Raw genomic sequence first — 105,359 nt, forward strand, 5'->3', positions numbered from 1 at the left:
GACGAGCTTGCCGAATGGATCGGCGCCCGCGCCTCGGCCGGCCGCATGGTGCCGAAGGGCTTTCCGCGCACGGGCAAGTTCGGGTGAAGCGGTAATCTCCCCCTCAAGGGGGGAGATTAGCAGCTCCACCCAAACATTTGGAATGTCGTCACGATTGCTGCACTATATCAGGGCATAAGCGATACGATAGGCCAGGGAGAGGTAGCCGCTTGAAGGAAGTCAGGATCCAGAAGCCGGAGCGGCAGCAGCGTCTGTTTGGCCTGTCGACGCCGCTCAGGGCCGCTGTCATTCCGCCGCTGTCGGCGGCGCGCTGGCTCCTGGTGCTGATCGTTGCCGCCGGCGTTTATTTCTTCCACGGCTTCCTGTTTCCGGTCCTTGCCGCCCTGGTGATCGCCTTCGCCAGCTGGCCGCTCTATCGGCGGCTGCTCGCCGGCGTCGGCGGCAACCGCACCATCGCTGCGACGCTTGCGATCTTGTTCATCCTGACCTTCCTGGTGGTGCCGATCGCGCTTGCCGGCACCTACGCCATCAATGAGGTGCGCGAGTGGGTCAACTGGGCGATCGAGACCAACCGCTACGGTGCGCCGACGCCGCACTGGATCGCCACCATGCCCGTGGTGGGCGAATGGCTCAATGAACAATGGACGGTCAACGTTGGCCACCCCGGCGGTATCGGCGAACTGATCCAGCTGATCAGTGGCGCCAATATCGGCAGCATCTATCGCGGCGTGCTTGCCGCCGGCGGCAGCGCCTTCGGCCTTTTGCTGACGCTGCTATTCATGATGATCGCGCTGTTCTTCGCCTATCGCGACGGCGAGCATTTCGCCGGACAGGTCGATCGCCTCGGCGAACGCATCCTGCCGGCCAGATGGGAACGGATCTCACGCGTGGTGCCTGCGACAATCTCCTCGACGGTGACCGGCATGACCGTTATCGCCATCGGCGAAGGGCTGGTGCTGGGTGTCGCTTACTGGTTGGCCGGCGTGCCGTCGCCGGTGACGCTCGGCGCGCTGACCGGCATCATGGCGCTGATCCCCGGCGGCGCACCGCTGTCCTTCACGCTGGTGTCGATCTATCTCGCCGCCAGCGGCTCGCCGATGGCCGGGCTGGCGCTGTTCGTCTGGGGCGCGGTCGAACTCTTCATCGTCGACAAGACATTGCGCCCGAAGCTGGTCGGCGGGCCGATAAAGCTGCCCTTCCTGCCAACCTTTTTCGGCCTGATTGGCGGCGTCAAGACAATGGGCTTTCTCGGCCTGTTCATCGGCCCGGTGCTGATGGCCCTGCTGGTCGCAATCTGGCGCGAATGGCTGCGCGAAGTGGAACTGACCGATGAGCTCGCTGCCGCCGAACCGGCGGAGCACGATGACGCACCGCCGCAGATCGAAATTGTCGCCGGACGCGCCGCCGCGAAAAAGAATCAGGCCGGGTAACTGACGGCAAACGTGGCGCGGCGCTTGCGCCCCTCGTGCAACTGCCAGAGCGAATGGCCGATCAAGGTCATGATGAGGATCGCGCCGCCGATCAGGCTGTTGCGCGACGGTGTTTCGGCGAAGATCATCCACACCCAGACCGGCGCCAGCACGGTTTCAAGCAGGTAGAACATCGCTACCTCCGGCCCGGAGATGTATTTCGGGCCGTTGGCGAGGCAGAAGAACGAGATCGGCATGATGACGGCACCGTTGAAGACGATCCACCATGGCGCGTTGACGTGAAAACCCACCTTGGAAACCATCAGGGTGGCGACGGCCAGCGGCAGGACCACTCCGATCAGCGCCGTGAAACCCATATCCTTGCCGCTGGCGCGCGAGATGGTGATGGCCGCGGCGATCATGAAAGCCGAGCAAAGCGCCATCAGGTCGCCGAAGAGATGTCCGGTTCCAACGGAATCGCCGACAATGATCGTCACCCCGACGATCATCAGTGCCAGCGCTGCAAGCGTCAGCGGCCGTGGCCTCTCCTTCAGGAACAGCCACGACAAAACGGCCGCGAACATGGTGGTGAACGCCAGGATGAAAACGAGGTTGGCTGTCGAGGTATTGTAGACACCGGTGATGAAGGCGATCGAGCCGAGCCCGTAGAGGCCGGCAACGATGAGCCCTGACCAGCCCGGCACAAGCTGCGGTGCCTTTGCGCTCAGCGAGCGCCAGACGGCCCAGATGATAAGTGTGGAGACGAAGGTTGTGCCGGTGCGCAACAGCAGGATCGTCCATGCCTCGCCATCGGCGAGCCGGATCAGCGGAATGTCGACGGTTAGCGTCAGCCCGCCGATGGCGGTGATCAGAAGGCCTCTCTGGTGGTCGTTATGGGAAGACATGCGGCAATTCTCGCGATCAGCTTGGAGGCGCAAAATTGACCCCGGTTTTCCAGCCGCTCGGCCGGAAGCCCAGCGGCATCCTCCTCGAAACAATTTATGAGTGAATACCGAAAGCGAAGATCAGCGCGAAACCGCTTCGTGATTGTAGCGTTCCCAGCCTTTCGGGCCGAGATGCTCCTGCGGCTGGAAGCGCATCTTATAATTCATCTTGCGCGAGCCGTTGACCCAGTAACCCAGGTAGACATGGGGCAGGCCCATCGCCCTGGCGCGGGCGATGTGGTCGAGGATCATGAAGGTGCCGAGCGAACGGTCCTCGAAGTCCGGGTTGAAGTAGGAATAGACCATCGACAGGCCATCGGCCATCTTGTCTGTGAGCGCCACGGCGATCAGCTCGCCCTGGCCCTTGCCGGTGATGAAGCTGTCAGGTCCGCGGCGACGGTATTCGATGACCTTGGTGTCGACATGGGTATCCTCGACCATCATGGCGTAATCGAGCACGGTCATGTCTGACATGCCGCCACGGCGGTGGCGGGCGTCGAGATAGCTGCGGAACAGCGAATACTGTTCGGTGGAGGGTTCGGCGTCGTGCATGGCGCCGACCAGATCCGAATTATGCTGTATGACCCGTTTCAAGTTGCGGCTGGCGGTGAATTCCTGCGCCAGGATGCGCACCGACACACAGGCGCGGCAGGTCTCGCAGGCCGGCCTGTAGGCGATGTTCTGCGACCGCCTGAAACCGCCCTGCGTCAACAGATCGTTCATCTCGGGGGCCTTGTCGCCGACCAGGTGTGTGAACACCTTGCGCTCGAACTGGCCCTCGAGATAGGGACATGGCGAGGGCGCGGTCAGAAAGAACTGCGGCGACTGGGTCGGGTGCTGCGTCATCGAGCCTTGGAAACACTCCTGCGAATCGCTCTACCTTTGGCGCGGACGCCGAAAAATTCAACAGGATTGTGAAAGCCTGGTTGATTGGACGTCTTCACATTTGTGCGCAAAGGCTGCGGCCGCGCTTCAAAAGTCTGCTCAGCGGCCGCTGCGGCTGACGACTGTGCCGAGCAGCAGGTCGTGCAGCGTGCGCTTGCGGTCGGAAAACAGGCTCACCAGCAGGACCAGCGGCGAAAGGATGACATTGCCGGCCCAAAACAGCACCGAATGCACGACGGCGGTCAGCCCGTCGATGGGGCTGCCGTCGAGCCGGTCGAGCCGGATGCCCATCATCTTCATGCCGGTGGTGGCCTGGTCTTTACTGCCGAGCGTGTTCCAGATGTAGAGGATGGCGACGGCCGGCACGAGTATGGAAAACAGCATCCAGCCGAGGCCGAGCGTCAACAGCCCGAACAGGAACACCAGGATCGCGAATGGAATGGTGAGCAGCGCGACGATGAAATAATCGATGACGAAGGCGAGAATGCGCCGCGTGCGCACGCCTTCATAGGCGCGGACGTCTTCGAGCCTGCTGGTGATGATATCGCCGTCGAGAACGCGAGCGTTCATGTCACTTCCTCGTAATCGAACCCGGGTTAATGCACGGGCCGCGTGTTGATGAAATGGTGAAGGTTCGCGGCGGAATCAAGATCGAGCCATTCGCCGCCGTATATGGTGACGGAGTGCCCGGCGTCGTCTGACTTGTTGAATTCATGGCGCGGATGGCGTTAGCTTGCTGCGGCGCAACAAAAGGTGCCGAGCCGAGGGGACGGGGCGACATGGACTACGACATGCTGGTCATCGGCAGCGGCCCATCCGGGCGCCGCGCCGCGGTGCAGTCGGCCAAGCTCGGCAAGTCGGTGCTGGTGGTCGACAGAGGCCGGCGTCTCGGCGGCGTTTCGGTGCATACCGGGACCATACCGTCGAAGACGTTGCGCGAGACGGTGCTCAACCTCTCCGGCTGGCGTGAGCGCGGCTTTTATGGACGCGGCTACCGCGTCAAGCAGGACATTTCGGTCGGCGATCTGGTCGAGCGCCTGCACAAGACGCTCGACCATGAGGTCGAGGTGCTGCAGCACCAGTTCATGCGCAACACGGTCAAGAGTGCGCGCGCCGCGGTAAAATTCCTCGGCCCCAACAAGGTCAGCCTGACCACCGACACCGGCGACTACAGCGAGGTTGGCTTCGCCCATGCGCTGATCGCGGTCGGCACCCGGCCGCACCGGCCGCACGACGTGCCGTTCGACAAGACACGGATTTTCGACAGCGATGAGATGCTGGAGCTCGACCGCCTGCCGCGCACGCTGACGGTGATCGGCGCCGGCGTCATCGGCGTCGAATATGCGACAATCTTTTCGGCACTCGACGTTCCGGTGACACTGGTTGAGCCGCGCAACACGATGTTGGATTTCGTCGACCGCGAGATCGTCGACGACTTCATCCATCAGATGCGCGACCGCGGCATGACCATCCGCTTGGGCAGCGCCGTCAAGGAGATCGCCTCCAAACCCGATTATGCCGAGGTGATGCTGGCCGACGGCCGCACCATACGTTCCGAGATCGTGCTTTATGCTGCAGGGCGTACCGGCAATGTCGGCAGCCTGGGCTTGGAAACGGTCGGCATCGAGTCCGATTCCAGAGGCCGCATCAAGGTCGATCCGCAGACCTTCCAGACCAGCGCGTCCAACATCTATGCCGCCGGCGACGTCATCGGTTTTCCGAGCCTGGCATCGACCTCGATGGAGCAGGGCAGGGTGGCCGCCTGCCATGCCTTCGGCGTGCCCTTGCCGCCGCCGCCCGAAACCTTTCCCTACGGCATCTACGCCGTGCCGGAAATCTCCACGGTCGGGCAATCCGAGGAGCAGGTGCGTGAGAGTGGTGCCGCCTACGAGGTCGGCGTGGCGCGGTTCCGCGAGACATCGCGCGGCCACATCATGGGCGTCAACACCGGCTTCCTGAAGCTTCTGTTCTCGATCGAAACACGCCGTCTGCTCGGCGCCCATATTGTCGGCGAGGGCGCGACCGAACTCATCCACATTGGCCAGGCGGTCATCAATCTCGGCGGCACCGTCGACTTCTTCGTCAACAACACCTTCAACTATCCGACGCTGGCCGAAGCCTACAAGATCGCCGGGCTGGACGCCTGGAACCGCATGGGGCGGGCGTAGACCATGATCCCGAATCGAAGGACCGCGTGGGCACCGGTTTTGCTGCGCGGACCTTCGGGATGGGGCAGGACACTCAGCAGTGGCGCATTGCAACCGACATGGTAGCCGTTGCATTTCAGCCAAACGGATTGCCGAACAGGGCAAAGCAATGACTGGGCCAGCGCCAAGGAAAACCTTCGCCTGGATTTCCCGAAACACGGTGCTTCTGGCGCTGGCGAGCCTGTTTGCCGACATTTCGAGCGAGATGCTTTATCCGATCCTGCCGATCTTCCTAACCCAGACCCTGCACGCAAGCGGGAGCGTCGTCGGTCTGGTCGACGGAATCGCCCAGGCGACGCAGAACATCGTGCAAGGTTTTTCGGGCTGGCTCTCGGACAGGCTTCAGAAGCGGAAACCGATAGCCCTCATTGGCTATTTTCTGGCCTCTATCGCCAAACCGCTGATCGGCGTGGCCACAGTGTGGCCGATGGTCCTGGGCGCGCGGTTTGTGGATCGGCTCGCTGCAGGTTTCCGGTCCGCTCCGCGCGACGCGCTCCTTGCTTCGTCCGTGGCCGACGAGCACCGAGGCAAAGCATTCGGCCTAGAAGGCATTGGCGACAATCTGGGAGCGTTTCTGGGGCCACTGCTCGCGGTGCTGCTTCTCATCGCGCTCAAAGTCGATATCCGCTGGATCTTCTATCTCGCGCTCATTCCCGGCTCGCCTTCCTCATGGTGGTGTTGGTGCACGAGCAGCCACTGGCCGTAGCCGCAAAGGCCAAGATCGACGTCAATCTGCGGCAGTTTCCCAAAGCCTATTGGATCTATCTCTTGGTGACAGCTCTCTTCGGCATCGGCAATTCGAGCAATGCATTTCTGATTCTGCAAACACAGGATATCGGTGCCTCTTTGGAGGCAACCATTCTTATCTACGCAGGCTTCAATCTCGTTGCGGCGCTGATTTCCTACCCGGCCGGCTTTCTATCGGACCGCTTCGGCCGCAAGGGCGTGTTACTGTCGTCCTTCGTCATCTTCCTGATCGCCTATCTCGGCTTCGTCTTGACCCGGAACATCTATCTGATCGGGCTGCTTTTTGCCTTCTACGGGTTCTATCAAGGCATCTTCCGCTCAGTCGGCAAGGCATTCGCCTCGGACTTCGTGCCGCAAGAGCTGCGTGCCAGCGGCATCGGCTGGTACAGCACCACGGTCGGCCTGCTGGAACTCGCGGCAAGCGTTGTCGCCGGACAGCTCTGGGATCGTGTAAGCCATGAGGCGGTGTTCATCTACGGCGCTGTCTTCGCCGTGGTCGGCAGTGCTGGTCTGCTTGCCCTGATTCCCTGGCGAACCGACGGTCATAGTGTGTCGGCGGCGTCGTAGTGCTGCCGGGGCGTTGCCGATGATGAGCAGCCTTTAATAAAACGTTCTACTCGAACTGAAAGGTCCCCGCTCATGACGCCCGTCAGTGTTCGCTATATTGTCGACGATGTCGCCGCTTCCATCGATTTCTACGTGAAGCATCTGGGCTTTGCCATTGAACGGGATGCGCGGCCGGCTTTCTGCTCGGTCACGCGCGGCGATCTGCGGCTTCTGCTGAGCGGGCCGGAGAGCTCGGGCGCACGGGCGATGCCGGATGGCCGCCGGCCGGTGCCGGGAGGGTGGAACCGCATCCTGCTGGTGGTGCCGGATCTGAAGCAAGAGGTTGCGCGCCTGAAGGGCCGGGCTCGCCTTCCGCAACGATATCATCAATGGCGTCGGCGGCTCGCAGACCCTGCTCGAAGACCCGTCCGGCAATGTGATCGAGCTATTCCAGCCCGCCGCACACTGACATTCGATGGTCGGGCCCGCGTTGTGCGTGCGCTCAATCCGCTCGTTCAGCGGTTGCCTGACCCCGCCAGCCACTGCCTGACGATTTCAGCATCCGCGTCGCCGATTTCATGGCCGGAGGCAATGGTGTGGGTCTCGACTTTGGCGCCATGCGAGCTCAGTAGAGCGGCCAACACCGGCGCGAATGGCGCGTAGGTCAGGTCGGCGGCGCCGGCGACGATCAGAGCCCGCGCCTTCGACAGGTCGGCCGGCGGCACCTCGTCGAGCACCGGCATGGGGCGCAGCAATGCAGCGCGCTCGATGAGGCCCGGATGCAGCAGCATGACGCTTGAAACCAGATTGGCGCCGTTCGAATACCCGAGAAAGGTCGCGCGGCGGAGATCGGGGCTGTGGCGCTTCGCGACGCCGGCGACGAAGCCTGCAAACGCATCTGCCTCCGCGCGGATACTTGCCTGCTCGAATCGCGTCGGGGTGATTCGCGTGAACCAGCGGAAACCGTCCTCCTGAGGGATGCGGCCACGGACCGTAACCAGCGCCGCATGCGGCGCGATTTGCCGACCAAGCGGCAGCAAGGTCGTCTCGTCGACACCCGATCCATGCAACAGGAACAGCCAGTCGCCGGGTAAGTTGGCGGGTCGAAGGAGCCGGTAGAAAAAGCCTGAATTTTCCTGCAGAATACCGTCTTCGAGGCTCTCCTCGGCCATAGTCACATCCTTTTGATTCCGCGTTACTTTCGTTAATTTGCCGGCTTCAAAACGGAATATTTTCAAGCTCCGCGAAAGTTGATTGAACCGGGCGCATTTCAGTCCGTTTCTTTGCCGATATAATCCCCGCGGGGGAGATCGAAGCAGTGTGCGCCGGGTGGTCGCCCGAGGGATCGCATGCCGGGCATGAACAACCAGCTTTAAGGCCTTTTATCGATGACCATGCCAGTTTCGCCGGAACGCGATACGCGTATTGATGTGTTCCGGGCTCTCGCCCTCCTGACCATATTCGTCGACCACGTGCCGGGCACCGTTTTCGAAACCCTGACCTACAAGAATTTCGGGTTTTCAGATGCGGCCGAGGCCTTCGTGCTGATCTCCGGCATGTCCGTCGCTCTCGCCTACGGTACTAAGTTCCAGCCGGGAAACCGGCTGATTGCAACGCTGAAAATGTGGCGCCGCGCCGGTGTGCTCTATGTCACCCACATCGTCACGACGATGGTGGTGATGGCCATCTTCTGCGCCGCGGCGGTGTTTGCGAAACGGCCGGATCTTCTGACGCTGATCAACATCGAGCCGCTCGTCAGGAACCCGCCACAAGTCCTGGTCGGCATCGTCACGCTCGGCCATCAGCTCGGTTACAACAACATACTGCCGGTCTATGCGGCGCTGCTGTTGATGGCTCCGGTCTTCCTGCTGTTCATCAGCTACCGGCCACTGGCGGCGCTCGCAGTATCCGCAGCCCTTTGGCTGATTGCCGGAATCTACCAGATCGCGCCGCCGAACTACCCGGAGCCCGGCTTCTGGTTCCTCAATCCGCTGTCATGGCAATTGCTGTTCAATATCGGCATGGCCAGCGTGTTGCATGTGCGGCGCGGCGGCACCATACCTGTCAATCGCTGGCTGGTCGGCGCGGCCGCCGCCTATGTGCTGACGGCGCTCGTCTGGGTGCACAGCCCGCTGTGGGGGCATGTGTCGTGGCTCGACCTGCCAGTGGTGCTGACCGGTTTCGACAAGACGTTCCTGTCGTTGCCGCGGCTGCTGCACATCCTGGCGATGAGCTACCTAGTCGTCGCCTTGCCTTTCGTCTCGAACCTGTTCCGCACCGGCCGCGACAATCCGCTCGCCATATTGGGCAAACGCTCGCTGCCGGTTTTCATTGCCGGCACGGTGATTGCCATGGCGGCGCAGGTGATGAAGCTGGTCAACCCGGGCGGCTTTGCCTATGACAGTCTGCTGCTCGCCGCCGGCATCGCCATGCAGTTCGCGCTCGCCTTCTATCTGGAATGGCTGTCCGCTATCGGCTGGTCCGGCAAGGGCAAGCCGGTCCGCAACGAGGCGCCGCCGGTCCGTCCATCCTTTGGCATCGGTCCCATGGCGGCCAATCGATAAGATTTGGAGCCGATCTGCCCAGTCAACCTGTGCCTGGCGGCGGCCCGGACGACGCCCTGACGACAAGTTCGACGCCGAGCGTTTCTCGCCGCACCGTGCCGTCGAAGTCGAGGATTCTTCGCGCTGCCCGGCGGCCGATCTCGGCGATCGGCTGGGCGATGGTGGTGAGCGGAGGCTCGCAAATTGCGGCTTCAGGCACGCCGTCGAAGCCGACGACGGAAACATCGCGAGGAACCGCGATGCCCCGCGCGCTGAGCCATTCCAATGCTTCCATCGCGACCCGGTCCGACATCGCCAGGATGGCGGTCGGCGGTTCTGCCGAGGCGAAGAGGGTTTCGAGGCCGGCCCTTGTGCTGGCCTCATCGTTTTCAGTCTCGTAGACCGGCACCTTGGCGGTATCGACGCCGAACCGGGAAAGCTCTTCGAGATAGCCGAGGAGGCGGTCACGGGTTCCTGTATAGACTGCGGTCCGGACCTGCTCGGGCGAGACAAGTCCGGTGCTGTCGTCGGCGAAGGCCAGCGACAGCACGGCGAAGCGGCGATGTCCAAGTTCCGCCAGATGGCGCGCCGCGAGCCGGCCGCCGGCAACATTGTCGACGCCGATCGCGGAGACCGTGGCGTCCTGCGAGCCGAGCTCGAGCGCGACGAAGGGGAGCTTGCGTTCGCGCGTCAGCTCGACGAGGCGCGGACCGCCCTCGATGCAGAAAAGGATGAAGCCGTCGACCAGGGCGCTCTGGATATTCCAGGCAAGTTTTTCCTCGTTGCCGGCCGACACGAGGGCTATTCCCGCGCCGGTGGCGTCGCATGCCTCCGAGATGCCGGCCATCATCACGCGCGCAAACGGGTCGTCGAAGAAATAGGACAGCGGCTCGGTTGTGGCGACGCCGATCGCATTGACCTTGCCGGCGCGCAGCAGGCGGCCCTTTGGATCGGGGCCGGCGTAGCCCAGCGCCTCGGCCGCCGCCTTGACGCGCTCGCGGACTTCCTCACGCACGATTTCGGGACGGCTGAAGACATTGGAGGCGGTGCCGTGTGATACGCCCGCGGCTTTGGCGATGTCCGCCAGCCGGATGGGCCTCCTGCCTTCGGTGAGTGATGCCATTTGTTTGTCTCCGGGACTCCGGTCCAACAGTATCGCCGACTACCTAACACCTTCGTTGGATCGATTCAAATTTTTGCTTGACATTTGTGGTGCGATGCGTATTCTTTGAATCGATCCAAGAGCGTTTTTCGTCCCCAGATTGGATCGATACAAGAGGAGAGCGCCATGCACCCCGTCAATTATCTGTTCGAGGACATTTACCGGAACGACTGGAGCATCCGTTCGAGCGCGGAGGCCCGGAAGCGGCGAGACAGGACCGGTCCGTGGATTCGCGACCTGGGTTTCCTCGTAGGACGCAAGCGGAGCTGATCGGTGGCCTATTTTTGTGCCCGCTGATTGGATCGATTCAAAAAACTAGAGGAGATTAAGCCATGCACCCGATCAAGCATCTGTTCGAAGACATCTATCGCAATTATTGGGGCATCTCGCCGGCCACCGAACGGCCGGAGCGGCGGCGTGTAGTCAAGACGACCAACAGCGATGGCCAAGTCCGGCCCGAACGTCCGCGAGACTGAGCTGGCAAGACAGAGCTCGTGGATCGAGGGCGGCTGGCGAAGGAGCAGCGGCCGCCATTGGTTGCCGCATCAATGGCGGCGCGGGCGCACCAGCGCCGAGGCGGCCATCATCAGCCAGCCGCCGATGAGCAACGTGCCGCCGATCGGCGCCGACATCGGGAACAGCCGCGAGCCAAGGAAGTCGCGGGCCAAAAGATCTCCCGAGAATAGCAGAAGCCCGACGAGAAGGATGAGGCTTCCGGTTCGCAGGATGCTATTGCCACCGAGCAGCCCGACGGTAAGGAAGACCGGCGCATGCAAGAGCAGGAAGGATGCGGCCGTACCGACGAAAGCGCCGCCGAGATGTGCCGCCGCCGCCGAAAGCGCCACGCCGGTTGCGCCGCATAGGCCGCCGGCAAGAACCAGAATGCGGCCGCCTGCCGCGTGTTCATCCGTGCTCATTTCCACGCCTCCGTGATTCCTGGCGACCGCCTGAGATAGTGCCGCGAACCGTGTCAGGATTTGCCGGCTTCCGCCAGCATGTCGCGTTCGCGGCGCGACTGGACCAGCCAGTTATAGGCCGCTCCGCCCGCCATCAGAATGGATGTGCCGAGAAACACCGAGCGCATACCGAAATGGCCGCCGGCGAAGCCGCCGAGCAACGGTCCGGCGACCTGCCCGACATATTGCGCCGAGATCGACAAGCCCAGTACGTTGCCGCCGACCCCGTCGGGCACATTGTGGCGGATGACGCTGGTGATGCAGGGCAAAAGACCGCCAAGCGCCAGGCCCATCAGGAAACGCAGGCCGACGAGTTGCCAGCCCTGGGTAACGAAGGCCTGCGGGATCAGCAGCAGCGCCGAGACGGCGAGTGCGGCAACGATGACGTTCCAGTGGCCGATACGGTCGGCGAGCTTGCCGAGCCGCGACGCCGACAGGATGGCGCCGAGCGCTGCCGCGGACATGACGATGCCGGAGACCAGCGTGACCTGGCTCTGATCTTCGATGAGCTGCTGGACATAGACGGTGATGATCGGCTCGATCGACATGGTGGCGAAACTCAACAGCATGCCGGTCGCCAGCATGGCGACGACGGGGCGCTTGTCGGGAATCTGCGACCAGCCGTCTTTCACTTTTTCTTCTGACGCGGCCTTGGCGGCAACCGGGCGAGGGGCCTCCTTGATCAGCAAGGTGGTTGCCAGAAAAGCCAGGAAAATGACGCCGCCGGCGAGCAGGAATGTGGCGCGGATGCCAATCAGCGGCGGCAGCGCGCCGCCAAGCAGCGGACCGACCAGGGCACCGGCCGTGATTCCGGCCGACAGCACGCCCAGCGCCCAGCCGGAGCGATCCTTCGGCGTCTGCATGGCAACCAGGATGGTCGAGCCCGAAGAATAGCCGCCGGCAAAGCCGATCAGCAGGCGCAAGAGCACCAATTGCCAGACGGTCTGCACCATGCCGGTCAGCGACATACACAGCGCCATGCCGAAACTGGCTCGCACCAGCATCAGTTTGCGGCCGTAGCGGTCGCCTAGCCGCCCCCACAGGGGCGCGACCAGCGCGGCAGCAAGGAAGGTGGCGCCGTAGGCGATGCCCGACCACTGCACGATCGCCGCATGGCCCTCGGCGCCCAGCTGCTCGACGTAAAGCGGCAGGAAGGGCAACAGCAGCGTCATCGCTACAAGCGTGCTGAACGAGCCGGCAAAACACACGGCGAGATTGCGGCGCCAGTGGACGTTGTGCGTGCCTTGCATGGCGAGGGCGGCGTCTTGCGGCATGTCATGTCCTGTCCGGCCAGCTTGCATGAAGCTTGCTACGGATACCAATTTGGGATACCAAGCTGGTATCTGTCATGAACGCAAGCCCCGTCGCTGTCAATGCGGGCCTCTCAAACATGATCGACAAAGGCCGGCGTGATCGGCCAACGCCGGCCAGTGATCCGATTGCCGGAACAAATGACCTGAACGGAACGCCAATGTCGCAGATGCAGAACGTCGAAAAGCAGCTTCGCGAGATGATCCTCGGGCTCGAGATCGGTCCCGGCGAGCGGCTGACGGAGCGCTGGGTCGAAAGCCGCTTCGGCGCATCGCGCACGCCGGTCAGGGCGGCATTGCTGCGGCTCGAGACTGAAGGCCTGATCTGCCGCGACGGCCGCGGCTGGACGGTCTCGCCCATCAATCTTGCTGAACTCGAGCAGATCGCCGTCTATCGCGAGGCGGTCGAGGTCGCGGCACTCAGACTAACTTGCACCTTGCAGGACAGAAGTGCCGTCGAAATCATCGAGGCGATGCTCGATTCTTGCGACGACAAGACGCCGCGCGAGGAATGGCATCGCGTCGGCAGGGATTTTCATATCGAGCTGGCACGTCTATCCGGCAACGAGTTCCTGTTCAGAGCGGTTCGCGATGCGATGACGCGCCTGTCGCGCGCCCGCTGGCTCGAGGTTCGCGACGAGGCAGCGCTTGGCCGTGCCTGGGCCGAACACCATGCCATTCTGTCGGCGGTGCGGGCCGGCGATGCCGATAGCGCCGCCCGCCTGCTTTCGGCCCATATCATCGGCAGCCGCGACCGGCTGGTGACCTCGCTGCGCAACGACCGGCGCGGCCTGCGCGCCCGGGGATTTGCGGTCGTCGCTTGAGTGAGGATCGGCTGCCATTGATCACGAAAAGAGCAGATGAGCGAAGAATGCTACTTTCGGTCTCGCTTCGCAAATGCCGATGGCGTAAGAGCAGCGATGGAAAACAACCGATTTGACACACCCGTGACCGTCAAGGGCGCGGCGGGAAGCAATCAGCTCTTGCGTACGGCCCGCGAGGCTTCCGACTACCTCCTCAACAATTGGCCCGGCAAGCGCAGCCCCAAGCACCGCGAAGCGTTGCAAGCCTGTCATGATGCGCTGGCCGGCGACAAGCCGGCCATGAACGCAAGACGGGCCTTCATTGCCGCCGCTCGTGAAGTGAACGTCTTCGTCAGCGACAAGGCGCCCGCCTGAGGCATAGCGGGATTTGACCGAGGCGCGGACCGCCTGACAGGCCGGGCGTCATCACTCGGCCGTTTCGGTTTTGGTTTGGGACTCTCTCTCGCCCTCGGGCTTCGATCGCTCCTTGGCTGCGACCTTGGCAGCCTGCTTTTCCGCCTTCTTGGCAGCCTTCTGCCGGTCGCGTTCCTTGCGTTCCTGACCGTAGTTCGGTGCTCGTGCCATATCGTTTCCTTTCATTGTGCTTGGCCTTTGCCTAGGAGCATTGGACCGCAAACACAACAGCGCAAGGCACGATCGGGCTCCATATCTCCGCGCAGTCCGGAGAGCCCGGCTTTTCAGGCGCCGTCGCGGTCGAGGACGAGATCGGCCGGACCGAACCGGTCCTTTGCGGTGAACTGCTGGTGCCAGTAGGGATAGAGCACGGGCGGCCTGCTGACCGCATCGAGGCGTGTGCGCTCCTCATCGCCAAGCACCAGGCTTGCAGCGGCGATATTGTCTTTGAAATGCGCTTCGGTTCGTCCGCCGATCACCAATGAGCTGACGGCGGGCCGGCCGAGTAGCCAGGCAAGCGCCACCTGCGCTGCCGACACGCCGTGGTTCTTGCCGATATCGATCAGCACGTCGACGATCCGCCACAGCCGGTCCTCGTCGCGGATCGGCGGTTCCGACCAGCCGCTGAGCTGGCGGGCGGTCGGCTGGTCACGGTGGTATTTGCCGGACAGCAACCCGCCGGCAAGCGGGCTCCAGACCAGCACGCCGAGCCCCTGGTCGACCGAGATCGGCAACAATTCATACTCGGCCTCGCGCGCTTCCAGCGTGTAGTGGATCTGCTGGGTGACGAAGCGCGGCTGGTGATGATGATCGCTGATGCCAAGCCCCTTCATCACCTGCCAGCCGGAATAATTGGAACAGCCGACATAGCGGACCTTGCCCTGCGCGACCAGCGTGTCGAGCGCGGCGATGGTTTCCTCGAGCGGTGTCAGGCCATCCCACTCGTGCAGGAAATAGATGTCGATGACATCCGTCCTGAGCCGCTTAAGGCTCCTTTCGCATTCGCGGACCAAATGGTAGCGCGACAGGCCTTCATCATTGGGGCCTTTGCCGATCCGCATGCGCGCCTTGGAGGCGATCAACACGTCGCCCTTGCGCTTGCCGCCGAGCGCCTCGCCGATGATCTCTTCCGACACCCCGTTCGAATAGACGTTGGCGGTGTCGATGACATTGACGCCGGCATCGATGCAAAGGTCGATCATCCGACGCGCCTCGTCGAGGTCGGTCTTGCCAACCGCCGAAAACGCGCCGCCGCCGCCGAATGTCATGGTGCCCATTGTCAGGGTCGAAACCTTCAGCCCGGAACGGCCGAGAGTGCGGTATTCCATGTCGTATCCTCACGATTTATCGGGAAAGGGCGTTGCAAACGACAGCCCCTCAGTGAACCGGGCATTTGTAGGATAATTCGTTCCGCTTGTCGCCCGCCCCGCAGGGCAAGCTCGATCACATCTTGCGGATTGAACGCATAGCCAGCGCAGTAGTGGCTGCAATAAAACCGTCATTGCCGGCCTATACTAACATCGGTCCAGCGCTTCGATTTCCGGCCGCCGGGCCGGGCGGCAGAGCGCCTGACAGCGGCCGGCAAGGCCTGTAAGCGGAGCAGCGCAAATGACCGAGATAAAACAGAATTCCCCGGCCAGGGACTGGCTGGAAGCGGAACTCGCCGACACGCTCGACGAAGATTATGAGCTGGAAATCTCGGAGCCGGTGCTGTCGATGGAGATCGCCAAAATCTACAAGAATCCACATCCGCCATCGATCGACCGCCTGCAGTATTTTCGCGATCTCATCACGCTGCAATCCGAATTGATCAAGCTGCAATCCTGGGTCGCCTATCACAAGAAGAAGCTCGTCGTGGTTTTCGAGGGCCGCGACTCGGCGGGCAAGGGTGGTGTTATCAAGCGCATCACCCAGATGCTTAATCCGCGCATCTGCCGCGTCGCAGCACTTCCGGCGCCGACCGAGCGCGAGAAGTCGCAATGGTATTTCCAGCGCTACGTTCCGCATCTGCCGGCCGGCGGCGAGATCGTGCTGTTCGACCGCTCTTGGTACAACCGCTCCGGCGTCGAGCGGGTAATGGGCTTTGCCCAGCCGGATCAGGTCGAGGAGTTCTTCCGCGACGTTCCGGATTTCGAACGCATGCTGGTCCGCTCAGGCATTACGCTTGTCAAATACTGGTTTTCGATCACTGACGAGGAGCAGCAGATGCGCTTTTTGATGCGCATCCATGACCCGATGAAGCAATGGAAACTGTCGCCGATGGACCTCCAGTCGCGCGTGCGCTGGGAGCAGTACACCAAGGCCAAGGAAGAAACGTTCGCCCGCACCAATATCCCGGAAGCCCCGTGGTTCATCGTCGAGGGCAACGACAAGAAGCGGGCACGGCTGAACTGCATCGACCATCTCCTCAAGCAGATGCCCTATGAGGAGGTGCCGCACGAAGAGATCACACTGCCGGAGCGCGTCTTCAATCCCGAATACGAGCGCCAGGTACTGCCGCGCGAACTGTATGTGCCGGAGAAGTACTGACTAAAGCGGCGAGGAGGGCGCCGCCTCCATGGCGGCGCCCTGCAACAAGCTAGGTGCGCTCGATGATGACATGCGTGGCCTTCGGCGTCGCGACCTGCTCGCTGCAGCGATAGCCGAGCTTGGGCATGTCGATGCCGGCAAAAAGGCTCTCGCCGGCGCCTAGCAGGACCGGTGAGATCGCCAGATGCATTTCGTCGATGAGCTTTTCCTTGAGATATTGCCGGATCGCAGAAACGCCACCGCCCAGCCGTACATCCTTGCCGTCAGCCACTGCTTTCGCCTTCTCCAGCGCTGAGTGGATGCCGTCGGTCACGAAATAGAAGGTCGTGCCGCCCTCCATGACAATGGGATCACGCGCATGGTGCGTGAGCACGAAGACCGGCACGTGGTAGGGTGGGTTGTCACCCCACCAGCCTTTCCAGCTGTCATCCGGCCATTCGCCGCGGATCGGCCCAAACATGTTGCGGCCGAGGATCCATGCGCCGACATTTTCGAAGCTGCGTGCCGCGAACGCCTCGTCAGTGTCCGTGGTCCCGCCATCCTTGCCGAGGACCATCTTGCGGAAGGTGCGGGTGCCGAACATCCATTCGTGCAGGGCTTCCCCGCCAACACCCAGCGGGTTCTTCAGGTCTTGGTCGGGACCGGCGCCGAAGCCGTCGATCGACAAGGTGAAAGCGCTGACGCGAAGTTTGGACATGAGAGCCTCCTCGATAACCAATTGTGAGATGCAAGCAGTTATCGGGGTAGCTTAACTGATTGCATTTTGCAAGCGGTATTTTGAATCGCCGGCGGGGCAGTCGCTTCCAAATCATGTTGGAATAACCAATCTCAATGTCGGCGCCGCCGGCAGCTTCTCCCTGTATAGTGACGGGGAGAAGGGGCTGGCCGCAACGTCGATGTTTTTGCAACGCTGGAGATTGGTGAAATCTTTTACGAACGCGTCTTTCTCCCTGCCACTTTACGGGGAGAAATGCCCGGCAGGGCAACGAGGGGCAGCGTAAACTTGAAGCGATGTCCTGCGGCGTTCCATGTCGCGCTTTGGACGAACGAACACTACTCGATGCAGACGCTACAAAGGCGCATCACCCCTTGAGCATCGCCGCCACTTCGGGCGCAAAGTAGGTGAGAATCCCGTCGCAGCCGGCGCGCTTGAAGGCGAGCAGCGATTCCAGCATCGCCTTTTCGCCATCGATCCAGCCATTGGCGGCGGCGGCCTTGATCATCGAATATTCGCCCGAGACCTGATAGGCGAAGGTCGGCATCTGCAACTCGTCCTTCAGCCGCCGGATGATGTCGAGATAGGGCAGGCCGGGCTTGACCATCAGCATGTCGGCGCCCTCGGCGAGATCCTGCTCGGCCTCGCGCACCGCTTCGTCGGAATTGGCGTGGTCGATGTAATAGGTCTTCTTGTCGCCCTTGAGCAGGCCGGCGGTGCCGACCGCCTCACGATAGGGGCCGTAAAAGGCGGATGCGAACTTGGTCGCATAGGACATGATCGCCACATCCTGAAATCCATTGGCGTCGAGCGCATCGCGGATGGCACCGATCCGGCCGTCCATCATGTCCGAGGGGGCAATGATGTCGGCCCCCGCCGCCGCCTGGATGACTGCCGCCGCCGTCACCTGCTCCACCGTTTCATCATTGACGATAATGCCCTCGCGCAAGATGCCGTCATGGCCATGGGAGGTGAAAGGGTCAAGCGCGGCGTCGGTGATGATGCCGATCTCCGGCACCGCGTGCTTGATGGCGCGGGTGGCACGGTTGATGATGTTTTCCGGATCGAGGATATGCGAACCGGTCTGATCGCGCAGGCCGAGCTCCACATTGGGGAAAGTGGCGATCGCCGGAATACCAAGCTTGGCCGCGCGCTCAGCCTCCTTGACGGCGAGGTCTAGCGACAGGCGGAACACGCCGGGCATGGCGACGATCGGTTCGCGCACTTGTCTGCCGTCGACGACGAAGATCGGCCATATCAGATCGTCGACCGACAGCCGGTTCTCCTGGACAAGGCGGCGCGACCAATCGGCCTTGCGCATGCGCCGCAGCCGCCGGCTGCCGGTGATCTCGTCGACGCTGCGCGCGCCGGCAGGCTTTGCAGGGGTGAATTTGTTCATCGCAAAAACTCCGGATCGGGCGGCTTTTACCACGAGCCTCCGCTGCTGACCAATGCGACACGATTGCGCCAGCGGTCCTGTCGGGCGCTATTCTGGTTGGCCATTGCCCGACAGGATCTGCGCAGCACCCCGCATGGCGACGCGGAATGCCTCGTCGAAGCTGACGCCGCGCACTTGCCAATTGTAGCTCTTGCCATTCAAGGCAAGCCGCCAGTCGGCTATCCAGCCCAGTTCCTTGTCGCTCCAGACGATACTGCCGGCGAGCGCCTGGTCGGCTCCGGCCTTCCTGGCAAGCTGGTCCAGCGTCGTGATATCGGCATGGCGCAGGGCCTGGTCGTTAAGCTTCGAGGCCGACAGCAGCGACGCTTCGGGAAACACAATCCGCATGACCAGCGGACCGGTGGCATTGACGAACGATTCGCGCATCGCCGCCCCGCGCTCATCGTCGGCGGTCAGCACGAACTGCCTTGTGCCTTGCTCCGCCGCCAGGAAAATTACCAGGCGTGGCCGCTCGCCACGCCATGGTTTGCTGCCGAGCGTGGCAAGCACCGGATCGATAACGTCAGGCCTGTACAGACAAGTGAGATCGTGCGGCCGGTCATGGGTGCCCTGTTCGTCATGGACCGGAATGCCTTCGAGACGGTCGCGATAGCGGAATTCGGCAACGAAGCTGCCGGCCTTGTCGCGCAGCGCCGCCATCTCAGTTCTCTTCGGCAGCCGCTGATCGCCGGACACACGAACCAGCACCGCATCGAGGCAGGCCTTGAAACCGATCTGCCTGTTGACCTCGCCCTGGCCGGTGACGATGGTCTGCGATTGATAGAGTTCGTCGACGGTTTCGGCCGATACGGGAGGAGTGTTCGCAGCGATCAGGCCGACCACCACAACAGCAAGGCGCGGCAACCAAGGCATGGTTCAACCTTCCGGTTCAAAGCGCCAGCATTAGCACTGGGTGACGCCGACGACCATGCAGCGGATTGGCCGCCGCCATTGACGCGGCCATGCGCCACGCTTTAGCACTTCACTCCCGGCGGGCGCGGGGAGGGATTCTCTGGCGATGGATTTTGGCGGAGGCGACGAGATTCGCTTCGAAAGATTGGGCAGGGCTGGCGTCGTCACGCTGACGCGGCCGCAGGCGCTCAATGCCGTAACCCACCGCATGGTCAAGGCGCTGGACAAGGCGCTGCGCAGTTGGGAGCGCGACGACGGCGTCGACGTTGTCGTCGTCAAGGCCGAGGGCAGGGCATTTTCGGCGGGCGGCGACATCCTCCACATCTACGAAGCCGGCCGCGCAGGAAGGCCTCCGGTCGATTTCTTCGCCGATGAATACCGGCTGAACGCCCGCATCGCCCGCTTCAAGAAACCCTATGTCGCGGTGATCGACGGCATCGTCATGGGCGGCGGCGTAGGTATCTCCTTCCATGGTTCGCAGCGAGTGCTGACCGAGAACGCCCAGTTTGCCATGCCCGAGGTCGGCATCGGCTTTTTCCCGGATGTCGGCGCCAGCCATCTGTTGCCGGATCTCGGCGGCAGCTTCGGCATGTATCTGGCGCTGACCGGCAACCGCATCCGCTATGGCGATGCTTTGTGGTCGGGCCTCGCCACCCATACGATCAAGGCGGAGGACCAGGCCGGCTTCCTCGACCGTCTGGCGGAAAGCGGCGACCCGGAATCGGTGCTGCGCGGCTGCTTCGTCCCGGCCAGGCGCGAGACCGACAGGCCGACGCTGAAAGCCATCGCCCGGCATTTCGCGCAGCCGTCGCTGGCCGATATCGTCGCCAGTCTGGAGCGGGCAGCCGCTGCCGACGAGTTCGCGGCAAAGACGCTGGCCACCATCCGCACACGTTCACCGACCAGCCTGCATGTTGCATGGCGCCAGATTAGCGCCGGGCAGACGTTGTCGATGGACGAGTGCATGAAAATGGAGTTCCGTATCCTCAACCGCATGCTTGCCGGGCACGACTTCTATGAAGGTATCCGCGCCGCCATCATCGATAAAGGCTCGACGCCGCAATGGCGGCCGGCAGGTATCGATGACGTCAGCGCCGCCAACGTCGACGCCTATTTCGCATCGCTCGGCGAACGGGAACTGAAGTTGTGAGCGAGGTCGCCTCGAGACGCGTGGTGCTGCAGCCCTCGACGATCGAGGTCATCTTCGCCTGGTTCCAGCGCGTCATCGCCGGCTACTGTCTGCTGTTCGGCATCTTGTACTGGATCCGGCTGATCGGCTTTTACCCCGGTCCGTTGTGGCGCTTCGACCTGATGCCGGTGCACTGGCAGGTGGCGGCGGTGGTGCTGGCGGTGTTTTTTCCGTTCGCTGCCGCCGGCCTCTGGATGCTGGCGTCCTGGGGGCCGGTGATCTGGTTCATCTGCGCGGTGACCGAGAGCGTCATGTATGCCGGCTTCCCCGAGCTGTTCGGCCACCGGCCGCTGATCGTCGCCTCGCACCTTGCGGTGGCGCTGCTCTACATAGTGTTCCGCGTGGTGATCTGGATCCAGAAGCGGCAACCCCGGCGATAGCAATTCCGGCCAGGATCGTTGGCTAAATCTTTAGGTTAATTATCCTTGCTCGGGTGACCGTCCGTTAAGCCTCTTTCGAAACCCCTTACCGGTAAGCTCTTGTTAGCCTTGGCGTTTAAGTCGAATTTTATGAGTATTCGATAGTGTCGCGATCAAGGTGAAGAACAAAAAATCACCGGGCGACAAACGAGAGGCAAAGACAATGATCAATTCGCGTCCGGCGGCGAAGACCGCCAACGTATCCGATGACCGCCGCGAGGCGATCCGTTCGCTGTACATGGAATCGCTGCAGCTGGTCGAGCGGCTGCATCGCCGTCTGCTTGATGTGATCAAGGACGAATTCGACCGTAACGGTCGCTCCGACATCAACGCCATCCAGGCGCTGCTTCTGTTCAACATCGGCAATTCGGAGCTGACCGCCGGCGAACTGCGCTCGCGCGGCTATTATCTCGGCTCGAATGTCTCCTACAATCTGAAGAAGCTGGTCGATCTCGGCTTCATCAACCACCAGCGCTCGCGCATCGACCGCCGTTCGGTGCGGGTTTCGCTCACGCCGAAGGGCAATGAGGTGGCGGAAGTCGTCGCCGGCCTCTACGAGCGCCATGTCGGTTCGATCGAGCAGGTTGGCGGTATCAACACGGAAGAGTTCAAGCAGATGAACCGCGCCCTGCAGCGCCTGGATCGGTTCTGGAACGATACCATCGCCTACCGGATGTAATCGCATCCGCCGCATCTAGATCTGAAGCTGGACTACGGAAGTGCTGCCGCGGAGTGGACCAAAGGCCGGTGCCGAAAAGCACCGGTCTTTACGTTTCGTCAGGCCGGCCGATCCAAATTCGAGCAACAGCCACGTTGCCGCCATATTCCAATGGAACCGAAGATGCGGGTGATGCTGGGGCCAAAGCCGTGCATTTGTCCTGTGCTCAAGTCACTTCCCATGTGGTTTACACCGAAGTGATGCGGGCCATGGTTGGCTAATTGTTAAGAAGCCAACTCTAGAGTGCGGGCGAGACCGCCCGGTGAGTGGAATTGTAGCAAGAATGTCTGGAACGTCCATGAGAACCAGCCGCCGTTTCTTCCTTTCAGGAGCCTCCGCGCTCGCAGCCGCTATGGTCGCCGGCCGCGCCAGTGCGCAGGACGTGATCGGGGATATCCTGAAATCCTCGGCCCGCGGCAACTGGGACGACCAATTCGATGCGCGTGCCAGCGAAGGCGGCAAGGTTGCCTCGACGCTGCCGATCTTCAGCCTGCAGACGGTGTCCTTCACCGAGCAGGCGATCATGCAGTATCAGAATATCGTCGCGCAAGGCGGCTGGGAGCAGGTTCCAGACACCAAGAAGCTACAGCTTGGCGTCGAGGATCCCGATGTGGTGCCGCTGCGCAGGCGCTTGATGATATCGGGCGATCTGGCGCAGAGCGCCGGGCTCTCGGAAGCGTTCGATTCTTACGTCGACTCGGCGCTCAAGCGCTTCCAGTTGCGTCACGGCTTGCCGGCCGACGGAACCACGGGCAAATATACTTTCGCGGCAATGAACGTGTCGGCGCCGGTTCGGCTTGGTCAGTTGCAGACCAATCTGCAACGGCTGCGTGAGCGGGCCGGCACGCTTGGCAACCGCTATGTTCTGGTCGACATCCCGGCGGCGCAGATCGAGGCTGTCGAGAACGACCGCGTTGTGCTGCGCCACACCGCAATCGTCGGCAAGATCGATCGCCAGACGCCGATCGTCAATTCCAAGATCAACGAAATCATCGTCAATCCGTACTGGAACGCGCCGGTTTCGATCGTGCGCAAGGATATCATTCCGCTGATGCGGAAGGACCCCAACTATCTCAAGGATAGCCATATCCGCCTGTTTGCGCCGGACGGCAGCGAGGTCGACCCAATGACGGTCGACTGGTCGACCGACGATGCCGCCAAATACCGCTTCCGCCAGGATCCCGGTTCCGGCAACGCGATGGCCTCGGTCAAGATCAATTTCCCCAGCCCGGACGGCGTCTACATGCACGACACGCCGCAGCAGAGCCTGTTCGGCAAGCTGATGCGCTTCGATTCCTCTGGCTGCGTGCGGGTTCAGAACGTGCGCGACCTCGTCACCTGGATTCTGCGCGACACACCGGGCTGGGATCGGCAGCATTTCGAGGCGGCGATCAAGACCGGGGAGAACACGCCGGTGCAGGTCACCAATCCGGTGCCGGTTTATTTTCTCTACGTCTCGGCCTGGTCGACAGGGCCGGGCGTGGTCCAGTTCCGTGACGACATTTACGGCCTCGACGGAGCCAACGAGCTGCAGATCACATCCGCGCTCTAAGCAGCTGAGTTCATTTGCAAAAGGCCGCCGGAAGGGCGGCCTTTTTCGTTGCCGAGTCTTTCGCGGCAAGCTTTGCTGGACTGATCGCCGGCAAAAGAACGCGCGGCGCCGTATTCGGAAATCGCATCATGCATGTCGCAATGTTCATTCTGGTCGTGCTCATCTTCGTCGCCGTTTCGGGCGCGCTGGTCCGGCCGGTGCGGGTTCCGCTACCTGTGCTGCAGATCGCCATCGGCGCGGCACTGGCTTGGCCGGTGCGCGGAATGCATGTCGAGATCGATCCCGAGCTGTTTCTGCTGGTGTTCATCCCACCGCTGCTGTTCAGCGACGCCTATGGTGCGCCCAAGCGCGAACTGATCGCGCTGCGCGGGCCGATCCTCGACCTCGCCATCGGGCTGGTCTTCTTCACCATTGTCGGCTTCGGCTACGCTTTGCACTGGCTTGTGCCGAGCATCCCGCTCGTCGTCGCTTTCGCACTTGCTGCGGTGCTGTCCCCGACGGATGCGGTGGCCGTCTCCTCGATCGTCGACAAGAGCCTGGTCCCGGCCCGGCTGATGCACATCCTGGAGGGCGAGGCGCTGCTCAACGATGCGTCGGGCCTCGTGATGTTCCGCTTTGCGGTGGCAGCTGCCTTGACCGGCAGCTTCTCCTTCGTCGTGGCGTCCGTGACTTTCCTCTATGCCGTCGCTGCCGGCATCCTGGCCGGCGTGGCTGCCTTGTTCGTCGCCGCCAAGGCGCTGCAATTGCTGAACCGTATCGGCGGCGTGCCGGCCGAGGTGCAGGTGCTGGTCATGGTCCTGCTGCCGTTCATCGCCTATCTCGGCGCCGAGAATGTCGGCGCCTCGGGCATTCTGGCGGCGGTCACGGCCGGAGTGCTCACCGGCGGCTCCGGGATTTTCCGGTTTCTCGGCGTCTCGGCACGCATACAGACCGTATCGCTGTGGACGACGCTATCCTTCGTCTTCAACGGCGCGCTGTTCATCCTGCTCGGGTTGCAGCTTCCCGAAATCATCGGCAACGTGCCGCCTGAGCTCGGCAGCCGCTATCCGGTCATCCAGCCAATCGCCACGGTGGTCGCGCTGACACTATGCCTGATCGGGCTGCGCTTCCTGTGGATCTGGGTCGGCGACATCGCGACGCGCGTCTCGGCGCGATTACGCGAGCAGAAGGCCGAGCCGTTCGGGCTGCGCGTCCGGATCGCCGGCTCTGTTGCCGGCGTGCGCGGCGCCATCACGCTGGCCGGCATCCTGTCGCTGCCGCTCGCCATGCCGAATGGTTCGCCCTTTCCGGCGCGCGACGTGGTGATCTTCCTCGCCGCAGGCGTCATCATCTGCTCATTGCTCATTGCCAGCCTTGCCTTGCCCAAGGTGGCACGAGGGCTGGTCGAGCCGGGCGAGGATCCTGGCGCTGCCGAGGAGCGTCTTGCGCGCGTGGGCGCGGCCAAGGCCGCCATCGCCCGCATCGAGAGCATGGCCGGCGCGACCGACGGCGATGAAGGGGAAACACCCGGCGCCCGGCTTGCCGCCGCCGACAGCATCGTCGCCGGCTACCGTCGCCGCATCGCTGCCTCCGACGAGGCCGACGAGGCGCGCGCCGAGGCCCGCGAGGCCGGACGGCTGGAGCTCGAATTGAGGCTGGCGGGCATTGAGGCCGAACGCGCAGCGGTTCGCGCAATGTTTCGCAGCGGCCAGATTAACGACCATACGATGCAGGCGCTGTTCACCGAGATCACGCTCACCGAGGCCCTGCTGAAGGGCCGGCAGGCAAGGAAATAGAGGCTGCCAGTCTCTCTGGCGCAATCCGGCCAGCAAATTTCGCGCTGCAAACGTGGCGGGCCGAAAGCAACTGTGTTAATGGCGCGACAGACCCCGAACCTTGAGGATTTCAGCCCATGGCAACAGCAGCGGCAGTGTCGAACAAATTCGAATCCTTTTTCGAAACCACGCTTGCCGATGCCGACCCCGAGATTTTCGGCGCAATCCGCAACGAACTCGGCCGCCAGCGCCACGAGATCGAGCTGATTGCCTCGGAAAATATCGTCTCGCGTGCCGTGCTCGAGGCACAGGGGTCGATCATGACCAACAAATATGCCGAGGGCTATCCGGGCAAGCGCTACTATGGCGGCTGCCAATTCGTCGATGTCGCCGAGAAACTGGCCATCGAACGCGCGAAAAAGCTGTTCGGCTGCAACTTCGCCAACGTCCAGCCGAATTCCGGCAGCCAGATGAACCAGGCGGTGTTCCTGGCGCTGCTGCAGCCCGGCGACACCTTCATGGGCCTCGACCTCAATTCCGGCGGACACCTGACGCATGGCTCGCCGGTCAATATGAGCGGCAAATGGTTCAAGGTCGTCTCCTATGGCGTGCGCCGGGACGATCATCTGCTCGACATGGACGCGATCGAGAAGGCCGCCCATGAGACCAGGCCGAAATTGATCCTGGCCGGCGGCACAGCCTATTCACGTGTCTGGGACTGGAAGCGTTTTCGCGAGATCGCCGATTCGATCGGCGCCTATCTGATGGTCGACATGGCCCACATCGCCGGCCTGGTCGCCGGCGGCATGCATCCGTCGCCGCTGCCGCATGCCCATGTGGTCACCACCACGACGCACAAATCGCTGCGCGGGCCTCGCGGCGGCATGATCCTTTGCAACGACGAGGATATTGCCAAAAAGATGAATTCGGCCGTCTTCCCCGGCCTGCAGGGTGGACCGCTGATGCATGTGATCGCCGCCAAGGCGGTGGCTCTGGGCGAGGCGCTGAAGCCGAGCTTCAAGATCTATGCGGAGAGCGTCGTCGCCAATGCCAAGGCGCTGGCCTCCAGTCTGCAGGAAACCGGTCTCGACATCGTCTCCGGCGGCACCGACAACCATCTGATGTTGGTCGACCTGCGTCCCAAGAACGCCACCGGCAAGCGCGCCGAGGCTGCCCTTGGCCGCGCCAACATCACCTGCAACAAGAACGGCATCCCCTTCGATCCGGAAAAGCCTTTCGTGACATCGGGCGTTCGGCTCGGCACGCCGGCCGGCACCACGCGCGGCTTCGGTCAGGCCGAGTTCCGCGAGATCGGCAAGCTGATCGCCGAAGTGCTGGATGGACTGAAGGTCGCCAATTCCGACGAGGGCAATGCGGCCGTCGAGGCAACCGTGAAGGCCAAGGTGGCGGCATTGACGGATCGTTTTCCGCTTTACCCGTATCTTGGTTGACGCAGGGCGTCGTTCCCCCAACTGTGACGGCGCCGATCAACTGGGCGCACGGCTGCATCTCGGAGACGCTTGATGATGATGCGAATTTTCCGTTTCGCCGGTGTTGGCGCTGCCTTGCTCACCTTAGCCACCTCGCCGCTACTCGGCGCAGCCTTGGCGCAGACCGAGCCGACCCCGGCAACACCCAAGACAGAGACCTTCGGCAGGTGGTCCACCACGATGGACGAGGTCAACACCGGTGAGGATGTGCGCAAGACCTGCGCCGCCTCGACGGTCTTTTTCGACGCAAACGGCACCAGCGGCACCCTCACGCTGGCCATCTCGAATGGCGACGTACTGCCACCCGAGGGCTATCCGAGCCTCATCATCGCCGTGAGAAACAGTGACTTGCCCAAGGGGGACAACATCCCGGCGGTGTTCCGCGACGTCAACGACAAGATCAAGGCCGGTTTTCATGTTATCGCCGACGGACAGTGGATGATAGACAACAAGTCCGAGACCACGCTCGCGGTACTGCGCGCCATGCGCCGCACCAGCGCCCTCGATGTCAGCTTCGCCGACAAGCCGGTCGCGACCATATCGATGGACGGCTTCACCAAGGCCTATCGCTATCTCGGCACGTCTTGCGGCTTCCCGACCGGCGACGTCGCGCCCTGATTGGCGGACCGCTGTCAACTGATTGCCGCTCTCGCAATTTTCCTCGCGCCTCGCTATCTCTGAGGCGCGATCGGTCATCGGCCATACTTTGCCATCGTGGCAAAAACCTCTAAGCCGTTCGCACTACGAGAATCGCGAACCGAAGGCTCTCCATGCGCTGTCCCTACTGTCAGTCCGAAGATACGCAGGTGAAGGATTCGCGCCCTGCCGAAGACGGTGCAGCGATCCGCAGGCGGCGCGTCTGCCCGGATTGCGGCGGCCGTTTCACCACTTTCGAGCGCGTCCAATTGCGCGATCTCGTCGTGGTGAAGAAGTCTGGACGCAAGGTGCCGTTCGACCGCGACAAGTTGCTGCGTTCTGTCGAGATCGCGGTACGCAAGCGCAATGTCGACCCGGAACGTATCGACCGGGCGGTGACCGGCATCGTGCGCCAGCTCGAAAGCTCGGGCGAGACCGAGGTGGCCTCGGGGGAAGTCGGCCGGCTGGTCATGGAGGCGCTTAAGTCGCTCGATGATGTCGCCTATGTGCGCTTTGCCTCCGTCTACCGCAATTTCCGCGAGGCCAAGGATTTCCACGACGTGTTGGGCGAACTCAAAGGCGACGAGCCCAAAACCGACGAGCCCAGGGGCGAAGAGCTGAAGAGCGAAGAGGACGCCAGCTGAGCATGGCAGGGTCCGAACGCAGCACAGCTGAGCGAAAGGTCCTCGATCGCCGCTATATGGCGGCAGCCCTCAGGCTGTCGCGCAAGAATGCCGGGCGGACCTCGACCAACCCTTCCGTCGGCACGCTGATCGTGCGCGATGACGGCGACGGGCCGATGATCGTCGGCAGCGGCGTCACCGCCGTCGGCGGCCGGCCGCATGCCGAGACCGAGGCTTTGGCAGAGGCCGGCGAACTGGCGCGCGGCGCCACCGCCTATGTAACGCTGGAGCCCTGCGCCCATCACGGCCGCACGCCGCCTTGCGCCAATGCGCTGGTCAGTGCCGGCGTGGCGCGTGTGGTCGGCGCTGCCAGCGATCCGGACCCGCGTGTTTCCGGCAAGGGCTATGCAATCTTGCGTGCCGCCGGCGTCGAAGTGGTGGAAAAAGTGCTGGCCGCTGAAGCCGCGGAGCAGATGGCCGGCTATTTAATTCGATCTCTGAAAAAACGCCCGGAAGTGATCCTGAAACTTGCGCTTTCGAGCGACAACAAGATCGGCGTGAAAGGCGAGGGACAGGTCTCCATCACCGGCGATATCGCCCGACGCGAAGTCTATCTGATGCGCGCCGAAGCCGATGGCATATTGATCGGCATCGGCACGGCACTGGAGGACGATCCGGCGCTGACGGTTCGGCTTCCGGGACTGGAGAGCCGTTCGCCGGCGCGCATCGTACTCGACCGTCAGATCAGGCTACCCGAGACTTCGAAACTGGTCGCCGGCGTCGACCGTGTGCCGCTCTATGTCGCTGCCTGCGCCGAGGCCGATCCGCACCGGCGGGCCGCGCTCGAACGCACCGGCGTGCGCTTTATCGGCACTGAGACCTATGAAGGCGATATTGCGTTGCCGGAACTGCTCGAGGATCTGGCGGCGCTCGGCATGGCCAGCGTGCTGGTCGAGGGCGGCGCCGAGGTGGCCAAGGCGTTCCTTGAGGAAGGCCTAGTCGACCGCATCGTGCTGTTTCAGGGGCCGGATGCGATCGGCGGGGACGGCATTGCATCGCCGGTCGATGCCAACCATATCCCGCCAGGGTTTCGTAAATTGCGCGACATGCGTTTCGGCGAAGACACGTATGCCGAATGGACAAGAGACGTCTAGGACCGAACTGATGTTCACTGGGCCAAAGTAATGTTTACAGGAATTGTCACCGACGTCGGCACCGTCGCCGCCGTGAAGCCGCTCAGGGAAGGCGTCGGTTTGCGTATCGACACCGCTTACGATCCGCAGACCATTGCCATCGGCGCCTCGATTTCCTGCGGCGGCGTCTGCCTGACGGTAACGGGATTGCCGGAAGATGGCGCCAACGCACGCTGGTTCGAGGTCGAGGCCTGGGAAGAAGCGCTCAGGCTGACGACGGCGATGGGCTGGAAGGCCGGCACGCGAATCAACCTTGAGCGGGCACTGAAGATCGGCGACGAGCTTGGCGGCCATATCGTGTCGGGCCATGTCGACGGCATGGCCGAGATCGTGGCGCGCAAGGAAGAGGGCGACGCCGTTCGCTTCACCCTGGAAGCACCGCGAGAGCTGGCCAAATTCATCGCCCCCAAGGGCTCCGTCGCGCTCGACGGCACTTCGCTGACCGTCAACAACGTCGAAGGCACCCGCTTCGACGTGCTGTTGATCCACCATTCGCTGAGCGTCACCACCTGGGGCGAGCGGCAGGTCGGCGACCACGTCAATCTCGAGATCGACACCATGGCCCGCTACGCGGCGCGACTGGTGGAGGCGGCGAAGGAGGGACTTTGAGGCGCTCGTCCATAAAGCCCATTCCCTGATGCGACCGCCGCCGAGTTGGCCTTGAAAGTTCCTTCGGCAATCTTCCGCTTGCGATCAAACCGGCTTCGGCCTAAGTCACCGGCGATCCCCGGAGACATCTATGGCAGGCACATCCCAACACGGCAAAGCGTTCATCCGTCCGAAGAAGAAGGCCCACCTTCTTGTCATCGAGGCGCGCTTTCACGACGACCTTGCCGACGCGTTGCTCGAAGGCGCGACAAAGGCCCTCGAGGAAGCGGGCGCGACATACGATGTCGTCACTGTTCCGGGCTCGCTCGAAATCCCGGCGGTGATTTCCTTCGCGCTCGACGGTGCCTCCGAAGGCGGGACGAACTATGACGGCTTCGTCGCCCTCGGCACGGTGGTCCGCGGCGACACCTATCATTTCGATATCGTCGCCAATGAATCCAGCCGTGCCCTGATGGACCTGTCCGTGCAGGATGCGGTCTGCATCGGCAACGGCATCCTGACCACCGAAAACGACGAACAGGCCTGGACACGGGCCAGGCGTTCGGAAGGCGACAAGGGCGGCTTTGCGGCGCGTGCGGCGCTGACCATGATCGCCCTAAAGGAACAACTGGGAGAGCGATCGTGAGCGAACCCGCTTCGCCCGGCCAGCCTGCGGTTCGCCACGCCAACAAGCGCGGTGCTGCCCGTCTGGCGGCCGTGCAGGCGCTCTACCAGATGGATGTCGCCGGCAGCGGCGTGTTCGAGATCACCGCCGAGTACGAGGCGTTCAGGCTCGGCAAGGAAGTCGACGGCGCGCTCTATCGCGAAGCCGATGCTCAATGGTTTCGCGCCATTCTTGCCGGCGTCGTCGAGCACCAGAAGACGATCGATCCGATCATCCGACAGGCGCTGACCGAGGACTGGCCTCTGTCGAGGCTCGATTCCACATTGCGCGCCATATTGCGCGCCGGCGTCTACGAGCTGATGCAGCGCGAGGACGTGCCGGTGGCGGTCATCGTCTCCGAATATGTCGACATCGCCAAGGCATTTTACGAGGAAGACGAGCCGAAACTGGTCAATGCGGTGCTTGATCGCGTGTCGCGCCGGGTGCGTGGCGAGGGCCGCGGCAAGGACGCCTCATGACTGCTATCGTCGCCGTTGGGGCGGGCAAGGAAGCGCGTCGCACCGCCTTCATCCTCGCAGCCTCGCAGGCGATCATCGGCTCGGCCGCACCCATCGCCATTTCCATGGGCGGATTGGCCGGGCAGTACCTGCTCGATGCTGACAAGTCGCTGGCAACCGCGCCGATCACCGGTTTCAATGTCGGCGTGGCGCTCGGTTCCCTGCCGGCCGCGGCGATCATCCGCCGGCTCGGCCAGCGCGACGGCTTCATGACCGGCACAGCGGTCACGGCGCTTGGCGGGCTGGTCGCCACGCTGGCGCTGTTTCATGCCAGCTTCTGGCTATTCGCTTTCGGCTTGGCCGTGATTGGCATCGGGGGCGCTTTCGTCCAGCAGTTCCGCTTTGCCGCCGCCGACAATGCGCCGCCTGAATTCAAGGCGCGCGCCATCTCCTTCGTGCTGGCCGGCGGCATCGTCACCGCCATCCTTGGACCGCAGATCGTCATCTTCACCGGCGACCTGTTCTCGCCGGTGAAGTTTGCCGGCTCGTTTGCGTCCATCCTGGTGCTGGCGGCGGTCGGCGCCGCCATTCTCTCTTTGTTGCGCATCCCGGCCAAGGCAACCGACAAGGTGGAAATCGCCGACAGCGACGCCCGGCCGCTCTCGGAAATCGTCACCAGGCCGCGCTTCGTCGCAGCGCTGTTTTGCGCCGTCGGCAGCTACGCGTTGATGAGCTTCGTCATGACCGGCGCGCCGCTGGCCATGGTCGGCTGCGGCCTTTCGACCGACGACGCCACGCTCGGCATTTCCTGGCATGTGATGGCGATGTTCGCGCCGAGCTTCTTCACGGGGTCGCTGATCTATCGCTTCGGCGCTGAGCGGATTGTGGCCATCGGCCTGGTGCTGCTCATTGGCTGCGGTATAGTCGCGCTGTCGGGGTTGGCACTGTGGCAGTTCTGGACGACGCTGATCCTGCTCGGCCTTGGCTGGAACTTCAGCTTCATCGGTGCCACCGCCATGGTGGCCGACAGCTACCAGTCATCCGAAAAAGGCAAGGTCCAGGGTTTTCACGATTTCGTCCTGTTCGGCTCCGTCGCCTTCGCCTCGCTGATGTCGGGGGCAGTCTACAATGCCTGGGGCTGGGAGATGTTGAACTGGATGATTTTCCCGGTCGTCGTGCTGTGCTTCGTGGCACTGGGCGTGTTGAAGATGACGGGCTTGCGCGCGGCCAACTGACGTCACGCTGTCGGGACGAGGCAACAGCGGAGTCACTCGCATCCGAACAAAATTATTGCGCCCATCCCCTTTCTTATGAAACCGTATACCCCGACGGGGCATCGAAGCCATGCTCATATGCGGCAGCCGTATTCCGGTTCACAGCAAGGGATTTGTGAGATGTTTTCAATCAAGGTTCTGGCCGGCGCTGTACTGGCGCTCGGAGTTGCCTCGGCGAGTGCCCAGGTGGTGGTGTCGTCGAAGATCGACACCGAGGGCGGCGTGCTCGGCAATATCATCCAACTGGTGCTGAACGCCAACAATATCCAGACCACCGACCGCATCCAACTCGGCGGCACACCTGTGGTGCGCAAGGCGATTACAGCCGGCGAGATAGACATCTATCCGGAATACACCGGCAACGCCGCCTTCTTCTTCGAGAAGGCCGACGATCCGGTGTGGAAAGACGCCGCCAAGGCCTACGAGACTGCCAAGAAGCTCGACTACGACGCCAACAAGATCGTCTGGCTGTCACCGTCACCGGCCAACAACACCTGGGCGATCGCCCTGCGCAAGGAGGTCGCCGATACCAATAAGCTCGTCACCCTTTCCGACTTCGGCAAATATGTCTCGGGCGCCGGCAAGGTGGTGCTGGCGGCCTCCGCCGAGTTCGTCAATTCGGCGGCCGCGCTGCCCGCTTTCCAGAAGACCTATGGCTTCACGCTGAAGCCGGACCAGTTGATCACGCTGTCGGGCGGCGACACGGCGGCGACCATTGCCGCTGCGGCCAACCAGACCAACGGCGCCAACGCCACCATGGTCTATGGCACCGACGGCGGCATCGCGCCCTCCGGCCTCGTCGTGCTTGAGGACGACAAGGGTGTGCAGCCGGTCTACCAGCCGGCGCCGATCATCCGCGACGCGGTGCTGAAGGAGCATCCCGAGATCGAGACACTGCTGAAGCCGGTGTTCGCCAAGCTCGATCTTGTCACGCTGCAGGAGTTGAACGGCCGCGTGCAGGTCGGCGGCGAACCGGTCAAGGGCGTCGCCGAGGACTTTTTGAAAAAGAACGGCTTCCTCAAGTAAGGCGATTCCGGCGCGCCGCTTTCGAGGTGCGCCGGATCGGCCGATGGGGGAGGGCGTGCGCATCCGGTTCGACAAGCTCGGCGTGGTCATCGCGGCGATATCAGCCTATGCGGCTTTTGCGGCACCATTCGCCACCTTCCGCGCCAATCGCATCGTACCCGGCGAGGCGCGCTCGATCCTCGAATCTTTGCCTGCGATGGTCGGTCCGCTGTTGATGGCGATTGTCGTCGCAGCGGCGCTCATTGCGCTGCTGAAAACGCCGCTTGTTCTGCGCCTCGCCGCCGGTGTGGTTGCGCTTGCAGCGCTGGCGCTGCTGATCGGCGTCGCCGGCAGTTTCCTGACACCTGCCGGCAACACCTTCGCCCGTATCTCGCCGGCTTCGGGCTTTTGGCTGCTTATCTTCGCCTTCACGCTTCTGCTCGCCGACGTGCTTACTAGGCTGAACCTGTCGCCTCAGGCACGGATCGGCGTGCTTGTTGCCGCCGCAGCGGCGATCGGGCTGCTGCTCGTCTCGGGAAGCTGGAATAGCCTGTCGATCCTCAAGGAATATTTCAATCGCGCCGATAGTTTTTGGGCGGAAGGCTCCAAGCACGTGACGCTGGCGCTGGGTTCGCTGGCGGCAGCGGTGATTATCGGCCTGCCGCTCGGCATCCTCTGCCACCGCGTCGAGAAATTGCGGGCCGGTGTGCTCAACGTGCTGAACATCATCCAGACCATTCCTTCGATTGCGCTGTTCGGCCTCTTGATTGCACCGCTCGGCTGGGTCGCTTCGCATGTGCCGGGAGCTGCCGCGCTCGGCATTCGCGGCATCGGCACGGCGCCGGCTTTCGTCGCTTTGTTCCTCTATTCACTGCTGCCGGTAGTGGCCAACACCGTGGTCGGCCTCGCCGGTGTGCCGCGTGCCGCCAACGACGCAGCGCGCGGCATGGGCATGACCGACCGCCAGCGGCTGTTCGGCGTCGAGTTTCCGCTGGCTTTCCCGGTGATCCTCACCGGCATCCGCATCGTGCTGGTGCAGAATATCGGCCTCGCCACGATTGCCGCGTTGATCGGCGGCGGCGGCTTTGGCGTGTTCGTATTCCAGGGGGTCGGCCAGACGGCGATGGACCTGGTGCTGCTCGGTGCTGTTCCCACGGTGGTGCTGGCCTTCGCCGCTGCCATCATCCTCGATGCAGTGATCGAAATGAGCGCCAGCAAGCGCAGGGTTGAAACGGCATGATCGAGATCGAAGGCATCACCAAGCGCTACGGCGAGACGACAGTCGTCGACGACGTGTCGATAGTAATCGAGCCGCGCAGCATCGCCGTCATCGTCGGCACCTCCGGCTCCGGCAAGACGACGCTGCTTCGCATGATCAACCGGCTGGTCGAGCCGACATCGGGCGTGATCAAGCTCGACGGCGTCGATAACCGCTCGGTCCCGGATTATGAGCTGCGTCGCAGCATCGGCTATGCCATCCAGGGCCACGGCCTGTTTCCGCATCGCACGGTGGCGCAGAACATCGCCACTGTGCCGGTATTGCTCGGCTGGGGCGCCAACCGCATCAAGGCCCGCGTCGACGAGCTGATGACGCTATACCAGCTCGACCCGCAAGCCTACGGGCCACGCTATCCGCATGAGCTTTCCGGCGGTCAGCAGCAGCGCGTCGGCGTCGCCCGGGCGCTTGCCGCGGAACCCAACGTGCTGTTGATGGATGAGCCGTTCGGTGCGCTCGATCCGATCATCCGCAACAAGGCGCAGGAGGATCTGCTGGCGATCCAGAAACGCTTCGGCACCACCATCATCCTAGTCACCCATGACATGGAAGAGGCCGTTCACATGGGCGACAAGATCGCGGTGATGGATGGCGGCAAAGTAGTGCAATATGCCGCGCCGGCCGAGATACTGGCGAAACCGGCCAGCGCGTTTGTCGAGACCCTGGTTGGCGCCAGCGAAAAACCGTTCCGGCTGTTGTCGCTTGGCCGGGTGCGCGACGCGGTGGAAAAAGGCACGGCCGAAGGCGAGGCGATCCCCGGTGACGCCAGCCAACGCGACGCGTTGGCCGAACTCCTGTGGTCGGGCCGCCCGGCACTTCCGGTGAAAGATTCTGACGGCAAATCGCTTGGCCGCGTCACTGTGGACGGGCTGGTTAAGCGCGCGGCGAGGCCGGCATGAAAGCCTGGCTTCCGTCGCTGCTCAGGCTTGCCTTGGTGGTGGTGCTTATTGCCTTCGTCGCCAATCCCGGCTGGTTCGAACCGCTGCTGAGGCCGCTGACAGAGAACAACGCGCCGGTAATCTACAATCAGGGCAGCCTTTTGACGTTGACGCTGCTGCATCTGCGGACCGTACTGATCGCGACGGTTGCCGCGACGATCGTTGCGGTCGCGCTCGCCATTCTGGTCACCAGGCCAGCCGGCGCCGAATTCCTGCCGCTGTCGCGCAGCCTGGTCAATATCGGCCAAACCTTTCCGCCGGTGGCGGTGCTGGCGCTTGCCGTGCCGGCCGTCGGCTTCGGCGAAAAGCCGACGCTGATTGCGCTGTTTCTCTACGGACTGCTGCCGATCTTTGAGAATGCGCTGACCGGCCTGACGACGCTGCCGGCCAACGTAGTCGAGGCGGCGCGTGGCGCCGGCATGACCGGCTGGCAAAGACTGGTCAAGGTCGAGCTGCCGCTCAGCGCGCCGATCATTCTCGGTGGTATCCGGCTGTCGGTGGTGATCAGCCTTGCCACCGCGACCATCGGCTCGACGGTAGCGGCGAGGACACTGGGCGAGGTGATCATCGCAGGCCTGCTGTCGAACAACCTCGCCTTCATCCTGCAGGGTGGCCTGATCGTCGCTGCCCTTGCCGTGCTGATCTATGACGGGCTGTCGGCGGTCGAGCGCTATACCGCCCGGCGCATGGGACGCGAGCCCGAGTAGCGTCTCGGGGCGAAGTTCGCTCTTTTTTCAGTGGCCGGTCGACCGCGTCGGATGATCGAGCGTCAGTTCCAGCGTTGTGCCCGTCTCGCCGGTGATCCAGCGGCGGCGGATGATGGCGAAATCGTGCTGTGTGTCGGCTCTAACCACAGAGACCAAGTCGCCCACCGCGCAATCACTGTCGAGATCGAGGGCTTCGACAGTCTCGGCAATGTCTTGCTTGCCGGCATAATGTCTCGCAATGGCTGTGAGCACGATGATCACTGGCCCACCCGTTGCGCGATCTTCGGGACTCGGCGATTGATGAGTGCGATGCCCCGATCTTTCAGCAGGAGTTCTTGCCATGACCGCGCGTTTCTCCAAGATCGTCATGTGTTTGTGTCTGGCGGCTTTCGCCTTCCTCGTCGCCTTCGGCAACATCACCGATTACGGCTCAAACTTCGCCTTTGTCCAGCATGTGCTGAGCATGGACACGACCTTTCCCGGCAATGCACTGATGTACCGCTCGATCACCAACCCGTCGCTGTGGACGGCTGGCTACTGGCTGATCATCATTGGCGAGGCGCTGACCTGCCTGCTTTACCTAATCGCCGCCTGGCAACTCTGGCAGGCGCGCAAAGCCAGCGGACAGGCATTCAACGATGCCAAGAAGTTCGTCATCATAGCCGCCACAATGGGTTTCCTTGTTTGGTATTTCGGCTTCATGGTCGTTGGCGGCGAGTGGTTCGCCATGTGGCAGTCTTCGATTTGGAATGGTCAGGAGGCGGCGTTCAAATTCTACATGACCATGCTGGTGGTGCTGGTCTTCGTCGTCCAGCCGGACGGCGACCCGCGTAAAGCCTGACCGCCGTTCGCCGATTTCAACCGATCTAACCGGATGGCAGTGTCGACAGGCGCACACTGCCGTCCAGCCTTTTGGACGAAACCCGGGATCTTTTGGGCGAAAGCCGGACAGGAACGCAACAATATCTTGACGTTCCGAGCCCTGTTTCGCATAAGCCGCTGCGAAGGGACGGATTCCGGTTGCGGAAAATTCGTCCCTGTCTCAACGGCCCGGGGAGGGGTTCTTTTGGGCCACCAATCGAGGAAAATTCGGCAATGACCATACTTTCAGCTGTCATCGCCTGCGGTCTGCTTTCAGTCCTTTACGCCATCTGGGCGACACGTTCGGTCCTCGCGGCCGATCAGGGCAATGCACGCATGCAGGAAATTTCCGCGGCCATCCGCGAAGGCGCGCAGGCCTATCTGGCGCGCCAGTACACCACTATCGCCATCGTCGGCGTCGTGGTCCTGCTGCTCGCCTGGTGGCTGCTTTCGATCACCGCCGCCATCGGCTTCCTGATCGGCGCCGTTCTATCGGGCGCCGCTGGCTTCATCGGTATGCACGTCTCGGTGCGCGCCAATGTGCGCACCGCGCAGGCGGCTTCCAACAGCCTCGCTGCCGGCCTCGAGATCGCCTTCAAGTCGGGCGCCATCACTGGCATGCTGGTTGCTGGCCTGGCCCTGCTCGGCGTCTCGATCTACTACCTGATCCTGACCCAGTTCATGGGTCTGCAGCCCGACGATCGCGTCGTCATCGACTCGCTTGTTTCGCTCGGCTTCGGCGCCTCGCTGATCTCGATCTTCGCCCGTCTCGGCGGCGGCATCTTCACAAAAGGCGCCGACGTCGGCGGCGATCTCGTCGGCAAGGTTGAAGCCGGCATTCCCGAGGACGATCCACGCAATCCGGCCACCATTGCCGACAATGTCGGCGACAATGTCGGCGATTGCGCCGGCATGGCCGCCGACCTGTTCGAGACCTATGCGGTGACGGTGGTCGCCACCATGGTCCTCGCCGCCATCTTCTTCGGTGGCACCGCCGTTCTCGGCGCGGCCATGCTCTATCCGCTGGCCATCTGCGGCGCCTGCATTCTCACCTCGATCGTCGGCACTTTCTTCGTCAAGCTCGGTTCCAGCGGCTCGATCATGGGCGCGCTCTACAAGGGCCTGATCGTCACCGGCCTGCTGTCAATTGTCGGCCTTGCCGTGGCCACCTCGGCATGCATCGGCTGGGGTGAGATCGGCACCGTCGCCGGCATGGCCATCACCGGCACCAACCTGTTCATCTGCGGCCTGGTCGGCCTTGTGGTGACCGGCCTCATCGTGGTGATCACCGAATACTATACCGGCACCAGCAAGCGTCCGGTGAACTCCATCGCCCAGGCCTCGGTCACCGGTCACGGCACCAACGTCATCCAGGGCCTCGCGGTCTCGCTGGAAGCGACGGCGTTGCCGGCGATCGTCATCGTCGGCGGCATCATCTCGACATACCAGCTTGCCGGCCTCTATGGCACGGCGATCGCGGTGACGACGATGCTTGGCCTCGCCGGCATGATCGTCGCGCTCGATGCCTTCGGCCCGGTCACCGACAATGCCGGCGGCATTGCCGAAATGGCCGGCCTTCCCAAGGAAGTGCGCCAGTCAACCGACGCGCTTGACGCTGTCGGCAACACCACCAAAGCGGTAACCAAGGGCTACGCCATCGGCTCGGCCGGCCTCGGCGCGCTGGTGCTGTTCGCGGCCTACTCTAACGACCTGAAGTTCTTTGCCGCCAATGGCGACAAATACCCGTACTTCCAGGGCATGGGCGACGTCTCCTTCGACCTCTCCAACCCTTACGTCGTCGCCGGCCTGATCTTCGGCGGCCTGATCCCGTATCTGTTCGGCGGCATCGCCATGACCGCCGTCGGCCGCGCCGCGGGTGCTATCGTCCAGGAGGTGCGCAAGCAGTTCCGCGAGGATCCGGGCATCATGGCCGGCACCTCGAAGCCGAACTATGCGCGCGCCGTCGACCTTCTGACCAAGGCAGCGATCCGGGAGATGATCGTTCCGTCATTGCTGCCGGTGCTGGCACCGCTGGTGGTCTATTTCGGCGTCCTCCTGATCTCCGGTTCGAAGGCATCCGCCTTTGCCGCGCTCGGCGCCTCGCTGCTCGGCGTCATTGTCAACGGCCTGTTCGTTGCCATCTCGATGACCTCCGGCGGCGGCGCCTGGGACAACGCCAAGAAGTCGTTCGAAGATGGTTTCGTCGACAAGGACGGCCTCAAGCACATCAAGGGCTCCGAAGCGCACAAGGCTTCGGTGACCGGCGACACGGTCGGCGATCCCTACAAGGATACTGCCGGCCCAGCGGTCAATCCGGCGATCAAGATCACCAACATCGTCGCGCTGCTGTTGCTGGCCGTTCTCGCGCACGGCTAAGCTCGGTCGCTATGGCCTTAAGACAAAAACCCGCGGGATCGCTCCCGCGGGTTTTTCATTGCCTGAGATATGCCGCTTACAGGGAAGCGAAAGGAACGGAAGGAAGCCGACACCCTCGGGCGGATCAGGAGCCGCCGAGCGTGCTGCCGCCGCTGGCGCCGGGAACACCAGGCGCCAGCTTGCTGGCGCCACTGATGATCTGGCTGAGGAAGTTCTGGTCCTTGCCGCCGGTCGGCGTGGTGCGCGAGATGAAGTCGAACACCTTGCCGTCCTTCAAGCCGTAATTGGCGATCTGGGTGACGCGCCCGTCATCGCCAAAATAGACCGCCAGCACATGCTGGTCGACCAGCCGCGGCTTGTCGAAGGCGACATAGCGCTTGCGCGTCTGAGAAATGTAATAAAAGGCCTCGTTATCGAAGGTCGCCTTGGTCGAGGGAGTGCCGAGCGCCAGCAGCACCTGTTCGCGGCTTGAGCCGACCGGCACCAGGTCGATCGCCTGCTGGTCGATGACGTAGCCTTGCGTCAGCGTCTCGCTCGGATTGAGATCGCCGATCATCTTGGACGAATTGCAGGCGGAAAGCGCCGCAGCGATCACCAGCAGCGAAACCGCACCGCCGGGCCTGGGCAGGAAAGTCGACTTGAATTTCAGCGCGCGCAACTACAACTCCATAAGCTGGCCGCAACTTGCGCTGGGCCGCAAAACCGGTAAACCAGCTTGCTTGCCGATGCAACAAGGCCACTTCAACAAACGGTCCCGGGAGACCACCCTCAAATGTTCCAGCGCCTCTTTGGCCACGAACGACATGCCAACCGCGCCATCACCGAGGCGCTTTACGCACAAATCGTGGCGGCGGCGCGGCAAACGGTGTTTTATTCCGCCTGGAACGTGCCGGACACGCCGCTCGGCCGCTTCGAGATGCTGTCGTTGCACATGTTCCTGTTCCAGCACCGGTTGCGCGGCGAGGGCGGTGCTGCGGCAGAGGTTGCGCAGGTGCTGATCGACGAGTTCTTCATGGATGTCGAACATTCGTTGCGTGAATTGGGCATTGGCGACGTCGGCGTGCCGAAGCGAATGCGGAAACTGGCGAAGATGTTCTATGGCCGTACCGCCGCCTATGATGATGCGCTGCAACGAAATGACCATGATGCACTCGCCGCCGCCCTTGCCCGCAATGTCAGGCCGGATGCCGGCGCCTGGCCGCAAGCGTCGCAACTGGCACTCTATGCCGCCGATGCATCAAGGCAACTCGCGGAACAGCCGACCGAATCGATCGTTTCCGGAACGGTGGCATTTCCCGTGGCCAACGCTTGAGCGACGGCAGGCCGATGAAGGTGGCGAAGTGGAGGCGAAGATGAAACACCCTGATACCCACAGCCCAGTGTCATTCCTGGCAAATGTCGCCCGGCTGCCGCAAAAGGGGCTGCCGGTGGTGATCGATGCCGACGCTGGGCAGCGCGCCCTGCTGGCCGTCGAGCACGAGCTGCTTTCGGTCGAGAACTATCGCGCCGAACTCCTGGTCGAGCCCTGGAAACGCAATGGGGTGAAAGTCAGCGGCCATGTCGAGGCCGATATAACGCAGGCCTGCATCGTCACCCTCGACCCGGTCGAGGCGCATATCGACGAGCCGGTCGAAGCGCTGTTCCTGCCGGAGCAATCCAAGCTCGGGCGGCAAGGTTTCGACGGCGGCGGTGAGATCCTGCTCGACGCCGAAGGCCCGGACAGCCCGGAAACCTTTTCCGGCGATGCGATCGACGTCGGGGCGCTTGCCGAGCAGTTCTTTGGCTTGGCGATCGATCCATATCCGCGCAAGCCGGGTGTATCGCTGGAGGCCGCCGGCGATGCCGAGCCTGTGGAGAATGAATTCCAGCAAAAGCTCAGATCACTGTTGGGAAAATCCTGATAGCTGACCCAATTTGAGAAAAGTTGGTTGTGCGGCAGCCCAAAACCGTTATTTTCGCCGAACCTTCGCGAGCCCCGCACCTTGGCAAGCCCGCTGGCCAAGCAACCGTGAGATGAACACCGCGTGATCAGGATTTCCATCGATGCCATGGGCGGCGATCACGGGCCAAGCGTGGTCATCCCGGCGCTCATGACTGTCGCCACCCGCCGTCCGGATATACGCTTCGTCATTTATGGGCGCGAAGAAGTGGTACGGCCCGAACTCGCCAAATTCCCCAAGCTGGCGGAAGTGAGCGAGTTCATCCACTGCGAGATCGCAGTGCGGATGGACGACAAGCCGAGCCAGGCGCTGCGCCATGGCCGCTGGAAGTCATCGATGTGGAAGGCCGTCGAGGCGGTCAAGGCAGGCACTGCCGACGCCTGCATCTCGGCCGGCAATACCGGCGCGCTGATGGCAATGTCCAGATTCTGCCTTCGCACCATGGCGACCATCGATCGCCCGGCAATCGCGGCGCTCTGGCCGACATTGCGCGGCGAGAGCGTGGTGCTGGACGTCGGCGCCACCATTGGCGCGGATGCGCATCAACTGGTTGATTTTGCCATTCTGGGCACCGGCATGGCGCGCTCGGTTTTCGGCATCGAACGGCCGAGCGTCGGCCTGCTCAATGTCGGCGTCGAGGAGATCAAGGGCCAGGAAGAGGTCAAGGAGGCGGGTCGTATGTTGCGCGAGGCCAACATGGCCTCGATGAACTACCATGGCTTTGTCGAGGGTGACGACATCGGCAAGGGCAGTGTCGACGTCGTCGTTACCGAAGGATTTGCCGGCAACATCGCGCTGAAGACGGCGGAAGGCACCGTCAGGCAGATCGCCGGCTATCTGCGCGCGGCGATGAACCGGACGCTGATGGCCAGGATCGGCTATATCTTCGCCAAGACCGCCTTCGATCGCCTGCGCGAGAAGATGGATGTCGGCCGCTCCAATGGCGGCGTCTTCCTCGGATTGAACGGCATCGTGGTGAAAAGCCATGGCGGGGCTGATTCGGATGGCTTTGCGGCGGCGATCGAGCTTGGCTACGACATGGTGCGCAACAATCTGCTTGACCGCATCGAAGCCGATCTCGACCTGTTCCATGCCCGCAATCCGAATGCCCAGACAATCCGGAAATCCGACGTCGTCATCGACGCAAAGGAATAGGAAAGAGCATTGATCAGATCAGTCGTGCGCGGCACGGGCGCCGCGCTGCCCCGCCGCATTATGAAGAATGCCGATTTCGAAGGCATGGTCGAGACGTCGGACGAGTGGATCGTCCAGCGCACCGGCATTCGCCAGCGCCACATTGCGGCCGACGACGAGACGACGGCCTCGCTGGGCGAGGCGGCAGCGCGCGCAGCCCTCGACAGCGCCGGCCTGACGGCTGACGACATCGACCTGATCGTGCTGGCGACCTCGACGCCCAACAACACCTTTCCCGCGACCGCGGTCGAGATCCAGAACCGGCTCGGCATGCACCACGGTTTTGCCTTCGACCTGCAGGCGGTCTGCTCCGGCTTCGTCTATGCAGTGACGACCGCCGACCTCTATATCCGCGGCGGCTTGGCCAGACGGGTACTGGTGATCGGCTCGGAAACATTTTCGCGTATTCTCGACTGGAACGACCGCTCGACCTGCGTTTTGTTCGGCGACGGCGCCGGCGCGATGGTGCTGGAAGCAGGCACGGGGGCAGGCGGCATCGCCGACCGAGGCGTTCTGGCGGCCAGCCTGCGCTCCGACGGCATCCACAAGGACAAGCTTTTCGTCGACGGTGGGCCGTCGACCACCGGAACCGTCGGGCACCTCAGGATGGAAGGCCGCGAAGTGTTCAAGCATGCGGTCGGCATGATCACCGACGTCATCGAGGCGACGTTCGCACAGGCCGGCATCGGCGCCGCCGATCTCGACTGGTTCGTGCCGCATCAAGCCAATAAACGAATTATTGACGCTTCGGCCAAAAAGCTCGGGATAGAGGAGCGGAAGGTGGTGGTGACCGTCGATTTGCACGGTAATACCTCGGCGGCTTCCGTGCCGCTGGCACTGTCCGCAGCCGTCGCCGACGGTCGCATCAAAAAGGGTGACCTGGTACTGCTCGAGGCGATGGGCGGCGGCTTCACCTGGGGTGCCGTCCTGCTCCGCTGGTAAGTGCCGAACTATCGGGTTCGGGTCCTTGACCTTGACGGATCAATTACTTAGGTTCTGCCGTTGCTTGTATGATTTATGTTTTTGAGCTGATGGGACGGTTCGTATGGGGGGAAAGACACTTACGCGCGCCGACCTCGCCGAAGCCGTTTACCGCAAGGTTGGGCTGTCGCGTACTGAATCGGCTGAGCTTGTCGAGGCGGTGCTGAATGAGATCTGCGAGGCGATCGTTCGCGGCGAGACGGTGAAGCTGTCGTCCTTCGCGACCTTCCACGTGCGCTCCAAAAACGAGCGCATCGGGCGCAATCCCAAGACCGGCGAGGAAGTGCCGATCCTGCCGCGCCGGGTGATGACCTTCAAGTCGTCGAACGTGCTGAAGAACCGTATCCTGCGCTCCCATCAAAACAGCAAAGTCAAGGGCAGCAAGTAGCCGCCCAATCCCCCTTTGCCAAGAATTGCTCCAGGCTTCGGTTGAAAAGCGAACCCTGCTTTTGCGCCGGGCTTGAATATTGTTTCATAAACCGCTGAAATAAGATGCGATTCGGTACGCCGGATCGGTATTTGGGTGTGATCCGTTCCGGCGGGACGGAAAGCTGCTCTCCTTGTTAAGCGTGATGTCGCCCGAACCCGGTTCCCGCCTTTCGCGATCATGCTCTAGCGTGAGGATTCGCCCATGGACAAGAGCCCTGATGCTTTCCGCACCATCAGCGAGGTCGCGGAGGATCTGGATTTGCCGCAGCACGTGCTGCGCTTCTGGGAGACGCGTTTCAACCAGATCAAGCCGATGAAGCGCGGCGGCGGCCGCCGCTACTACCGTCCGCAGGACGTAGAACTGATCAAGGGTATTCGTCATATGCTCTACGACCAGGGCTATACGATCAAGGGCGTGCAGAAGCTGTTGCGCGAGAATGGCAACCAGTTTCTGATCGCCGTCGGCAGTGGCGACATGGCGGCGGTCGAGGCGATCTCGCAGCGCCGACAGGCCGACACGGTACCGCTGACGCAAGCGGCGCAGCCGCGCGGCCCGGACGACGAAATGCTGGTTGGCCAGCCGAGGGTGAAACCCAGCCGTCGTTTTTTCGGTATAGGCAAGACCGACGAGGAAGGTCCGGTTCCGCCGGACACGTCAAAACTTTCCCGTGACAATCGCGCATTGCTGCAGGAGGCGCTGTTCGACCTCCTGGAATGCAAGCGCCTGCTCGATCAGGTTCGCTAGAGCCCGCCGGGCTGACCGGAACGGTCTTCAGGGTCATGCGTTAGGCTTCCTTCTACAGATGAAGGAAGCACGTCATGGCATCGCTTTCGAGCATCTCCGACACCGATCTGGACAAACAGGTCGCGGCCCTGACCAGGGAACTGGCCACCTTGAAGAAAGCCGTGTTAAAGCGGGGCGGCGCCTTTTACGAAGACGGGCGCGATACCGCGTCGGATTATTATTCGGATATCACTGAGCGCCTCGGCGACGCCTTGCCGGCAATCAGAAGGCAAGGCCGGGCGATCGAGAAGACCGCCCGAGATCACCCGGCGACGGCGGCCGCTGTCGGGCTGGTTCTGGTCGGGCTCGTCGCCAGTCTGTTCCTCGGCGGCCGGCAGCAACAAGCACCGCGAGCGCGTTCAAGATCGGCACGTTGAGATAAGCAAATGGCGGTGGTCAGCGGACCGCCGCCATTTTTCGCCGACACGGAAAGCCCGGCAAGCGCGCCGCCCTTGATCAAGCACCAGAACGCCTGATTGCGGGTTGTTCGCCCGAGGGTGTTTTCAGTACTTCTTCGCGACAACCTTCTTGTGATGGTGGCGGTAGTGGTGGACGCGGTGATGGTAGTGATGGCGGTGATGCTTCTTGACGGTGGTGTGCATCGTCGTTGCATTCGCGCTGCTTGCGCCGATGATCGGCATCGAGAGGGCAAGTGCGATTGCAAGTCCAAGGGCGGAGAGAAGAGGCTTCTTCATGACATCGTTTCCTTTTTGCGCAGGCGGAATTTGAGCGTCACTGATTCAGGTCGGTGACTCGAGCGCTGCGGTTGGGACTATCGCTTTGGAGTTTTTCGGCAGTTTTTCCGGCCTGTAGAATTTTGTTTCCGAACTGTGTCTGCTGACGATCCGGCCAGATGTCGGCGCGCCGGCATCCGCCATTCATTCCGGCGTCGGTTCACGATGCCGTGACGCTATCTTTGATGCTTGGCAAATCACCGGCGAGCGGGCATTCTCCCGATCGTCTCAGGCAACAACATGATTTGATCTAACTCTTTCATCCCACGGAGTTGCCAATGCCCCAAATAGCAAAACGCGAACCTTACTCCGAACTGGCGGCGAGCGCGGTTACGCCTGAACGCAGTGCCGTCCGAACCGCCCGGGAAGCCCGTGGATACAGCATCGAAGAGCTGTCCCTGGCGTGCGGGCTGGCAGCCTATGAGATTGCCGATATTGAAAGCGGCAAGGATGCCGATCCCTCGAAACGTCGGCGTATTGCCTCCGCGCTTCAACTTCCGGAAAGCGCTCTGTTTGACGAAGTCGTGTTGCCTGCCAAAAGGCGATCCGTGTCGTAGCGGCGTGCCATGCGTTTATTCCACGAGCTCGCCATGGGTCGCCCTGGCGGGCTTCGTTTTTTCGGCCACGTAGTGGACTTGCCGGCCGCCACGGCGACGCCAGACGGAAATTGCTGGAGATGAGCCTCGAATCCGTTCGCGCCTTTTTCGCCGCACACGCGCCCGAAATTGATGTCATCGTCACGGAGGCAAGCTCGGCGACGGTGCCTTTGGCCGCCGAAGCGCATGGCGTAGCGCCGGCGCAGATTGCCAAGACGATCTGCTTGCGCGCCGGCGACCAGACGATGCTGATCGTGGCCAGCGGGATCTCCAGGCTGGACAATCGCAAATTCAAGGACCGGTTTGGTGGCAAGGCGCGAATGCTGGACGCCGAGCAGGTGCTCGCCGCGACCGATCATCCCGTCGGTGGGGTGTGCCCGTTCGGCCTACCGGCGCCGCTCCCGGTCTACTGCGACATCTCGCTGCGCGCCTTTGACGAGGTCGTCCCGGCGGCAGGCGCGACGAATGCCGCCGTACGGCTCAGCCCGCAACGTCTGGCCGAACTCGTCGACGCCGAGTGGGTGGATGTGTGCCAGTAGCCATTTATCCGGGTCGTGGGATCCGCTGAGCGTTACCGCTACTCGGTCTTCTGTGGCTCTTCTTTCTTGATCGTCTGAGCGTCCGTGACAGTCGACATATCGGCCTTCTCGACGCTTGCTGTCTTCGTCTGCGTGTCGACCGATGCCTGGACCTTGGAATGCGCGGGGCAATCCGCAGAGGCAGCTGATATGGACATGGTCAGTGCCGCGGCTATTGCGAGGAATGTCTTCATGATATTCTCCTCTTTCGTTCGATGGGTAAAGTTAGCCCGTCTGGCACCGACCGCAAAATCACATTTGTTCACACGCGCTCTTGCGCACACGGAAGCCGACGCTGGGCCAGTAATTCAAATGGTTGCGCGGATAGCCGCTTGCCGTATCAAAGCCCACTGGCTCCGGCCGGAGGATTTTTGGCGTTAAAGATCTCGCCGCTCAGAGCCAGTCTCAAATCTTCGGCACTGAGCTGACCACTTTCAAATAAATCCATCACCCTGCGGCCGAGCACTTCTCTGCCTGGATCTCCATCGGCGAGGCCTAGTTCACGGCATCGGGCATCGAGTGCCTTGGTCAACATGGTCAGATCGGCAGGACAGGCAACCCCTTGAAGCGACATTGCATCTCTCCCGGAAAGGGCGAAAGCGGGTGGCATCTTCGAAGCGTCCGCTCGCCCTTACAACTGCGGACGACGGCAATTCAACTACAGCCAACCTTTTTCGAACTCAACATTCAAACGTACCAAAACGCCGCGCGCTCCAATGGGAGGATCCTGCTACAATACGGTATGGCCGTCCGAATAGCGGTTGTCCTCGCGCTTCTTTTCGCCTTCGCCTACGGTTTCGCAAAACTCGCGGAACATTATCGCAGCGTTGGCGACAGGCCCTCTCCGTGTGAAGAATTGCCCTATCCTGATTGTCCTGACCAAAAAGCTCCTCCCCGGGAAGAAACTGAGCCTTGAGCGCGCGCCTGTTCAGGCCAGGCCAGCCGTCGGGATTGAATTAGTTCTTTCCAACCGACGGTTGGTGGACGCATTGCAGCTGATGCGCCTAGGGTTCACTACGATCCGCGCGCACCGGGCATGCCCAACCCCCGAGTCACCCCTGCCTGATGCAAGGCGCCTGATCGAGTCCCGCCGTTCTGGCATGTGCGGCGGGACCTTTTCTTATTGAAGCTGGAATACGGGCTCACGATAAAGGTTGGCGTACTCAGCAAAGCTTACCTAGCCATTACCGCGCGGTTTCTCGGTGGGCTTCTGGCTAGACGCCAGCCTCCGTGCCTCGCGCACGAGTGATGCGTGATCGATTCCTCGATGAGATCACGCGCCCGCGTATGTTGCGCTGGCTGCAGTGCGGCTATTGTCTGTACAGCCAGTTTGGGGGAAAACTGGCTAAGCCTTTGGATTTTAATGGTCGGAGTGGCCGGATTCGAACCGACGACCCCTTGACCCCCAGTCAAGTGCGCTACCGGGCTGCGCTACACTCCGGACCGGTCGCGATGTATCGTGATAGACCGGGTCCGGTCAACCGAATTCGGTTGCTGTTCTGCCTGAAGCAACCGCGACGAGGATTGCCGGTCGCTGCGCCGCCCGCAGCTGCCACTGGTGGCGGTATTCGAGCGCGATGGCACCCCAGATCAAGCCAAGCAGCAGGTAGACATGGCGCCAGTGGTCGATGTCGATGAAGGTGCCGAGCCCGATATTGCCGATGAAGGCGACGTAGGCGCATAGAAGATAAGGCTGCCACGGCCGGTCGCGCAGCAGAATGCGGAAGCCGGCGGCGATCGTCCAGCACGTCAGCGTCAGGAACGACACGAAGCCGAGCCAGCCGTAATCCATCAGCATCTTCAGCCAGATGTCGTGCGTGTCCTCGCCAAACATCTTGCCGAAGACGAGCGGGCCGATGCCGAACGGATGCTCCAGTGCCATCTGAAAGCCGATCGTATAGCGGGCGAAGCGGCCGAGCCGGGCGGTGTCGTAGCTTTGTTCGAGCTGTGCGCGGTTCGAGAACATCTCGGCGACGCCTGGCAGTTGCAGGATGACGATCATTGCGATGACCAGCAGTCCGACGGCGGCGATGGTCATGACGACGACGCGCAGCTTGAACTTGCCGCTGGCGCTCTGCAGGAACAAGGCACCGGTCAGCAGGATCGCCGAAACGGCGAACATGCCCCAGGCGCCGCGCGAAAAGGAAAAGAAAATGCCGGCGGTGATTATCAGCAACGGCACCGCCAATAGCGGCATGCGTGCGACCGAGCCGGTAAGCAGCAGGTAGAGCAGGTAGATGCCGGGCAGCACCAGGAACGGACCGAACACGTTCGGGTCCTGGAAGGCGCCGGCGGCACGGTCGTATTTGGTGAAGATCTCCGCTCCTGGAAAGGCATGGAAATAGCCGGCTATGCCGACCAGCGAAGTCAGCACTGCCGACACCACATAGGCGACGAAGATCACCCGGTAGAGACTGGGCTGGACGGCCGTTACCGAAGCGAAAAAAACCGCGGTTAAGGCCAGGAACAGCGAGACGGCGAGATAGAGCGGCGTGCCGGCGAGGTCCGACATCTGCGTCATCGAGACCATACCGCCGATGTTCATGATAACCAGCAGCACCAGAAGTGGCACCGCCGCGCGCTGTATACGCATGCCGAACAAGGGCCACACCACGATCAGCCCGATCATGTAGAGATCGTACGGCGCGGGCTCGGCAATGACGAAACCGGACAGGAAAACGCCGAGGAAAACCGCCCCCGACGCAATCAGTGCAATTAGCTTGGCGTTGACCGCCGCAGCCGGCAATTCATAGGCCGTCGCGATCAATACGCGTTTTCCGTATTGAGCAGGCGGATCGGCGTCAGGAACAGGATTCTGAGGTCGAACAGGAGCGACCAGTTCTCGATGTAATAGAGGTCGTATTCCGTCCGCATGCGGATCTTCTCGTTGGTGTCCATCTCGCCGCGCCAGCCATTGATCTGCGCCCAGCCGGTCACACCGGGTTTGACCTTGTGGCGAGCGAAATAGCCGTCGACCACTTCATTGTAGAGGAGGTTGTGCGACTGCGCGGCAATGGCGTGCGGGCGCGGCCCGACCAGCGACAGCGAACCGAACAGCGAATTGAAGAACTGCGGCAGTTCGTCGATCGAGGTCTTGCGGATGAAGCGGCCGACGCGGGTGACGCGCGGATCGTTCTTGGTCACGGTCTGCTTCGCCGTCGGGTCCGCCTTGTCGGTATACATCGACCGGAACTTGTAGACCTCGATGATCTCGTTGTTGAAGCCGTGCCGCTTCTGGTGGAACAGCACCGGTCCCTTGCTGTCGAGTTTGATCGCGATCGCGGTCGCCAGCATCACCGGCGAGAACACGATGATGCCGATGATCGAAAAGACGATGTCGAAGGCGCGTTTCGCGACCGAATCCCAGTCGTTGATAGGCTTGTCGAAGATATCGAGCATCGGCACCGAGCCGATGTAGGAATAGGCGCGCGGCCTGAACTGCAGCGCGTTCGAATGCGCCGATAGCCGGATGTCGACCGGCAGCACCCACAGCTTCTTCAATAACTGCAGCACGCGCGATTCGGCGGTCAGCGGCAGCGATACGATCAGCATGTCGATGCGCGCGATGCGGGCAAATTCGATGAGTTCGGAAATTGTACCGAGCTTGGGATAACCGGCGACAACCGGTGGCGACCGCTTATCGCCGCGGTCGTCGAAGATGCCGCAGATGCGGATGTCGTTGTAGGGCTGCCTTTCGACCGAGCGGATCAATACCTCCGCCGCCTTGCCGCCGCCGACGATGACGGCGCGGCGCTCCATCCGCCCGTCGCGCGCCCAGCGCCGGATCAGCTTCGACATCACCAGGCGGAGACCCAGGATCAACACGAAACCGACGACGAACCACGTGCCGAAGAGCAGGCGCGAATAGTCTTCCGACATTTTCATGGTGAAGGCGGTGAGCGCCATCAAGGCGAAGGTTCCGGCCCAGACCAGCAGGAGACGGCCGAAATTGGCGATCGGCCGCATCAGCGCGACGATCTGGTAGCAGTCGGTGACGTCGAACAGAACGACCGCGAGGAACGAGGTGGCGGCGATCGTCAGTGAGTATTGCCAGCCAAGATAGTTGAAAAAGCCGACATAATAGAAATAGACGGCAAGACCTGACACCAACAGCAGCGCGAATTCCACCATGCGCAGGACGCCGCTCACCATGATCGGCGACATCGTATCGCGCCGGTATTGCGAGGCGACCTGGCGGGCAACATCGTTCATGCCGCCGGCCGTATTGTTCTCGGCAGGGGCGTCGAATTTGCGCACCGCGTCTAGCGAAAAACGGCGCGCGGGGTCGATTTCGTTCATGGGGCGTCCGCAGGTTTCCCTCAGGTGAATAGCAAAAGAGAGCTAAGAAACCCTTGAAACAACACATGGCTTTGGAGACGCTTTCACCAGGAGCAGCCCGGTGGAAAACCCGTTGCTCTATTTTTTGAGCGCGGCGAAATAAGCCTTTTCGATTTCGGCGGCCATTACATCGGCGCCGAAGCGTGCCTTGAGGTCGGCGAGGCCGGGCATCAGGCCTTTGTAGGTGTCGAGATCGGCCAATGCGGCGCTTATCTTGTCGCCAAGTTCGCGCGGGTCGGGCCGGATCAGGACAGGCGAGCCGGTGTCGAAGATTTCCGGTATGCCGCCGACCGCCGTCGCGATGATCGGCTTGCCGGCGGCGAGCGCTTCCAGAACTATATAGGGCATGGCTTCCGCGCGCGAGGGAACGACGACCAGTTCGGCCAGCCTGAAGGCGAGCCTGGCCGGCATCGGCGCCAGGAAGCTGACCTCGAGGCCGAGCTGCTTCACCTGGGCGCGATAGCGCGGTAGGTCGTCGCCGTCGCCGACCATCAGCGCTTTCAATGGGCGGCCGAGCCGTGTCGCGGCTAGCCCCAGCGCATCGATGAAGATGTCCGGGCCTTTGAGGTCTCGCATCATGCCGATATAGAGGAGGTCAACCGCATTGTGCTCGGTCCGCACCGGCTCGAACTCGGCGGCGCGCAGGCCGTTGTGGACGAGAGCGTTCGGAATGGGCGGCTCGCCGACCTTCCTGCGATAAGTCCGCCGCTCATAATCGGAAACAAACAGCAGGCAATCGGTGAAGCGAGCCATGAAGCGCTCGAGCGCGAAGAACAGCTTCCCCATGGCGGTGGTCTCGTCATAGTGAAGCGAGCCGCCATGCGGCGAATAAAGGCGGGCTACGCGAGACCTGGATACCCGCAACAATGAGCCGAACAGACGGGCATAGGCGCCACCTTTGGCGCCATGCCCGTGCAGCACGTCCGGCCGCAATTCTTTTATGATCCTATAGGTGCGCCGGGCCGAGGCGAGATCGCCTGGCCCGACATGCCGCTGCATCGGGGTGCGGTGAATGCCGAGCGCCAGGCTGCCTTTCATCTGTTCGAACAGCCGTTCCTCGAAATCGCCGCCCGTCGTCGAATCGCAGACAATGCCGACGGCATGGCCGGCGGCGACCTGAGCCTCGGTCAGGTCGCGCACATGCCGGAAGATGCCTCCGACCGGTGAGCGAAAGCAGTGGACGATCCTGAGTGTGTCCGCCACTTTGTCAGCACATCAAAACAGGCGTTCGCGAACATAGACTGTATCGCCGGGCAATAGCGGGTCGGAGGTCACCACGCGTCCGGTTATCACCTTGCCGTTGATGTCGCGGGTAATGTCGACGCTTTCCTGGTTGGCGCGTGGCGTGAACCCGCCGGCGATGGCGACGGCTTTCTGCACGGTCAGGCCTGGAACGTAGGAATACTGCCCCGCCGCACCCACTTCACCCATGACGAAGATCGGCCGGTAGCGATCGATTTCGACCGAAACATCGGGATCCCGCAAATAACCCTGGCGCAGTTTCTCGGCGATCTCGCTTTCAAGCTGTTGGGCGGTGTGGCCGCGCGCCGGCACGTTGCCGACGAGCGGCAGCGAGAGATAGCCGGACTGGTCGACGCTGTAGGTATTGGTCAGTCCTTCCTGCTCGAACACGGTTACGCGGACGCGGTCGCCGGCGCCGAGGCGATAGGGCTGGTCGAGAACTTCATGGAATGCGGCCGGCGTCGGCCGGTAGCTGGAGCAGCCCGAAAGCATCGATACGGCAAGCAGCGCGCGGAAAAGGGGAGCAGTGCTTTTCATGAGCGGACACGTACCTTTGAATAGCCGGCGACTCTGCGGCAAACCTTAACGATCGAGCTCGGTTATCATCCTGTTAGGGTTAATGGCCGGTAAAGGCGCGCGGCCGATGCGGGCCGGATCGACAAATGCAGATGGTTTTCAGCCTCTTGTTTGCGGCTTGTTAGTAGAGCCTAACAGGTTCTTACCGCGATATTAACGGCTGAGTTACCATAGTTGTTTACGGTGCATGCTGACTCAGTACCGGAGCAGGGATGCATGTCCGTTCAATCCGCGGCCGCAGATGTCGACGTCGATCTCAGGCAGCTTTTCGCCAGCCTGGCGCGAAACTGGTTGCGCATCCTTGTCGTCGCACTGGTTGTAACCGGCCTGGCCTTTGCGCTCGCCTGGCTTGCAACGCCCGAATACAAGGCGGCAGCCAAGCTGGAGATCGGGCCTCGAGAATCGGAGTTCACGCGGCCAGCCGGGGCCAACGGCAACGAGCGGTCGATTCCCGACGAAGAGGCTGTGGCCACCGAGGTCCAGATCATCTCGTCCCCCGACATCCTCAAGCAGGTGGCGGCGAAGCTCAACCTGGCGAAATTGCCCGAATTCGACGAGGCGCTGAAGATGTCGGCGCTGAGCCGCGCCCTTGTCCTTGTTGGCTTGAAAAGCGATCCGTTCGAGATTCCGCTGGAAGAGCGCGTGCTGGACGCAATGCATGAGAAGCTCAACGTCTATGGCGTTGAAAAAACCCGCGCGATCGCAATCGAGTTCTCGTCAGAGGATCCAAAGCTTGCCGCCGCGATCCCGAACGCCATTGCAAACGCCTATATCGCCTCCAAGGGCAATGCCAAGCTCGAATCGAATTCCGCCGCCACCGACTTTCTGGCGCCGGAAATCGCGGATCTGCAGAACCGGGTGAAGGAGGCGGAAGCCAAGGTTGCCGCATTCCGTGCGCAGTCCGATCTTTTGATGGGCGGCAACAATTCGGTGCTTGCCACCCAGCAGCTGTCCGAATTGTCGAGCGAACTGTCACGCGTGCGCGCCAATCGCGCTTCGGCGGAAGCGACCGCTGACAGCGTGCGCAGGGCGTTGCGCAATGGCGGCTCGCTGGATGCCGTTCCGGAGGTGTTGTCTTCCGAACTGATCCAGCGCCTGCGCGAGCGGCAAGTCGAACTCAAGAACAACATCGCCGACCTTTCCACCACCTTGCTCGACAACCATCCGCGCATCCGCGCGCTGAAGTCGCAGCTCGCGGATCTCGACCGCCAGATCCGCAACGAAGCGGAAAAGATCATGAAAGGTCTGATGGCGCAGGCCGAGACGGCGAAGGCGCGAGAGGCTCAACTCGTGGCAGACGTCAACACGCTGAAGGCGGCGTCCGCCCGCGCCGGCGAAGAGCAGGTGGAACTCGATGCGCTGCAGCGTGATGCCGCGACCAAGCGTCAGCAGCTCGATCTCTATTCATCCAGCTATCTCCAGGCGGCCGCACGCAAGGATCGCAACTATCTGCCCGTCGACGCTCGCGTATTTTCGGAGGCCCAGGTGCCGGCCGAACCTTATTTCCCCAAGATTGGTCCGATTGTCAGTGCGGCCTTTGTCGGCTCGTTGCTCATCATGGCGATCGTCACGCTGCTGCAGGAACTGTTTTCCGGCCGCGCCATGCGTCCGGCCGCCGGTGCCCATTTCGAGCGCATCGAGCAGGTTGCGATGCCGGCTGTCCAGGCCGAACGCGTGATGGCCGAGCCCGACCCGTCGGTTGGCCGGTCCGAACCGGCAGTCGTCGAGATCGATGAGGCCGACGACGACAATATCATTGAAAGCAAAGTGGAGCCGGAACCCGTCGCGGTGGCGGAAGCGGCTGCCGAGAAAATCGAACCGGAGTACTCTGAAATGGCCGCTGGAGACATTGAACCGGCACGTTCTATCCTCGGCGAGGTCGACATCGACAAGGCCGCGGAAAAACTGATCGCCACCGGTGCCGCCCGCGCCATATTCGTGTCGCCAGAAGGCGACGAGGCGGCCGCCTCGGCGGTGTTGGTGGCGCGCGCAGTCTCCGACGCCGGGCTACGCGTGCTGCTGCTTGATCTCACCGCTTCGGGTGCCGCCTCGCGGCCGATGCTGGACAGCGGGCTGTTTCCGGGCATCACCGATCTGCTCGCCTCGCAAGCGCAGTTCAGCGATGTGATCCACCCCGATCTCTATTCGGACTGCCACGTTATTCCCGTCGGCACAGCCGATCCGGTCCGCGCCATGCGCGCCGCCGACCGGCTGCCGATCATCATGCAGTCGCTGACCACCGCCTATGATTTGGTCGTGGTCGAATGCGGACCGGCCGACGCGCAAGGCATCAGCCGCCTGGTGGGCGAGGGGACCGAGGTCTTGCTCTCCATGCTTGAGCCGGACGACGAGGTGACGCAGGCCGCGGTCGCGCTCATCGAGAGTGGCTATCCCGACCTGACGCTGGTCACGCCCATCGGCCATGTGGCGCCGGGCCCAATGCCGGGACGGCGCTCGGCCGCCTGAGGCAGTTTTCTCTCAAATCGAAATCAGCTGTCGTCTTCGCCTGCGGCCGGTGCTGTCCGCCCCACGGCTTTGCGGCGCAGCAGCTTGGTCAGCTTCCAGACCATTGGGCTGTGCTTGATGAATGCCTTCAGGCTTGCGCCGTGCCTGAGCGCAAGCGCCAGCGCACGACCTTTCAGCGTCAGCGGAACCAGCACCTCGAAATGCTGCGTTTCGACATCGCACCACAATCGCTTGTAGGGTTCGTCGCCGACCGAGAAATCATAGATTTCGAAACCCGCCTCGCAGGCTTCCAGGATGTTCTCGAAGAACAGGAAGTCGCCCGGGCTGGTGTGTGCGAGGTCGTCCTCGGCGATCGCCCCGAATTCGCAGATCAGCCGCTTGCCCGTGCGGCTCGATCCGGTGACTGCACGAAGTTTCCCGGCGACTTCCAGCCCATGCAGGACGAAGGACGGATATTCCTCTTGAAGCGCGTCGGCAAACAGCGAGCGGAAAAAAGCGCGCACCTCCGCCTCACCGAAAACATTGGCGATGCCCATCTTGCGGAAGCGGAATTCCTTCATCTCGAAAAAGGCATCGAGCAGCATGTGCACCTCGTCCGCAGTCCTCGCCTCGATGCGACGATAGCTGCCAACGGCCTCGAACTTGCGCGCCTGCGAGCGATGCTTCTTGCGCCTGCGCTTGCCGCTCACGCGGGTGAGCAGTGCGTCAAATCCTCCCACAAGACCGGCGGCCAGCGACAGATTGGGGCTCGAAAAATGCGGCAAGGCGGAGAGCGGGTTGGCAACGCCGTCGAGATCGGGCAGCAGCCGCTCCAGCGCAACAAGATCGATGTCGCGCCGCGTCTTGGCAATCGCAGCCAGCATCGAGCGGATCGCCGCGCTATCGGCATTCGACAGCCATTGCGGGTCGGCGGCGGCAAAATTGCCGTTTGCATGGCGGCCGCCCATGAACCGGGCGACGCGGAACGCTCCACTGCGAGTGACCTCCAGCGCCAGTGAGAAAACCGGCCTGTCCTCGGCGCGCAGCGTCGCAACGACAACGTCGGCGCCGGTATGTGCGGCCCAGTTCAGGATCCAGCCTGCGCTTTGCGCAGGGGCAAAAAGCGCCGAATGGCAGAATTCTGCGTACGCCGCCAACGCCGCACTATCGGCGACCGAGGTTGACAGGCCGGCTTTGCCGGCCGGCAAGGCACACGGCGACGCCTCGCTGCTTGCCAGCTGATTGCCGTCAAATGACGCGGTGGCGTCAACCATACCTCAATCCTTAGGGCGTATTCGTCGCGATTGGGGGTCCGCGCAGGCGCATTCCATGCTTGATGAGCTTAGGCGCAAAAGGTGAATGAATGATCGACGGGGGCGAGGCAATCCGCAAACTGGCGCTCAATCTCGCCCGCTATTCCGGTCTCGCTCCGCTGGCCAAGCCGTTTATCGGCGGTCTCGGCGCTATCCTGATGCTGCATCGGGTAACCGCGACACCGGAAAAGCCGAACGGCGTCAACCGCCACTTGAACATCGCGCCTGGGTTTCTCGACACCGTGATCGCCGACATGAAGGCGAACGGCTACAGTTTCGTCACGCTTGACGAGGCGATCGAGCGCATCAAGGCTGGCGACAAGGACGGCCAGTTTGCGACGATCACCGCCGACGACGCCTATCGAGACAACATGACCGAGGCGCTGCCGGTGCTGGAGAAACACGGCGCGCCGATCACCATCTACGTCGCGCCGGGACTGATCGACGGCGCTGCCGATTTGTGGTGGGACGTGGTCGAGGACATCGTCAATGCGCGCGATCGCCTGACGCTGACGACGCCGGATGGCCCGGTGACAATCGACTGCTCGAGTCCGGGAAAAAAGGTCCAGGCCAATGCGCGCCTGCACGCTCATCTGACGCTGAAGGTGCGCGAGCAGGACCAGCGTGCGGTGTTGCGGGATCTGGCGCGCTCGAACGGCATCGAGTTGGGTGCTCCGCGCCCGAGCACGCTGATGAACTGGGACGAGATCCGCACCATGGCCGAGCACCCGCTGGTGACGATCGGCGCACATAGCGTCAATCACTGCAATCTGAAGCGGCTTTCCGAGAGCGATGCGCGACATGAGATCGGCGACGTCAAGCGCATATTGCAGGCCAAACTCGGCGAGGAGCCGCGCCATTTCGCCTATCCCTACGGTTATGCGAGTGCCGTCGGCCGCCGCGAAGTAGGCCTAGTCCGCGATGCCGGCTATGCCTCGGCGGTGACGACCCGCCACGGCATACTCCGCGCCGAGCATGCCGGCTTCCTGCACGCCCTGCCGCGCATTTCGGTCAATGGCCGCTATCAGAGCGTCGCCCACATCCGAACAATGTTGTCGGGCGTGACGACGCCGCTGGCCAATGCCGGCAAGACGGTGGTGACGATCTAACTGTTGCCTCGCCCCTTCGGCCGCGGCTCCAGGATCAGCCATTTGATGATGCCCATCGCCGGCAGCACCCACAAAAGCCCGCTGAGCAGGAAGAAGATGAAGTGCGCCAGCGGCCCGGACTGCGACAATTGGGCGACCGCCACGATCGAGGCGACCAGCGCATAGACTATGACCAGCACTACCAGCAGGAAGCTTCCGATCAGCTTTTTCAGGCGAATGGGCATGGCGCGATCTCGTTGAAGCTATCGCTTAGGCCGAACAGCCAATACGCGCAACCCGCCAGAAACGGCGCGACGGCGTGCCGCGCTGTCCGGTCTTGCAAGCCGGGTTGCGATGGTTCACCAATCCGCGACTTCAACTGTCGGGACAAATCCATGGCTGCTGCCATATCCGATGCCGCGCCTTTCGCCGCCCGCGATCGCGACCTTCGCAACCGCGCGCTGGTGCGCGGTTGGCTCTATGTCGTGCTCCTGGTGCTGTTTGCGCTGGTACTGGTCGGCGGCGCTACAAGGCTCACCAATTCCGGCCTGTCGATCACCGAATGGCAGCCGATACACGGCGTCATCCCGCCGCTCAATGATGCCGAGTGGCAGGAGGAGTTCCTGCGCTACCAGCAGATCCCGCAATATGCCGAACTCAACAACGGCATGAGCATCGAGGCGTTCAAGTCGATCTTCTGGTGGGAATGGGTGCACCGCATCCTGGCGCGTAGTGTCGGCGTGGTCTTCGCCCTGCCGCTGCTGTTCTTCTGGGCGACGCGCCGCATCGAGCGCGGGCTCGGAACGAAATTGTCGGGCATCCTCCTTCTCGGCGCCCTGCAGGGCGCGATAGGCTGGTGGATGGTGGCGTCCGGGTTGGTCGACCGGGTTTCGGTCAGCCAATACCGGCTGGCGACGCATCTGACGCTGGCGGCGCTGATATTCACGGCGACCATGGTGGTCGCGCGCGGATTGGCCCCACACTCCGAACCGGCCGCCGACCGCTCAACGCAACGCCTGGCCGGCTTGCTGGTGCTGCTGGCGCTGGTCCAGATCTATCTCGGCGGGCTGGTCGCAGGGCTAGACGCCGGCTTGAGCTACAACACCTGGCCGCTGATGGACGGCAAGCTGGTTCCCGGCGACCTGCTGCTGCTGGAGCCGGCATGGCGCAATTTCTTCGAAAACCCGAAGACGGTGCAATTCGTCCACCGGGTCGGCGCCTACACGATCTTCGCGGCCGCGCTCTGGCACATGATTGCGACACGCCGGCGCCTGCCGGGCACGACGCATGCCCGACGCGCGACGCTGCTGTTCCTGATTGTCGTGGTGCAGGCATCGATCGGCATCGGCACGCTATTGATGCATGTGCCACTGCACATGGCCCTGACGCATCAAGCATTCGCGCTGTTTCTGCTCGGCTTCGCCGCCGCGCATTGGCGCGGTACCAAGGGCGCTTACCCGCTGCCCCACGAGATCGCTCTCAGAGGCTGAGCCGCACCCGCCGGATTGCCGCGGCAATCGCCAGTTCGCGGTTTTCGTCGACCGCATTCCGATCTTCATGGTGCGATGCAGCCGACAGGCAGCCATAGGCGATGGCGTGGTCCAGTATCGCGGGCGGCGACTGGCCGAGCGTTGCGGCAAAGACATGCGCCATATGCGCGATCCGCCGCGGATCGAGGCAAAGATCGTCTCGGTCGAGTGGGTTGTAGAACACATTGGCGGCATCGAAGCCGGGGTCGCCGAGAACGCCCTTCGGATCGATCGCCAGCCAGCCGCGCGGACCGTGCATGATGTTGTCGTGATGCAGGTCGCCATGCAGCGGCCGTACGTCGTGCGGATTGGACAACAGCCGTTCCGCGATTTCGGCAGCTTCGACATACAGGCTCTTTTCGCCGGCGGCGCGATCGGCCTTCGCCTTTTTGAACAGGCTGGAAAACCGGGTCCGCAACGGCTGAAGGTCCGGCGGGGCAGGGTGCTTCGACGGCGAGAACAGCTTGGCCATTACCTCCGCCGCGATCGCGGTGGCGACATTGTCGCCCTGATCCGCAATCATCTGTGACAGCGAGGTTTCGCCGGCATACTCGAGCAGCATGCGGTGGCCATCGCGGCCCAGCAGCCGCACCGCGCCTTCGCCGCGTCGCCAGGCGAGGAAATGCTCGCCGCGCAACTCGTCCTCGACATCGTCGAAAGGCTTTAGATCCTTGACGATTGCCGGTGAGCCGTCTTCGCGCGCGACCTTCCAGATGCGGCTGCTGAACGTTTCGGCGATGAGTTCGGGCGCGCCGACCTTCCAGCGCTTTGGAAATGCCGGCACATCCATTCAGAGGCCGAGCATCAGATCCATGTTCTGCACGGCGGCGCCCGAGGCGCCCTTGCCGAGATTGTCATAGACCGCAAGCAGCAGCGCCTGCGCTCGATCGTCATTGGCGAAGACATAGAGCTTCATCCGGTTGGTGCCATTATAGATCTCCGGATCGATGTCAGGCATGCGTTCCTGATGCAGATACGGCGCCACCTCGACCGCGCCGCCATCGAGGGAAGCGAAATGATCGGCGATCGCCGCGTGAAGCTCGGCGCCGGTCGGCACATGGTCGAGGCCGCCGAGTTGCAGCGGCACCACCGTGATCATGCCTTGCGCGAAATTGCCGACTGCCGGCTGCATAATCGGATCGTGCGAAAGCCTAGCATACGTCCTGAGCTCCGGCACGTGCTTGTGCTGCAGCGTCAGTCCGTAGGGCAGGAATTCCGGTGCATCCTCGCCCTTGGCGACATAATCCTCGATCATTGGCCGGCCGCCGCCGGAATAGCCGGAAATGCCGTTGACGGTGACCGGAAAATCGGCCGGCAGCAGCCCCGCCGCAACCAGCGGCCGCAGCGTCGCGATTGGTCCTTGCGGCCAGCAGCCCGGATTGGCGACGCGCTTCGCCGAAGCGATCTTCTTCGCCTGGTCCTTGTCCATTTCGGCGAAGCCATATTCCCACCCATCGGCGACACGATGCGCCGTCGAGGCGTCGATCACTTTGGTGGTGTCATTGGCGATCAGCGAAACGCTTTCCTTGGCGGCTGCGTCCGGCAGACAGAGGATCGCGACATCCGCAGCATTGAGGAACTCGGCGCGCGCTGCCGTTTCCTTGCGGCGCTCGGTCGGGATGGAGATGATTTCCAGGTCGCCACGCTCGGCAAGCAGCGCCCTTATCTGCAGACCGGTGGTGCCGTGCTCGCCGTCGATGAAGATTTTCGGTTTCATTGCTTGCCAAAATTCCTGTTATCTCAAAGCTATATGCCGCTTGCCTGATTCAATCCGGCGACGCCGTGATTGCCCTGGTTCATTTCTTCGAGTCGGGCCTTTCGTTCCGCCAACAGCCCGAGATAGTGCATGGCCACCATCGACCCGGCAATTGCCGTTATATCGGCGTGATCATAGGCTGGCGCAACCTCGACGACGTCGGCGCCGACGATATCGAGCTGGTTGATCTGGCGCAGCACCGACAGGATCTTTGCCGAAGACGGGCCTCCCGCGACCGGCGTTCCGGTGCCGGGCGCAAAAGCCGGGTCCAGGCAATCGATGTCGAAAGTAACGTAGGTCTTCTTGCCGCCCGTACGGTCGACGATGGCATACGCGATGTCCGACGCACGCATTTCCTCCACTTCATGGCCATACAGGATCTTGATACCGAACGTGTCGGGCGCATGGGTGCGGATGCCGATCTGGATCGACCGGTCGGGGTCGATGATGCCCTCCTTGACTGCACGGCCGACGAAGGAGCCGTGATCGATGCGCTTGCCGTCGTCGGGCCAGGTGTCCTGGTGTGCGTCGAACTGCACCAGAGCCAGCGGGCCATGGATGGCGGCATGCGCCTTGAGCAGCGGCCAGGTGACGAAGTGATCGCCACCGAGTGACAGCAGAAAGGCGCCGGATTTCAGGATCTTCGCCGCTTCGCGTTCGATCGTGGCAGGCGTCTTCTGGTGATTGCCGCTGTCGAGCAGGCAGTCGCCATAATCGACCACGGCAAGCTGTTCGAACAGATCGCGCGAAAACGGATATTGCGGATCGTTGTCGAGGATGGCCGAGGCGCGGCGGATTGCCTGCGGTCCGAAACGGGCGCCCGGCCGATTGGTGACCGCAGCGTCGAAGGGAATGCCCCACACCACCGCATCGGCGTCCTTCACGTCCTTCGAATATTTGCGCCGCATGAACGACAGGGCGCCGGCATAGGTCGGCTCGAACGACGCACCCGTCCTGGAGCGGGTGGTGAAGGCGTGATCGATGGTCCTTGGCGGCATGAAGCGATCTCCTGTGCGTCGACGCGCAACCTTATTGGACATAATTCTCAGAATTGCGACCCCTGCGGAGGATCATGGCCATTCGATCCGGTCACAAATCCTTGCTCGCCAGGCGAACCCGGCATGGCTCGCCAGGAGATTGCCTGGCAAGCAACCGAAAGTAGCCGCCGACGACTGCTTCGGCCGGCGCTGACCTGATTTTCCGGCATTTTGCAAGCCGGCTTCGTTCACTGGGGTGTCACGAGCGTCGCTTAACCGGGTGTCGATCCGGTACGGAGCGATTCTCATGCGAACGACTTGGCTGAGCCTTCTGCTTTCCGTCGCGCTGACGGTCCCACTTGGTCATGCGTCGGCAGGCGAAACGCGCGCGAGGCAGATACTCGACCGCTTCGAGCATGCCAACCAATGGCGCGACCATGTGATGGTGGCCGCGCACCGCGCCGGCGGCATGCAGGCCGGCAAGACGCTCTATCCCGAAAATTCGATCGCCGCCGTCGAGGCGTCGATCGCAATGGGCGCCGAAATCGTCGAGGTCGATATCAGGCGCTCGAAGGACGGACAGTTCGTCGTCATGCATGACAGTTGGCTCGACCGCACCACGACTTGCAAAGGTGAGGTCGACAAGCACACATTGGCCGAACTCAAGACGTGCCGGTTGGTGATCGAAGGCACCGGCGCCGTTACCGGCGAGACGGTCTCGACGTTGCGCGAGCTGTTGATGGCGACTAGGGACAGGATCCTCATCAATCTCGATAACAAGCTCGATACCGAAAGCCTGGCCGGCATGGTCGCGGTCGCGCGCGACCTCGGCATGGCCGAACAGGTGATCGTCAAGGAGAACCTGTGGGATGCGGAGAGGATCGCCACGGTTGCGGCCGCCATGGACGCGATCGAGGGCGGCTTCCAGTTCATGCCGATCATTGCCGACGATGCGGTTCACGACGCGATGTTTGCCGAAAAAGTCAGCCGGGCGTTCCCGGTGCGGGCGATCGAACTGATCAATTGGCGGGCCGGCGCCGAGACACTGACCGAGACCGGCGGCCCGCTGTTCAGCCCGCGCATGCGCGCGATCGCCGTGAGGGGCGACTGGCACATCTGGGCCGACACCTATGCCATCGTCAACAAGCCGGGCGGCTTCCTCGCCGGCGGCCGCGGCGACGAGCTGGCGGTCGCGGCCAGCCTGCCGCGCGAGACTTATGGTTTCTGGGTCGAGCGAGGCGCCACCATCATCCAGACCGACGAACCGAAGGCCGCCATCAGTTGGCTGGCGGCGAACGGTTTTCGCGTGCCCTATGCCGGTGAGAAGCGCCCGGCCGAGCCGGCCAACACGGCCAGCATCAACTAGACCGGCGCGGCGAGAACTGGATCTCCCTCTTGTGGGGACGATGCCCGGCAGGGCAGAAGGGCGCTGTCCCGCCGACCCCAGGCCGGCAGCGCCAAACTTTCGAAGGAACTCAGAAACAGAAAACCCGCCTCTGTGGGCGGGTCGTTGGAGCCAATTAGCACCACACCCAGATTAGTAGCATAGCTGCCGGCACAAAGCAAGAACAAAATGTGGCGTAGTGGCAGAAAAATGCGACGATCCTTCAGCGTCTCGGCTGTCCCGCCTGTAAGGTCGCGCGCCTTAGCTGTCGTGCCGGCAATCTTCCCCGCAAGGGAACCCACTTGGGGGAGATTGGCTCATCACTGCCTTCGGTAATCTACCCGCAGGCCGCCATTGCCACACCATCCAGCTCCTTGATGACATCGTCCGACAGTTCGAGGTCGGCAGCGGCGAGGTTCTCCCGCAGATGCGCGACGGCAGACGTGCCGGGGATCAGAAGAATGTTGGGTCCGCGGCGAAGCAGCCAGGCGAGCGCGACCTGCATGGGCGTGGCGCCGAGGCGTGCGGCGACCTTGGACAAGGTCGACGACTGCAACGGGTTGAAGCCGCCAAGTGGGAAGAACGGCACATAGGCGGTGCCGTCGTGGGCGAGATCGTTGATCAAGGCATCATCGCCCCGATGCGCCAGATTGTACTGGTTCTGCACGCAGACGATCCTGCACATCCTGCGGCCTTCGGCGATCTGTGCAGCGGTGACGTTGCTCAGCCCGATGTGGCGCACGAGGCCCTGTCGCTGGAGCTCGGCAAGCGTCGCAAGCGGCGCCTCGATCGACCCTTCGGCGGGGCCATGCGCGTCGAACATGACCCGAAGGTTGACCACCTCCAGCACGTCGAGTCCGAGATTGTGCAGATTGTCGTGCACCGCCTGTGTCAGCTCTTCTGCCGAGAAGGCCGGCAGCCATGAGCCATCCGTGCCGCGTCGGGCACCGATCTTGGTGACGATAACGAGGTCGTCGGGATAGGGTGCGAGCGCTTCGCGGATCAACAGGTTGGTCACGTGCGGGCCATAGAAGTCGCTGGTGTCGATGTGGTTGACGCCTTGTGCAACGGCTTCGCGCAGTACGGCCAATGCCGCGTCGTGGTCCTTTGGTGGGCCGAAGACGCCGGGCCCTGCGAGCTGCATGGCACCGTAGCCGAGCCGTCTCACCTTGCGGTCGCCGAGGATGAATGTGCCGGACTGGTCGACGCTGGACATGGTCTTTCTCCTTCAGGGATGGTGCAGAGATAGACGCTGTCCGATCTCATGATAATTGGGTACAATTCGCACGGGCTGTGCGGAATGACGAACAATGCAGATTGATCTCGGGGATCTGAACGCCTTCGTGGCCGTAGCGCGCGCCAAAGGCTTTCGCGATGCGGCACGCGCCAACGGCGGCAGTGCGTCCGGCTTGAGCGAGGCGGTACGCCGCCTGGAGACGCAGCTCGGTGTCAGGCTGCTCAACCGGACGACCCGCAGCGTCGTCCTGACGGAAGCTGGCGAAGGCCTGCTGGCGCGGCTCGGTCCTGCCTTGACCGAGGTGGAATCGGCCCTCGACGTAGTGAACGGCTTTCGCGACAGGCCGGCAGGTACGTTGCGCCTCAATGTGCCGGTCAGCGCGGCGCGGCTGGTACTGCCCAGCATCGTTCCGCCTTTTCTCGCCGCCTATCCGGGCATCCGGTTGGAGGTGATCTCGGAGGAGAGCTTCGTCGATGTGCTGGCGGCGGGGTGCGACGCCGGCATTCGCTATGAGGAGCGGCTGGAGCAGGACATGATCGCTGTGCCGATCGGACCGCGCGTGCAGCGCTTCGCCATCGCCGCCAGCCCGGCCTACCTGGATCGTCATGGCCGGCCGCAACACCCGCGCGACCTGCTCGGCCACGCCTGCCTGCGCGGCCGCTTTGCCAGCCGTGCGATGCCGCCGTGGGAATTCGAGCGCGACGGCGAGGTGGTGCGGGTCGACCCGACGGGGCCGCTTGTCGTGACCCTGGGCGGGGCGACTGACCTCAAAGTCGATGCAGCCATCGCCGGCACCGGCATCATCAGCCTGTTCGAGGATTGGCTACGCCCTCACTTCGAGAGCGGGGCGCTCGAACCGCTGCTTGAACCCTGGTGGCAGAGCTTCTCCGGGCCGTTCCTTTACTATCCCGGCCGGCGCCTCGTGCCGGCGCCGTTGCGGGCGTTCATTGACTTCATCAAGGCCTGAAGTCTGCCACCATGCGTGCGAGCCGCGCCCGATGGGGTGATTGGTGCCTCTTTTTGTGGAAAAGGCCGCCCGGAGGCGGCCTTTCGAAAACGTGTAATTGCGCAGCGCTTAACGCTTGGAGAACTGGAAGCTCCGGCGGGCCTTTGCCTTGCCGTACTTCTTGCGCTCGACGACGCGGCTGTCGCGGGTCAGGAAGCCACCCTTCTTGAGCACGGCGCGCAGCGCCGGCTCGTAATAGGTCAGCGCCTTGGAGATGCCGTGGCGCACGGCACCCGCCTGGCCGGAAAGGCCGCCGCCGATGACGGTGGCAACGATGTCGTACTGGCCGGCGCGATTGGCGGCGATGATCGGCTGGTTGAGGATCATCTGCAGCACCGGACGCGCGAAATATTCGGCGAACACCTTGTCGTTGACGACGATCTTGCCGGAGCCGGGCGTCACCCAGACGCGGGCGATGGCGTTCTTGCGCTTGCCGGTGGCGTAGGCGCGGCCCGACTTATCGAGTTTCTGGACGTGGACGGGTGCGGCCGGCTGGGTGTTGGTATTGCCGGTGGCAGCTCCGAGTTCTGCGAGCGAGGAAAGCTCAGCCATCTTACGAAACCTTCTTGTTCTTGGCGTTCAGCTTGGCCACGTCGAGGACGACAGGCTGCTGGGCGACATGCGGATGTTCCGTGCCTGCATAGACGCGGAGGTTCTTCATCTGGCGACGGCCGAGCGGGCCACGCGGGATCATGCGTTCGACGGCCTTCTCGACGACACGTTCGGGGAAACGACCCTCGAGCAGCTGGCGCGCGGTGCGCTCCTTGACGCCGCCGGGGTGGCCGGTGTGCCAGTAATAGACCTTGTCGGTGAACTTCTTGCCGGTGAACACCACCTTGTCGGCATTGATGACGATGACGTTGTCGCCGTCGTCGACGTGCGGGGTGAAGGTGGGCTTGTGTTTGCCGCGAAGATGATTGGCGATGACAGTGGCGAGACGGCCGACGACGAGACCCTCGGCGTCGATCAGCACCCACTTCTTCACCACATCCGCAGGCTTCTGCGAAAAGGTTGCCATGGATTGTTGCTTTCGGTTCGGACCTTCAAAAGAAGGCGTTTCTTGTTGCTTGGATTGGCGAAAGGCGCTTGCCCGCCGCCAATAACAAAACGGCGGCCTTTGCGGGCCGCTGTTCCGTGAGGGCTTATAGGAGAGGACGGCGACTGCGTCAAGGCGCGTGAAATGTCGGCAAGCTATCAAAATCCAGCAAAAACAATGCCTTGGGTGAAAGGTATTATTTTACCACACCATCAATCCGCTTTGGCGGGATCGAATAGGTGCCCGTTGCGTGCGCTACTGTGTGTCCCTCCGGGCCGGCGACGATGTCGATATCGAACACCATCAGGCTCTTGCCGAGCTTGAGGATGCGGCAATGGCCGTCGATCGGCCCGGCCTCGGCCTTGCGGACGAAATTGATGTTGAGACTGGTGGTGACCGAAAGCGCATCCGGTCCGGCATGCGAGAGCACGCAGACATAGCCGCCTATGTCGGCCAGCGTGAACAGCGCCGAACCCGACACGGTGCCGCCGGGACGCAAATGGCGCTCGTCGGCATTGAGTCGCACGACACAGCCGCCTGGAAACACCTCCAACGCCTCATAGAAGGTGAACTGGTCGTTGAGTTGCGGGAAAACGGTCGCCATCAGCGCGTTGACATCAGCAGCCGTCAGCACCGGCTTGAGGTTGCTTTGGGCAGGCATGTCGGTCCCTCGTTTGCGCCTGCCTGTATGAGCGTAGCGTGCTGTTTCTGGCAACAGCCATTCATTATGGCAGAAGCGGGGTGTTGGACGAAGCGAGACCGGCATACTAGATTAGTCGATCACCGATCCGGAATCGCGGAGGAATGACCCCATGGCCGAAATCGTTGCCATCAAACCTGCCGTTGCCGAAGGGCCGGTCGTCTCCAGGCTGGACAAGGGCGTGCTGCGCCTGACGCTTGCCAATCCGCCGGCCAATGCTCTTTCGCTTGCAGTGATGGCGGCGCTGATGGCGGAACTCGACCGCGCCAAGGCCGACAAATCCGTCCGCGTCATCGTGCTCGGGGCGGTCGGCAAGGTGTTCTGCGCCGGACACGACCTCAAGGAGTTGAGCGCGCACCGCGCCGATGCCGATCGCGGCAGGGGCTTCTTCGAAAAGACGTTTTCCGCCTGCGCTTCATTGATGCAGGCGATCGTTCGCCATCCTAAGCCGGTGATCGCCGAAGTCGACGGCCTGGCGACGGCGGCCGGATTGCAGCTGGTTGCCAGCTGCGATCTCGCCATCGCCTCGCACGAGGCGACCTTCTGCACGCCTGGCGTCAATATCGGACTGTTCTGCTCGACGCCGATGGTGGCGCTGTCGCGCAACGTCTCGCGCAAGCACGCCATGGAGATGCTTTTGACCGGCGAGACGATCGATGCGGCAACCGCCAAGGAATTCGGCTTGGTCAACCGCGTCGTGCCGCGCGAATATCTGAATCAGATTGTCACCAAATACGCGCAAACTATTGCGTCCAAATCGTCCTTGGTCGTCAAGATCGGCAAGGAAGCCTTTTATGAGCAGGCCGAGATGGGGCTGGCCGAGGCCTATGATTACACCGGGCGCGTCATGGTCGAGAACATGCTGGCGCGCGATGCGGAAGAGGGCATTGGCGCCTTCATCGGCAAGCGCAAGCCGGAATGGCCGGAGGAATAGGAGGCGGATATGGAACCGCGCATCTCCATCATCACCATCGCCACGGACGATCTTGACCGCGCCGTGCGCTTCTACGAGGCGATGGGCCTGAAGCGCCATGCCGGGATCACCGAGGGCGTTGCCTTCTTCCAGATGGGCGGCGCCATTCTTGGCTTGTTTCCGCGCCCAAGCGCCGAAGAGGATTCGGGCGTCACCTTCTCCAGGGCGCCGTCGGCCGTCTACCTCGCCTACAACACCCGCTCCGACGTCGAGGTCGATGCAGTGCTGGCGATGGCCGAGAGGGCCGGCGGCCGTATCGTCAAGCCGGCTGGCCGCGCATTCTGGGGCGGTTGGTACGGCTATTTCGCCGATGCCGACGGGCACATCTGGGAAGTGGCGCACAATCCGGCTTTTCCGATCGCGGAAGACGGATCGATTTCGCTGCCCGGCTGACGAGGTTCCCCTCTGGCTCATCGCAAGCAACTGACGCGGCTGTTGGCACCTCACTCCGAAGCGCTGTATGACGAGGCATGAACCACGACGCCTACGACAACGCCTATATCGCCGGCATCCTCAATTCGGTGAAGACCATCGCCTTGGTCGGCGCGTCGGCCAACGATGTGCGGCCGAGCTATTTCGTGCTGAAATATCTGCTCGGCAAAGGGTTTTCGGTGTTCCCGATCAATCCCGGCCAGGCCGGCAAGGAGATCCTCGGCCAGATGACCTATGCCAGGCTCGCCGACGTTCCGGGACCTGTCGACATGGTCGACGTCTTTCGCGCTTCCGCTGCCGTGCCGGGCATTGTCGACGAGGTGTTGCGGCTCGATCCGCTGCCGAAGGTCATCTGGATGCAGCTTGGCATACGCCATGACGAGGCGGCCGCACGCGCCGAAGCCGCCGGCATCAAGGTGGTGATGAACCGTTGCCCCAAGATCGAATATGGCAAGCTGTCCGGCGAGATCGGCTGGACCGGCGTCAATTCAGGCGTGCTGTCGTCGAAGAAGCCGCTGATGCGGCCGGGGTTCCAGAGTTTCGGCGTTCGCCAGAAGTAGGTAATGAATAGTGAATGGTGAATAGAAGGATTTTTCTGGAAGGCGGGCAAGGCGGCATATGAGCCGCTTGCAATCAAGGTGGCGCTGGCCGACTTTGCCATTCACCATTCACCATTCACCATTCACCATTCACCATTCACCATTCACCATTCACTATTGAGGGAGGTTTTCGATGGCCCGCACGCCCGGTTTCAACACGCTCGCCGTCCATGCAGGCGCCAAGCCGGATCCGGCGACCGGCGCGCGAGCGACGCCGATCTACCAGACCACCTCCTTCGTCTTCGACGATGCCGACCATGCCGCCTCGCTGTTCGGGCTGAAGGCGTTCGGCAACATCTACACCCGCATCATGAACCCGACCCAGGCGGTGCTGGAAGAGCGCATCGCGGCACTCGAAGGCGGCACGGCAGGCCTTGCGGTCGCCTCCGGCCATGCCGCGCAGGTGCTGGTCTTCCACAATCTGATGCAGCCCGGCGACAATTTCGTTTCAGCGACAAAGCTTTACGGCGGCTCGATCAACCAATTCGGCCACGCCTTCAAGAATTTCGGTTGGCAGGTGCGCTGGGCCGACACCAATGACATCTCGACCTTCGAGAGCCAGATCGACGACAGGACCAAGGCAATCTTCATCGAGAGCCTGGCCAATCCGGGCGGCGTCTTCGTCGATATCGAGAAGATCGGCGACATTGCCCGCAAGCACGGCCTGCCGCTGATCGTCGACAACACGCTGGCCTCCCCCTACCTGCTGCGGCCGATCGAGCATGGCGCCGACATCGTCGTGCATTCGCTGACCAAGTTCATCGGCGGCCACGGCAACTCGATCGGCGGCGCCATTGTCGACGGCGGCACCTTCGATTGGTCGAAGTCGGGCAAATATCCGATGCTGTCCGAGCCGCGCCCCGAATATGGCGGCCTCGTCCTGCACGAGACCTTCGGCAATTTCGCCTTCGCCATCGCTGCTCGCGTGCTCGGCCTGCGCGACATCGGCGCGGCGATTTCGCCGTTCAACGCATTCCTTATCCTGACCGGTCTGGAAACCTTGCCGCTCAGGATGCAGCGCCACTGCGACAATGCGGCGGCGGTCGCCGGATGGCTTTCCAACCATCCCAAGGTCGCCTGGGTGTCCTATCCCGGCCTGCCCAGCGACAAGAACAATGCGCTGCAGAAGAAGTACTCGCCGCTTGGCGCCGGCGCGGTGTTCACTTTCGGGCTGAAGGGCGGCTATGCCGCGGGCATCAAGTTCGTCGAGGCGCTCGAGCTGTTCTCGCACCTGGCCAATGTCGGCGACACCAAGTCGCTGGTCATCCACCCGGCATCGACCACGCATCGCCAGCTTTCCGACGAGCAGAAGATCAATGCCGGGGCAGGGCCGGACACGGTCAGGCTTTCGGTCGGCATCGAGGACGTCAACGACATCGTCGCCGATCTGGAACAGGCTCTCGCCAAGGTTTGATCGCCATGACCACGCCGAAATTTCTTTCCGTCGGCGTCGACACCGTCGAACCGGAACTTGGCGCACCGGCGCCGGATCGCCTGATGTCGGGCGATCCGAAATTCCGCACCTGGAATGTCGAGGAACAGCACGGCGGCCTCTATGCCGGCGTCTGGGAAGCGACGCCAGGCAAATGGCGCATCGAATATGATGAGTGGGAGTTCTGCCACATCCTGTCAGGGGTTTCGGTGATCGCCGAAGACGGCGGCGATGCACGCACCGTCAGGGCAGGCGACAGCTTCGTGCTCAGGCCGGGCTTCAAGGGAAGCTGGGAAGTGCTTGAAACGACGCGCAAGGAGTATGTAATCAAGCTTTGATCTTGCATCGCGCCGGACTTTACAAAAGGCGATCGATGTCCGTGTCGGAAAAATCCGTATCGGCTCATCATGTCGCGGTGCCATGAAACTTCAGGGTGAATGTGACCGTCACGTTCGATCCGTTTCCGGCCGCGGGCCGGTGTAGCGGAGAATCCAGAGCCCCTGGTTCTTGTCAGTTATGTAAATGAAGCCGCGCCGGTCCACGACCACGTCCTCGGTCTGAACAACCAGCTTGTCTTCCGGCATAGGGCCGTAGCGTCGGACTGGCTCCGGCGGGATGAAGTAGCCGACCTCGCGCGGAAGCCGAGTATTCGAGACGTCATAGACCCTGAGCCCAGCGTTGAAGTGCGCGATATAGAACAGATCGCCTTGTTTCTGGACATCGGGATGATGCTGGTGGTGGTTGATGTTGTGCGGTCCGCGCCAGCCGCCACGAGTTGTGAAATCCGAATAGGGAGCGCCTTCGGGTGGCACTGGTTCGGGCAACAGCGACAGCAGAAAGGGTTCACTGGAATCGGAAATATCGACGATCGAAGCGTGATGCATCGGACCACGTCCATAGGTGACGTTCTCCGAATTGGCGAAGGCAATGCCGCGCTCTGGAATCGGCAGCACGCTATGCACACCGAAGCGCGAATGAAACGGAGGGCTGAAGCTCAGGCCGCCGACCTGCCTCGGCTGGGAGACATCGCTAATATCGAGCACAACGATTCCCGCCGCACCATAAGGCAAATAGACAAGATCGCCGGTGACATAAGGCGGGCCGTGCAGCGAGACATCCTCGCCCGTGCTGGCGCAGAAGGCACTGCACATGCATTGGGGCTTCAGTCGCAACCGGTAGCGATCGGCGGTCTCCTGGTCGGCGGCGGGCTTCGCAGCCGCAAAGCTCTCGCCGCCGGCCTCGTGCTGGCCCGGCACCCACCAGCGTCCGGCTTCGCGCGGATTCGAGCGATCCGAAATATCGAGGATGACGTAGATGTTGCCCCTGTAACCCGGCATGCCGGCGGCAAGGTGGACATAACGTCCACTGGGATAGAGGTTGCGATGCGTGCCGGTTCCGCCGGTGCGGTAGTGACTGAGTTGTTTCGGATTGATGGGGTCCGCGATATCCCAGATCAGAACGCCTTCGCCGAACGGTGCGTCGGGGTCACCGCCGAAATTAGCAAAGGGCTTTTCGAGGGCGGTCACCATCGTGTCGCCGGACAAATCTATTTGTAGAGTCCACGTATTCGTGCCGAGATAGGGCACGAACTTGACCGTCTCGGGCTTGGCCGGGTCGGTCACGTCCACGATGCTCCAGCCGGAGTGCCAGAAGTGCCCAGTGTAGAGATACCAACGTTCGCCAACCTGCCTGATCGCCATTTTGAAGGCTGGGCGATGATCGAGATCGGTATAGCCCACTGCTTCGACATTGTGGGCGAAAGCGCCAGGGGGCGCTGGCGACGAAGCTGGAACGGGTTGGCCAAGGGCCTCGCAGACAAGACCGGATTGAGATGTCGCGGCGATTGTCGCGCCGATGAGTGGCACTTTCAGCATCTGGCGGCGTGAAATCTCGGAATTTTTCAAAGCGCGTCTCCCGGATTTTGCAGCTTTCCGGATTTTGCAGATTCCGATACTTTCCGTCCAATATCGTTTGAGCCATGGTAATTCTATTTGGGAAATTAAAGGCTGAAGATGAACCACAAGCTGATGCAGTCCTTCATGGCCGTCGCCGAAGAGCTGCATTTCGGGCGCGCGGCAGCGCGCTTGCATATCTCACAGCCGCCCCTGACAAAGCAGATCCAGCAACTGGAACAGGCGATGGGTGTGCGCTTGCTGGAGCGCACCAAGCGCAAGGTCGAACTGACTGCGGCGGGGCGTGTGTTCCTTGATGAGGTTAGGGCCGTGCTTCACCAGACAGAGCAGGCGGTGGAGCCGATCGTGGCGAAACCGGCCATCTTGCTGTCGGATTCATCGACGCGGCTATCTACAGCGTGGTGCCTTCTGTCGTCCAACGCTTCACCAAGCGCTATCCCGAGGTCGAGTTGAGCCTGACCGATCTGCGCATTCCCAATCAAGTCAGGGCAGTGGCCGAACGCCAGCTCGATATCGGTTTTGTTCATCCTCCCGTCGTTCACGAGGCATTGAGGGTCGAAAGCATACTGGTCGAACCCCTGATCGTGGCCTTGCCGGAAACGCATCGGCTGGCCTCGGAAGCAGAGGTCGCGCTGGCCGACCTGGCCTCCGAAGCGTTGATTCAGTTCCCGCGCAGCATCAATCCATCCCTCTATGACGAGATCGTCGGGCTGTGCCGTTCATCCGGGTTCAGCCCGAGGATCGTTCGAGAAGCAACGCCCAAGCAGACAATCATCGGACTTGTATCCGTCGGGCTGGGCGTCTCGTTGCTGCCCGCTTGTCTGCAAAATTTGCGCCGGCACGGCGTCGTTTATCGCCCCATCCAGGGACGAACCTTGTCCATCGACACTTCAATCATCTACCGGCATGAACAACCCTCGCCGGTGCTGAAGGCCTTCCTCGATATCGTCCGCGAGACGACGCTAACAGATTCAAATCCGGTCTCTCTTTAAGCTTCATGAGCGAATTTCTGTCGGCATCCGGGATTGTCAGTGTGAGGTCCTGCTTCCGGTAGCTTCATCGTTCGAGCAGCGATTATTTGGCACTCGCGACCTTGAGATGTTACCTATTTGACCGGAATTCGCCGGAGCAGGCTTTCGAAGCCTGTCGTCGGAAGCCGTCCTCAGATTCTGACGGCAAGCGTTTCCAGCCCGTGGAAATGATACGTGTCACGGAAGCGCGGCTGTTCGGCAAGACGGAGCCGCGGCAGGCGTTCGAACAAGGTTTTCAGCGACACCTGCAGTTCGAGCCGGGCGAGCGGCGCGCCGATGCAGAAATGGATGCCGGCGCCGAACGATACGTTCTTCTGGTCGGCACGGTCCGGCCTGAAGGCGAGGGGCTCGGCAAACGCAGTAGGGTCGCGATTGGCCATGCCGAGCAGCAGCCCGATCGTCTCGCCCGGCTGGACGATGATCCCCGGCCCGGCCTCGACCTCCTGATAGGCGTAGCGCGTGAACATGTGCAGCGGCGCGTCGAAGCGCAGGCACTCTTCGACCGTCGCGGCTGTTGCTTCCGGTGAGGCGAAGAAGCGGCGCGGGTCGCCGCCTTGCGCAAGGATCGAGCGCACCGCAACGCCGGTCTGGTGGACAGTTGCTTCATGGCCGGCATTGAGCAAAAGGATGGCCGAGGATACCAGCTCGTCCTCCGACAGTTTCTGGCCGTCCTCCTGTGCCGCAATCAGCAGCGACAGAAGATCCTCGCCCGGCCTCTTTCGCCGCTCGGCGACGTAGCCGCGCAAAAAATTCGAAAAGTCACGCGCGGCGCGATTGGCCGTGTCCTCCGTCTCGCGGGTGCGGCCATGCATGTACATGGCGACCATCCGATGCGACCAGTCGAGCAGCTGCGGCCCCATGTCGACCGGCACGCCGAGCATTTCCGCAATGATGGTGATCGGCAAGGGAGCTGCGAATGCCGGCAGCAGGTCGATTCCTCCTGGGTCGAAACGGTCGATCAGTTCGTTGGCCAGCGCCTCGACACGTGGCCTGAGCCGCTCGACCTGGCGCGAGACGAAGGCGCGGTTGACCAGCGTTCTGAGCCGTGTGTGGACAGGTGGCTCCAGCTCCAGCATCGAATTGGCCTCGATGCCGTCGAAGGCGCTGAGGTGCGTGCGGTCCTGACCGATGCCTCGGCTGTCCGGAATGCCGGCCGGGTTCTGCCGGCCGAAGCGGCGATCGCGCAGCAGCCGGTTGACGTCGTCGAAGCCGCCAAAGCACCAGAAACCAAACTCCTCCCAGAAGAAGGCGTTCGATGCGCCATGCAGGAAGGCGTAGGCTTCGTACGGATTCTGGAAGAACGCCGGCTCGTGCGGACCGAGCCGCAGGCGGCGGGTGGCTGGATCAAAGGCAAGGTAGGGCGGCTTCAATTCGGTCATGCCAGATCATTAGCGCGGCTTGCCAGTCTGGTGCCAGACCGTATGTTGGCCCTCCCGTGAGGTGAGCCGCCGAAGCGGTTGCGGAAGGACGGTTTCATGAATGTGATCGTGATCGGTGCGGGCATTGCCGGGCTTTCGACGGCGTGGTCGCTGGCCAAGGCCGGTCACCTCGTCTCGATCGTCGAGCAGGGACCGATCCCCAATCCGCTCGCCGCCTCCGGCGATCATCATCGCATCATCCGCCGCGCCTACCGGGCCGGAACGGGCTACGGCCGGCTGATCACCGAAGCCTATGAAGCCTGGGATGAGATGTGGGCCGATCTCGGTGAAAGCCATCTCGATCCGCGCGGCTTCATCTGCATTTCGCGCCAGCCGGGAGATGAGGCCGAGGAATACCGAGAAGGCATGGAAGCCGGGAACTACCCGTTCGAATTGTTCGAGCCGGATGCCGCGGTCGAACGCTGGCCGTTCCTAGAACCTGGTTCATTCCGCTATGCGTATTTTTCGCCGGACGGCGGCGCGCTGCACTGCCGCAAGATCGCCGCCGGCCTCGCCAGGTGGCTGCGCGCGAACGGCGCCAATGTCTACGAGAACAGCAAGGTGGTCGAGATCGACGCCGAGGCCGGGCATATCGTGCTGGCAGGCGGCGAAACGATGCAGGCCGACCGGATCGTCGTCGCTGCCGGCGCCTGGGTGCTAAAACTGTTCCCGGAGCTGGATGGCGAGCTGAAAACCTGGCGCACCGCGCTCGCCTATGTCGAACCGCCGGCGGATCTGCAGGCGGTCTGGCAGGCAGCACCGGTCGTCCTCAACATTGGCGGCACTGTCGACGGCTACGCCATCCCGCCCTCGGGCGGGGCCGGCATGAAATTCGGCTCGGGCCTGCACAGGGTGCCGACCAGCGATGCCGACTGGAACCGTCAGCCGGTGCCGGGCGAAGGCGAGGCGATCCGCAACCTGTTTTCGCCGCCGATCGCTCGTATCGACGAGTACAAGGTCACCGAGGTGGTCACCTGCGCCTACACCTTCACCGCCGACGAGAAATTCCTGGCTCACCAGAAAGGCAGATGCCTGGTCGTCTCGGCCTGCTCCGGCCACGGCTACAAGTTCGGCGCGGCAGTCGGCAGAAGGGTTGCGGCCTACGTCGGCAACGGCGATGTCGACGGCCTGAAGAAATGGCTCAGGGCGGAGGTGGCCTGAGCGCTAATACTGGCAATGCCTCGGAATATGCACGCGGCGCCAGCTGGATGAGCCCTCCCTGACCACCACGCGGCGGGCCACTGTCTGATAGGACGCCGGAATGTCGATGATGCGCCGTTGCTCCGGCCGCACGAGAACCTCTTCGGCGACGCTCTCGTATTCGGCGGGGAGGACAACGCGCCGCCGGCGTTCCGGCTCAACCACGACGATCTCGGCCATGCGTTCATAGCGCGCCTTGTGCCTGACCTTGCACAGCACCTTGCGGCCATTGATGATGCGCCATTCCCAGGAATAGCCGCCGTCATTGACCCTCACGGACCGGTAGATGGTGCGGGTGATGGCGGGCACGGTCTCGTAGCTAACGCGCGCCGGCGCGATCTGCACCACGCGCTCACGCGTCCCGTAGATCGGCGCTTCATACTGCACCTGCTGGCCGGCTGGGCTGACGAGCACATCCTCGTAGACGGTGTCGTAGACGGCCGGCCGGTTAACCTGCTCGTAGCATTCGACCGAGCGTCCGCCGGCAGCCGTTTCGGACGCCATGCCGAGAACGCTGATGCCGGTAAGGGCCAAGGAAGCAACTTTCTTGATCATCGCACTCCCCCTGTTTGAACTGCGTGAAGCGAGTTCAACGTTGAATTGTAGGGTAAGCCGTGGCCGGAAAAAGCGGTTTCACCACTTTTCGTTAAGCGATGCGGTTAAGAAACTGCTAAACAACGGCCAAGCATGGAGCGCCCCTTCCCACGGCAGGAGAGGGGCTGCAGGCACGGCGACAGGCGAAACTGGTTTGGAAACCTTGATTCGACTTAACCGGATGGCTAGGAGAGGCGGCCTTGCGCTAGGGTGAGCCGGCATCCTATTTACACAATAACGATCCAGAACCGATTCTGCCCGATTGCAAATCTCCGGCGCCGGAATCCCATCCTCAAAAAGGGATAGTCCATGAAGAACCCCGTCGAAACCTACATGAACCTCGTTCCGATGGTGGTCGAACAGACCAATCGCGGCGAGCGGGCCTACGACATTTTCTCGCGGCTCCTCAAGGAGCGCATCATTTTCATCACCGGTCCGGTCGAGGACGGCATGGCGACGCTGGTCTGCGCGCAGCTGCTGTTCCTCGAGGCGGAGAATCCGAAGAAGGAAATCAATCTCTATATCAACTCGCCCGGCGGCGTCGTCACCTCGGGCATGGCGATCTACGACACCATGCAGTTCATCAAGCCTGCCGTGTCGACGCTCTGCATCGGCCAGGCCGCATCGATGGGTTCGCTGCTCTTGACGGCGGGCCATAAGGACATGCGCTTTGCCACGCCGAACGCCCGCATCATGGTCCACCAGCCTTCCGGCGGGTTCCAGGGCCAGGCTTCCGACATCGAGCGCCATGCCCAGGACATCATCAAGCTGAAGCGCCGCCTCAACGAGGTCTACGTCAAGCACACCGGCAAGAGCTACGATGAGATTGAAAAAACGCTCGACCGTGACCATTTCATGACTGCCGACGAGGCGAGGGATTTCGGCCTCATCGACAAGGTCATTTCGTCACGTGAGCCGGTCGAAGGTATTGCCTTATAGGCCCGCGGTGGCCCCGCGGTGGCAATGAGTGGCGGGATCACGCGCTTTTGGCGCAGCTTGCGGCATTTCGGCCACAATTGGCTGTTCCCTCGACGGGTGCAATTGCCTACGTTAAGGCTATGTTGATTTTCGACGGCTTAGCTTTGCGTGGGGTTGTTCGAATCATTGCCCCGTTTTCCGATTTGTGTTTCGTACGGAATGCGTTGCGGGAGCCGGGGCACTGGCGGCAGCGGATTCCCGCGATAGATTGAATATGCGCCCTTTCAACCAGACCATCGGCGGGCGGCCATGAAAGGACAGGAAAATGAGCAAGGTCGGCAACAACAGCGGTGATTCCAAGAACACGCTTTATTGCTCGTTTTGCGGCAAAAGCCAGCACGAAGTGCGCAAGCTGATCGCCGGGCCGACGGTGTTCATCTGCGACGAATGCGTCGAACTGTGCATGGACATCATCCGCGAGGAGAACAAGACCTCGATGGTGAAGTCGCGCGAGGGCGTGCCGACCCCGCAGGAAATCCTCAAGGTTCTCGACGACTACGTCATCGGCCAGCCCTACGCCAAGCGCGTGCTGTCGGTGGCCGTCCACAACCACTACAAGCGCCTCGCCCATGCCGGCAAGAACAACGACGTCGAACTGGCGAAGTCTAACATCCTGCTGATCGGCCCGACCGGCTGCGGCAAGACGTTGCTGGCGCAGACGCTGGCCCGCATCATCGACGTCCCCTTCACCATGGCCGACGCGACGACGCTGACCGAGGCCGGCTATGTCGGCGAGGACGTCGAGAACATCATCCTGAAGCTGTTGCAGTCGGCCGACTACAATGTCGAGCGCGCCCAGCGCGGCATCGTCTATATCGACGAGATCGACAAGATCTCGCGCAAGTCGGACAATCCCTCGATCACCCGCGACGTCTCGGGCGAGGGCGTGCAGCAGGCACTTTTGAAGATCATGGAAGGCACTGTCGCCTCCGTGCCGCCGCAGGGCGGCAGGAAGCATCCGCAGCAGGAATTCCTGCAGGTCGACACCGCCAACATCCTGTTCATCTGCGGTGGCGCTTTCGCCGGCCTGGACAAGATCATCTCGGATCGCGGCAGGAAGACCTCGATCGGTTTCGGCGCCATCGTCGCTTCGCCCGAGGATCGCCGCACCGGCGATGTTTTCCGCCTGGTCGAGCCTGAGGATCTCTTGAAGTTCGGCCTCATTCCCGAGTTCGTCGGCCGTCTGCCTGTCCTGGCGACGCTGGAGGATCTCGACGAGCCGGCACTGATCCAGATCCTGACCGAGCCGAAGAACGCGCTGGTCAAGCAGTATCAGCGGCTGTTCGAGATGGAGAATGTCGACCTGACCTTCCACGAGAACGCGCTCTCGGCGATCGCCAAGCGCGCCATCGAGCGCAAGACCGGCGCGCGCGGCCTGCGTTCGATCATGGAAGCGATCCTGCTCGACACCATGTTCGAGCTGCCGGCGCTGGAAGGCGTGCGCGAAGTGGTTATTTCGGAAGAGGTGGTGTCAGGCAACGCCAGGCCGCTCTACATCTATTCCGAGCAGAAGGAAAAGAAGGGCAACGTCAGCGCCTGACGTGAGCCGGCAATGGATTTTTCCGAAACGGCGCCGCAGGGCGCCGTTTTGCTGTCGCACACCGCGTACGGCGCCGCGTAATGGCTGCGGATTGGAGGGACGGACCGTGTTGACCCTTGATCTTTACCCCCCGTGCCTCCAACTAATGGCAGAAGGCCGTGGTGCCGAATTCTGTGCTGTAAAACTCCCGTCACAAACGGTGGTAGGCGGAACGATCCCCGGTCGTTAATATGAGATTCGCGGTTGGCCGATTGGCGGCCGCGACATGAAAGGTTGGACAATGGCCAAATTATCCAAGGCTCCCAGCGACGGCGTCTTCGCAGTCCTCCCACTGCGCGACATCGTGGTGTTCCCGCACATGATCGTTCCGCTCTTCGTCGGGCGTGAAAAGTCGATCAAGGCGCTGGAAGAAGTGATGGGTCAGGAAAAGCAGATCCTGCTTGCGACCCAGATGAATGCCGCCGACGACGATCCGGAGCCCGATGCCATCTTTGACATCGGCACGCTCGCCAATGTGCTGCAATTGCTGAAACTGCCGGACGGCACCGTGAAGGTGCTGGTCGAAGGCGCCTCGCGCGCGAAAATCGTCGCGTTCACCGACCGTCCCGACTTCCATGAAGCCCGTGCTGCGGCGCTGGTCGAACCGGAGGAGGAAGAGGTCGAGGTCGAGGCGCTGGCCCGTTCCGTCGTCACCGACTTCGAGAACTACGTCAAGCTGAACAAGAAGATCTCGCCCGAAGTGGTGGGTGCCGCCAGCCAGATCGACGACTATTCCAAGCTCGCCGACACGGTCGCTTCGCATCTTGCCATCAAGATTCCCGAGAAGCAGGAGATGCTCGCCACGCTGTCCGTCAAGGAACGGCTGGAGAAGGCGATGGGCTTCATGGAAGCCGAAATCTCGGTGCTGCAGGTGGAGAAGCGCATCCGCTCGCGCGTCAAGCGCCAGATGGAGAAGACGCAGCGCGAATACTATCTCAACGAGCAGATGAAGGCGATCCAGAAGGAGCTCGGCGAGGGCGAGGACGGCCGCGACGAGGCCGCCGAGATCGAGGCGCGCATCAAGAAGACCAAGCTTTCCAAGGAGGCCCGCGAAAAAGCGGAAGCCGAACTGAAGAAGCTGCGGACGATGTCGCCGATGTCGGCTGAATCGACCGTCGTGCGCAACTATCTCGACTGGCTGCTGTCGATCCCGTGGGGCAGGAACTCCAAGGTCAAGCAGGATCTGGCCTTTGCCCAGAACGTGCTCGATACGGATCATTTCGGCCTCGACAAGGTCAAGGACCGCATCGTCGAATACCTCGCCGTGCAGAGCCGTCAGAAGAAGCTGAAGGGGCCGATCCTGTGCCTCGTCGGACCTCCCGGCGTCGGCAAGACCTCGCTCGGCAAGTCGATCGCCAAGGCGACCGGCCGTGAGTTCATCCGCATGGCGCTGGGCGGCGTGCGCGACGAGGCCGAGATCCGTGGTCACCGCCGCACCTATATCGGCTCGATGCCCGGCAAGGTCATCCAGTCGATGAAGAAGGCGAAGAAATCCAACCCGCTCTTCCTGCTCGACGAGATCGACAAGATGGGCCAGGACTTCCGCGGCGATCCGTCATCGGCTTTGCTCGAGGTGCTCGATCCCGAGCAGAACTCGACATTCATGGACCATTACCTCGAGGTCGAATACGACCTGTCGAGCGTGATGTTCGTGACGACGGCGAACACGCTGAACATCCCTGCGCCCTTGATGGACCGCATGGAGATCATCCGTATCGCGGGTTACACCGAGGACGAGAAGATCGAAATCGCCAAGCGTCACCTGATGCCCAAGGTGATCCGCGACCACGCGTTGCAGCCGAAGGAGTTCTCCGTCGGCGAGGACGCGATCCGCGGCATCATCCAGACCTACACCCGTGAAGCGGGCGTCAGGAGCCTGGAGCGCGAGCTGATGAAGCTCGGGCGCAAGGCGGTGACCGAGATCCTGAAGACGAAGAAGAAGACGATCAACATCACGGCGGACAATCTTGCCGATTATCTTGGTGTTCCGCGCTTCCGCTTCGGCCAGGTCGAGAGCGACGATCAGGTCGGCGTGGTCACCGGGCTCGCCTGGACGGAAGTCGGCGGCGAGCTGTTGACGGTGGAAGGTGTCATGATGCCCGGCAAGGGCCGCATGACCGTGACCGGCAATCTGCGCGACGTTATGAAGGAATCGATTTCGGCGGCGGCATCCTACGTCCGCTCGCGGGCCATCGATTTCGGCGTCGAGCCGCCGCTGTTCGACAAGCGCGATATCCACGTCCACGTGCCAGAAGGCGCAACGCCCAAGGACGGACCGTCGGCTGGCGTGGCGATGGCGACGGCGATCGTCTCGGTGCTGACCGGAATCCCTGTCAAGGCCGATGTGGCGATGACCGGCGAGATCACGCTGCGCGGCAGGGTGCTGCCGATCGGCGGCCTCAAGGAGAAGCTGCTTGCCGCACTTCGCGGCGGCATCAAGAAGGTGCTGATCCCGGAAGAGAACGCCAAGGATCTGGCGGAGATTCCGGAGAACGTGAAGAGCGGCATGGAGATCATTCCGGTCTCACGGGTTGGCGAAGTGTTGCGCCATGCGCTGGTGCGCATGCCGGAACCGATCCAGTGGGTTGAACCCGTCAATGCGCCGGCCGTGGTCGATGTCGGGGACGAAGCTGGTAAATCGCTGGCGCATTAGCTCTTGCTAAAGTTGCAATGCACAAAGAGAGAGCCGGGCCTTGAGCCCGGCTTTTTCATGTGAAGAACCCCGGATTTCCGGGCTTTTTTCGACTTTCCCGGCGCTTTTCGACTTGGTTGCCGGAGCGCTTCTTTCTAAAGTCCGTTTCCTGCCGGATGAGTCGAGTGTTCCGGTTTTCTCATGGAAGGGAATTTTTATGAACAAGAACGAACTGGTGTCCGCTGTCGCCGATGCCGCGAGTATTTCGAAGGGTGACGCGCAGTCGGCGGTTGATGCGGTGTTTTCCGTCATCACCGGCGAACTGAAAAAGGGCGGCGATGTCCGGCTTGTCGGCTTCGGAAATTTCACCGTGTCACAACGCGCCGCGTCGACCGGCCGCAATCCGCAGACCGGTGCGGAAGTGAAGATCCCGGCGCGCACCGTGCCGAAGTTCTCGGCCGGCAAGGGCCTCAAGGACGCGGTCAACTAAGCGCCTCCTTAAGTCTTTCAGAGAAAAGAAAAGCCGGTATATCCGGTTTTTCTTTTCTGTGCCCGCAGCGTCGTTGGAAAGGCGGCACTATGCCGTCGGCGCATCCGCGCGCATCAAGCCTTCTGTCTTGAGATCGGCCCACAGCGCCGGTGGCAGTTTTGTGTCGAGCAGCGAGCGATTGCTTTCGACTTCGCCCGGCCGCTGGCCGCCCGGGACTACCGACACGACCGAAGGATGCAGCAGCGGGAACTGCAGCGCCGCCTCGATCAGGCGCACGCCGTGGCGCTTGCAGACGGCCTCGATGCGGGTGACGCGATCGATGATGTCCTGCGGCGCCTCCGAATAGTTGTAGTAGGCGCCGGGCTTCGGCCCGGTTGCCAGGATGCCGGAATTGTACGGCCCGCCGAGAACGATGCCGATGCCGCGTTGCTGGCATAGCGGCAGGAAAGACTGCAGCGCTTCCTGCTCCAGCAGCGTGTAACGCCCGGCAAGCAGGAACAGATCGAAATCGCCGCGCTCGGCCAGCGTCTGGGCAACCTGCCACTCGTTGATGCCGCCGCCGAACGCCTTGATCACGCCCTGGTCGCGCAATGCCAGCAATCCGTAATAGCCGGAGCTCATGAATTCCTGGATGCGCTGGTCCGAGGCTTCCTTGCTGCCATGGGTGAAGATGTCGACATCATGCACGAAGAGGATGTCGATGCGGTCGACGCCGAGCCGTTCCAGCGAGGCTTCGAACGAGCGCATGACGCCGTCATAGCTGTAATCGTAGACCTCGCGGCGCGATGGGGTGTCGAAGAATTTGCCGATGCCGGTGCGCTGTTCCGGCGGGCAGGCGCGCATGATGCGCCCGACTTTGCTGGACAGCACGTAGTCGTCACGCTTCTTCGAACGCAGGAACGGATTGAGCCGCGTTTCGGCAAGGCCCAGCCCATAGAGCGGCGCGGTGTCGTAGTAGCGGCAGCCGACCCGCCATGCCGCCTCCAGCGTAGCATTGGCATCCTCATCGGATACGGCGCGATAAAGATTGCCGAGCGGCGCAGTGCCGAAGCCGAGCTCGGTGAAGGTGATGCCGCCATTGCCGATGCGGTCGAAATGCCGTGTCTTCATCTGCTGCCGTTTCCTCATTTGCGATTTGCCGTGACACTATCACGGCTGTGGCGCATCAAAAGCACTGCGTGTCGTTGGACACCGATTTTCGCGGTGATAGCATGAATGAAAACAAGCTGTTCGGGGCAAAGGTGACTAAGATATTCAAATGGTTCTCCGGCACCGGCAAGCTGGTGCAAATGTCATGACGGACGCCGGCGAAAACCTGTTTGGGATTGCGCTGAACGAGCTTGGCACCGTGCTGGAGCGCATCGACGAAAGCCGTATCGACGCCGCTTGCGCCATCCTGGCTGGCGCGAAAAAGATCGTCACCTATGGCTGCGGCCGCGAGGCGATGCAGGTCAAGGGTTTTGCCATGCGGCTCTACCATCTCGGTCTGCCGGTGTCGGTCGTCGGCGACATGACCACGCCGCCGCTGGGCGAGGGCGATGTCTTCCTCGCAAGTTCCGGCCCGGGTGAGACGTCGACGGTGCTGACCTTGATGCAGGTCGCGCGCGAGGCCAGTGCCACAGTCCTGCTGCTCACCGCGCAAGCCGACAGCACTGCCGCGAAGCTGGCCGACTTCACACTGCTTATCCCGGCTCAGACCATGGCCGACGACCAGGGCCCTGAAAAGACATCCGTCCTGCCGATGGGCTCGGTTTTCGAAGGCGCGCTGTTCGTCCTCTTCGAAGTGATGGTGCTGAAGCTCAGGGATCTGACCGGCGTCTCGCCGGAAGCGATGCGCGCCCGCCACACCAATATGGAGTAGGTGTCATGCGCTACGAATTGATGCTGCCGCATCAGATACGCAAGGTGATCGCCGAAAACCGGCCGGTCGTGTTGCCGCTCGGTGTGCTCGAATATCACGGCGAGCACATGGCCGTCGGCATGGACACGCTAGCGGTGGTCAAGAGCCTGGAACTGTTCGAAAAAGAAGCCGAGATCGTCATTCTGCCACCCTTCTATTACGGCGCGGCGAGCTATGCGGTTGCAGCACCGGAAGGCAGTGGTTCGGTGCAGGTCGGTGGCAATGTGCTGGCGCCATTTGCGGAAGAACTGTTCTACAGCCTGCTGCGCATCGGCTTCCGCAACATCCACGCCATCATTCACCACCAGACCGAAAATTTTGCCGCCGGCATGCCGACCGATCTCGCCTTCAAGGCCGCCGGCCGGCAGGCGATCTTCCGCTTCCTGGAGAAAGAACGTGGCGAAGGCTGGTGGGGCTCTCCGGCGATGGCCGACTATTATGCCGAGCACGCCGAGGGCAGCAATTTCTTCAACTGGGTGCAGGTGCATCCGCTGATGCCGGCTTCAATGCACAGCCGGTACCCGTTCGACCATGCCGGCACCGGCGAGACGTCACTGATGCTGGCGCTGTGCCCGGAAGCGGTGGATGCCGGCCGCTTCGCCGACAACACCGGCTGGTACACGGCAAGTGCGCCCGAAGCCTCGGCGGAATTGGGGCAAAAAGGGGTTGCCATGATCCTCGACCATTTGCGGGCAACACTTTCGGGTTAGCGCGCTTTTCCCTTCTCCCACAACAAGGGGAGAAGGGAGAACCGGCCCAGTTATTTCACCGCGCCCGCTGTCATGCCCATGATCAGGTAACGCTCGAGCGCGATGCCGATGACGGCGAGCGGTGTGATGGCGGCGGTGGCAAGCGCTGCCATCGACCACCAGTTGATGCCTTGTGAGCCGGTCTGGCTGGCCACCATGACAGGAATGGTCTTTGCGTCGGTCGAGGTCAAAAGCGCGGCGAAGAAATACTCGTTCCAGCACAGCACCATCGCCAGGATGAAGGCGGCGACCATGCCCGGCAGCGCGATCGGCATGACGATGCGCAAGAAGGCGCCCCAGATCGACAGGCCGTCGACGAGTGCTGCCTCCTCCAACTCCACCGGGATGGAGTTGAACTGGTCGCGCATGATCCAGATGACGATCGGCAGCACCATCAGCGTGTAGAGCAGGATCAGCCCGACGCGCGTGTCGAGCAGGCCGACTTCGCGGTAAAGCACGAGGAAGGGCAGGGCCAAAACCACCGGCGGCAGGATCAGCTGAGACAGGAAGAAGAAGGAAATGTCCTCGTTCCTGAACCAGGCGAACTTGTAACGATAGCGGGTCAGCCCGTAGGCGGCGAGGCTGCCGATGACGATGGCGAGGGTCGACGCGCCGACCGAAGTGATGACCGAATTCATGAAACGCTTGATGAATTCGTCGCGCACAGTCGATGTCCGAAAGATCGAGTCCGGCGACAGGCCGAGCGAACGCCAGCCCTTCCAGTCGGGTTTGAAGTCGACAAACGGGATCAGATGGCCCTGGGTGACGTCGACCGCGGTCTTGAACGAGGTGGTTATCGTCCAATAGATCGGGAACAGGCAGATGAAAGCCCAGAAGATGAGGGCGCCGTAGATGAAGACGCGGTTGGCGAAGAACGCCGCCGGCGAGCGGATTTCGGAGGCGGCAAAGTCGGTGGTTTGAACGCTCATCTTGCCGGCCCGATCAGTTGACGTTGCGCACGAAGCGGCTGGCGAACTTCAGCAGCCAGGTCACGAACACGATGATGATGATCAAATAGGCCATCGCCAGCATCGTGCCGTAGCCGACGTTCGAGCGGTCGCGATATTCGCGGTAGATGAAACTGGACACCGAATCGGTCGCGCCGCCCGGCCCGCCGGAGGTGACGGTGATGATGATGTCGGCGAGCTTCAGCTTGAAGATGATGCGCAGGATGACCGCTGTCACCGACACCGGCAGCATCAGCGGGAAGGTGACCTGCCAGAAGGTCTGCCAGGCAGTCGCGCCATCGACACGCGCTGCCTCGAGCACCTCGCGCGACATCGCCTGCAGGCCGGCGAGCAGCATGATCATCATGAACGGGATGAACGTCCACGCGTCGAGCACCATGATCGAGATGCGGGCGGTGATCGGGTTGGAGAAGAAGGCCGGGTTTTCCCAGCCGAGATGGCGCGCCAGTGTCGCGGCCGGCCCGAAGCGGTATTCCATCAGCGACTTGCCGATCATCCACGACACCGCCACCGGTGACAGCATCAGGGGCATGAGAAAGACGACGCGGAAGAATTTTCGCGCCCGGATCTGCGCGTTGAGCAGCAGCGCCAGGCCAAAGGCGATGACATATTCGACGAACACCGCCAGCACGTAGAGCACCATGTTGAACAGCGCATTGCGATAATAGGCGTCGTTCAGCATCTGCCAGAAATTGTCGAGCCCGTTGAACTGCCGTCCGCTGAAGGAACTGAGGTTCCAGTCGGTCAGCGCGATGTAGAAGCCGAACAGCGTCGGGAAGATCACCATGGCAATGGTAAACAGCAGCGCCGGCAGCAGGAACAGAGCGCGCTGGCCGTCCTCGCCGCGCGTCAGTACCTGGCCGATGCCGAGCGCGACACCCCACAGCACATAGGCGTAGACCACCGGCCGCCAGGTGTCGAAGCCGATAGTGTCGACCTCGCTCTTGTAGAGGATTTGCAGCGCGATCACCGCCAGAAGGCCGAGCGTCGCAGCAGCCATCAGAGCCCAGCCAAGCCGTTTGCGGCTCCGCGGTATCAGGTCGGATGGCACGGCGCCTGCCGGCCATTCACTTGTCGACAAAGTCTGGTCAGCCAGGGTCCGGTCAGCCACGCGTCTTGCCCGTTCACAGGAGGCTCGATGACCGGCCGAGCCGGTCGAGGCCAAGTCGGTCAAGGTGAGGTCCGGCGGCTGTGCGCCGCCGAACCAGTTTCACTATCTCAGCCTACATGCCGAGCGAGGCCTTGTAGAGCTTGACCTGTTTGTCGCGGCCGATCTGGTCGGTGAGCTTCTCCCAGGCGGCTGCGATGGCGTCGGCGCCTTCCTGCGCCTTCATCTTGCCGGCAAAAGTGTTGGCCAAAATGTCCTCGGCGGCGCTGTAGTACTGGAAGATGCCGGGGATGCGCGGCTCGATCGCCGCGTTCGGATGGTTGTAGCTGTCGGCTTCCGACTTCAGATACGATGTGATGAACGCCTCGTCGTAGCCCGCCGCCACCCATTCCGGTATGTTGAAATGCGAGTTGCGATAGGGCTGGAAACCCGACGGATAGGCCGCGCACCAGAGCGACAGGTCCTTGCCGCCGAGATGGGCAGCGGCAGACCATGCCGCCTTCTTCTTCTTTTCGTCGCTGTCGACGCGGGCCATGACGTAAACGCCCCAGCCGAGATAGGCGCAGTTCGGCGCATGGTTCGGGCCGCTGGCGAGCTTGTCCCACTGGCCGGTCTTGGAGTTGTAGACATCGTCCGAGCCCGGCAGGATCGAGAATCCGGTGATGTCGCCGACGACCGAGGAATCGTTGGTCTTGACGTTCGAACCGACGTCGCCCCACCAGGTAACCATCGAACCGGTGCCTGCCAGGAATTGCTGGAAGGCGGTGGTGTTCGGGTCGGCGTTGATCTGGTCGGCAGGTTCGGAGGGCAGGGCATCGATGACGTCCTGGATCGCCCGCACCCATGCCGGATTGTTGACGCGCGGCTTCATCGTGTCGGCATCAAACAGCCAGGCCTTGTCATCGGGATGCTTGGCGTAGGCGCTGGCGCGGCTGCCGAGGAAATAAAAGCCGAAACCGCCCCAGGGCTTGGGCGCATCGAGATAGCCAAAGACATCCTGGCCGTTCACCTGCTTGCCCTTGAGGAATTTCGTCACCGCCTGCACCTGCTGCCAGGTCTTCGGCACGCCCCATTCGCCTTCTCCGCCGCCGTCCTTCCAGGCCTTGGCGAGGTCGGCATCGGCGAACACGTCGGTGCGGTAGTTGAAGTTATGCGCGTCGCCGTCGACCGTGACGCGATATTGCTTGCCGTCCCAGGTGCCGACCGGCGGCTGCAGATAGGCCACGACATCCTTCATGTCGATCTGGTCCTTGACCCAGTCCGGCATCTCGGAGGTGAGACCCTTGCCGCAGACGTCGCCTTCGAACGGTGCCCCCATTTCGATGATGTCGAAATCGACGGTGCCGGTCGCGATCGACTGCTGCAGGCGGGCGTTGTAGTCAGCCTGCGCCAGGTCGATCCAGTTGATCTTGGCGCCGGTATAGGTCTCCCACGGCTTCAGGAAGCCGCGAAACAGCACATTGTGCAGGTTCTGGTTGTTGAGGCCCATGAAGGTTAGTTCGACACCGGCGAATTCGCCTTCCTTGACATTGGCCTTGGTGGCGCCAAGGCAAAGGTCGCCGACCTGCTGGAAGTCGGCATCGGTCGGCTGACCCTTGCCGACACCCGGGATCTGCAGGATCTGCGCACGCAGGTCGTCGGCGGCCGCAGCCGTGCGCGTCAGCGCACCAAGTCCGGCGCTTGAGGCCGCCGCGAGGGCGGCCATGCTGGCCGCTCCCTTCAGCACGTCGCGGCGGGTGGCCCCGGCGCGGACAAGTTGGTTATAAAGGCTGACTTTCATTTCGTTCCTCCCAGAAGGTCAATTGTGAATTGGTTCAGATGGTGGAGCGCCGATTATGTTCCCCAACGACAGCGACTCCCGTAAATAGCGGCCCGAATTCTCCCTCCCGCGACGCTTGGCATTCAGTGCCGGACAAGCGTACCGGTGCGCCCGGAACAGGGTCATAAGCCGGACATTGTCACTATTCGCACAACGAAGTGCGGTGTCAACGTGAATGGGTTTTTTATCTATAAGAGACTGACTTGCCCTCGCCGTTTGCGTTGTTTAGCTTCACGGCAACTGAAGGGGGAATGATGGCTCAAGTCGCGATCCGCAATGTGGCCAAGGCGTTCGGAACCGTCAAGGTTCTGCACGATGTCAGCGTCGACATCGCCGACGGGCAGTTCGTGGTGCTGGTCGGGCCTTCCGGCTGCGGCAAGTCCACGCTGCTGAGGATGGTGGCCGGGCTGGAAACGGTCTCCGGCGGCACCATCGCCATCGGCGAGCGCGTCGTCAACCATCTGCCGCCGGCCAAGCGCGACATCGCCATGGTGTTCCAGAACTACGCGCTCTATCCGCACAAGACGGTCGAGCAGAACATGGCCTTTGCTCTCAAGCTGCGCAAAACCGACCCGGCGGTGGTTACTGAGCGGGTCAAACGCGCCGCCGACATCCTCGACCTCAATCCCTACCTCAAGCGCTATCCGCGCCAGCTCTCTGGCGGCCAGCGCCAGCGCGTCGCCATGGGCCGCGCCATCGTGCGCAACCCGCAGGTGTTCCTCTTCGACGAGCCGCTCTCCAATCTCGACGCCAAGCTGCGTGTCCAGATGCGCACCGAGATCAAGGAACTGCACCAGCGGCTGAAGACCACCACCATCTACGTCACCCACGACCAGATCGAGGCCATGACCATGGCCGACAAGATCGTGGTGATGCGCGACGGTCGCATCGAACAGGTCGGCGCGCCGCTGGAATTATTCGACCGGCCGGCCAACCTGTTTGTGGCCGGCTTCATCGGCTCGCCCTCGATGAACCTGCTCAAGGGCGTCGTGCGCAAGGGCGACAAGCCCGTCGTCGAGATCGCCGGGACGCCGTTCCCGATTGCGGCGACCAGTGCCGTCGAGGATGGCCGTAATGTCGTCTACGGCGTGCGGCCCGAGCATCTCGAAATCCATCCCGATGGCGTTCCGGCGAAGATTTCGGTGGTCGAGCCGACCGGTTCCGAGACTTTGGTGTTCCTGCGCTTCGGCGAGGGCGAGATGGTGGCGCTGTTCCGTGAGCGCCACGACTTCAAGCCGGGCGACACACTGCACCTGAAACCGCGGCTCGACCAGGTGCATCTCTTCGACGCAGAGACCGGCAAGCGTCTCTGATTTCGCCCCAGCAAACTTCGCGAGGAATACCATGCTCAAAGGAATCAATCCGCTGCTCAATGCCGATGTGCTGCAGGCGCTGCGGGCGATGGGCCACGGTGACGATCTGATTATCGCCGACACCAATTTCCCGTCTGATTCGGTGGCCCGCCAGACCGTGCTTGGCCGGCTGCTGCGCATCGATGCGTCGGCGGCCGACGTGGTCAAGGCGGTACTGTCGCTCTATCCGCTGGACACCTTCGTCGACGACGCGGCCGCGCGCATGGAGATCGTCGGCAAGCCGGACGACATTCCCGCCGTGCAGCAGGAAGTGCAAAAAGAGATCGATGCCGCCGAGGGCAAGGCTTGGCCGATGATCTCGGTCGAACGCTACGCCTTCTACGAACGCGCCAAGAGGGCCTATTGCGTCATCCAGACCGGCGAGCGCCGCTTCTACGGCTGCTTCGCCTTCCGCAAGGGCGTCGTGCCGCCGGATGCGGAGTAGCGAGATGCCGGGCAGACCGATCGTCATACTGGGCGTCTTCGTCGCCGACACCGCCTACCGCGCCGCCCGCCAGCCGCGCATGGGAGAGACGATCCTGGGCACGTCCTTCACACTCGGCCCCGGCGGCAAAGGCTCCAACCAGGCGGTGGCGGCCGGCCGGCTCGGCGCCGACGTCACCTTCCTGACCCGCCTCGGCGTCGATCCGTTCGCCGATATGGCGAGGCAGACCTGGAAAGAGGCGGGCGTGAAAAGCGCCGTCATCGAGACGCCGCAGAGCTATACGGGTGCCGCCTATATCTTCGTCGAGGAGACGAGCGGCAATAACGCCATCATCGTCAGTCCCGGCGCGGCAATGCTGATCTCGGCCGCCGACATCGAGGCAAATGCCGGGCTGATCCGCTCGGCCGGCGTCTTCGTCACCCAGCTCGAACAGCCGATCGAGGCGGCGCTGCCGGCGCTGGGGATCGCGCGCGGGGCAGGGGTGACCACCATCCTGAACCCGGCGCCGGCGGCCAAGCTTCCGGACCGTATCTACACGCTTTGCGACTATGTCACGCCGAACGAGACTGAGGCCGAGGAACTGACCGGCATCAAGGTATCCTCCATCGACGATGCCCGCCGTGCCGCCGACAGCCTGCTCGAGAAGGGCGTGGGCGCTGTCATCGTGACGCTCGGCGAAAAGGGCGCGCTGCTGCACACGGCCGACCGTTCCGAGCATGTCGCAGCGGTCGCCGCCGGCCCGGTCATCGAGACCACGGGTGCGGGCGACGCCTTCAATGGCGGCCTGGCTGCGGCGCTGTCGAGGGGGATGGAACCCCTGCAGGCGGTGCGCTTCGCTTGCGCCGTCGCAGGCATTTCGGTGACGCGCCCGGGCACCGCGCCGTCCATGCCGACGCTGCAGGAAGTCGAGGCGCTGCTCGCCGAGGGGTGAAGCCCGGCACTGCGGGATGAGACTGTAAGCGAGAGCGAATGGGTTAGACCCGACTCTTGTCCGAGAAGCTATTGTCTTCTGGCTCGACCACAAACAGGCGGGCAGGTCGATGGATGAGGATCAATGCCAGAATTCGAAAGGAATGGACCTAGACCGGGTCACGAAAGAAGATGATTTTTGACAAATCAACGTCGACATTTCTCCGACATTAAGGGGACGTGACCCCAAAGGAGAAATGGCGCGAGTGACGGGGCTCGAACCCGCGACCTCCGGCGTGACAGGCCGGCACTCTAACCAACTGAGCTACACCCGCGCATGGACGAGCACGTGTCAGCCGTGTTCGTCGTTGGGGCGGTGGATAAGGGGTAAGCCACCGGGTGTCAAGCGGACCCGGACAGCATAACGGCAAACAGGAGAAGGTTTTTTGACAAGCCGAACTTTGTTCGAAACCGGCTCCCGGCCAAGCCACTCGCCGCTCATTTGGCCTTGCGAAGCCGGTCCTAACTGCTTAAAGGTCCGGCCCGGGGCGGGCGATTAGCTCAGTTGGTAGAGCGCTTCGTTTACACCGAAGATGTCGGCGGTTCGAGCCCGTCATCGCCCACCATTTTCCTCGATGTGTTCAGTGTGGGCTACACCGCTCAAGCTGATCGCCCAGGTGAGACGCATCCGATCACTGTGCTACTCGGACTTTGGTCTGATTCGAACTGTCTTTCCACAGGGACTTAAGTCTGATCTGCTTGCCTCTCATGGGGGAAACGATTGCCGAAAGCTACAACTTGCAGTATCTCAATTGCGTATGGGCATGGGCGGGAGCGAAAATATTCCTGGATGGCTTGCGAGTCATCTTCCGGACGATCCCGTGATCGCAGGAGATCTCGCGGATAAGATATCGAAGGAAGCTGAAAGAAACCGGCTTCCAGGCGAACGGGTTGTGAAGACAACCGGTAACGAAGAAGACACCTTCAAGAAAGAACAAGTCGAAGCTTATCCCGACGCCGCGGTTGCAGGAGTCTTTGCCAGCGGTTCATTCCTCGCCCTGTTGGTATTAGCCATTTATCTGCTTTATGTGCTCTCGATTGTGGCCGGGGGAACGGTCGCGGATGTTCCCCTGCCGCCCATACTGAACTAGTAGACGCTCCGCCAACACTTGAATTGGCCCCGCACCGTGTTGATGGTGGTGACTTTCGTGTCTGCGGTGGAGCACGCGACGAAGGTTTCGTTCCCGCGGCAAAGGTGTTCACGCGGGGCAACTGGCTGCTGCAGAACGGCAGCATTGTACGTCCATAGGCCTCCCGGTTCTTTGCAACTTGGGCGATTGGCTTGTCGCAGATCAGCCTGCAATCGCCGGAGCGTGAGCAATCCGTTTCGCCACATAAACACAACGCTTCGATGAATCAGCGTCCTGCACCACCTCAAATCCAATCGCCTTGTAGAACCTTAGCGCACCATCGTTCTCCGGCATGACTTCGAGGTGGATGCCGGTCGAGCCGCTCGCGGCAAGCCCCTGCTCGAGGAAGGCCATCGCGCGCCTGCCGATGCCTTTCCCGCGCGCTTGCGGCAACAGGTCGATATGGCCATGCGACGGATAGGCGGTCAGCGCAGGCGGAATAGCGAAATCGGGATGATGGACCCGATGCCGCGCCCAGTCGCTGCCGCGCCAGCGCGAGCTGTCGGGTCCCGGGTCTGCCACGCGCCGCTGAAGGTCGGGATACCAGTCTGATGCCAGGCTGGCATTGAAAGCGCCCGTATCGGCCGCGCCAAGCAGGTAGCCGGCCGCACCTGCGGGACTATCGACAATGAAGGCCAGCTCGGGTTCGAGCACCTGGTAGGGAATAGTGTAGAGGAGGCCGAGCAGTTCCGGGTCGTCCTCGCGGCCGCTGGCGTCCTTGCCGGCATCGCCGGTCTTGAGACAGATCATCGCAAGCGCTGCATGATCGGCGGTGGTCGCCCGGCGCAGGAAGAAACCGCCGCCGAAATCGAGGATCATGGCGGCAGCAGCCGGAAATCCTTGCCCTCGGGCAAAAGCTGCCCGCCGTCGACGATGATGGTCGTGCCCGTGATGTAGCTGGCATCGTCAGAGGCCAGGAACAGGAAGGCATTGGCCACATCGCGAGGGCTGCCGAGACGGCCGAGCGGGATGGCGTCTTCCATGTTCTTGATGAAGGCCGCACCGCGATGCTGCTCTATGCCTTCAGTGAGGATGTTGCCGGGCTCGACGCCGTTGACTGTAATGCCGTAGCCCGAGAATTCGAGCGCAGCCGAACGGATCAGCCCATTGATGCCGGCCTTGGTCGCTGAATAATGGCCGTGGCCGGGGCTGGTGACATGCGGGCCGGTGATCGAGGAGGTGAACAGCATGCGGCCAAAATGCTGTGCCTTCATTGGCACCAGTGCGGCGCGAGCAGCGATGAAGCTGCCGCGCAAGTTCACCGCCATGACCCGGTCCCAATCGTCGGGACTGGTGTTTTCCAGCAATTGCCAGGGATAGATTCCGGCATTCTGCACCATGATGTCGAGCCGGCCGTGACGGTCGAGCGCCAGTGCAACAGCAGCCTCGGCATCAGCCATCTGCGAGATGTCGGTGCGGATGAAGGCGGCACCGAGCTCGTCCGCAGTCGCTTGCCCGGCCTCAGCCTCGGTATCGGCCAGGACAAGCGTCGCGCCCTCTTCGGCAAAGCGTTGTGCGATGCCCTTGCCGATCCCGCGCGCACTTCCAACGATCAGCGCGACCTTATCTTCCAGACGGCCGGTCATGCGAGCCTCTGGCGGATGGTTTGCTTGAATGCGTCGAGCAGCACCGCGGCGAGGACGAGCAGGCCGTGGATCACCTGGGTGAAGTTGGCCGGCAGGCCCATCAAATTGATCGCCGTGTTGATGGCCGAGAGCAGCAGCACGCCGGCATAGACGCCGGGCAAGGTGCCGACGCCGCCCTTCAGGCTGACGCCGCCGATGACGACTGCGGCGAAGGCATTGAACAACAGGCCGACGCCGAGATTAGCTGTCGCGCCGGAGGTGCGGATCGCCAGCAGCCAACCCGCAAGGCCGGCGATGGCGCCGGCGAGAACGAAGGCTATGACCAGGTTGCGGTTGACGCGGATGCCGGCGCGAAAGGTCGCCGTCTCGTTGCCGCCGATCATGACCAGGTGCCGGCCGAAGGGCGTCTTGGCCATGATCAGCGAGAACACCACGAAACACGCAATGGCGATCCAGGCAGTCAGCGGCAGGCCGCCCAGGCGCTGGATGCCGAACCAGCGGATTGCCGGCGTAAGGTCCTGCGCCGAGCGGCCGCCGGAGATAACCAGCACCAGGCCGCGCACCCAGATGTAAGATGCCAGGGTGATGATGAAGGCGCTCATCTTGACCCTGACCACCAGGTAGCCATTGAAGGCGCCGATGAGGCCGCCGACGGCAAGCGCGATGAGCAGCGAAACCGGAACCATCAGCCATTGCGGCTGCAACTGGATGCCAAGGCCGATGCCCGACGAGCAGAACAGGATGCCGACCGCCATGGCGCTGAGCGCCGCCACCGATTCGACCGACAGGTCCATGTGGCCGGCGATGATGACCAGCGCCAAGCCGATCGACATGACGCCGAGCACGCTCGACGCCTCGATGATGTTGGCAAAAATGCCGAGCTGAAAATAGTTCGGGATGAGGATGGAAAAGACCACCAGCACGAAGACCAGCATGAACCAGACAAGATTGTCGAGGATGAACTCGAGGGTTTGGCGCGTGCGGGGGTTCATCTGCCGATCCGGTTGGCGCATGACCCCGAAAACCATTCGTTCTTCGGAAAGATCAGGCGCGGTTGAAAATTGCTGCAGCATACCCGTGCGCGTCCGTTTGAACGCACCGGGGCTGCAGGGCTGGGCTCCGGGCCGGCAATGGCCCGGAGCTTCTGGCGAGTTTGCTATTCGACCGGCTTTATGGTTTCGGTCGGCGGCTTCATGTTGCCCCAGAAGGCAGGGTTATCGACATTTTCCTTGGTGATCGCAGCGCCGGGGATCTTGATGTTCGGCCCCCACGCTTCTTTGGTCAGGGTCGATTTCAGACCAAGCACATCATATTCGCCGGGCTTGATCTCCTGCTTGTTGACCACCTTGTCCATGAACATGGCGACCGCCGCGGCCTGGGCGTAGAGCGGCTGCTCGACTTCCACGTTGAGCCAGCCCTTGCGGATCAGGTCGAGGCCGACCGGAGCGCCGTTCGAGCTCATCAGCATGACGTCGCCCGGTTTCTTGCCGGCGGCCTCGAGCGAGGCGACGGCAGCGACCGAAAGATGCGCGGCATGGCTGAAGATCAGGTCGATGTCGGGGTTGGCGAGCAGCTGGTCGTTCACGATGGTCCCGGCCGCATCCGCCGCCCATTGCATGGCCGGCAGCGAGATGATTTTGACGTCCGGGAACGCCTTCATCTTCTCCTCGAAACCCTTCTGGATGTCGAGCGTGTAGGGATCGCCCGGATCGCCGAGCACCTGCAGGATCTTGCCCTTCACCGAGCCGTTTTTCGCGGTCAGGAGCCTTTGCGCCTGATCGGCGGCGACGTAGCCGATCTCGACGGTTCCGGCCACCGAGGTGAAGTCGGACGGGGTCGAGGTGATCTGGCGGTCGAACTCGACGACCGGGATGCCGGCGGCGCGGGCGGCCTCGATCGACGGTTTCAGCGCATTGAAATCGACGGCGGCAAGAATGATCGCCGACGGCTTCAGCGCGATGACGTCGTTCATCTGCGATTGCTGAGCGTCGGTCTTGTTGTCGGCGTTCAGCGTCTTCATCTCGTAGCCGACCTGCTTCAGGAACAATTCCAGCGCGCTCACCGAGCCGGTCTGGAACTCATCGAGCAATGTCGGCACCATGTAGTAGACGGTGCCCTTGGACTGGGCGAATGCCGGCGTGAGCGTGGCAAAGGCCAGTGCCAGGATACCGAAGACGGAAAGAAGTATTTTCTTCATGTCGTTCGCTCCTCTTGCGCCGGACCCCTCGTTTGTCCCTCAGTTCGTCGGTCCGGCACCGGCGAGCGTCTCTCCGGTGATCATGTTGATCACCGCGTCGGGACTTGTTTTGTTGCGTGCGACGTCGCCCGCCACGACGCCTTGCCGGATCACCACGATCCGATCGGCGACCTGGAAGGCCTGTTGCATGATATGAGTGATTATGACGACGCCGATGCCCTGGCTCGCCACCTGGCGGATCATGTCGAGGCCGCGCCGCGTCTGCTCGACGCCAAGCGCTGCGAACGGCTCGTCGAGAAGCACCAGCTTGCCGCCGAAATGCACGAACCGGTTGAGCTCGATGGCCTGTCGCTGACCGCCCGAGAGGTGCTCGACATTGGTGCGAAGCGAGGGAATGCGGGTGCCCGCGCTTGCCAAGGCTTTTTGCACCACCTGCTCCATGGCGCGCTCGTCGAGCACTGGAATGCCGAGAACCTTCCTGGTGATCTCACGGCCCATGAAGAAATTGGCGACCACGTCGACATTGGTGCAAAGCGACAGGTCCTGGTAGACCGTCTCGATCCCCGCGGCCTTGGCCTCGGCGGGGGATTTGGCGAGGAATTCCTTGCCTTCGAACAGCATGCGGCCGGAGGACGGCTCCAGGCCGCCGGCAATGATCTTGACCAGCGTCGATTTGCCGGCGCCGTTGTCGCCCAGAAGCGCCACCACTTCGCCCTTGTCGATCGAAAAGCTGATGCCTTTCAGCGCTTCGATGGCGCCGTAATTCTTGGCTACGTTGTCGAGCACCAGCAGCGGTTCGCTCATGCTGCGATCCCCTTGTTATGCAAGAGATCCCGACCGCGTTCGCGCTCGGCGGTGAAGATCTGGCCGAAGCGTGGCGAAAGCACTCCTGAGACGGCAAGCGCGGCGGCGCCGCGCAACACCGCATGCTGGCCGCCGCGCACGACGCGGACGCGGGGGGTCGCGCGGTCGCTTCGCGCCGAGACCGAATTGGGCAGGTGCGCGGCCGCGCCGGCAAGCCTTTCGAGCAGGTCGGTGGAGGCAAGCCCGCCGAGGATGATGGTTTCGGGATCGAACAAGTTTTCGATGATGGTGACGGCGTTGCGGAAGATCGGCGCAATCTCGCTCACCCACTCGGCGTCGGCGATGTTGCGGCGCCGCAGCGCCTCGAGCGAGAGATACCGTTCGAGGCAGCCGCGATTGCCGCACGGGCAGGGCTCGCCGCCCGGCACCGCGGGAATGTGGCCGATTTCACCGGCGTTTCCCCAGGCGCCGCGCAATGCCGCCCCGTCATGCACCATGACGCCGCCGAGACCGACGCCGAAATAAAGATAGTAATACTCGGAATATGCCGTTCCGAGGCCGTAGAGGCGCTCGCCGATAGCAGCCGCCGCCATATCGGTTTCGAAAAAGGCCGGCAGTCCGGTCGAGGCGGCCAGCCGCTCGCGCAGCGCCACATCCTTCCAGCCGGTCATGGTGGTCGGCCCGACAAAGCTCATGGACTCCACGCCGAACGGTCCGGGCAGCGCCATGCCAATGCCGAGAACGCGGCCACCGGGCCGCAATGCCGTCAATTCGAGCACCATGGCGCCGATCAGCTCGAAAGCGTGGTCGGGCGTTGCATTTGGGGCTTCGCGGTAGGTGCTCTCGATAACATCGCCGCTTAGGTTGATCAGGGCGGCATTGATGCCCAGCGGGGTGACGTGGATGCCGACGGCATAGCCGCCTTCCGGATTGATGCGCAGCGTTGCCGGTGGCAGGCCGCGCCCCTTGGGCTCTTCGCGCAGCGACAACACGTAACCGTGCTCTTCCAGCTCGCGAACGATGGTAGACACCGTCTGCACGGTGAGTCCGACCCGCCTGGCAATGTCGCCGCGGGCGATCGGTCCGTGAAGGCGGATGGATTCGAGCACGATACGCCGGTTATACGGCCGCCCGAACTCCTGATTGGTCCCGCGCAATGCCATGTCTGGCGCCCTCTCGAGAGAGCAGAGGTTCGCACCGAATATTTATTCAGTCAAATGGAATTCAAAAATAATTCGCCTGTGGCCAAGGTCCTTCTAACGCCGGCGAATTCGCGCCCGCCGGCGGATGGGCCCAACTCTGGCAATTTTCCAGCATGAAGCGCCACCAGTTGGACGGGACGCCAGGCATGACCTTGGCCGGCATTCCGATCAGCGCCCTGAAGCCCATTTCGGAACCGGTTGTGAGCCGGCCAAGGATCGGAGTTCGTTGCGCCTTTCCGTTGCAGGGAGCATACTTCCTCTCGCCGGTCTGCGGGAGGAGATGCGATGCCGAAGCTGACCCTCGACGGGATTGATCTCGGCTATGAGGTGCGGGGCGACGGGCCGCCGGTGCTGTTCGTCCACGGCAGCGTCACGAACGGCATGATGACATGGTCCGCGCAGCTACCGCTTGCGGAGCGCTGGAAGCTGGTTGTGGTCGACCGGCCCGGATACGGATCAAGTTCCCCTGCCGAACGCGAGGATTTCGTCGTCGACGCCAGACTGGTTGCCGGATTCCTCGATCGGACGCATGACCTCTGGGACGAAAGCCGCGTCCATCTGGTCGGGCATTCCTATGGCGGCGTCATCTCTCTTCTTGCAGCAGCGATGCGCCCACGAGCAATCCGTTCGCTCACGGTGATCGAGCCGCCGGCCTTTGACCTTGCGCGCGGGGATGTTGCCGTGAATGAACTCGTGACGCGCCTGAAGACCCACTGGCAAAGCGGACCCCGCGACGATCCCGCGCTTTTCTTGCGCCAGTTCCTCCATCTGGTCGGCTCGGCGATACAATTGCCAGACCCGCTGCCGCCCCCGCTCGCGCAAGGCGCGGCCATGCTCGTCGTCGAACGCGGGCCATGGGAGGCCGAAATTCGGCTTCGGCAACTTGCCGATGCGCCGTTCCCGAAACTGGTGGTCTCCGGCGGGCACAGCGCAGCATTCGACGCCGTCTGCGACGTGCTCGAAAACGTGCTTGGTGCCGATCGTGCCGTGATCGCCGGCGCGGGGCACAGCGTTCAGCAGACCGGTGAGCCGTTCAACCGGCGGCTCGGCGCGTTCATGGCTGCTGCTGAGGGCTGAAAGCGATCTATCTTTGATATTGCCTGGCGGGCGGTTGGCCGCGCGCCAGGCTTCACGCCGAATGAATCGCCGGCTCTACAGATACTGCGCGACCTTCTTGCCGACGGTCAGGAAGCGCAGCGGACCGATCGCCTCGCCATTGTGGCGGACCTCGTAGTGCAGATGCGGGCCGGTCGAGCGGCCGCTGTTGCCGGTCTTGCCGATGACGTCTCCGGCATCGAGCTTCTGGCCGACGGCGACGTCGATTTCGCTGAGATGCCCGTAACGCGTTACAAAACCGTTGCCGTGGTCGACCTCGATCATGCGGCCGTAGCCGCCATTCCAGCCGGCCTTGACGACGACACCGCCTGCCGTGACCTTGGCCGGCATACCGACCGGCGCCCTGAAATCCATGCCCGAATGCAAGGCGGCCGTGCCGAGGATGGGGTCGGTGCGCACGCCGAACGGGCTGGTAACGCTGCGGCCGGGGGCGGGGTTGGCGAGCGGCAGCCGGCGCGCTTCCTTTTTAAGATGATCCAGCGCGTCAAGAGCCTCGTCCAACTCCTTGACCTTGCTGTCGAAAACCAACGAGCTGTCGAGCGGTATCAGCGGGCCACCGACGTCGCTCTTGTCGAATTCGCTATCGACGGGCAGGCCGGCGGCCTCGAGCGCCTGCGAGATCGCGTCGGCGCTCTTGTAAGCATTGTCGGCAAGTGTGGCGATGCGGGTGAACTGCTGGCTCTCGATGGCCTTCAGCGAGTTGTTGATCGAAACGAAGAGCTTGTCTGCCCGGTCGGCCGCACTTTCGTTCGGCAGCGGATCGGCGCGGGTCGACCACAGCGAGAACGGCCTGGTGTCGTCAACGCCCACAGGAGCGGCAAGGGGGGCGGCAAGGCTAGCGACGGAATAGGCCGTCGGCTGGATGCTGCCGGTCGCGTCGGCATGTTCGTCCGGCTTTGCCGCCGGCACCGGCGGCGTTGCGACCTCGTTTTCGGCTCGTTCGAGGATCGGGCCGAGGCGGCCGTGACGCAGGCTGAGCTGGCTCTGCCGTTCCAGCAGCTCGCTGACCTTGGTTTCCATCAGCTGCTGATCGAGTAGCTGCCGGCTAGTGATGCGGTCGACCTGGCTGCGCAGTGCCGAGATGCGGTCTTCGTAGGCCTGCTGCATGCGCGCCTGCCGCGCCGTCGTGGCGCCGATCAGATCGTCGCGCAGCACCAGATAGAAGGTCGCCAGCAGGTAGCCGATGACGACCGCCGCCAGCGCCGAGCCGCAAAATGCCGCCAGCCACGGGCGTATGGTGAAATGCCTTATCTGGTCGCCCCGGGCGATGATGACCGTGTGGGGCTCTTTGCGTCTGCCGAAGACCGCTGACTGACTGGCTACGTTCACGGGACCAAGCTTTCGTTACGACACCAACGACAAGCCTGATTACACATTATTAGGGTTAACAAAGTTTTGCCGGATCGAACGACAGCCAAAGGTCTTCGCGCAAAACGGGCATCGAATTGCAGCGGCCTGGCGCAGCTCTCAAAGGGCGCGAACCGCCTCCAGCACTTCTTCGGCGTGCCCCTTGACGCGGACGTTGCGCCAGATTCTGGCGATGCGTCCGTCCCGGCCAATTAGGAACGTCGCCCGCTCGACGCCCATATAGGTGCGGCCGTAGAGCTTCTTTTCTGCCCACAAATGGTAAGCCTTGATCACTTTGCGCTCTTCGTCGGCGACAAGGTCGACGCTCAGATCGTATTTCGCCTTGAATTTGTCGTGTTTCTTGACGCTGTCCGGCGAGAGCCCGATGACGACAGCGCCGGCCTTTTCGAACTCCGGCTTCAACTGCGAAAAGCCGATCGCCTCGTTGGTGCAGCCTGTGGTGTCGTCCTGTGGGTAGAAATAGAGTACGATGGGTTTTCCCAGCAATGCGGCGAGGCTGAGTGAACCGCCGCCGTCGCGCGGAAGATCGAATTGCGGCGCAACATCGCCCACGTCGAGGTCAGCCATATCGATGCCCTTGTTTGAGGTTACGCGCCAGGCTGCATCGATATAATGTCGAGCGGGGATTCGTCCACGATCGAATTCGTTTCAACGGAAGATTGCGTGGATCAGGAGCTACCGCAGCACGAGAAGATCAGGTTCAGGCGTGACGAGATCACCGACCTGGGAACCTTTCCGTCCGCGTGCCGCGTCCCGCCGCTCGGCCAGGCGTCGATCGGTCGCGGCGTCCGTATGATGGCGCGGCTGTTTGCCGGTCTTGTCGCCCTTGTGCTGCTGGCTGCCGCCGGCGTCTATGCGATCGGCGTGTCCGGCTTCGGCTCGGAGCGGCTTCGCGCGGAAGCCGAAACGGCAATCGAGAAATTGGCCGGCTTCGATGTCGACGTTGCCGTCGGGCCGGCACGGCTGACGCTTGACGGGTCGAGCTTCATTGCGCTGCAGGTCAGCGACGTCAGCCTTAAGACCGCCGACGGAAAACCAATGGCCGATGCAGGCCGGGTCCGCTTCGGCATCCGGCTGATCCCGCTGCTTTCGGGCGAGGTACGGCTGACCAGCGCCCGGATTTCCGACGCGCACATCGTCATGGCGGCAATGCCGTCTGGCGGCGACTGGACGGCCGAGCTGCGCAACCAGGACGGCCTCATCGATCCGGAAAAACTTTCCGCCGCCGTCTTCGCCAACCTCAACCGCGCGCTCGATGCGGTGCGCGAGGATTCGATGCGCCAGATCGATCTGCGCAACGTCGAGCTGGCACTGCCCGAGACCGGATCGGTCAAGTGGGTCACCATCGCCGACGCCTCCGTCTCGCAGTCGGGACCGGGAAGCATGGAGTTTTCATCCGACGCGGATGTCGACGGTAGGGCGCTTACCATCGCCGCTTCCGCCACCCGCGATCCGGCGACGCGACGCATCACCACGCTGGACGCCAGCATCCAGGCAGCGGACGCCGACACTGCGGCAGGTGGCAAATTGGGTGCGATCGCCTTGAAGCTGGCGGGGTCGGAAGGGACCGGCGACAACGGTTCGCGGCTGACCGCTGCCCTGTCACTGACCGGATCGGTGCTCGATCTCGGTTCGCGCGGCCTGCTTCCGGCCGACATCGATCTCGATGCAACACTCGTCGCCGGGTCGAACAAAATCCAGGTCGACAGTTTGCTGGTGAAAACCGGCCGCTCGACCTTCGATTTCGCCGGTTCGATCGGGCCGAAGCCGGCTACCGGCACAGCGGGCGAGGAACCATCCTATCGTTACGACCTGACCAGCGACGGTTCGACCCTGGCGCCTTCGGATTCGCCGGAGCCGGCACTCAGCTTCATCGCCCGTATCGCCGGCATCTACCAGCCGACGAGCCAAAAGCTGGTCGCCGAGCAGATCGGCGTCCGGTCCGGACCGGGCAGCGAAGTGCTGGGCACGGCTTCGGTTTCGTTCGTCGCCAACCAGGCGCCGGGCATATCGGTGGCGCTCAATGTCCACGACATGCCGGTCTCGCACGTCAAGCAATTATGGCCATGGTTTTCGGCGCGCAATGCCAGGCTGTGGGTGCTTAAGAACCTGTTCGGCGGCCGCGTCGTCGATGGCAGCCTGCAGTTCCAGGTCGTGCCCGGACGGCTCGGCAACGGCGTGCCGCTTTCCGCCGATGAAGTGTTCGGCCGATTCCAGGTCGAAGGATCGCGCTTCGACACGGCCGGCCGCATTCCGCCGATCCGCGATGCCGTTGGCGTCGTCGGCTTCCACGGCAATGACGTCGACGTCGCGCTGTCGTCGGGCAGCGTCTATATGCCGAGCGGCCGCACGGTGGCGGCGAGCAACGGCACGCTCACCGTCAAGGCCGCGAACCATCCGCCGGTGATCGGCGCGCTCGACATCGATGTCGCCGGCGAGGCGCCGGCAATCGCCGAGTTGGCATCCTTTGACCCGATCAACGCCATGCGCCATGTCGGCCTGCTGCCGGACGACCTATCCGGCACGGTGACCGGCCACGTCAAGGCCGATATTCCGCTGCAGTCCGGTGTCGACTCTTCCAAACTCGATTGGCTGGTGGCGCTCGACTACAAGGACCTGTCGCTGGGCAAGCCGTTCGAGGGCCAGACGGTCAGCCATGCCGACGGCTCGATCACGGTCGCGCCCGACCGGGCGGTGATCTCGGCGAAGGCGCTGCTCAACGGCATTCCGGCCGAGCTCGACCTGATCGAGCCGCTCAGGGATGGCGGCCCGCCGCGCAGTCGTAAAGTGGCGCTGGTGCTCGACGACAAGACGCGCGCCACCGCCATGCCTGGCCTGTCGACGCTGCTTTCCGGAACCATCAAGGTGGCGATCGACAAGAGTGGCACCGGCAACCAGAACGTGTCGGCCGACCTGACCAATGCCAGGCTGGACATCCCCTGGGCCGGCTGGAGCAAGGGGCCTGGCATTCCCGCCAAGGTCGTCTTCGCCATGGCGAAGACCGGCGACACCACGACGCTCTCCAATTTCGAACTCGATGGCAAGACCTTTTCCATCGACGGCAGCGCGGTGCTGGTCAACGGCGCCTTGTCCTCGGCCCGGTTCAGCAAGGTCACCTTGAACAGGGGCGACGACGTCGCCGTCTCGGTGAAGCGGTCGGGCAAGGCCTATGCGGTCGAGGTCAGCGGCAGCGCGCTGGACGCACGCTCGCTGATCAAGCAATTCACGTCCGATGTCGATACCGCCACCAAGACCACCGGCGTCGATGCGATCTCGGTCAGCGCCGACGTCAGCTCCCTGACCGGCTTCCACGACGAGGTGCTGTCGAATCTGAAACTCGACTACAGCGCCGCACGGTCCCGGGTGAACGGGCTCAAGGTGAGCGCCACGGCAAGTTCGGGAGCCGCCATCACCATCAGCAACACGACCGGCGGCGGCCTGCGCACGCTCAACATGAAGTCGGCCGACGCCGGCGCCATACTGCGCTTCCTCAACATCTACGAGCATATGGAAGGCGGCTCGATCACGCTGGCGCTCACCGGGGCCGGCGACGGTCCGATGAAAGGCCAGGTCGACGCCAAGGACTTCTTTGTCGTCAACGAGCCGAAGCTCGCCTCGATCGTGTCGACGACGCCGGCCGGCGACAACCGCAGCCTCAACGAGGCGGTCAAAGGCAATCTCGACACGTCGAGGGTGAAGTTCGAGCGCGGTTTCAGCGAGATCGATAAGAGCAGCGGCTATCTCAAGCTGCGCAACGGCGTGCTGCGCGGCTCGCGCATCGGCACCACCTTCCAGGGCACGCTCTACGACCAGAACAACAATATGGACATGACCGGCACGTTCATGCCGGCCTACGGTGTAAACCGCATCTTCGGCGAACTGCCGCTGATCGGCGCGCTGCTCGGCAACGGCCGCGACCGCGGCCTGATCGGCGTCACCTACAGGCTCAAGGGCAACGCCAACAAGCCGAACCTGGAGGTCAATCCGCTATCGGTGATAGCGCCCGGGATATTCCGGTCGATCTTCGAGTATCGCTGAGGTCAAAACCCAATTACCTCGAGCGACCGAGTTTTGATCTTAAGCGGCCGCTCGTCCGCCCCGCGAATTCACGCCCATGATCCAAAGGCGACTGACGTCCGCCCGGGCCTAAATGGCCGCTTTGCGCCTAATGCACGAACATGAAGTAATCGCGGAAGCGGTGGCCACCTGAGATGTGGCGGCGATGTTCGAACATCTGGCCGGCTGGCTGTCCTCCGATAGGATGAAGAACG

Annotated in this window: 109 protein-coding genes, 3 tRNA genes and 1 pseudogene; 65 read left to right on the forward strand and 48 right to left on the reverse strand. The window is 62.5% G+C overall.

Going from position 1 to position 105,359, the window contains the following annotated elements; translation table 11 throughout:
* Positions 1 to 209 precede the first annotated feature (209 nt).
* A complete protein-coding gene (locus NKJ91_RS17330; RefSeq protein ID WP_352456564.1) occupies positions 210 to 1,430 on the forward strand; it encodes an AI-2E family transporter in 1,221 nt (406 codons plus the stop codon).
* Here NKJ91_RS17330 and NKJ91_RS17335 read toward each other — a convergent pair.
* The 3 genes from NKJ91_RS17335 to NKJ91_RS17345 form a co-directional block, all read right to left on the reverse strand.
* Positions 1,418 to 2,314 carry a DMT family transporter gene (locus NKJ91_RS17335; RefSeq protein ID WP_352456565.1) on the reverse strand — a complete coding sequence of 299 codons (897 nt, stop codon included), beginning with the start codon at positions 2,312 to 2,314 and terminating at the stop codon, positions 1,418 to 1,420. The two genes, NKJ91_RS17330 and NKJ91_RS17335, sit on opposite strands and share 13 nt — an antisense overlap.
* 120 nt (positions 2,315 to 2,434) lie before the next feature.
* Positions 2,435 to 3,199 carry an arginyltransferase gene (locus tag NKJ91_RS17340; RefSeq protein WP_352456566.1) on the reverse strand — a complete coding sequence of 255 codons (765 nt, stop codon included), beginning with the start codon at positions 3,197 to 3,199 and terminating at the stop codon, positions 2,435 to 2,437.
* Positions 3,200 to 3,337: 138 nt separating this feature from the next.
* Complete coding sequence (locus tag NKJ91_RS17345) at positions 3,338 to 3,808, reverse strand: RDD family protein (RefSeq protein WP_352456567.1); 471 nt, start codon at positions 3,806 to 3,808, stop codon at positions 3,338 to 3,340.
* Positions 3,809 to 4,017: 209 nt separating this feature from the next.
* On the opposite strand from NKJ91_RS17345, the gene sthA reads away from it, so the two are divergent.
* From sthA to NKJ91_RS17365, 4 genes and pseudogenes are all read left to right on the forward strand, one after another.
* Entirely contained in the window at positions 4,018 to 5,406 is a 1,389-nt protein-coding gene (sthA, locus tag NKJ91_RS17350) for a Si-specific NAD(P)(+) transhydrogenase (RefSeq protein ID WP_352456568.1), read from the forward strand.
* Positions 5,407 to 5,485: 79 nt separating this feature from the next.
* Positions 5,486 to 6,151, forward strand: coding sequence for an MFS transporter (locus tag NKJ91_RS17355; RefSeq protein WP_352456569.1), 666 nt, complete (start codon positions 5,486 to 5,488; stop codon positions 6,149 to 6,151).
* Positions 6,127 to 6,759 carry an MFS transporter gene (locus NKJ91_RS17360; protein WP_352456570.1) on the forward strand — a complete coding sequence of 211 codons (633 nt, stop codon included), beginning with the start codon at positions 6,127 to 6,129 and terminating at the stop codon, positions 6,757 to 6,759. Before NKJ91_RS17355 ends, NKJ91_RS17360 begins: the two co-directional genes overlap by 25 nt.
* A gap of 72 nt (positions 6,760 to 6,831) precedes the next feature.
* Positions 6,832 to 7,207: pseudogene (locus NKJ91_RS17365) on the forward strand (VOC family protein).
* 46 nt (positions 7,208 to 7,253) lie between these two features.
* On the opposite strand, the gene NKJ91_RS17370 reads toward NKJ91_RS17365, so the two are convergent.
* Complete coding sequence (locus NKJ91_RS17370; RefSeq protein ID WP_352456571.1) at positions 7,254 to 7,910, reverse strand: alpha/beta hydrolase; 657 nt, start codon at positions 7,908 to 7,910, stop codon at positions 7,254 to 7,256.
* A 216-nt stretch (positions 7,911 to 8,126) separates the two neighbouring features.
* Between NKJ91_RS17370 and NKJ91_RS17375 the strand changes: the two genes are divergently transcribed.
* Positions 8,127 to 9,302 (forward strand): OpgC family protein, encoded by a 1,176-nt coding sequence (locus tag NKJ91_RS17375; RefSeq protein ID WP_023674470.1) that lies wholly within the window; start codon positions 8,127 to 8,129, stop codon positions 9,300 to 9,302.
* Positions 9,303 to 9,324: 22 nt separating this feature from the next.
* Here the strand turns inward: NKJ91_RS17375 and NKJ91_RS17380 are convergent, their stop codons facing one another.
* A complete protein-coding gene (locus NKJ91_RS17380; RefSeq protein WP_352456572.1) occupies positions 9,325 to 10,404 on the reverse strand; it encodes a LacI family DNA-binding transcriptional regulator in 1,080 nt (359 codons plus the stop codon).
* 371 nt (positions 10,405 to 10,775) lie between these two features.
* On the opposite strand from NKJ91_RS17380, the gene NKJ91_RS17385 reads away from it, so the two are divergent.
* Positions 10,776 to 10,919 (forward strand): hypothetical protein, encoded by a 144-nt coding sequence (locus NKJ91_RS17385; protein ID WP_023674473.1) that lies wholly within the window; start codon positions 10,776 to 10,778, stop codon positions 10,917 to 10,919.
* A 69-nt stretch (positions 10,920 to 10,988) separates the two neighbouring features.
* On the opposite strand, the gene NKJ91_RS17390 is transcribed toward NKJ91_RS17385, so the two are convergent.
* Together NKJ91_RS17390 and NKJ91_RS17395 are read right to left on the reverse strand one after the other, a co-directional pair.
* Positions 10,989 to 11,360, reverse strand: coding sequence for a DUF423 domain-containing protein (locus NKJ91_RS17390; RefSeq protein ID WP_023674474.1), 372 nt, complete (start codon positions 11,358 to 11,360; stop codon positions 10,989 to 10,991).
* Between the two features lie 53 nt (positions 11,361 to 11,413).
* Positions 11,414 to 12,673, reverse strand: a complete 1,260-nt coding sequence (locus NKJ91_RS17395; RefSeq protein WP_023674475.1) for a multidrug efflux MFS transporter — start codon at positions 12,671 to 12,673, stop codon at positions 11,414 to 11,416.
* Positions 12,674 to 12,870: 197 nt separating this feature from the next.
* On the opposite strand from NKJ91_RS17395, the gene NKJ91_RS17400 reads away from it, so the two are divergent.
* Positions 12,871 to 13,533 (forward strand): GntR family transcriptional regulator, encoded by a 663-nt coding sequence (locus NKJ91_RS17400; RefSeq protein ID WP_023674476.1) that lies wholly within the window; start codon positions 12,871 to 12,873, stop codon positions 13,531 to 13,533.
* 96 nt (positions 13,534 to 13,629) lie between these two features.
* Positions 13,630 to 13,887: a DUF982 domain-containing protein gene (locus NKJ91_RS17405; protein ID WP_023674477.1), complete on the forward strand. Its 258-nt coding sequence runs from the start codon at positions 13,630 to 13,632 to the stop codon at positions 13,885 to 13,887.
* Positions 13,888 to 13,938: 51 nt separating this feature from the next.
* Here the strand turns inward: NKJ91_RS17405 and NKJ91_RS17410 are convergent, their stop codons facing one another.
* Together NKJ91_RS17410 and NKJ91_RS17415 are read right to left on the reverse strand one after the other, a co-directional pair.
* Positions 13,939 to 14,097: a hypothetical protein gene (locus tag NKJ91_RS17410; RefSeq protein ID WP_023674478.1), complete on the reverse strand. Its 159-nt coding sequence runs from the start codon at positions 14,095 to 14,097 to the stop codon at positions 13,939 to 13,941.
* A 113-nt stretch (positions 14,098 to 14,210) separates the two neighbouring features.
* On the reverse strand, positions 14,211 to 15,254 hold the full coding sequence (locus tag NKJ91_RS17415) for an aldo/keto reductase (protein WP_023674479.1): 1,044 nt from the start codon (positions 15,252 to 15,254) through the stop codon (positions 14,211 to 14,213).
* A gap of 280 nt (positions 15,255 to 15,534) precedes the next feature.
* Between NKJ91_RS17415 and ppk2 the strand changes: the two genes are divergently transcribed.
* Positions 15,535 to 16,455, forward strand: a complete 921-nt coding sequence (gene ppk2 / locus NKJ91_RS17420; protein ID WP_352456573.1) for a polyphosphate kinase 2 — start codon at positions 15,535 to 15,537, stop codon at positions 16,453 to 16,455.
* 49 nt (positions 16,456 to 16,504) lie between these two features.
* On the opposite strand, the gene NKJ91_RS17425 is transcribed toward ppk2, so the two are convergent.
* The 3 genes from NKJ91_RS17425 to NKJ91_RS17435 all read right to left on the reverse strand — a co-directional run bounded on the left by NKJ91_RS17425 (position 16,505) and on the right by NKJ91_RS17435 (position 19,481).
* Positions 16,505 to 17,152: a dihydrofolate reductase family protein gene (locus NKJ91_RS17425; RefSeq protein WP_023674481.1), complete on the reverse strand. Its 648-nt coding sequence runs from the start codon at positions 17,150 to 17,152 to the stop codon at positions 16,505 to 16,507.
* A gap of 385 nt (positions 17,153 to 17,537) precedes the next feature.
* Positions 17,538 to 18,569, reverse strand: coding sequence for a porphobilinogen synthase (hemB, locus tag NKJ91_RS17430; RefSeq protein ID WP_023674482.1), 1,032 nt, complete (start codon positions 18,567 to 18,569; stop codon positions 17,538 to 17,540).
* An 87-nt stretch (positions 18,570 to 18,656) separates the two neighbouring features.
* Complete coding sequence (locus tag NKJ91_RS17435) at positions 18,657 to 19,481, reverse strand: DUF8605 domain-containing protein (protein WP_352456574.1); 825 nt, start codon at positions 19,479 to 19,481, stop codon at positions 18,657 to 18,659.
* A gap of 145 nt (positions 19,482 to 19,626) precedes the next feature.
* Between NKJ91_RS17435 and NKJ91_RS17440 the strand changes: the two genes are divergently transcribed.
* The 4 genes from NKJ91_RS17440 to NKJ91_RS17455 all read left to right on the forward strand — a co-directional run bounded on the left by NKJ91_RS17440 (position 19,627) and on the right by NKJ91_RS17455 (position 23,398).
* Positions 19,627 to 20,670, forward strand: coding sequence for an enoyl-CoA hydratase/isomerase family protein (locus tag NKJ91_RS17440; protein ID WP_352456575.1), 1,044 nt, complete (start codon positions 19,627 to 19,629; stop codon positions 20,668 to 20,670).
* The gene (locus tag NKJ91_RS17445) at positions 20,667 to 21,089 is read left to right on the forward strand and encodes a DUF6163 family protein (protein WP_352456576.1); all 423 of its coding nucleotides are present in this window, start codon (positions 20,667 to 20,669) and stop codon (positions 21,087 to 21,089) included. Before NKJ91_RS17440 ends, NKJ91_RS17445 begins: the two co-directional genes overlap by 4 nt.
* A gap of 202 nt (positions 21,090 to 21,291) precedes the next feature.
* Positions 21,292 to 21,807, forward strand: coding sequence for a transcriptional regulator LdtR (ldtR, locus tag NKJ91_RS17450; RefSeq protein WP_023674486.1), 516 nt, complete (start codon positions 21,292 to 21,294; stop codon positions 21,805 to 21,807).
* A gap of 337 nt (positions 21,808 to 22,144) precedes the next feature.
* Positions 22,145 to 23,398, forward strand: a complete 1,254-nt coding sequence (locus NKJ91_RS17455) for a L,D-transpeptidase family protein (protein ID WP_023674488.1) — start codon at positions 22,145 to 22,147, stop codon at positions 23,396 to 23,398.
* Here NKJ91_RS17455 and NKJ91_RS17460 read toward each other — a convergent pair.
* Positions 23,395 to 23,532 (reverse strand): hypothetical protein, encoded by a 138-nt coding sequence (locus NKJ91_RS17460; protein ID WP_156937265.1) that lies wholly within the window; start codon positions 23,530 to 23,532, stop codon positions 23,395 to 23,397. The two genes, NKJ91_RS17455 and NKJ91_RS17460, sit on opposite strands and share 4 nt — an antisense overlap.
* Between NKJ91_RS17460 and NKJ91_RS17465 the strand changes: the two genes are divergently transcribed.
* From NKJ91_RS17465 to NKJ91_RS17525, 13 genes are all read left to right on the forward strand, one after another.
* Positions 23,527 to 25,173: a Na+/H+ antiporter gene (locus NKJ91_RS17465; protein WP_352456577.1), complete on the forward strand. Its 1,647-nt coding sequence runs from the start codon at positions 23,527 to 23,529 to the stop codon at positions 25,171 to 25,173. The two genes, NKJ91_RS17460 and NKJ91_RS17465, sit on opposite strands and share 6 nt — an antisense overlap.
* Before the next feature lie 116 nt (positions 25,174 to 25,289).
* Complete coding sequence (gene glyA / locus NKJ91_RS17470; RefSeq protein ID WP_352456578.1) at positions 25,290 to 26,603, forward strand: serine hydroxymethyltransferase; 1,314 nt, start codon at positions 25,290 to 25,292, stop codon at positions 26,601 to 26,603.
* Between the two features lie 72 nt (positions 26,604 to 26,675).
* The gene (locus tag NKJ91_RS17475; RefSeq protein WP_352456579.1) at positions 26,676 to 27,260 is read left to right on the forward strand and encodes an invasion associated locus B family protein; all 585 of its coding nucleotides are present in this window, start codon (positions 26,676 to 26,678) and stop codon (positions 27,258 to 27,260) included.
* A 152-nt stretch (positions 27,261 to 27,412) separates the two neighbouring features.
* A complete protein-coding gene (nrdR, locus tag NKJ91_RS17480) occupies positions 27,413 to 27,922 on the forward strand; it encodes a transcriptional regulator NrdR (RefSeq protein ID WP_352456580.1) in 510 nt (169 codons plus the stop codon).
* A gap of 2 nt (positions 27,923 to 27,924) precedes the next feature.
* Positions 27,925 to 29,055: a bifunctional diaminohydroxyphosphoribosylaminopyrimidine deaminase/5-amino-6-(5-phosphoribosylamino)uracil reductase RibD gene (gene ribD, locus NKJ91_RS17485; protein WP_352456581.1), complete on the forward strand. Its 1,131-nt coding sequence runs from the start codon at positions 27,925 to 27,927 to the stop codon at positions 29,053 to 29,055.
* A gap of 30 nt (positions 29,056 to 29,085) precedes the next feature.
* Entirely contained in the window at positions 29,086 to 29,703 is a 618-nt protein-coding gene (locus NKJ91_RS17490) for a riboflavin synthase (RefSeq protein WP_352456582.1), read from the forward strand.
* Positions 29,704 to 29,833: 130 nt separating this feature from the next.
* Complete coding sequence (gene ribH / locus NKJ91_RS17495; protein ID WP_352456583.1) at positions 29,834 to 30,328, forward strand: 6,7-dimethyl-8-ribityllumazine synthase; 495 nt, start codon at positions 29,834 to 29,836, stop codon at positions 30,326 to 30,328.
* Positions 30,325 to 30,825, forward strand: coding sequence for a transcription antitermination factor NusB (gene nusB / locus NKJ91_RS17500; RefSeq protein WP_352456584.1), 501 nt, complete (start codon positions 30,325 to 30,327; stop codon positions 30,823 to 30,825). The genes ribH and nusB overlap by 4 nt, the downstream gene beginning before the upstream one ends.
* Positions 30,822 to 32,039, forward strand: coding sequence for an MFS transporter (locus NKJ91_RS17505; protein ID WP_352456585.1), 1,218 nt, complete (start codon positions 30,822 to 30,824; stop codon positions 32,037 to 32,039). The genes nusB and NKJ91_RS17505 overlap by 4 nt, the downstream gene beginning before the upstream one ends.
* 159 nt (positions 32,040 to 32,198) lie before the next feature.
* Entirely contained in the window at positions 32,199 to 33,104 is a 906-nt protein-coding gene (gene osmF, locus NKJ91_RS17510) for a glycine betaine ABC transporter substrate-binding protein OsmF (protein WP_352456586.1), read from the forward strand.
* Positions 33,105 to 33,147: 43 nt separating this feature from the next.
* Positions 33,148 to 34,323: an ABC transporter permease gene (locus tag NKJ91_RS17515; protein WP_352456587.1), complete on the forward strand. Its 1,176-nt coding sequence runs from the start codon at positions 33,148 to 33,150 to the stop codon at positions 34,321 to 34,323.
* Positions 34,320 to 35,258 (forward strand): ABC transporter ATP-binding protein, encoded by a 939-nt coding sequence (locus NKJ91_RS17520; RefSeq protein ID WP_023674500.1) that lies wholly within the window; start codon positions 34,320 to 34,322, stop codon positions 35,256 to 35,258. Before NKJ91_RS17515 ends, NKJ91_RS17520 begins: the two co-directional genes overlap by 4 nt.
* On the forward strand, positions 35,255 to 36,004 hold the full coding sequence (locus NKJ91_RS17525; protein ID WP_352456588.1) for an ABC transporter permease: 750 nt from the start codon (positions 35,255 to 35,257) through the stop codon (positions 36,002 to 36,004). Before NKJ91_RS17520 ends, NKJ91_RS17525 begins: the two co-directional genes overlap by 4 nt.
* 27 nt (positions 36,005 to 36,031) lie before the next feature.
* On the opposite strand, the gene NKJ91_RS17530 is transcribed toward NKJ91_RS17525, so the two are convergent.
* The gene (locus NKJ91_RS17530) at positions 36,032 to 36,265 is read right to left on the reverse strand and encodes a hypothetical protein (RefSeq protein WP_023674502.1); all 234 of its coding nucleotides are present in this window, start codon (positions 36,263 to 36,265) and stop codon (positions 36,032 to 36,034) included.
* Positions 36,266 to 36,344: 79 nt separating this feature from the next.
* Here NKJ91_RS17530 and NKJ91_RS17535 point away from each other — a divergent pair, with 79 nt between their 5' ends.
* Entirely contained in the window at positions 36,345 to 36,845 is a 501-nt protein-coding gene (locus NKJ91_RS17535) for a DUF2165 family protein (protein WP_352456589.1), read from the forward strand.
* Positions 36,846 to 37,099: 254 nt separating this feature from the next.
* Positions 37,100 to 39,241 (forward strand): sodium-translocating pyrophosphatase, encoded by a 2,142-nt coding sequence (locus NKJ91_RS17540; RefSeq protein WP_352456590.1) that lies wholly within the window; start codon positions 37,100 to 37,102, stop codon positions 39,239 to 39,241.
* Positions 39,242 to 39,365: 124 nt separating this feature from the next.
* On the opposite strand, the gene NKJ91_RS17545 is transcribed toward NKJ91_RS17540, so the two are convergent.
* On the reverse strand, positions 39,366 to 39,899 hold the full coding sequence (locus tag NKJ91_RS17545) for an outer membrane protein assembly factor BamE (protein WP_352449315.1): 534 nt from the start codon (positions 39,897 to 39,899) through the stop codon (positions 39,366 to 39,368).
* Between the two features lie 114 nt (positions 39,900 to 40,013).
* Between NKJ91_RS17545 and NKJ91_RS17550 the strand changes: the two genes are divergently transcribed.
* The 7 genes from NKJ91_RS17550 (at position 40,014) to NKJ91_RS17580 (ending at position 44,946) form a co-directional block, all read left to right on the forward strand.
* Positions 40,014 to 40,553 carry a ubiquinol-cytochrome C chaperone family protein gene (locus NKJ91_RS17550; protein WP_352456591.1) on the forward strand — a complete coding sequence of 180 codons (540 nt, stop codon included), beginning with the start codon at positions 40,014 to 40,016 and terminating at the stop codon, positions 40,551 to 40,553.
* A gap of 40 nt (positions 40,554 to 40,593) precedes the next feature.
* Positions 40,594 to 41,142, forward strand: a complete 549-nt coding sequence (locus NKJ91_RS17555; RefSeq protein ID WP_352456592.1) for a YceD family protein — start codon at positions 40,594 to 40,596, stop codon at positions 41,140 to 41,142.
* 123 nt (positions 41,143 to 41,265) lie between these two features.
* On the forward strand, positions 41,266 to 42,336 hold the full coding sequence (gene plsX / locus NKJ91_RS17560; protein ID WP_352449317.1) for a phosphate acyltransferase PlsX: 1,071 nt from the start codon (positions 41,266 to 41,268) through the stop codon (positions 42,334 to 42,336).
* Between the two features lie 9 nt (positions 42,337 to 42,345).
* Entirely contained in the window at positions 42,346 to 43,317 is a 972-nt protein-coding gene (locus NKJ91_RS17565) for a beta-ketoacyl-ACP synthase III (RefSeq protein ID WP_023674509.1), read from the forward strand.
* 103 nt (positions 43,318 to 43,420) lie between these two features.
* Positions 43,421 to 43,744: an integration host factor subunit alpha gene (locus tag NKJ91_RS17570; RefSeq protein WP_023674510.1), complete on the forward strand. Its 324-nt coding sequence runs from the start codon at positions 43,421 to 43,423 to the stop codon at positions 43,742 to 43,744.
* A gap of 243 nt (positions 43,745 to 43,987) precedes the next feature.
* A complete protein-coding gene (locus NKJ91_RS17575; RefSeq protein WP_023674511.1) occupies positions 43,988 to 44,530 on the forward strand; it encodes a MerR family transcriptional regulator in 543 nt (180 codons plus the stop codon).
* A gap of 74 nt (positions 44,531 to 44,604) precedes the next feature.
* Positions 44,605 to 44,946, forward strand: coding sequence for a hypothetical protein (locus NKJ91_RS17580; RefSeq protein ID WP_023674512.1), 342 nt, complete (start codon positions 44,605 to 44,607; stop codon positions 44,944 to 44,946).
* A 126-nt stretch (positions 44,947 to 45,072) separates the two neighbouring features.
* On the opposite strand, the gene NKJ91_RS17585 is transcribed toward NKJ91_RS17580, so the two are convergent.
* The gene (locus NKJ91_RS17585) at positions 45,073 to 45,264 is read right to left on the reverse strand and encodes a hypothetical protein (RefSeq protein WP_023674514.1); all 192 of its coding nucleotides are present in this window, start codon (positions 45,262 to 45,264) and stop codon (positions 45,073 to 45,075) included.
* 317 nt (positions 45,265 to 45,581) lie between these two features.
* Here NKJ91_RS17585 and NKJ91_RS17590 point away from each other — a divergent pair, with 317 nt between their 5' ends.
* Positions 45,582 to 45,860 carry a helix-turn-helix domain-containing protein gene (locus tag NKJ91_RS17590; protein WP_352456593.1) on the forward strand — a complete coding sequence of 93 codons (279 nt, stop codon included), beginning with the start codon at positions 45,582 to 45,584 and terminating at the stop codon, positions 45,858 to 45,860.
* A gap of 119 nt (positions 45,861 to 45,979) precedes the next feature.
* Entirely contained in the window at positions 45,980 to 46,438 is a 459-nt protein-coding gene (locus tag NKJ91_RS17595; RefSeq protein ID WP_352456594.1) for a YbaK/EbsC family protein, read from the forward strand.
* 38 nt (positions 46,439 to 46,476) lie between these two features.
* On the opposite strand, the gene NKJ91_RS17600 is transcribed toward NKJ91_RS17595, so the two are convergent.
* The 7 genes from NKJ91_RS17600 to NKJ91_RS17630 form a co-directional block, all read right to left on the reverse strand.
* Positions 46,477 to 46,671, reverse strand: coding sequence for a hypothetical protein (locus tag NKJ91_RS17600; protein WP_023674517.1), 195 nt, complete (start codon positions 46,669 to 46,671; stop codon positions 46,477 to 46,479).
* A gap of 146 nt (positions 46,672 to 46,817) precedes the next feature.
* Positions 46,818 to 47,051, reverse strand: coding sequence for a hypothetical protein (locus NKJ91_RS17605; RefSeq protein ID WP_352456595.1), 234 nt, complete (start codon positions 47,049 to 47,051; stop codon positions 46,818 to 46,820).
* A gap of 790 nt (positions 47,052 to 47,841) precedes the next feature.
* Positions 47,842 to 47,918: transfer RNA gene (locus NKJ91_RS17610), tRNA-Pro, on the reverse strand.
* A 36-nt stretch (positions 47,919 to 47,954) separates the two neighbouring features.
* Positions 47,955 to 49,244, reverse strand: a complete 1,290-nt coding sequence (locus NKJ91_RS17615; protein WP_352456596.1) for an O-antigen ligase family protein — start codon at positions 49,242 to 49,244, stop codon at positions 47,955 to 47,957.
* Positions 49,241 to 50,776, reverse strand: coding sequence for an undecaprenyl-phosphate glucose phosphotransferase (locus NKJ91_RS17620; protein WP_352456597.1), 1,536 nt, complete (start codon positions 50,774 to 50,776; stop codon positions 49,241 to 49,243). Before NKJ91_RS17620 ends, NKJ91_RS17615 begins: the two co-directional genes overlap by 4 nt.
* 117 nt (positions 50,777 to 50,893) lie before the next feature.
* Positions 50,894 to 52,018 carry a glycosyltransferase family 4 protein gene (locus NKJ91_RS17625; RefSeq protein WP_352456598.1) on the reverse strand — a complete coding sequence of 375 codons (1,125 nt, stop codon included), beginning with the start codon at positions 52,016 to 52,018 and terminating at the stop codon, positions 50,894 to 50,896.
* Positions 52,019 to 52,030: 12 nt separating this feature from the next.
* Positions 52,031 to 52,594: a polysaccharide biosynthesis/export family protein gene (locus tag NKJ91_RS17630; RefSeq protein ID WP_023674625.1), complete on the reverse strand. Its 564-nt coding sequence runs from the start codon at positions 52,592 to 52,594 to the stop codon at positions 52,031 to 52,033.
* A 255-nt stretch (positions 52,595 to 52,849) separates the two neighbouring features.
* Between NKJ91_RS17630 and NKJ91_RS17635 the strand changes: the two genes are divergently transcribed.
* Positions 52,850 to 55,099 (forward strand): GumC family protein, encoded by a 2,250-nt coding sequence (locus NKJ91_RS17635; protein WP_023674626.1) that lies wholly within the window; start codon positions 52,850 to 52,852, stop codon positions 55,097 to 55,099.
* Positions 55,100 to 55,122: 23 nt separating this feature from the next.
* Here NKJ91_RS17635 and NKJ91_RS17640 read toward each other — a convergent pair whose 3' ends face one another.
* On the reverse strand, positions 55,123 to 56,352 hold the full coding sequence (locus NKJ91_RS17640) for a GNAT family N-acetyltransferase (protein WP_352456599.1): 1,230 nt from the start codon (positions 56,350 to 56,352) through the stop codon (positions 55,123 to 55,125).
* An 89-nt stretch (positions 56,353 to 56,441) separates the two neighbouring features.
* Here NKJ91_RS17640 and NKJ91_RS17645 point away from each other — a divergent pair, with 89 nt between their 5' ends.
* A complete protein-coding gene (locus tag NKJ91_RS17645; protein ID WP_352456600.1) occupies positions 56,442 to 57,500 on the forward strand; it encodes a polysaccharide deacetylase family protein in 1,059 nt (352 codons plus the stop codon).
* On the opposite strand, the gene NKJ91_RS17650 is transcribed toward NKJ91_RS17645, so the two are convergent.
* Positions 57,497 to 57,724 (reverse strand): DUF2842 domain-containing protein, encoded by a 228-nt coding sequence (locus NKJ91_RS17650; protein WP_023674629.1) that lies wholly within the window; start codon positions 57,722 to 57,724, stop codon positions 57,497 to 57,499. The two genes, NKJ91_RS17645 and NKJ91_RS17650, sit on opposite strands and share 4 nt — an antisense overlap.
* 150 nt (positions 57,725 to 57,874) lie before the next feature.
* On the opposite strand from NKJ91_RS17650, the gene NKJ91_RS17655 reads away from it, so the two are divergent.
* A complete protein-coding gene (locus tag NKJ91_RS17655; RefSeq protein ID WP_352456601.1) occupies positions 57,875 to 58,969 on the forward strand; it encodes a COX15/CtaA family protein in 1,095 nt (364 codons plus the stop codon).
* On the opposite strand, the gene NKJ91_RS17660 is transcribed toward NKJ91_RS17655, so the two are convergent.
* Genes NKJ91_RS17660 through speB form a run of 3 tightly spaced genes read right to left on the reverse strand, consistent with a single transcriptional unit; the run spans position 58,959 to position 61,762 of the window.
* Entirely contained in the window at positions 58,959 to 59,798 is an 840-nt protein-coding gene (locus NKJ91_RS17660) for an aminoglycoside phosphotransferase family protein (protein WP_352456602.1), read from the reverse strand. The genes NKJ91_RS17655 and NKJ91_RS17660 overlap by 11 nt on opposite strands.
* A complete protein-coding gene (gene argC, locus NKJ91_RS17665) occupies positions 59,799 to 60,725 on the reverse strand; it encodes an N-acetyl-gamma-glutamyl-phosphate reductase (RefSeq protein WP_352456603.1) in 927 nt (308 codons plus the stop codon).
* A 29-nt stretch (positions 60,726 to 60,754) separates the two neighbouring features.
* Positions 60,755 to 61,762: an agmatinase gene (gene speB / locus NKJ91_RS17670; protein WP_352449331.1), complete on the reverse strand. Its 1,008-nt coding sequence runs from the start codon at positions 61,760 to 61,762 to the stop codon at positions 60,755 to 60,757.
* A gap of 286 nt (positions 61,763 to 62,048) precedes the next feature.
* On the opposite strand from speB, the gene NKJ91_RS17675 reads away from it, so the two are divergent.
* Entirely contained in the window at positions 62,049 to 63,107 is a 1,059-nt protein-coding gene (locus tag NKJ91_RS17675; protein WP_352456604.1) for a glycerophosphodiester phosphodiesterase family protein, read from the forward strand.
* A 355-nt stretch (positions 63,108 to 63,462) separates the two neighbouring features.
* Here the strand turns inward: NKJ91_RS17675 and NKJ91_RS17680 are convergent, their stop codons facing one another.
* Positions 63,463 to 64,341, reverse strand: a complete 879-nt coding sequence (locus NKJ91_RS17680; protein ID WP_352456605.1) for an aldo/keto reductase family oxidoreductase — start codon at positions 64,339 to 64,341, stop codon at positions 63,463 to 63,465.
* 94 nt (positions 64,342 to 64,435) lie between these two features.
* On the opposite strand from NKJ91_RS17680, the gene NKJ91_RS17685 reads away from it, so the two are divergent.
* Positions 64,436 to 65,329 carry a LysR family transcriptional regulator gene (locus NKJ91_RS17685; RefSeq protein WP_352456606.1) on the forward strand — a complete coding sequence of 298 codons (894 nt, stop codon included), beginning with the start codon at positions 64,436 to 64,438 and terminating at the stop codon, positions 65,327 to 65,329.
* A 108-nt stretch (positions 65,330 to 65,437) separates the two neighbouring features.
* Here the strand turns inward: NKJ91_RS17685 and rpsI are convergent, their stop codons facing one another.
* The 3 genes from rpsI to NKJ91_RS17700 all read right to left on the reverse strand — a co-directional run bounded on the left by rpsI (position 65,438) and on the right by NKJ91_RS17700 (position 67,065).
* The gene (gene rpsI / locus NKJ91_RS17690) at positions 65,438 to 65,920 is read right to left on the reverse strand and encodes a 30S ribosomal protein S9 (RefSeq protein WP_352456607.1); all 483 of its coding nucleotides are present in this window, start codon (positions 65,918 to 65,920) and stop codon (positions 65,438 to 65,440) included.
* Position 65,921: 1 nt separating this feature from the next.
* Positions 65,922 to 66,386 (reverse strand): 50S ribosomal protein L13, encoded by a 465-nt coding sequence (gene rplM, locus NKJ91_RS17695; protein WP_023674645.1) that lies wholly within the window; start codon positions 66,384 to 66,386, stop codon positions 65,922 to 65,924.
* 214 nt (positions 66,387 to 66,600) lie between these two features.
* The gene (locus NKJ91_RS17700) at positions 66,601 to 67,065 is read right to left on the reverse strand and encodes a PaaI family thioesterase (protein ID WP_023674646.1); all 465 of its coding nucleotides are present in this window, start codon (positions 67,063 to 67,065) and stop codon (positions 66,601 to 66,603) included.
* 151 nt (positions 67,066 to 67,216) lie between these two features.
* Between NKJ91_RS17700 and NKJ91_RS17705 the strand changes: the two genes are divergently transcribed.
* From NKJ91_RS17705 to NKJ91_RS17725, 5 genes are all read left to right on the forward strand, one after another.
* Positions 67,217 to 68,038: an enoyl-CoA hydratase gene (locus NKJ91_RS17705; protein WP_352456608.1), complete on the forward strand. Its 822-nt coding sequence runs from the start codon at positions 67,217 to 67,219 to the stop codon at positions 68,036 to 68,038.
* A gap of 9 nt (positions 68,039 to 68,047) precedes the next feature.
* Positions 68,048 to 68,470: a VOC family protein gene (locus tag NKJ91_RS17710; RefSeq protein ID WP_352456609.1), complete on the forward strand. Its 423-nt coding sequence runs from the start codon at positions 68,048 to 68,050 to the stop codon at positions 68,468 to 68,470.
* A gap of 77 nt (positions 68,471 to 68,547) precedes the next feature.
* Positions 68,548 to 69,069 carry a CoA-binding protein gene (locus NKJ91_RS17715; RefSeq protein ID WP_352456610.1) on the forward strand — a complete coding sequence of 174 codons (522 nt, stop codon included), beginning with the start codon at positions 68,548 to 68,550 and terminating at the stop codon, positions 69,067 to 69,069.
* Positions 69,070 to 69,241: 172 nt separating this feature from the next.
* Positions 69,242 to 70,522, forward strand: a complete 1,281-nt coding sequence (locus tag NKJ91_RS17720; protein WP_023674650.1) for an O-acetylhomoserine aminocarboxypropyltransferase — start codon at positions 69,242 to 69,244, stop codon at positions 70,520 to 70,522.
* A 5-nt stretch (positions 70,523 to 70,527) separates the two neighbouring features.
* Positions 70,528 to 70,878 carry a cupin domain-containing protein gene (locus NKJ91_RS17725; protein WP_352456611.1) on the forward strand — a complete coding sequence of 117 codons (351 nt, stop codon included), beginning with the start codon at positions 70,528 to 70,530 and terminating at the stop codon, positions 70,876 to 70,878.
* Between the two features lie 108 nt (positions 70,879 to 70,986).
* Here the strand turns inward: NKJ91_RS17725 and NKJ91_RS17730 are convergent, their stop codons facing one another.
* Entirely contained in the window at positions 70,987 to 72,603 is a 1,617-nt protein-coding gene (locus NKJ91_RS17730) for an LVIVD repeat-containing protein (protein ID WP_352456612.1), read from the reverse strand.
* On the opposite strand from NKJ91_RS17730, the gene NKJ91_RS33850 reads away from it, so the two are divergent.
* The gene (locus tag NKJ91_RS33850) at positions 72,580 to 72,906 is read left to right on the forward strand and encodes a LysR family transcriptional regulator (RefSeq protein ID WP_502903605.1); all 327 of its coding nucleotides are present in this window, start codon (positions 72,580 to 72,582) and stop codon (positions 72,904 to 72,906) included. The two genes, NKJ91_RS17730 and NKJ91_RS33850, sit on opposite strands and share 24 nt — an antisense overlap.
* Complete coding sequence (locus NKJ91_RS17735; RefSeq protein WP_502903606.1) at positions 72,855 to 73,445, forward strand: LysR substrate-binding domain-containing protein; 591 nt, start codon at positions 72,855 to 72,857, stop codon at positions 73,443 to 73,445. The genes NKJ91_RS33850 and NKJ91_RS17735 overlap by 52 nt, the downstream gene beginning before the upstream one ends.
* Before the next feature lie 170 nt (positions 73,446 to 73,615).
* Here NKJ91_RS17735 and NKJ91_RS17740 read toward each other — a convergent pair whose 3' ends face one another.
* Positions 73,616 to 74,863 (reverse strand): cytochrome P450, encoded by a 1,248-nt coding sequence (locus tag NKJ91_RS17740; protein WP_352456613.1) that lies wholly within the window; start codon positions 74,861 to 74,863, stop codon positions 73,616 to 73,618.
* Between the two features lie 96 nt (positions 74,864 to 74,959).
* Here NKJ91_RS17740 and NKJ91_RS17745 point away from each other — a divergent pair, with 96 nt between their 5' ends.
* Entirely contained in the window at positions 74,960 to 76,063 is a 1,104-nt protein-coding gene (locus NKJ91_RS17745; protein ID WP_352456614.1) for an NAD(P)/FAD-dependent oxidoreductase, read from the forward strand.
* Between the two features lie 3 nt (positions 76,064 to 76,066).
* Here the strand turns inward: NKJ91_RS17745 and NKJ91_RS17750 are convergent, their stop codons facing one another.
* The gene (locus NKJ91_RS17750) at positions 76,067 to 76,657 is read right to left on the reverse strand and encodes a hypothetical protein (protein ID WP_023674654.1); all 591 of its coding nucleotides are present in this window, start codon (positions 76,655 to 76,657) and stop codon (positions 76,067 to 76,069) included.
* Positions 76,658 to 77,005: 348 nt separating this feature from the next.
* Here NKJ91_RS17750 and NKJ91_RS17755 point away from each other — a divergent pair, with 348 nt between their 5' ends.
* The 4 genes from NKJ91_RS17755 (at position 77,006) to NKJ91_RS17770 (ending at position 82,375) form a co-directional block, all read left to right on the forward strand.
* Positions 77,006 to 77,635, forward strand: a complete 630-nt coding sequence (locus NKJ91_RS17755; RefSeq protein ID WP_023674655.1) for an ATP-dependent Clp protease proteolytic subunit — start codon at positions 77,006 to 77,008, stop codon at positions 77,633 to 77,635.
* A gap of 304 nt (positions 77,636 to 77,939) precedes the next feature.
* On the forward strand, positions 77,940 to 79,214 hold the full coding sequence (gene clpX / locus NKJ91_RS17760) for an ATP-dependent Clp protease ATP-binding subunit ClpX (RefSeq protein WP_006332719.1): 1,275 nt from the start codon (positions 77,940 to 77,942) through the stop codon (positions 79,212 to 79,214).
* A 280-nt stretch (positions 79,215 to 79,494) separates the two neighbouring features.
* Positions 79,495 to 81,906 (forward strand): endopeptidase La, encoded by a 2,412-nt coding sequence (gene lon / locus NKJ91_RS17765; RefSeq protein WP_023674656.1) that lies wholly within the window; start codon positions 79,495 to 79,497, stop codon positions 81,904 to 81,906.
* Between the two features lie 196 nt (positions 81,907 to 82,102).
* Positions 82,103 to 82,375, forward strand: coding sequence for an HU family DNA-binding protein (locus NKJ91_RS17770; RefSeq protein WP_023674657.1), 273 nt, complete (start codon positions 82,103 to 82,105; stop codon positions 82,373 to 82,375).
* Positions 82,376 to 82,462: 87 nt separating this feature from the next.
* Here the strand turns inward: NKJ91_RS17770 and NKJ91_RS17775 are convergent, their stop codons facing one another.
* The gene (locus NKJ91_RS17775; RefSeq protein ID WP_352456615.1) at positions 82,463 to 83,485 is read right to left on the reverse strand and encodes an aldo/keto reductase; all 1,023 of its coding nucleotides are present in this window, start codon (positions 83,483 to 83,485) and stop codon (positions 82,463 to 82,465) included.
* On the opposite strand from NKJ91_RS17775, the gene NKJ91_RS17780 reads away from it, so the two are divergent.
* Genes NKJ91_RS17780 through NKJ91_RS17790 form a run of 3 tightly spaced genes read left to right on the forward strand, consistent with a single transcriptional unit; the run spans position 83,476 to position 84,985 of the window.
* The gene (locus tag NKJ91_RS17780; protein WP_352456616.1) at positions 83,476 to 83,673 is read left to right on the forward strand and encodes a hypothetical protein; all 198 of its coding nucleotides are present in this window, start codon (positions 83,476 to 83,478) and stop codon (positions 83,671 to 83,673) included. The two genes, NKJ91_RS17775 and NKJ91_RS17780, sit on opposite strands and share 10 nt — an antisense overlap.
* Positions 83,670 to 84,236, forward strand: coding sequence for a 6-phospho-3-hexuloisomerase (gene hxlB / locus NKJ91_RS17785; RefSeq protein WP_352456617.1), 567 nt, complete (start codon positions 83,670 to 83,672; stop codon positions 84,234 to 84,236). Before NKJ91_RS17780 ends, hxlB begins: the two co-directional genes overlap by 4 nt.
* Before the next feature lie 5 nt (positions 84,237 to 84,241).
* Positions 84,242 to 84,985, forward strand: a complete 744-nt coding sequence (locus NKJ91_RS17790) for a creatininase family protein (protein WP_352456618.1) — start codon at positions 84,242 to 84,244, stop codon at positions 84,983 to 84,985.
* A gap of 50 nt (positions 84,986 to 85,035) precedes the next feature.
* Here NKJ91_RS17790 and NKJ91_RS17795 read toward each other — a convergent pair whose 3' ends face one another.
* From NKJ91_RS17795 to NKJ91_RS17805, 3 genes are all read right to left on the reverse strand, one after another.
* Positions 85,036 to 85,953: a carbohydrate ABC transporter permease gene (locus NKJ91_RS17795; RefSeq protein WP_352456619.1), complete on the reverse strand. Its 918-nt coding sequence runs from the start codon at positions 85,951 to 85,953 to the stop codon at positions 85,036 to 85,038.
* Between the two features lie 13 nt (positions 85,954 to 85,966).
* Entirely contained in the window at positions 85,967 to 87,088 is a 1,122-nt protein-coding gene (locus NKJ91_RS17800) for a carbohydrate ABC transporter permease (RefSeq protein ID WP_352456633.1), read from the reverse strand.
* Between the two features lie 127 nt (positions 87,089 to 87,215).
* Positions 87,216 to 88,880: an ABC transporter substrate-binding protein gene (locus NKJ91_RS17805; protein WP_352456620.1), complete on the reverse strand. Its 1,665-nt coding sequence runs from the start codon at positions 88,878 to 88,880 to the stop codon at positions 87,216 to 87,218.
* Positions 88,881 to 89,173: 293 nt separating this feature from the next.
* On the opposite strand from NKJ91_RS17805, the gene NKJ91_RS17810 reads away from it, so the two are divergent.
* From NKJ91_RS17810 to rbsK, 3 genes are read left to right on the forward strand one after another with little or no spacing between them, the layout of a single operon-like run.
* Positions 89,174 to 90,232 carry an ABC transporter ATP-binding protein gene (locus NKJ91_RS17810; RefSeq protein WP_352456634.1) on the forward strand — a complete coding sequence of 353 codons (1,059 nt, stop codon included), beginning with the start codon at positions 89,174 to 89,176 and terminating at the stop codon, positions 90,230 to 90,232.
* 31 nt (positions 90,233 to 90,263) lie between these two features.
* Positions 90,264 to 90,716 carry an RbsD/FucU family protein gene (locus tag NKJ91_RS17815; protein ID WP_352456621.1) on the forward strand — a complete coding sequence of 151 codons (453 nt, stop codon included), beginning with the start codon at positions 90,264 to 90,266 and terminating at the stop codon, positions 90,714 to 90,716.
* Between the two features lie 4 nt (positions 90,717 to 90,720).
* Complete coding sequence (gene rbsK / locus NKJ91_RS17820) at positions 90,721 to 91,647, forward strand: ribokinase (protein WP_352456622.1); 927 nt, start codon at positions 90,721 to 90,723, stop codon at positions 91,645 to 91,647.
* Between the two features lie 236 nt (positions 91,648 to 91,883).
* Here the strand turns inward: rbsK and NKJ91_RS17825 are convergent.
* Positions 91,884 to 91,960, reverse strand: a tRNA-Asp gene (locus NKJ91_RS17825).
* A 215-nt stretch (positions 91,961 to 92,175) separates the two neighbouring features.
* Here NKJ91_RS17825 and NKJ91_RS17830 point away from each other — a divergent pair.
* Both NKJ91_RS17830 and NKJ91_RS17835 read left to right on the forward strand, forming a co-directional pair.
* Positions 92,176 to 92,251: transfer RNA gene (locus NKJ91_RS17830), tRNA-Val, on the forward strand.
* Between the two features lie 198 nt (positions 92,252 to 92,449).
* Positions 92,450 to 92,776: a hypothetical protein gene (locus NKJ91_RS17835; RefSeq protein ID WP_352456623.1), complete on the forward strand. Its 327-nt coding sequence runs from the start codon at positions 92,450 to 92,452 to the stop codon at positions 92,774 to 92,776.
* 201 nt (positions 92,777 to 92,977) lie between these two features.
* Here the strand turns inward: NKJ91_RS17835 and NKJ91_RS17840 are convergent, their stop codons facing one another.
* The 6 genes from NKJ91_RS17840 to NKJ91_RS17865 all read right to left on the reverse strand — a co-directional run bounded on the left by NKJ91_RS17840 (position 92,978) and on the right by NKJ91_RS17865 (position 98,565).
* Positions 92,978 to 93,634 (reverse strand): GNAT family N-acetyltransferase, encoded by a 657-nt coding sequence (locus NKJ91_RS17840; RefSeq protein ID WP_352456624.1) that lies wholly within the window; start codon positions 93,632 to 93,634, stop codon positions 92,978 to 92,980.
* On the reverse strand, positions 93,631 to 94,401 hold the full coding sequence (locus tag NKJ91_RS17845; RefSeq protein ID WP_023674668.1) for an SDR family oxidoreductase: 771 nt from the start codon (positions 94,399 to 94,401) through the stop codon (positions 93,631 to 93,633). The genes NKJ91_RS17840 and NKJ91_RS17845 overlap by 4 nt, the downstream gene beginning before the upstream one ends.
* The gene (locus NKJ91_RS17850) at positions 94,398 to 95,393 is read right to left on the reverse strand and encodes an ABC transporter permease (RefSeq protein ID WP_352456625.1); all 996 of its coding nucleotides are present in this window, start codon (positions 95,391 to 95,393) and stop codon (positions 94,398 to 94,400) included. Before NKJ91_RS17850 ends, NKJ91_RS17845 begins: the two co-directional genes overlap by 4 nt.
* Positions 95,394 to 95,557: 164 nt before the next feature.
* Positions 95,558 to 96,598: a sugar ABC transporter substrate-binding protein gene (locus NKJ91_RS17855; protein WP_352456626.1), complete on the reverse strand. Its 1,041-nt coding sequence runs from the start codon at positions 96,596 to 96,598 to the stop codon at positions 95,558 to 95,560.
* Between the two features lie 39 nt (positions 96,599 to 96,637).
* Entirely contained in the window at positions 96,638 to 97,402 is a 765-nt protein-coding gene (locus tag NKJ91_RS17860; RefSeq protein ID WP_352456627.1) for an ATP-binding cassette domain-containing protein, read from the reverse strand.
* Entirely contained in the window at positions 97,399 to 98,565 is a 1,167-nt protein-coding gene (locus NKJ91_RS17865; protein ID WP_352456628.1) for an ROK family transcriptional regulator, read from the reverse strand. Before NKJ91_RS17865 ends, NKJ91_RS17860 begins: the two co-directional genes overlap by 4 nt.
* Before the next feature lie 324 nt (positions 98,566 to 98,889).
* Between NKJ91_RS17865 and NKJ91_RS17870 the strand changes: the two genes are divergently transcribed.
* Complete coding sequence (locus NKJ91_RS17870) at positions 98,890 to 99,681, forward strand: alpha/beta fold hydrolase (protein ID WP_352456629.1); 792 nt, start codon at positions 98,890 to 98,892, stop codon at positions 99,679 to 99,681.
* A gap of 75 nt (positions 99,682 to 99,756) precedes the next feature.
* On the opposite strand, the gene NKJ91_RS17875 is transcribed toward NKJ91_RS17870, so the two are convergent.
* The gene (locus NKJ91_RS17875; protein WP_352456630.1) at positions 99,757 to 101,049 is read right to left on the reverse strand and encodes a M23 family metallopeptidase; all 1,293 of its coding nucleotides are present in this window, start codon (positions 101,047 to 101,049) and stop codon (positions 99,757 to 99,759) included.
* A 138-nt stretch (positions 101,050 to 101,187) separates the two neighbouring features.
* Positions 101,188 to 101,655 (reverse strand): peroxiredoxin, encoded by a 468-nt coding sequence (locus NKJ91_RS17880; RefSeq protein WP_352456631.1) that lies wholly within the window; start codon positions 101,653 to 101,655, stop codon positions 101,188 to 101,190.
* 96 nt (positions 101,656 to 101,751) lie between these two features.
* On the opposite strand from NKJ91_RS17880, the gene NKJ91_RS17885 reads away from it, so the two are divergent.
* Positions 101,752 to 105,126, forward strand: a complete 3,375-nt coding sequence (locus tag NKJ91_RS17885) for a hypothetical protein (protein WP_352456632.1) — start codon at positions 101,752 to 101,754, stop codon at positions 105,124 to 105,126.
* Positions 105,127 to 105,359: the final 233 nt, after the last annotated feature.

The organism is Mesorhizobium sp. M0040 (assembly GCF_040323505.1).
Lineage (GTDB): Bacteria > Pseudomonadota > Alphaproteobacteria > Rhizobiales > Rhizobiaceae > Mesorhizobium.

Bases quoted from the DNA above. Each gene is read 5' to 3' on its own strand.
- NKJ91_RS17335 (WP_352456565.1), bottom strand. From the start codon at position 2,314: ATGTCTTCCCATAACGACCACCAGAGAGGCCTTCTGATCACCGCCATC.
- NKJ91_RS17340 (WP_352456566.1), bottom strand. From the start codon at position 3,199: ATGACGCAGCACCCGACCCAGTCGCCGCAGTTCTTTCTGACCGCGCCC.
- NKJ91_RS17345 (WP_352456567.1), bottom strand. From the start codon at position 3,808: ATGAACGCTCGCGTTCTCGACGGCGATATCATCACCAGCAGGCTCGAA.
- sthA (WP_352456568.1), top strand. From the start codon at position 4,018: ATGGACTACGACATGCTGGTCATCGGCAGCGGCCCATCCGGGCGCCGC.
- NKJ91_RS17370 (WP_352456571.1), bottom strand. From the start codon at position 7,910: ATGGCCGAGGAGAGCCTCGAAGACGGTATTCTGCAGGAAAATTCAGGC.
- NKJ91_RS17375 (WP_023674470.1), top strand. From the start codon at position 8,127: ATGACCATGCCAGTTTCGCCGGAACGCGATACGCGTATTGATGTGTTC.
- NKJ91_RS17380 (WP_352456572.1), bottom strand. From the start codon at position 10,404: ATGGCATCACTCACCGAAGGCAGGAGGCCCATCCGGCTGGCGGACATC.
- NKJ91_RS17385 (WP_023674473.1), top strand. From the start codon at position 10,776: ATGCACCCGATCAAGCATCTGTTCGAAGACATCTATCGCAATTATTGG.
- NKJ91_RS17390 (WP_023674474.1), bottom strand. From the start codon at position 11,360: ATGAGCACGGATGAACACGCGGCAGGCGGCCGCATTCTGGTTCTTGCC.
- NKJ91_RS17395 (WP_023674475.1), bottom strand. From the start codon at position 12,673: ATGCCGCAAGACGCCGCCCTCGCCATGCAAGGCACGCACAACGTCCAC.
- NKJ91_RS17400 (WP_023674476.1), top strand. From the start codon at position 12,871: ATGTCGCAGATGCAGAACGTCGAAAAGCAGCTTCGCGAGATGATCCTC.
- NKJ91_RS17405 (WP_023674477.1), top strand. From the start codon at position 13,630: ATGGAAAACAACCGATTTGACACACCCGTGACCGTCAAGGGCGCGGCG.
- NKJ91_RS17410 (WP_023674478.1), bottom strand. From the start codon at position 14,097: ATGGCACGAGCACCGAACTACGGTCAGGAACGCAAGGAACGCGACCGG.
- NKJ91_RS17415 (WP_023674479.1), bottom strand. From the start codon at position 15,254: ATGGAATACCGCACTCTCGGCCGTTCCGGGCTGAAGGTTTCGACCCTG.
- ppk2 (WP_352456573.1), top strand. From the start codon at position 15,535: ATGACCGAGATAAAACAGAATTCCCCGGCCAGGGACTGGCTGGAAGCG.
- NKJ91_RS17425 (WP_023674481.1), bottom strand. From the start codon at position 17,152: ATGTCCAAACTTCGCGTCAGCGCTTTCACCTTGTCGATCGACGGCTTC.
- hemB (WP_023674482.1), bottom strand. From the start codon at position 18,569: ATGAACAAATTCACCCCTGCAAAGCCTGCCGGCGCGCGCAGCGTCGAC.
- NKJ91_RS17435 (WP_352456574.1), bottom strand. From the start codon at position 19,481: ATGCCTTGGTTGCCGCGCCTTGCTGTTGTGGTGGTCGGCCTGATCGCT.
- NKJ91_RS17440 (WP_352456575.1), top strand. From the start codon at position 19,627: ATGGATTTTGGCGGAGGCGACGAGATTCGCTTCGAAAGATTGGGCAGG.
- ldtR (WP_023674486.1), top strand. From the start codon at position 21,292: ATGATCAATTCGCGTCCGGCGGCGAAGACCGCCAACGTATCCGATGAC.
- NKJ91_RS17455 (WP_023674488.1), top strand. From the start codon at position 22,145: ATGAGAACCAGCCGCCGTTTCTTCCTTTCAGGAGCCTCCGCGCTCGCA.
- NKJ91_RS17465 (WP_352456577.1), top strand. From the start codon at position 23,527: ATGCATGTCGCAATGTTCATTCTGGTCGTGCTCATCTTCGTCGCCGTT.
- NKJ91_RS17460 (WP_156937265.1), bottom strand. From the start codon at position 23,532: ATGCATGATGCGATTTCCGAATACGGCGCCGCGCGTTCTTTTGCCGGC.
- glyA (WP_352456578.1), top strand. From the start codon at position 25,290: ATGGCAACAGCAGCGGCAGTGTCGAACAAATTCGAATCCTTTTTCGAA.
- NKJ91_RS17475 (WP_352456579.1), top strand. From the start codon at position 26,676: ATGATGATGCGAATTTTCCGTTTCGCCGGTGTTGGCGCTGCCTTGCTC.
- nrdR (WP_352456580.1), top strand. From the start codon at position 27,413: ATGCGCTGTCCCTACTGTCAGTCCGAAGATACGCAGGTGAAGGATTCG.
- ribD (WP_352456581.1), top strand. From the start codon at position 27,925: ATGGCAGGGTCCGAACGCAGCACAGCTGAGCGAAAGGTCCTCGATCGC.
- NKJ91_RS17490 (WP_352456582.1), top strand. From the start codon at position 29,086: ATGTTTACAGGAATTGTCACCGACGTCGGCACCGTCGCCGCCGTGAAG.
- ribH (WP_352456583.1), top strand. From the start codon at position 29,834: ATGGCAGGCACATCCCAACACGGCAAAGCGTTCATCCGTCCGAAGAAG.
- NKJ91_RS17505 (WP_352456585.1), top strand. From the start codon at position 30,822: ATGACTGCTATCGTCGCCGTTGGGGCGGGCAAGGAAGCGCGTCGCACC.
- osmF (WP_352456586.1), top strand. From the start codon at position 32,199: ATGTTTTCAATCAAGGTTCTGGCCGGCGCTGTACTGGCGCTCGGAGTT.
- NKJ91_RS17515 (WP_352456587.1), top strand. From the start codon at position 33,148: ATGGGGGAGGGCGTGCGCATCCGGTTCGACAAGCTCGGCGTGGTCATC.
- NKJ91_RS17520 (WP_023674500.1), top strand. From the start codon at position 34,320: ATGATCGAGATCGAAGGCATCACCAAGCGCTACGGCGAGACGACAGTC.
- NKJ91_RS17525 (WP_352456588.1), top strand. From the start codon at position 35,255: ATGAAAGCCTGGCTTCCGTCGCTGCTCAGGCTTGCCTTGGTGGTGGTG.
- NKJ91_RS17535 (WP_352456589.1), top strand. From the start codon at position 36,345: ATGACCGCGCGTTTCTCCAAGATCGTCATGTGTTTGTGTCTGGCGGCT.
- NKJ91_RS17540 (WP_352456590.1), top strand. From the start codon at position 37,100: ATGACCATACTTTCAGCTGTCATCGCCTGCGGTCTGCTTTCAGTCCTT.
- NKJ91_RS17550 (WP_352456591.1), top strand. From the start codon at position 40,014: ATGTTCCAGCGCCTCTTTGGCCACGAACGACATGCCAACCGCGCCATC.
- NKJ91_RS17555 (WP_352456592.1), top strand. From the start codon at position 40,594: ATGAAACACCCTGATACCCACAGCCCAGTGTCATTCCTGGCAAATGTC.
- NKJ91_RS17570 (WP_023674510.1), top strand. From the start codon at position 43,421: ATGGGGGGAAAGACACTTACGCGCGCCGACCTCGCCGAAGCCGTTTAC.
- NKJ91_RS17575 (WP_023674511.1), top strand. From the start codon at position 43,988: ATGGACAAGAGCCCTGATGCTTTCCGCACCATCAGCGAGGTCGCGGAG.
- NKJ91_RS17580 (WP_023674512.1), top strand. From the start codon at position 44,605: ATGGCATCGCTTTCGAGCATCTCCGACACCGATCTGGACAAACAGGTC.
- NKJ91_RS17585 (WP_023674514.1), bottom strand. From the start codon at position 45,264: ATGAAGAAGCCTCTTCTCTCCGCCCTTGGACTTGCAATCGCACTTGCC.
- NKJ91_RS17590 (WP_352456593.1), top strand. From the start codon at position 45,582: ATGCCCCAAATAGCAAAACGCGAACCTTACTCCGAACTGGCGGCGAGC.
- NKJ91_RS17595 (WP_352456594.1), top strand. From the start codon at position 45,980: ATGAGCCTCGAATCCGTTCGCGCCTTTTTCGCCGCACACGCGCCCGAA.
- NKJ91_RS17600 (WP_023674517.1), bottom strand. From the start codon at position 46,671: ATGAAGACATTCCTCGCAATAGCCGCGGCACTGACCATGTCCATATCA.
- NKJ91_RS17605 (WP_352456595.1), bottom strand. From the start codon at position 47,051: ATGTCGCTTCAAGGGGTTGCCTGTCCTGCCGATCTGACCATGTTGACC.
- NKJ91_RS17620 (WP_352456597.1), bottom strand. From the start codon at position 50,776: ATGAACGAAATCGACCCCGCGCGCCGTTTTTCGCTAGACGCGGTGCGC.
- NKJ91_RS17630 (WP_023674625.1), bottom strand. From the start codon at position 52,594: ATGAAAAGCACTGCTCCCCTTTTCCGCGCGCTGCTTGCCGTATCGATG.
- NKJ91_RS17635 (WP_023674626.1), top strand. From the start codon at position 52,850: ATGTCCGTTCAATCCGCGGCCGCAGATGTCGACGTCGATCTCAGGCAG.
- NKJ91_RS17640 (WP_352456599.1), bottom strand. From the start codon at position 56,352: ATGGTTGACGCCACCGCGTCATTTGACGGCAATCAGCTGGCAAGCAGC.
- NKJ91_RS17645 (WP_352456600.1), top strand. From the start codon at position 56,442: ATGATCGACGGGGGCGAGGCAATCCGCAAACTGGCGCTCAATCTCGCC.
- NKJ91_RS17650 (WP_023674629.1), bottom strand. From the start codon at position 57,724: ATGCCCATTCGCCTGAAAAAGCTGATCGGAAGCTTCCTGCTGGTAGTG.
- NKJ91_RS17655 (WP_352456601.1), top strand. From the start codon at position 57,875: ATGGCTGCTGCCATATCCGATGCCGCGCCTTTCGCCGCCCGCGATCGC.
- NKJ91_RS17660 (WP_352456602.1), bottom strand. From the start codon at position 59,798: ATGGATGTGCCGGCATTTCCAAAGCGCTGGAAGGTCGGCGCGCCCGAA.
- argC (WP_352456603.1), bottom strand. From the start codon at position 60,725: ATGAAACCGAAAATCTTCATCGACGGCGAGCACGGCACCACCGGTCTG.
- speB (WP_352449331.1), bottom strand. From the start codon at position 61,762: ATGCCGCCAAGGACCATCGATCACGCCTTCACCACCCGCTCCAGGACG.
- NKJ91_RS17675 (WP_352456604.1), top strand. From the start codon at position 62,049: ATGCGAACGACTTGGCTGAGCCTTCTGCTTTCCGTCGCGCTGACGGTC.
- NKJ91_RS17680 (WP_352456605.1), bottom strand. From the start codon at position 64,341: ATGTCCAGCGTCGACCAGTCCGGCACATTCATCCTCGGCGACCGCAAG.
- NKJ91_RS17685 (WP_352456606.1), top strand. From the start codon at position 64,436: ATGCAGATTGATCTCGGGGATCTGAACGCCTTCGTGGCCGTAGCGCGC.
- rpsI (WP_352456607.1), bottom strand. From the start codon at position 65,920: ATGGCTGAGCTTTCCTCGCTCGCAGAACTCGGAGCTGCCACCGGCAAT.
- rplM (WP_023674645.1), bottom strand. From the start codon at position 66,386: ATGGCAACCTTTTCGCAGAAGCCTGCGGATGTGGTGAAGAAGTGGGTG.
- NKJ91_RS17700 (WP_023674646.1), bottom strand. From the start codon at position 67,065: ATGCCTGCCCAAAGCAACCTCAAGCCGGTGCTGACGGCTGCTGATGTC.
- NKJ91_RS17705 (WP_352456608.1), top strand. From the start codon at position 67,217: ATGGCCGAAATCGTTGCCATCAAACCTGCCGTTGCCGAAGGGCCGGTC.
- NKJ91_RS17710 (WP_352456609.1), top strand. From the start codon at position 68,048: ATGGAACCGCGCATCTCCATCATCACCATCGCCACGGACGATCTTGAC.
- NKJ91_RS17715 (WP_352456610.1), top strand. From the start codon at position 68,548: ATGAACCACGACGCCTACGACAACGCCTATATCGCCGGCATCCTCAAT.
- NKJ91_RS17720 (WP_023674650.1), top strand. From the start codon at position 69,242: ATGGCCCGCACGCCCGGTTTCAACACGCTCGCCGTCCATGCAGGCGCC.
- NKJ91_RS17725 (WP_352456611.1), top strand. From the start codon at position 70,528: ATGACCACGCCGAAATTTCTTTCCGTCGGCGTCGACACCGTCGAACCG.
- NKJ91_RS33850 (WP_502903605.1), top strand. From the start codon at position 72,580: ATGGCCGTCGCCGAAGAGCTGCATTTCGGGCGCGCGGCAGCGCGCTTG.
- NKJ91_RS17730 (WP_352456612.1), bottom strand. From the start codon at position 72,603: ATGCAGCTCTTCGGCGACGGCCATGAAGGACTGCATCAGCTTGTGGTT.
- NKJ91_RS17740 (WP_352456613.1), bottom strand. From the start codon at position 74,863: ATGACCGAATTGAAGCCGCCCTACCTTGCCTTTGATCCAGCCACCCGC.
- NKJ91_RS17745 (WP_352456614.1), top strand. From the start codon at position 74,960: ATGAATGTGATCGTGATCGGTGCGGGCATTGCCGGGCTTTCGACGGCG.
- NKJ91_RS17750 (WP_023674654.1), bottom strand. From the start codon at position 76,657: ATGATCAAGAAAGTTGCTTCCTTGGCCCTTACCGGCATCAGCGTTCTC.
- NKJ91_RS17755 (WP_023674655.1), top strand. From the start codon at position 77,006: ATGAAGAACCCCGTCGAAACCTACATGAACCTCGTTCCGATGGTGGTC.
- clpX (WP_006332719.1), top strand. From the start codon at position 77,940: ATGAGCAAGGTCGGCAACAACAGCGGTGATTCCAAGAACACGCTTTAT.
- lon (WP_023674656.1), top strand. From the start codon at position 79,495: ATGGCCAAATTATCCAAGGCTCCCAGCGACGGCGTCTTCGCAGTCCTC.
- NKJ91_RS17770 (WP_023674657.1), top strand. From the start codon at position 82,103: ATGAACAAGAACGAACTGGTGTCCGCTGTCGCCGATGCCGCGAGTATT.
- NKJ91_RS17775 (WP_352456615.1), bottom strand. From the start codon at position 83,485: ATGAAGACACGGCATTTCGACCGCATCGGCAATGGCGGCATCACCTTC.
- hxlB (WP_352456617.1), top strand. From the start codon at position 83,670: ATGACGGACGCCGGCGAAAACCTGTTTGGGATTGCGCTGAACGAGCTT.
- NKJ91_RS17790 (WP_352456618.1), top strand. From the start codon at position 84,242: ATGCGCTACGAATTGATGCTGCCGCATCAGATACGCAAGGTGATCGCC.
- NKJ91_RS17795 (WP_352456619.1), bottom strand. From the start codon at position 85,953: ATGAGCGTTCAAACCACCGACTTTGCCGCCTCCGAAATCCGCTCGCCG.
- NKJ91_RS17805 (WP_352456620.1), bottom strand. From the start codon at position 88,880: ATGAAAGTCAGCCTTTATAACCAACTTGTCCGCGCCGGGGCCACCCGC.
- NKJ91_RS17810 (WP_352456634.1), top strand. From the start codon at position 89,174: ATGGCTCAAGTCGCGATCCGCAATGTGGCCAAGGCGTTCGGAACCGTC.
- NKJ91_RS17815 (WP_352456621.1), top strand. From the start codon at position 90,264: ATGCTCAAAGGAATCAATCCGCTGCTCAATGCCGATGTGCTGCAGGCG.
- rbsK (WP_352456622.1), top strand. From the start codon at position 90,721: ATGCCGGGCAGACCGATCGTCATACTGGGCGTCTTCGTCGCCGACACC.
- NKJ91_RS17835 (WP_352456623.1), top strand. From the start codon at position 92,450: ATGGGCGGGAGCGAAAATATTCCTGGATGGCTTGCGAGTCATCTTCCG.
- NKJ91_RS17840 (WP_352456624.1), bottom strand. From the start codon at position 93,634: ATGATCCTCGATTTCGGCGGCGGTTTCTTCCTGCGCCGGGCGACCACC.
- NKJ91_RS17845 (WP_023674668.1), bottom strand. From the start codon at position 94,401: ATGACCGGCCGTCTGGAAGATAAGGTCGCGCTGATCGTTGGAAGTGCG.
- NKJ91_RS17850 (WP_352456625.1), bottom strand. From the start codon at position 95,393: ATGAACCCCCGCACGCGCCAAACCCTCGAGTTCATCCTCGACAATCTT.
- NKJ91_RS17855 (WP_352456626.1), bottom strand. From the start codon at position 96,598: ATGAAGAAAATACTTCTTTCCGTCTTCGGTATCCTGGCACTGGCCTTT.
- NKJ91_RS17860 (WP_352456627.1), bottom strand. From the start codon at position 97,402: ATGAGCGAACCGCTGCTGGTGCTCGACAACGTAGCCAAGAATTACGGC.
- NKJ91_RS17865 (WP_352456628.1), bottom strand. From the start codon at position 98,565: ATGGCATTGCGCGGGACCAATCAGGAGTTCGGGCGGCCGTATAACCGG.
- NKJ91_RS17870 (WP_352456629.1), top strand. From the start codon at position 98,890: ATGCCGAAGCTGACCCTCGACGGGATTGATCTCGGCTATGAGGTGCGG.
- NKJ91_RS17880 (WP_352456631.1), bottom strand. From the start codon at position 101,655: ATGGCTGACCTCGACGTGGGCGATGTTGCGCCGCAATTCGATCTTCCG.